Raw genomic sequence first — 112,319 nt, 5'->3', positions numbered from 1 at the left:
TGCCCTCTGCTGCCGTTGCCGAAATGCCGATCGCTGCCCCAGTGGCCGGCGCTGCGTGGCCGCAGCGGCTGGCCAGCCTGGATCGCGCCGCCCGCATGCGGCTGGCGCTGGGACTGGCGCTGTTTCTGGCGATGGTGGTTGCCGCTGCGTTCTTCGCCAGCCGACCCGATTACCGTGTGCTGTTTTCCAACCTGAGCGACAAGGATGGCGGCGCCATCGTCGCCCAGCTCACGCAGATGAACGTGCCCTACAAGTACACCGAAGGCGGCGGCGCGATCATGGTGCCCGCGGACCGGGTGCACGACGTGCGGCTGCGCCTGGCCTCGCAGGGCCTGCCGAAAGGCTCGATCACCGGGTTTGAAGTGACGGAAACCAGCCGCTTCGGCGTCACGCAATTCCAGGAGCGGCTCAATTTCCAGCGTGGCCTGGAGGGTGAGCTCACGCGCTCCATCCAGTCGCTCGCGCCAGTGCAAAGCGCCCGGGTGCACCTGGCGCTGCCCAACCAGAACGGGTTCTTTCGCGAACAGCAGAAACCCTCGGCCTCGGTGCTCGTGAGTTTGTATCCAGGGCGTTTCCTCGATCGCACGCAGCTGGCCGGCATCGTGCATCTGGTGGCCTCCAGCGTGCCGGATCTGGCGCCGGCCGCCGTCAGCGTGCTCGACGATACCGGCAAGCTGCTGTCGCAGATGCCCGATGGCGTGGGGGGCGGCGCGCCCACGGGCGAGCAGCTCGCCTACGTGCAGAAGATGGAACAGCAATATGCCCAGCGCATCGTGGATATCCTTGCGCCGGTGGTCGGGCGCGATAACGTCAAGGCCACGGTGAATGCGGATATCGATTTCAACCAGACCGAATCCACCACGGAGCAGCATCGCCCGAACCTGGCCGCCGACGCCAGCGCGGTGCGCAGCCAGCAGGTGGTGGAAAACGCCGCCAAGCCAGGCGACAAGCTGCCTGCGGGTGTGCCCGGGGCGGTGAGCAACCAGCCGCCGCAAAACGCCAACGCCCCTGTCAACGGGGCCAACCCCGCCCCCGATGCCGGTGCGCAAGGCGGTCCGGGCGCCGGCGGCGGCAGCGTCGGCCACCGTGAAATCACCACCAACTATGAGGTGGACAAGACCACCAGCGTGACGCGTGCCGCGCAAGGCATGGTCAAGCGTGTCAATGCCGCGGTCGTGGTCAACTACCAGTCGGTGGCCGAGGCGGCGGGCAAGCCGCCGGTCGCCAGGCCGCTTTCGCCCGAGCAGATCGAGCAGATGACGGCCCTGGTGCGCGAGGCGGTGGGCTACAACAAGGAGCGCGGCGATTCCGTGAACCTGATGAACGCGCCGTTCAAGGTCGATACGGTGGCCCCGGTGGAACTGCCGTTCTACAGGCAGCCCGAGGTGATCGAACTGGCCCGCAGCCTGGGCATGCCCATTGGCCTGTCGCTGGCCGCTGTGCTGCTGCTGATGGGCGTGGTGCGCCCGGCACTCAAGGCCGCGCGGCAAGGCAGCGCGGCGCCCACGGCAACGCGGCGCAAGGTGAATGCGATTGCTGCCGAGCAGATCGAACGTCCGGCGCTGCCGGCGCTCGAAAAATCGCAGGACCAGCCGCTGACGCAGGAACAGTTGCGGCTGCAGGAGGCGCGTTCGCTGGCGAAGGACAATCCGGTTGCCGTGGCCAATATCGTGAAGACCTGGATCAACGGCGAATGACGTTGATGCACACGGAGTGAACCCACCATGGACGATCAGGGCCTGAACGACGCCGCCATCCTGCTGATGTCCCTCGGCGAGGAAGAGGCGGGCGAAGTCTTCAAGCACCTCTCGCCCAAGGAGGTGCAAAAGCTGGGCGAGACCATTGCCCGCATGCGCACCGTCTCGCATGAGCGCGTGGATGAAGTGGTTTCCCGGTTCACCAACGAGGCGGGGGCGCAGAGCCTGCTGGTGTCCGACACCGGCAACTATGTGCGCTCGGTGCTCAAGCGTGCGCTGGGTGATGACAAGGCGGCCTTGCTGATCGACCGCATCCTGCAGGGCGGTGACGTGTCGGGCATAGAGCAACTCAAGTGGATGGACCCGCTGGCCGTCGCCGAGTTGCTGCGCAACGAGCATCCGCAGATCATTGCCGCCATCCTGGTGCACCTCGATCCGGAGCAGTGCGCCGACATCCTTGCTCAATTCACCGATCGCCAGCGCGGTGAAATCATGCTGCGCATTGCCACGCTGGAAGGCATACAGCCCACCGCGCTCAAGGACTTGAACGAAGTGCTGTTCAAGGCGCTGGCCGGTGGAGACAAGGTGCGCAAGAGCTCGCTCGGCGGTGTGAAGGCGGCCGCCGAGATCGTCAACCTGCTGCGCGGCGGCATGGACGGCATGGTGCTGGAGAGCATTCGCGAGCACGATGCCGATCTGGCGCAGAAGATCATGGACAAGATGTTCGTGTTCGATGATGTGATGAAGCTCGATGACCGTGCGATCCAGACCGTGCTGCGCGAGGTGGCCTCCGAAACACTGGTGGTGGCGCTCAAGGGCGCGCAGCCCGAACTGCGCGAGAAATTCCTCAAGAACATGTCCACCCGCGCCGCCGAGGCGATGCGCGAAGACCTCGAGTCGCGTGGACCGATCCGCCTGTCCGAGGTCGAGGCCCAGCAGAAGGAAATCCTCAAGACCGTGCGGCGCCTGTCCGACGAGGGCCAGGTTGCGCTCTCGGGCGGCGGCGACGACGCCTTCGTCTGACGAGGATCATCCATGGCGACTTCCAGCACCCGTCACTACACCCGCTTCATACCGGGCGAGGAGATCGCCGAGGCGGTGCAGTGGCGTTTCGGCGATGTCGGCCTGGACGCGCAGGCCTTGTTGCCGATGCAGCCTGCCGAGGCCGAGCAGGAACAGGCCGAGGAGGCAGCGCAGGCGGCCGCCGAGCGGGCGCAGCAGGTGCATGACGCCGCCTTCGCCGAAGGCGTACGGCAGGGGCAGGCGCAGGCGACGCATGAATGGCAGCAGCGGCTGGACGATTACGTCGCCGGCCAGGGGCGGCAGGTGGCTGCGCAGCTTGCTGGTGTGGTGAACACCTTCGAGGAGAGCCTGGGGGGCCTGCAGCAAAAGATGGCCGATGGTCTGATGCAGCTGGCGTGCGACATCGCGCGCCAGGTGGTGCGCCAGGAGCTGCAGTCCAACCCGCGCGCGCTGCTGCCGGTGGTGCGCGAGGCGCTGGCCACCTTTGTGCAGGACAGCCGCCCAGCCTCCGTGCGCCTGAACCCCGCGGATTGGCAGGCGCTGGAAGGGGCGCTGCGCGACGAATTCGGCAGTACGCGCGTGCAATGGCAGGCAGACGCATCCATTGCACCCGGCGGCTGCAGCGTGGAATGCGCGGGGGCCGTGGTCGATGGAACGCTGGAAACGCGCTGGCGCCGTGCGGTTGCGGCGCTGGGGCTGGTATCCGCCTGGCGGGAGATGGGTGATGCCGATTGAAGCCAGCGCCGCCTGGGACCATCTGCTGGAGCGGGCGCGCGCGCGCGCCACCGATGAAATGCCGCTGGCTTCGCGCGGCACGCTGACGCGTCTGACGGGGCTGGTGCTGGAAGCGGCTGGTCTGCGCATGCCGGTGGGTGCGCAGTGCCTGGTGCGCCAGGGCACGCGCAAGCCGGTGCTGGCCGAGGTGGTCGGGTTTTCCGGCGAGAAGGCCTTTCTGATGCCCGCGGGGGATATCCATGGGCTGTCGTCGGGGGCCTCGGTCACTCCGGCCAACGCCTATGTGCCGCCGCTACGCCTGGCCCGCGACGCCGGCGGTGATCCTCCCGCGGGCGCTGGCGTGCTGCGTCTGCCCTTGGGTGATGGCTTGCTCGGCCGCGTGGTGGATGCCCAGGGAGAACCGCTGGACCATGCGGGAGCGCTGCAGAACGTCACGGCCCGCTCGCTGCGCCGTGAGCCGATCAACGCCATGGAGCGCGCGCCGGTGCGCGAGCCGCTGGATACCGGTGTCCGCGCGATCAACGCGCTGCTCACCGTCGGTCGCGGCCAGCGGCTGGGGCTGTTTGCCGGATCGGGCGTGGGCAAAAGCGTGCTGCTGGGCATGATGGCGCGCTACACCGCCGCCGATGTGATCGTCGTCGGCCTCATCGGCGAGCGTGGCCGTGAAGTCAAGGAATTCGTCGAAGACATCCTGGGTCAGCAGGACCGCAGCCGCGCGGTGGTGGTGGCGGCACCCGCGGATGCGCCGCCACTGCTGCGCATGCAGGGTGCCAGCTATGCCACGGCAGTGGCGGAGTATTTCCGCGACCAGGGCAAGCATGTGCTGCTGCTCATGGATTCATTGACGCGCTATGCCATGGCGCAGCGCGAGATTGCGCTCGCCATCGGCGAGGCGCCCGCCACCAAGGGCTACCCCCCGAGCTGCTTCGCCAAGTTGCCGGCGCTGGTCGAACGCAGCGGCAACGGCTTGAACGGCATGGGCTCCATCACCGCGTTCTATACCGTGCTCTCGGAAGGCGACGACCAGCAGGATCCGATCGCCGATGCCTCGCGTGCCATTCTGGATGGCCATATCGTGCTCTCGCGCGCGCTGGCCGAGGGCGGGCATTTTCCGGCGATCGACATAGAGCAGTCGGCGTCGCGCGTCATGGTCAATGTCGTCCCTGCGCAGCATTTCGAACTTGCGCGCGACTTCAGGGCGACCTGGTCGCGCTACCAGAAGAGCAGTGATCTGGTGCAGGTCGGCGCCTATGTGGGCGGCTCGGATCCGCAGCTCGACGAAGCCATCCGGCTGCAGCCGGCGATGCAGGCCTTCCTGCAGCAAGGCATGCGCACCGCGGCATCGCTGAACGACAGCGTCGCTGGCATGGCGGCCGCTCTCGGGCGGGATTAGGGGGCGCCATGGCAGGACACCGGGCCTTCGAGGTGGCGATAGACATGGCTCAGCGCCAGCGCGATGCTGACCGCAGGCTGCTGGTGCAGCAGCGCGGCCAATGCGCCAATGCCGAAGCCCAGCTGACCCAGCTCACCGGCTACGCGCAGGAGACGCGCCAGCGCTGGGGTGCCAGCGAAGGTGCGCGCCTGCTGCCCGAGGTGCTGCGCCACCAGTTGCAGTTCCTGCAGCGGCTGGAGCAGACGGCGCGGATGCAGCAGGCCGTGGTGCAGGCGCAGCGGCAGCGCGTGCAGCAGGCCGTGCGGCAGCTGGCGGCGGCCGAGGCGCGCCTCGCCAGTCTGCGCCACGTGCTGCAGCAGCGCCAGCGGGCGGAGCAGAGGGTGCAGCAGCGGCATGAACAGAAGGAAACCGATGAATGGGCCATGCAGCGCCATGCGCGCGGCATCGGCCGCCAATTGACACAGGGAATATGAGCCATGGAACAGGTACGACCCGCCAGCGCACAGGCGCATGCGCAGCAGAAGGCGCAATCCGCAGGCGGAGCAGCCGATGGCAAGCCGTCTGCTGCCGAGGCGCCGGCGTCCCGCGACAAGGATGGGTTCTCTCTGCTGCTGGCGGCGCTTGGCGGCGGGGTTTCGCCTGCGGGCGATGCGCAGGACGATGGCTTGCCCGCGCCTGCCCCGGGACAGCCGGGCGCCGACCTGGTGGCGGCGGACACTTCGTTGCACGGCGGAGATGCCCAGGAGCTGCTGGAGCAGCTGCCGGACCCGGCACGGCGCTCGCAGCGGCAGGGCAAGGCCGCCGACCCTGGCCAGGCCACGCCGGCGCAGCCGGGCAACCTGCCCGCCCAGGTACCGCTGGCCGAACATTTGCAGATGCTGCTGAACCAGGCGCAGCACGCCCTGGCGGGGAAAGGCACGGGCCCTGACTCCATGGTGGCCGAGACGGCGCGCAGCGATGGTGCGGCGCAGCCATCGGCGGGCGCGGTGCGGTTGTCGCGCGGCGCAGCGGGGGGAGGACTGGCGCGCTTGCCGGGGCAGGCTCCTGGAGCCGCGCCTGCAGCGGCTGGGGTCGCGGACAGTGCAGCGGCCAAAGGTGGCGGCGCAATCGCCGATGGGGTGGCTCTGGCCGGTGGCGGCACGAGCGCACTATCAGCCGCCGCAAAGGAATCATTGCAAACGCCTGGCTCCGGCCACGTTGCTGGCGATCCGCGCGTGGTGCTGCGCGAAGGCGGCGCATTGGGGCAGTGGGCTGGCGATGCGATGACCCACAAGGAGGCGGCTGCCGTGCCCGTCTCGGCCGATGCCGCGATGGCGGCGCGCTCCACGCGCGCAATGTCCGAGGGCAGTGCGCAGGCTGGTGCGCAGGGAGGTGCAGGCGGAGAAGCGGGGCTGCAGCAGGCGCCGGTGCAGCAGGGCGGTGCGGCCGCTGGCGGCTCTGCACCGGCGGGGCAGGATGGCCAGTTGCCGGGCAGCTTTCTGGAGGAGCTGGGTGAGCAAGTGGCTTTCTGGGTGCACCAGAAGAGCCAGCGGGCCGAATTCACGCTGGATCAGGCTGGACAGCCGGTGCAGGTGCAGGTGACGCTGGCAGGCGATGTCGCCAGGGTGACTTTCCTGAGCGACCATGCCAACGTGCGGCAGGCGCTCGATGCAGGCATGGAAGACCTGCGCAGCCTGCTGCAGGAACAGGGCCTTGCGCTGGCGGATGTGAACGTCGGGGTCGCCGGGGGCCGGGGAGAGGGCGCGGCGGGCGGCAGCGAAACCCGACACCCGGATGGCCGCCGGGGCGAGGCGCATGTCAGCGTACGGAATGCCCCGGCAGGGGCTGTCCAGCGTTCTGCCGGTCAGAGGGCGCTGGATATCTTTGTCTGACCCCTTCCCTTTCGACAGGCCGCGGCGCGCGTGCCGCCGCACGCCTTCATGAGCGTTTGCACGGGGCGAATACGCCCGGTTTGCGGCGCTATTCTGGCTATCATTCCAACGCACCCGCCCAATAATCGTGCAACGGTTCGGGAGTGTCGCAGGTGGCGCTGTCGGGCGGTTGAACCCATGGCGCCCCCGTGGCGCGAGAAAGCTTGCACGTGGCCGAAGAAACTGCTGCACCCGCTCCCCCCAAGGGCAAGAAAAAGCTGATCGTCATCATTCTGGCGCTGGTGGTGGTGCTGGCGATCGCTGCCGCCGGCGTGCTGTGGTATCTCGTCCAACAGCGCAGCGCCCATCTGGACGAGGAGGGCGACGAGCCGGCAGCCGCGCAGGTGGCAGAGTCAAAGACGCCCCCGTCCTTTCTACCCATGGACAACATGGTCGTCAATCTGGCGGACCCCGGTGGAGATCGTTTTGCCCAGGTTGGCATCACGCTGGAGCTGGCCGATGGCAAGACCGCGGAGAAGGTCAAATCCCATATGCCGACGATACGCAGCGGTGTACTGTTGCTGCTGTCGCAGCGGACCTCCGAAGAACTGCTTTCGCGCGAAGGCAAGGAGAAGCTGGCAACCGACATACGCGGCGAGGTGCTTGATGCGCTGGGGTATGTACCGCCGCGGGCAAAAACGCGTAAAAAGCGTGCCGCCGCCGAGGAAGGTGGTGAGGAAGATCACGAGCCCCGCAAGGCGGTTGCGGACAGCAACGCACCGGTGCGCGCCGTGCTGTTCTCCAGCTTCATCGTCCAGTAGCGAGCTTGGTCCAGGCCGAGGAGAAAGCCATGAGTGACGCATTTCTGTCCCAGGAAGAAGTCGATGCCCTGCTGGAAGGCGTGACCGGCGAAAGCCAGAAAAACGTCGAGGAAGAGGTTGATTCGAGCGGCATACGCAATTACGACATTTCCAGCCAGGAGCGCATCGTCCGCGGGCGCATGCCGACGATGGAAATCGTCAACGAGCGCTTTGCGCGCAACCTGCGCGTCGGCCTGTTCAACTTCATCCGCCGCAGTCCCGAAATTTCCGTGGGCACCGTCTCGGTGCAGCGCTACAACGCCTTCCTGCGCGAGATCGTGGTGCCGACCAATTTCAACATCGTGGCCATCCGCCCGCTGCGCGGCAGCGGCCTGGTGGTGTGCGAGCCATCGCTGGTCTTTGGCCTGATCGATACGCTGTACGGCGGCGCCGGGAAATACCAGACGCGCATCGAGGGGCGTGATTTTTCGGCCACCGAGCAACGCGTGATCCAACGGCTGGTGGATGTGATCGCCACCGAATACAAGAAGGCCTGGCAGGGCATTTATCCGCTGGAGCTGTCGTACCAGCGCTCTGAAATGCAGCCGCAATTTGCCAATATCGCGACGCCGAGCGAGATCGTCGTCTCGACCGCGTTTCACCTGGAAATCGGCGATCTTGCCGGCTCCATCCACATCACCATGCCTTACGCCACGCTGGAGCCGATCCGCGATGTGCTGTATTCCACCGTGCAGGGGGATGCGATCGAGGTGGACAGGCGCTGGGTCAAGGTGCTGTCGCACGAAATGCAGTCGGCCGAAGTGACGCTGGTAGCCGAGCTGGCGCGCGCGGATGCCACGGTGGAGCAATTGCTGGCGATGCGGCCGGGCGATTTCATCGAGCTTGAGCGCCAGCCGCGCATCAAGGCTTCCGTAGGGGGCATCGATCTGTTTGCATGCCAGTACGGCACGCACAACGCCAAGTACGCGATTCGCATCGAAGAGCGCTTGCACACCGGCGATGCCGGCTGGACGGGGAAAGACCATGGCTACTGATTCCAATACCACCGAAGCGGTTGGAGCCGAAGGCGGCCAGGCGGCGGCCGACGATGCCTTCGCCGATTGGGCGGAGGCGCTCAATGAGCAGAAGTCAGCATCGTCAGCGACGCCGGAGCCAGAGCAGGGTGGCCCGCTCTCCGGTGGCGGCGCGCCAGCGTATGCCGGCAGCGGCGATCCCTCGGTGCATGACATCAACATGGTGCTCGACATCCCCGTGCAGCTCTCGGTGGAGCTTGGGCGTACCAAGGTGCCGATCAAGTACATCCTGCAATTGGGCCAGGGCTCGGTGGTGGAACTCGATGCGCTCGCGGGCGAGCCCATGGACGTGCTGGTCAATGGCTATCTGATCGCGCAGGGCGAGGTGGTGGTGGTGAACGACAAGTTCGGCATCCGCCTGACCGACGTGGTCACGCCATCGGAGCGGCTGCGCCGTGTCAGCCGGGGCTAGTTATTCGTCCCTGGCGTGGGTGGTGCTGTTCATTGGCGCCATCGCGCTGCTGCCATGGCTGGTGCGGCGCTGGCAGCGGGGGCGCGGCCAGATGCTGCCTGGCGCGGCGGCCGCGAACGCGCGCGTGCTGTCGTCCGTCGCCGTGGGACCGCAGCAGCGTGTGGTGACCATGGAGGCGGGAGCCCCCGGGCAGCGGGTGGTGCTGGTCCTGGGCGTGACGGCGCAGCAGATCAATTGCCTGCATGTGCTCCAGGCGGCTTCGTTTTCCGATGAGGTGGCCGCGGCGCGCGGCGCGGCGTCCCATGCCTAGGCTGCATCAGCGTTTGGGTTGGCTGGCGGCGGCCGTGGTGCTGGCGCTGCTGCCGGCCGGTGGCGTGCTGGCGCAGGATGCGGCGGGCACGCTGCCCATCATGATTGGCTCGGGCCCGGGCGGCAACAGCTATTCGGTGCCCATCCAGACGCTGCTGTTCTTCACGGCGCTTTCTTTCCTCCCGGCGGTGCTGCTCCTGATGACGAGCTTCACGCGCATCGTCATCGTGCTGTCGCTGCTGCGCCAGGCGCTGGGCACGCAGGCCGCGCCGCCCAACATGGTCATCATCGGGCTGTCGCTGTTTCTTACCTTCTTCGTGATGGGACCCACGCTGGACAAGGTCTATCAGGATGCCTACCTGCCCTATACCCAGAATCAGCTCAGCTTCGAACAGGCGCTGCCCAAGGCCGAGGCGCCCATGCGCGGCTTCATGCTCAAGCAGACGCGCCAGAGCGACTTCGCGCTGTTTGCCCGCCTGGCCAGGCTGCCGGCCGAAGTGACGGCGGAGACCGCGCCGCTGCGCGTGCTGGTGCCAGCCTTCGTCACGAGCGAGCTCAAGTCCGCCTTTCAGATCGCGTTCATGGTGTTCATCCCGTTTCTCATCATCGACATGGTGGTGGCCAGCGTGCTGATGTCGCTCGGGATGATGATGCTCTCCCCGGTGCTGGTGGCGCTGCCCTTCAAGCTGATGCTGTTTGTGCTGGCTGACGGCTGGAACCTGATCATGGGCTCGCTGGCCGCGAGCTTTGCCAGTTGAAAGCGAGGAGATCATGACGGCCCAGTTCGTTCTTACCTTCGGCCATGATGCGCTGATGCTGCTCCTGATGATCGCGCTGCCTGCGCTCGGCGCGGTGATGGTCGTCGGTCTCATCGTCAGCATTTTGCAGGCGGTCACCCAGGTGCATGAAGCCACGCTGTCCTTCGTCCCCAAGCTGGTGGCGGCGGTACTGGTGTTTGCGCTTGCGGGCCCCTGGATGGTGACGACGCTGGTGGACTATCTGCGCAGCACGATAGAGAGCATTCCGAGCATCGTTGGCTAGACGGACGCCGTGCTCACCTTCAACGAAGCACAGCTCATGGCCTGGCTTTCGCCGGTGCTTTGGCCGTTTCTGCGTGTACTGGCGATGTTCACCGCCGCGCCCATTTTTTCGATGCGCGCCATTCCCGTGCGCCTGAAGGTGGCGCTGGCGTTTCTCGTGGCCGTCTGTGCGCAGGCCGCACTGCCCGATCAGCCGGTGGTTGCGGTCAATTCAAGTGCCGCCTGGGGTGCGATCGTGCAGCAGGTGGGTGTCGGCCTGTGCATGGGCTTTGCCGTCCGGCTGGTGTTTGTCGCCATCGAGCTGGCGGGCGAAGTCATCGGCCTGCAGATGGGGCTCAATTACGCCTCTTTTTTCGATCCTGCCAGCAATTCGCAGCGCGGCGCGCTCACCAGCTTCTACAGCAACCTTGCACTGCTGCTGTTCATCGTGGTCAACGGCCACTTGATGGTGCTCATGGCCGTGGTCCAAAGTTTCAAGGCCTTCCCGGTCGATGGCGATCTGATGCAGGCGGTGGCGCAGCTGCGGCTGCAGGATCTGGGCGCGGGCATTTTTTCCAGCGCGCTGTGGATCGCTCTGCCGCTGGTGGCGCTGCTGCTGTTCGTCAATCTCACCATGGGCATCATCTCGCGCGTGGCGCCGCAGACCAATATCTACGCCGTCGGTTTTCCGGTCACGATCACCGTCGGGCTGCTGGGCATCACCGCGACGCTGCCCATGCTGGAACAGCCGCTGTTTACCTTGCTGCAGCAGGCGATAGACCTGTTTGGTGTGTACTGAAAATACAGCCAAATATGCCTCTGACGCTTTTGTGTGAAGCGCCAAATGCTATTGTTTTCATACCAATTTGTTGCGGATGGCGTAGACCGTGAGTTCGGCGTTGTTGCTCAGGTGCAGCTTGTCCAGCACCCGCGCGCGGTAAACACTCACGGTTTTGGGACTGAGCACCAGTTCCTGCGCGATGTCCGACAGGCGCTTGCCCGATGCAATCTTCACCAGCGTCTGCATTTCGCGCTCTGAGAGCTGCTCATGGGGCAGTTCGCGTTCGGGCTGCGACAGACTGTCGGCGAGCAGTTGCGCGACTTCGGGCGTGAGGTATTTGCGCCCCTGTACCACGGTGCGCACGGCCTGGATCAGCAGCAGCGGGTCGCTCGCCTTGTTGGCGTAGCCATGGGCCCCCGCCCTGATGGCGCGCAGTGCGTATTGGTCTTCGGGGTACATCGAAACGATCAGCACCTTGATCTGTGGATGGCTCTCGTGCAGGCTGGCGAGCACTTCCATGCCGCTGCGCCCCGGCAGATTGAGGTCCAGCAGCAGCACTTCGCAGGTCGCGTGGCGCAGCAGCTCCCTCAGCTCCGTATAGCTGCCCGCCTCGCCGGTCACCTCAATATCCGGCGCCTCGGCAAGGGTGTCGCGGATGCCGCGGCGCAGGATGGCGTGGTCGTCGCACAGAATCACATGGATCATGGGGCGGTGTCTCCGGTGGTGTTTTCACGCGCAGCGGCGGTGGGCAGCGAGAGGATGATGGTGGTGCCCCGCCCTTGCTGGCTGCTCACGTCCAGCCAGCCGCCGGCGCGCCGGGCCCGCTCGCGCAGCCCGCGCAGGCCGAACGAGGTGTGTTTGGCCAGAGCCGCGGGGGCGATGCCCACGCCGTCATCGCCCACTTCCAGCAGCAGGCTGCCATCGTGCTCGGAAAGCTCCACCCGCACGTGGCTGGCCTGGGCGTATTTCTGGATATTGGTGAGCGCTTCCTGCACCGTCCGGTAAGCCACCAGTTGCAGCGCTGGGGCCAAGGCAAAAAATTCCTGATCGGTGCTCATCCGAGCGGCAATGCGGGTGCGGCGCTCGAAGGTCTGCACCAGCCATTGCACGGCCGCCAGCAGCCCCTGGTCAAGCACTGGCGGGCGCAGGTTCATCATGATGCGCTGGCTCGCGCCCAAGGCGTGCTGCAGCATCTCGCTGGCGCTTTGTGCATGGCTCAGCAGCTGCGCATCGCTGCCGTGCCGGCTGATCCATGCCAGGTCAAAGCGCGCTGCGGTCAATGCGCCGCCGACATCGTCATGGATTTCGCGGGCGATCGCGGCGCGCTCTTCTTCCAGGCTGGTCTGCAAATGCTCCGCCAGGTCGGCCAGGCGCTGTTCGGATGCGGCCAGCTCTGCCATGGCCTGTTCTCGCGCGTGCCTGGATTCAGCCATTTCAATGGCCCGGGCAATCACCCGCGGCAGGCGCGCCACATCGTCCTTGAGCAGGTAATCGGAAAACCCCAGGTGCATGGCGTCCACCGCGGCCGCTTCGCCGATGGCGCCCGAGAGAAGCACGAAGGGCGGACACGCGGGCAATGGCCTGGCAAGGTTCCAGGCATCGATGGCGGTGAAGCCGCGCAGCCGATAGTCCGCCAGCACGATATCAAAGGGCACCTCTTGAAGCGCTGCCAGAAGCCCTTCCAGGGTGTCGACCTGCTGGATGCGATGCGGCAGCCGGGCGCGGCGCAGCACGAGGCTCGCGAGCTCGTGGTCGGCCGCCGAATCTTCCAGATGCAGGATGTGCACAGGCTTTTTCAGGGTGTCAATTTCGGCCGGGGTAGCTATCATGTTTGCCAAGTGGGAGGACAGCGGTGCAATGTTAGTCGCATGACTGCCGTGGCCTGGGCGTTTCGCTGGTGCGATGCGGGAGAAATGATGTCGTCAACGTCGGATGCTTCTTCGGGGCCGGTGGTCGGGGTGCCGGTCATGGTGCTGGCCGAGATACAGGATGCGTTGCTGACTTCGCTGCATGATCTGCATCGCCTGGAAGGCCTGCTCGATCATGCGGCGGGCAATCTGATGCAGCGCTTTGGCAGCGCGGATGCGGCGCTCTCGCAAGACGCACTCGCGGCGCATCCGGAGCTGGCGGGTCTGCGGGATACGCTGCGCAGCGCCGTCACCGAATTGCAATTCCACGACATGGCGATCCAGCTCATCACGCACACCAGCAAGGTGCTGCAGGCCTGCTCGGATCGCCTGGGCGCGGAAGCGATGGGGTCGGAGGCTGGCGAGGAAGCGGCAGCACCGGACACCATTGCGCCAGACCGCCCCAATCCGGTGACGCAGAGCGAAATGGACGCCGGGTCCATAGAGCTCTTTTGAGTAAATACACGCAGTTACCGGTTAACCTAACCCTCTTGGAATCTTGGGAGCCTTGGCATGCAGTCGATTCTGGCCGTCGATGATTCACCGTCCATGCGGAAAATGGTGACGTTCACGCTCACCAGCGCAGGATTCAACGTCGTTGAAGCGGTGGACGGCGAGGATGCCTACGAAAAAGCCATGGCACATGACGTCAATCTGGTGCTGGCAGACCAGAACATGCCGCGCCTCGATGGCATCGGCCTGACCCGGCGCCTGCGCTCGCACCCACGCTTCAAAAGCATGCCGATCCTGATTCTCACGACGGAGTCAAGCGACGTCATGAAGCAGGCCGGGCGCAGCGCCGGCGCCACTGGCTGGCTGGTCAAGCCTTTCGATCCCACCCGGCTGGTGGAAGTGATCCACAAGGTGATTAGCTGACCGGCCGCGCATTCACAGTTTGAACAGCAGACAAAAAGACGCAAAGGAACCCAAGCATGGCGGACCTTCATTCCCAGAGCGCAGGCGGCGACGCGGATTTCGACCTGACTCAGTTCTACGGCGTGTTCTTCGAGGAGGCCGGCGAAAACCTCGATCAGATGGAGCAGATGCTGCTGGCGTTGAATGTGAGTGCGCCCGATGACGAGGAGCTCAACGGCATCTTCCGCTGTGCCCACTCGATCAAAGGCGGCTCGGCCACCTTTGGTTTCAGCGACGTGGCGGAGCTGACGCACAAGATGGAGTCGCTGCTGGACAAGCTGCGCCGTCACGAACTGCAACTCACGCCGCCGATGATCGATGCGCTGCTGGAGTCCGCCGACGCCTCGCGCAGCCTGCTCGCGCGCCACCAGAGCGGCGAACAGGAAGAAGCCGTGTCCACGGTCGCTCTGGTGCAGCGCATACGGGCGCTGGCCGATGGCGAGGCGCCGGCCCCTGCCGACGTGGTGCAGGCCCCGCCACCGCCGCCGCCGGTTGCGCCCGTTGCGGCGCCGGCCCTCGTTCAGCCGGCGGGTGCCGATGGTGAGCGCGCACTGGAAATCAGTATTGGTCCGCTGGAGCAGCCCGAGCTGGCCGACGCGATCAAGGACCTCTTCCGTGATATTGCCGGCCTGGGCACCATCAGCGACCTGCCCGATGACCGTCCGGGCATGCGCAGCTTCGCCGTGCGTACCAGCTCGACGGATGGCGACCTGCTGGATCTGTTCGTGTTCCATGTCGCCAAGGAGCAGGTGAACATCCGCGCGCTGGGGGCATCGTCCGATGCGCAGCCGGCGGGGGCGACCGAGGCGGAGTCCGCGCAGGGGGTGGAGTACGGTTTTTTCAGTGGCGCGCCAGGCGCTCCGGTGGACGGAGGGCATGCGGCGCCCGCTCCGGCGGTGGCGCGGGCCGCGCCGCCAGCCGCATCGGCGGCTCCGGCCGTGGCCGCGGGGGGCGCAGCCCAGCAAAAGCCGGCGGCGCATGCGTCGATGGAGTCGAGCACCATCCGCGTTGCCGTGAACAAGGTGGACCAGTTGATCAACCTCGTCGGGGAACTGGTCATCACGCAGGCCATGCTGGCGCAGAATAGCCGCGATCTGGACGCAGGCCTGCACCAGCAGTTGCTCGCCGGGCTGGCCGATCTGGACCGCAACACCCGGGATCTTCAGGAATCGGTGATGTCGATCCGCATGATCCCGATGTCCACCGTCTTCAGCCGCTTTCCGCGCATGCTGCGCGATCTGGCCGCCAAATTGGGGAAGAAGGTGGATTTCGTCACCAACGGCGAGGCAACCGAACTGGACAAGAGCCTGGTCGAAAAGATTACCGACCCGCTCACCCACCTGGTGCGCAACAGCTGCGATCACGGCATAGAAATGCCCGCCGATCGGCTGGCGGCCGGCAAGCCGGAGCATGGCACGCTGACGCTCTCGGCATCGCACCAGGGAGGCTCCATCGTGATCGAGGTGCGCGATGACGGCCGCGGCCTGTCGCGCGAAAAACTGCTCACTAAGGCACGCGAGCGCGGCATGGAGGTTTCGGATGCGATGTCGGATTCGGACGTCTGGAATCTGATCATGGCGCCGGGGTTTTCCACGGCGGAGGTGGTCACTGACGTTTCCGGCCGCGGCGTCGGCATGGATGTCGTGAAGAAGAACATTTCCGCGCTCAACGGTACGGTGGAAATTGATTCCGTCGAAGGCGTGGGTACGCGCGTATCGGTACGTCTGCCGCTGACGCTGGCGATCATGGACGGCATGTCGGTCGGTGTCGGCGATGAGGTCTACATCCTGCCGCTGTCGTCCGTCGTCGAATCGTTCCAGGTCAATCAGGAAGGCATCAATACGGTGGCGCAAGGTTCGCAGCTGGTGAAGGTGCGCGAGGAGTACATGCCGGTCATTTCGCTGGAGCGGGTCTTTCAGGTGCCCCGGCAAAAGCCGGGCCAGGGCAACGACATCATGGTCGTGGTGGAAGCGGAGAGCTCGCGCGTGGCGGTTCTGGTGGATGAACTGCTGGGGCAGCAGCAGGTCGTGGTGAAAAATCTGGAGACCAACTACCGCAAGGTGGCCAACGTTTCGGGCGCTACCATCATGGGCGATGGCAGCGTGGCATTGATTCTCGATGTGGGCTCTCTGGTGCGCCGGGCGCGCCACTGAAGGCGCCACGCAGGAGGACTAGGACATGAACGCAGTGCTGAAGAACATGAACGAAGCGGCGCCGCCGGGGGCGGGCGAATACCTGACCTTCCGGCTGGGCGAGGAGGAATACGGTCTGGACATCCTCGCGGTTCAGGAGATCCGCGGCTATGAAGCGCCGACCCGCGTGGCCAATGCGCCCGCCTTTCTCAAGGGGGTTTCCAATCTGCGCGGCACCATCGTGCCCATCATCGACATGCGTCTGCGCTTCAACTGCGCCAGCGCCGAGTACAACCATTTGACGGTCGTGATCATTCTCAATCTGCGCGAGCGGGTTGTCGGCATCGTGGTGGACTCCGTGAGCGATGTCATCGAATTGACGGCTGCGCAGGTGCAGCCGGCGCCCGACGTGGAGAGCGCGATCGATGCCCGCTGCATACGGTGTCTGGGCTCCGTGGGAGACCGCATGCTGATCCTGCTGGATATCGAGAAGCTCATGGCGAGCCCGGACATGGGCCTTGCCAGCGCCTGATGGGCGGACGGACGCTCCACCATCATCCTGTTGCATCGATTCATGAGCGCACTTCCGCTGCCAGGCCGCGTGGCAGCCACTGCGGGCCCCGCGACGCCGGCTGTCAGTGAAGGGCGGGAGTTCGCGTGGACGAATGCCGATTTTTCCCGCGTACAGAAGCTGATTTACCAGCGCGCCGGTATCAGCCTGCACGATGGTAAGCATGCCATGGTGTACAGCCGCCTGTCGCGGCGCCTGCGCGATACCGGGCACACGAGCTTTGAAGAATACCTCGGTTGGCTCGAATCGCAGGATGGCCCCGAATGGCAGGAGTTCGTCAATGCGCTCACGACCAACCTGACGGCTTTTTTTCGGGAGCAGCACCATTTTGATAACCTCACGGGCATACTCAAGAGGCGCCCGGGTGGGCCGTGGAGAATCTGGTGCAGCGCCGCTTCCACGGGCGAGGAGCCCTATTCGATCGTCGTCACGGTGCTGCAGACGCTGGGCGCCGGTGTGCCGTTTGAACTTTTTGCCAGCGACATCGACACCCGTGTTCTGGAGACCGCGAGCCGGGGCGTATACCGCTCCCAGGGGCTCAAGGGGTTGACGCAGGAGCAGCTGCAACGCTTTTTCATGCGTGGCAAGGGCAGCAATGACGGACTGGTGCGCGTGCGTCCGGAATTGCGCAAGCCGATCACCTTCCTTAGCGTGAACCTCATCCGCGATGACTGGCCCTTCCGCGAGCCCTTTGACGTGGTGTTCTGCCGCAACGTGATGATTTATTTTGATGCACCCACCCAGCGCCGGGTGCTGGAGCGCATCCACCGTGTGATGAAGCCGGGGGGCACGCTTTTCGTCGGCCACGCAGAAAATTTCAGCGAATCGCGTGACCTGTTCGTGCTGCGCGGAAAGACGGTCTATGAGCGCGTTTGAGGCATCTGCTGCGGCCGGTGGCGCCGAGCGCCGCCGCGCACCGCGGATCAGGCCGATTCCGCCGGATGCCGGGAGCAGGTCGGCCCATACCCCCACGCTGGAAGAACTCAAGACCGTGCCGCGCCATGCCGGAGAAGCGACGTTCTTCTTTTTTGACCAGCATTTCCAGTTCAATGCCGCCAAAGTTCTTCCGGGTGAATATTTCGTGTCTGATGAAAACCTGGTGATCCAGACGGTGCTCGGTTCGTGCATTGCCGCCTGTCTCTGGGACAGCCGCAGCCGCGTCGGCGGCATGAACCATTTCATGTTGCCCGACAGCAGTAGCACCGAGCAGTCTGGCCGCTATGGCTCGTATGCCATGGAAGTGCTGATCAATGAATTGATGAAAATCGGCGGGCGGCGCGAGACCATGCAAGCCAAGGTTTTTGGTGGCGGGCAGGTCATGGCGAATTTTTCGTCCGTGAACGTGGGTGAGCGCAACACCGCCTTCGTGCGCGAATACCTGGCAACCGAGCGCATTCCCATCGTGTCTGAGGATGTACTGGACATCTATCCCCGCAAGGTGGTGTTTTTTCCAGTGACGGGCAAGGCCATGGTCAAGCGGCTGGCGCACGCGCATCCGGACCTTGCCGTGGCTGAGAAGACGCGTGGCGATGCGGCGGTGGTGGCGCAATCCAACCGGGGCGGGTCGATCGATCTGTTCTGAGGATCGCAAAGGAAGCGACAAGATCATGGCAAGCAAGACACGGGTGATCGTGGTGGATGATTCAGCACTGGTGCGCAGCCTGCTCGCTGAAATCATCAATCGCCAGCCCGACATGGAATGCATAGGCGCGGCCAACGACCCGCTGCAGGCGCGCGAGATGATCCGCAACCTCAACCCTGACGTCATCACACTGGATGTCGAGATGCCGCGCATGGATGGCATTGACTTTCTGGGACGGCTCATGCGGCTGCGCCCCATGCCGGTGGTGATGGTCTCCACGCTCACCGAGCGCGGCGCCGAAGTGACGATGCGTGCACTTGAATTGGGGGCGGTGGATTTCGTTGCCAAGCCGCGCATTGGCCTGACTGCGGGAATCCAGCAGCTGGCCGCCGAGATCACCGACAAGATTCGCGTTGCATCGAAGGCCAGGGTGCATCGTCTTGCCGCGGCCGCTGGTGCGCCGGGAGGCCAGACGCCGGCAGCCGCGGCGCGGCCGGGCCTGCTGGGCCGCCTGTCCACGGAAAAGATCATCGCCATCGGCGCATCGACCGGTGGTACCGAGGCCATACGCGAAGTTCTCACGCCCATGCCGGCCGATTCGCCCGCCATCGTCATCACGCAGCACATGCCGCCGGGTTTCACCACGAGCTTTGCCGCGCGGCTCAACAGCCTGTGCCAGATCACCGTGAAGGAAGCGGCCGACGGCGAGCGCATCCTGCCCGGCCATGCCTACATCGCGCCAGGAGGGCGGCAATTTCACATCGGCCGCAGTGGCGCCAATTACGTCGCGGTGGTGGATGACGGGCCGCCCGTGAACCGGCACAAGCCCTCGGTGGAAGTGCTGTTCAAGTCCGTCGCCGCCCTGGTCGGGCGCAACGCCCTGGGGGTGATGCTGACCGGCATGGGAGACGACGGGGCGACCGCGATGCGTGAGATGAAGGACGCCGGCAGCTACAACTTCGTCCAGGACGAGGCCAGCTGCGTGGTGTTTGGCATGCCCCGCGAGGCCATCGCCCGCGGGGCGGCGGATGAAGTGCTGCCGGTCACGCAGATAGCGGCGGCGCTGGTGAACCGTCTGCGCGGATCGACCGACCGCTTGCTCAACCGCATCTGACGCGGTGCGGCGTAACGTTCAGTCGTGCCGCTCGTCGCGGGCTGCGCCTTCGAGGTGCTGCACGTCGCCCCAGCCGACCAGGGCAAGGCCGGAATCGCTGCTCCAGAGTAGCCGGTTGATCGCGGCGTTGCCCAGCTGCCAGGTGCGCGGCGCCTGCAGGTGCTGGCGTGTTGCCAGTCGATAGAGCATGTCCAGCACGCCGCCATGGGCAACCAGAGCGATCAGCTGGCCGCCATGGTGTGCCGCAAGTCGGTCGACGGTCTGGGAGATGCGCTGTTGCAGCGCCAGCAGCGATTCGCCCCCGCGCGGCGCATATCCGGGATCGCGTACGCGCCACAGCCGCGCATGTTCCGGTGCCTCTCGCTCCACCTCGGCAAAGGTGCGCCCTTCGTATTCACCGAAGCAGCGTTCGCGCAAGCGGGGCTCGGGCACGATGGGTGCGCCGGTCGTTCGGGCAAGCGCCTCGGCGGTGGCCATGGCACGCTGCAGGTCGCTGCTGTAGATGCAATCCAGCGTTGTGTTGCCCAGCGCCCTTGCCAGCTGGCGGGCCTGCTCCATGCCGGTGGCGTTGAGCGTGGTGTCCTGGTGGCCTTGAATGCGCCCTTCGGCGTTCCATGCGGTCTCGCCATGGCGAATGGCAATGATGCGGGTGGGCTCTTGCATGGGGGCAGAATGTACAAGGCAGCACACCGGTGCGGTCGCCAATGGCCGCTGCGCTGCATCAGACGGCCCTGAGAAACCCCAACGCTGGCCATGCCGTGGGGCATGCGGGCGCGAGGCGCCGTCAGTGCCCGCACAATGTGCCCGCAACAGGATGGTGGTGATGGCTGGATTTTCAGAGGTGAAACACATGTCGCGGCGGCGCCTGATGAGAGGTGCTGCAGCCGCGGCGGCGTTGGGCATGGGAAAAGTGCCGCTTGCCCATGCGACGTCGGCCAGGCGACCCAAGCTGACCTTGGCTGGGCCGTTTGCACTGGTGTCCTATCCCCTCATGCGCATCGCCGACAGCGGCGCGCTGTCCGACGTGGCTGAAAAGGTGGAATTCAGCACCTGGAAGAGCCCGGACCAGCTGCGCGCGATGGCGATAGGCGGTGCGGTGGACCTCATGGCCATGCCCAGCAACGTGGCGGCCAACCTCTACAACCGCGGCGTGCCGCTGAAGCTGCTCGACATCACCACCTGGGGGCTGCTGTGGATGGTCTCGCGAGAGAAGGGCCTGCGCACGCTGGCGGACTTTCGTGGCAAGGAAGTGGTGATGCCGTTTCGCGGCGACATGCCGGACATCCTGTTTCGCCTGCTCGCCGAAAAACAGGGCCTCCAGGTGGGCAGCGACATCAAGCTGCGCTACGTGGCGTCGCCGATTGATGCGATGCAACTGCTCATCACGCGCCGCGCTGACCATGCGCTGCTGGCCGAGCCCGCGGTCTCCATGGGCCTGCGCAAGACGCATTCCTTTCCGGTGAAGGTGATTGCACCGGAGCTTTACCGCAGCGTGGATCTGCAGCAGGAATGGGGGCGGGTGTTCAAGCGCCCGCCGCGCATTGCGCAGGCGGGGGTGGCGGCGCTCAAGGGCGTGCAGGGCGACGCGCCATTGCTGGCGCGCTTTGAAGCGGAGCATGCCAAGGCGCTCCAGTGGTGCCAGGACAACCCCGAGCAGTGCGGAGCGATGGCTGCGCGCCATGTGGAGATGCTCACGCCCGAGGGCGTGACCGATGCGCTGGCAGCCACGCGCAGCACCATGATCTGGGTGGATGCGGCCCGGGCGCGCCCTGATCTGGAGTTTTTCTACCAGCAGTTGCTGCAGCGCCAGCCGGGCCTGGTGGGCGGCAAGCTGCCGGACGCCGCGTTCTACGGATGAGCCGCGCATGAGCCTGCTGCGCCGCTGGTTCGTCGGCATCCCGGGCTACCTCTGGAGCGGCTGGGGTGCGGTCTCCAGCCTGTTCCTGATGCTGGCCTTGTGGGAGGCGCTGGCCGCGGCCTACGGCCCGCTGGTGCTGCCCACGCCGATAGCGGCAGGCCACCAGCTGATGGCCTGGGCCGGGCGCGGCGGCGAGCTCTGGCCCGCGCTCGCGATCAGCGGGCGGCGCGCCTTTCTGGGTCTGCTGCTCGCGGTGCTGGCGGGCAGCCTGCTGGGGGTGGCGGCGGGGGTGTCGATGACGGCATCGATGGTGTCGCGCCCCTGGGTGACGGTGCTGCTGGGCACGCCGCCGATCGCCTGGCTGGTGCTGGCCATGCTGTGGTTCGGCACGGGTGACGGCACGCCGGTGTTCACGGTGTTCATCGCCTGCTTTCCCATCGTGTTCGTGGGCGGCATGCAGGGCGCGCGCACGCTGGAGCGGCGCTGGCGCGATCTGGCGCGGGTGTACCGCCTGCCCTGGCACATGCGGGTGCTCGATGTCTATCTGCCGCATGTGGTGTCCTACCTGTTCCCGGCCTGGATCGTGGCGCTGGGCACGAGCTGGAAGGTGGTGGTGATGGCCGAGCTGCTGGCCTCCGACAGCGGCGTGGGCGCGCAGCTGGCCACCAGCCGCGCGCAGCTGGACATGGCCGGCACGCTGGCCTGGATAGGCGCGGTGGTGCTGGTGCTGCTGGCGCTGGAGTATCTGTTGCTGGAACCGATCAAGCGCGAGATCGAGCGCTGGCGCGAGGGCGACGGCGTGACCGATGGAGCGGCGCCATGACGGGCGGAGTGCAGCCCGTGCTGCGCGTGCGCCACCTCTCGCACGCCTTCGGCCCGCGCGAGGTGTTGCAGCGGGTGAGCCTGGAGCTGCCTGCAGGCCACACGCTGGCGCTGGTGGGACCTTCCGGCAGTGGCAAGAGCACCTTGCTCAACCTCTGTGCAGGCTTGCTGACGGTGCGTGAGGGGAAGATCGAGAACGGCTTTGCGCGCACCGTGATGCTGTTTCAGCAACCCAGCCTGCTGCCTTGGAAGACGGTGCGGGACAACATCGCGCTGGGGTTGAAGGCCGCTGGCATTTCCAGATCCGAGCGCCTGCAGCGTTCGCGCGCCATGGGCCATGCGATGGGCCTCGATGATCTGGCGCTGGCACAGTTTCCTACGCAGCTCTCCGGCGGCATGCAAAGCCGCGCGGCACTGGCGCGCGCGCTGGTGCTGGAACCCGATCTGCTGCTGCTCGACGAGCCGTTCTCCGCGCTCGATATCGGCCTGCGCGATCAGATGCACCGCCTGCTGCTGGCCGAGCAGGCGCGCCGCCCATTGGCGGTGCTGATGATCACGCACGATCTGATGGAAGCCGTGGCGCTGGCGGACAGCGTGCTGCTGCTCGCGGGCAGGCCCGCGCGCCTCTGCTGGCGGCTGGACTTGCCGTTGCCGGCGGCAGAGCGCAGCGACGATTGGATCCATCGCCAGACCGCGCTGGTGCTGGCGCAGAGCACCGTCCGCGAGGCCTTTGAGTTGCCTGCCTTGGAGGACTGCATGCCGCCTGCCCGCGATGCCGGGCTGAGTGCGGGCGTGACCCTGCAGGCAGGAACGCCCGCGGCCAGCGAGCGCTGCGAGGTGCTGCTGTGAGTGTCTGGCGCCTGGAGCACCCGCTCTGGCTGTGTCCGTTTCGCCCCTTCTTCGCTCTGGCGGCGCTGTCGGCGGTGCTGGCGATGCTGCTCTGGGCAGCGTTCCTCCTGCTCGGTTGGCCCTTGCCTTCCGTGCCGGGCGGGCCCTTTGTCTGGCATGTGCATGAGCTGCTGGTGGGTGTGGGGCTGGCGGCGGTGGCTGGTTTCCTCCTGACTTCAGTCCCGGAGTTCACCAATACGCCTTCGTTTTCCCCCAGGCCGGTGCGCGCGCTGGTGCTGCTCTGGCTGCTGGGCCGCCTGGGTTTCTGGGCCAGTGGCTGGTGGCCGCAATCGGGACTGATCGTCACGGGACTCGCGCATCTGGCGTTGATGACCGGCCTCATAGTCTTGCTCGCACCACGTCTATGGCGTGATCCGGAAAGGCGCCATGTGTCTTTTCTATGGGCGCTGGGCGTGATCGTGCTGGTGCTCGCGGGCCTGTATGGCGACGCGCTGCGGGGTGCCTCGCCCATGCGCTGGCTGCATCTGCTGCTGGGCGTGCTGATGGCGCTCATCGTGGTGGCGATGAGCCGTATCTCCATGAGCATCGTCAATGCCAACGTCGATGCGCAGAACGCACTGGATGGCGAAGACCGGCCGCCCTATCTGGCACGCCCGCCCCGGCGCAACCTTGCGCTGCTGGCGATCGCGCTGTATTCGATCGCGGAATTCTGGCAACCGGGGGGCCGGGTCAGTGCCTGGCTGGCGCTGGCGGCGGCCTGCGCAGTGCTCGGGCTGCTCAATGACTGGCATATCGGCCGGCCGCTGCTGCGGCGCTGGCCGGTGATGCTGTATGCGGTGTACTGCTTCATGGCACTGGGCTACGGTGTGATTGGCGTGGTGTTGCTCACGGGCGGTTTCAGCCCGAACGCTGGCGTGCATCTGCTCACCACCGGTGTGTTCGGGCTCAACATCTACGTGGTGATCTGCATTGCGGGCTACACCCACGCGGGGCTGGACAAGGATGGCCGGTCCTGGGTGCCCTGGGGTGCCGCGGCACTGGGCGTGGCGGCCGTGCTGCGTGCGCTGGCTTATGCGGGTGTGGCCAGCATGGCGTTGATGGGACTGGCGGCGCTGCTCTGGTGCGCTGCCTTTGCCTTGCAATGCGCCCATATGCTGCCGGTCTTTCTGCGTCCGCGCGCGGATGGGCGCGAAGGCTGCGCCGGCGTGCTCGGCATGCCAGGGTAAGGCAAAGGTTTGCTGCGACCTTGATGGGTTTGTGGACTCAGCGGATTTTGAATAATCGAACTCCCGGCGCGATTCCCTGGGGGAATCGCCCTCACCGACAGGAGCATGCAGTGGCCAGCGAAGATTTCCCCGATTTTTTTGCCAGGGTGCCGACGATCACGGTGCGCGACAAACTGGCCGAGTTTCTGGGCGCGGCCGTGCATGGCACCATGACCTACCGCTATGAAGATGCGGTACGGCTGGCAGGGCATTCCTGCCCCACGGTGGCGGGCGCGTATCTGATGGTGCTCAATGGCCTGCGCGCACTGTATGGCGACGAGCTGCCGGTGCGCGGCGAAATCGAGGTATTCATGGCCGATGCGCGTGACAGCGGTGCCAATGGCGTCGTCGCGACCGTCGTGCAGCTGCTCACCGGCGCGGCCGCGGAAACGGGCTTCCACGGCATAGGTGGACAGTTTTCGCGCAGGGATCTGCTGAAATTCGATCAGCCCGTGGCAGGGACATTTGCGTTGCGGCGCATGGATACGGGCAAGGCCGTTCAGGTCTCGCTGAACGCGGCCATCGTGCCGTGGACCGACGAGATGCGAGGAGTCATGCCCAAGGCCGTCGGCGGCTACGCCAGCGATGAAGACCTGGCCCGCTTCGGCAAACTCTGGCAGGGCCGTGTATGCACGATGCTGACCGAGCATGCGACCGATCCACGCATGGTGCAGGTCAGCGAATGGCGCGCTTGAACGATGAATAAAAAACGGCGGTGTGAAAAACCGCCGTTTTGCATTGCGTGGATGCCCTGACGCTTACTGCACGATCTGCGCGAGCGAGCCGGCGGCATAGCGCTGCGCCATGTCGGCCAGCGTCTGACCCTTGATCTTGCTACCCTGGCCTTCGCAGCCGAACTCCAGGTAGCGCGCCTTGCACACGGCCTTGGCGGCTTCGCGCGCGGGTTTCATCCATTCGCGCATGTCGAATTTGTCGGGGTTCTCCACCTGGAACTTGCGCACCGCGCCGGTCATGGCCATGCGGATGTCGGTGTCGATGTTGATCTTGCGCACGCCGTGCTTGATGGCTTCCTGGATTTCCTTGACCGGCACGCCCCAGGTCTGTTTCATCTTGCCGCCGTACTGGTTGATGATGGCCAGCAGTTCCTGCGGCACGCTGCTGGAGCCGTGCATCACCAGGTGGGTGTTGGGCAGGCGCGCGTGGATTTCCTTGACGCGCTGGATCGACAGCACATCGCCGGTGGGCGGGCGGGTGAACTTGTAGGCGCCGTGGCTGGTGCCGATGGCGATGGCGAGCGCATCGAGCTGCGTGGCCTTCACGAACTGCGCGGCTTCCTCGGGGTCGGTCAGCAGCTGGTCGTGGCTGAGCTTGCCGACGGCGCCAATGCCGTCTTCCTCGCCGGCTTCGCCGGTTTCCAGGCTGCCCAGGCAGCCGAGTTCGCCTTCGACGGTGACGCCCACCTTGTGCGCGATCGCCACCACTTCCTGGGTCATGCGCACGTTGTACTCGAACGAGGAGGGCGTCTTGCCGTCTTCCTTGAGCGAGCCGTCCATCATCACCGAGCCGAAGCCCAGAGCGATCGCGCCTTCACAGATCCTGGGGCTGGTGCCGTGGTCCTGGTGCATCACCATCGGAATGTGCGGATAGGCCTCGCAGGCCGCAACGATCAACTGCTTGATGAAGGGCTCTCCGGCGTACTTGCGGGCCCCGGCGCTGGCCTGCAGGATGACGGGCGCACCGGTTTCGTCGGCCGCGGCCATCACGGCCTGCACCTGTTCCAGGTTGTTGACGTTGAAGGCGGGGATGCCGTAGCCGTTGTCGGCGGCATGGTCGAGCAGTTCACGCATGGAAACGAGTGGCATGGAGCAGTCCTCGGGTAGTTCAGAAACGCGGCAGGCGGTGGGCGCCCAGGATCGCTTGATTTTACCGGCCCCGGTTTGAGCGCGCCGCTTCGCGGGCTCCTGGGCGGCGGGGTTTATCGGGCAGCGCTCTGCAGCAGTTGCACGGCGATGCGCAAGGGTGCGTCGCTGGTGGCGACGGCGCCCACGAACGGCCGGTCGATCACGTAGACCGCATGCAGTTGCACGCCGATGAACAGGCCCATCATCAGGCAGATCCAGCGGCTGGAGCGCGGCTGGTTCGCATGAGTGAGCGCGGCAAACATCAGCACGATGACCGCGCAGATCAGCATCGCACTCCACACCACGCTGGGCAGATGCCCCGCGGCCACGGAAAGCCGGTTGTCGCGCGCTGCGGACAGGGCTTGCAGCGCCTGCCCGAGCGCGGCCCGCAGGTCGGGGGGTTCGGCGGCGAAGCGGCGCAGCACCTCCATGCGCAGATGGCCCAGCTGGCGGCCGGTGTCCATATCGGCGCCGCTCCAGCTCATGGCGTCCCATTCCCGCGTCAACACCTTGTGGCCGTAGTCCGCGAGTTGTCCGGACCAGCCCGACGCGGCGGTCGGCGTGGCGCTGCCGGCCAGCGAGTTCAGGGTGTACAGCGCCGTTGTCTCGGCACGCACGGCGCGCTCGGCGTCGTCGAAATCGCGCAGCTCGACGGATGCGGTCAGGCCCAGCCAGACCACGAAGCCCGCCATCATGGGCGAGCCGACCGTGGCGATCAGACCGGCCACGCCGGCCAGGCGCGCGGAGCGCCGCCGCATCCAGGCGCTCGCTGCCGCCGACAGCGCCAGCGCCGCACCGACGGCGATCAGGTAGGCAAACAGCGCGGACAGCCACAAGGGCCAGGACAGCAGGAAGGTCATGGTTGCAGTCTAGCGGCGTGCGGTTCAGTGTCAGCGCACGCGGCAGATTTTCAGCATGTTGGTGCCGCCGGGCTGGCCCATGGGCTCGCCGCAGGTGATGGCGTACAGGTCGCCGGTGCGCACGATGTTGCGCTCCTTGAGCTGCACCTCGGCTTGCGCGAGCGCGGTGTCGCGATCAGCGCTGGTGTCCATCAGCAGCGGACGCACGTTGCGGTAGATCGCCATCTTGCGCTGCGTGGCGATCTTGGGGGTGAGCGCGTAGATGGGGATGTGGATGCGCCTGCGGCTCATCCAGAGCGCGGTGGAGCCGCTGTCGGTCATCGCCACGATGGCCTTGGCGCCCAGGTGGTGGGCCGTGAAGAGTGCGCCCATGGCGATGGACTGGTCCACGCGTCCCAGGGTGGTGCCGCCGAAGTCCGAGTCGCGTTCATCGTCTTCCGCGGCCTCTGCCGCTGCGCAGATGCGCGCCATCTGCTCCACGGTTTCCAGCGGGTACTTGCCGGCGGCGGTCTCGGCGCTCAGCATCACGGCGTCGGTGCCATCCAGCACGGCGTTGGCCACGTCGCTCACCTCGGCGCGCGTGGGCACCGGGTTGGTGATCATGCTTTCCATCATCTGCGTGGCGGTGATCACCACTTTGTCCATCTCGCGCGCCATGCGGATCATCTTCTTCTGCAGCGCAGGCACCGCGGCGTTGCCGACCTCCACGGCCAGATCGCCGCGCGCGACCATGATGCCGTCGGAAGCACGCAGGATTTCCTCCAGACGCGGGACGGCTTCGGCGCGTTCGATCTTGGCGATCAGCCCGGGTTTGTGCCGCCAGGCGGCACCTGCCACGTTGCAGAGCTGGCGCGCCATTTCCATGTCGGTCGCGTTCTTCGGGAAGCTCACCGCGACGTAGTCGGCCTGAAAACCCATGGCCGTCTTGATGTCGTCCATGTCCTTGGCGGTGAGCGCCGGGGCCGTGAGGCCGCCGCCCTGGCGGTTGATGCCCTTGTGATCGGAAAGCTCGCCGCCAATGACCACTTCGGTGTGCACTACCGATCCTTCGATAGCCTGCACGCGCAGCACGATCAGGCCGTCGTTGAGCAGCAGCGTATCGCCGGTGTGCACGTCCTGCGGAAGCTCCTTGTAATCGAGACCCACGGCTTCGAGGTCGCCGGGCGTTTCCCGTGCGGCGTCGAGTGCGAAGGGCCGTCCTGCCTGCAGCATCACCCGGCCCTGGGAAAATGAGCCGACGCGGATCTTGGGCCCTTGCAGATCGGCCATGATGGCCACCTCGCGCCCGGCGCGGCGCGAGGCCTCGCGCACCATGGCGGCGCGTTCTTCATGGTCTTTTGCCTTGCCGTGGCTGAAGTTCAGGCGCACCACGTTGACGCCGGTAGCTATCATTTTTTCCAGCAACGCCGGATTGCTGGAGGCGGGGCCCAGGGTGGCGACGATCTTGGTGGCGCGGCGGATGTGCGAGGTCATGGGGGTGTCTTGATGGGTCAGGTCGATAGGCGGTCGGCCATTGTGCCCATGTCGGAGCCGTTTTCCGCCGCAGGGCAGGCGGTCTCAGGATGTCTCTGCGTTTTGGCTGTCCAGCAGACGATCGGGCGAGCCGCAGGGCATCGTGGCGCGGTCGAGGTTTTCGCACCCCGGTGCACGCCAGGCTTCCGTTCCTGTCGCCGTTGCCGGCCTCGGTAACGCGAAGCTTCAGGCGCGACTGGCATGGGCTGTCTGCGGCGCGGCTGCCTGGCGGCTGCCGCGGCGCATCAGCCATGCCATCAACAGCCAGTAGCCCACGAAGGCCAGCACCGTCATCAGCGAGGGCTGCGCGCGATAACCGGTAAGGCCCGCCACCAGGCCGCCGACGCGTCCCATGTCAGGCAACAGCCAGGAGCTGTTCCAGACGCCGTCGATGAGCGGAGGCAGCCATTCGAGCGCCTGCATTTTTTCCACGCCCGTGACCACCAGCGATGCGGCGAGCAGGAGCAGCAGGATTTCGGTGATGCGGAAGAACCGTGGCCAGGTCATCACCTTGCTGCCCAGCTGCAGCAGCCAGAAGGTGGCAAGGGCGGCGAGCAGTCCACCCAGGGCGGCCAGGCCCATTAGCGGAAGATCGCTGGCCGGGGCCGCTGCCAGCGTGCCGTAGAGGAAGACCACGGCCTCGCTGCCCTCGCGTGCGATGGCCAGCGCCGCCAGCACGGCCACGCCCCACCAGTTCTGATGCTCCAGGTTGCGCGACAGGCCCTGCTCCAGATCGCGCTTGAGCGTGCGGCCATGGGCGCGCATCCACAGCACCATCTGTGCGATGAGTGCCGCCGCCACCAGCACCATGGCGGTTTGAAACTGGTCCTGCCAATTCGTCAGCAGCTCCTGCGCGCTGTAGATGCCCGCGCCCAGCAGGCCGGCCAGCAGCAGACCCGCCACCACGCCGCCCCAGAGCCAGCGGCGCCCTGATTCGGCCCCGGGCGTGCGCGACAGCCAGCTGTGCAGGATGCCGACGACGAGCAACGCTTCGACGCTTTCGCGCCACATCACGAAGATGACTTGTTCCATGGGGGCTGGCTGTTGGTTGTCGGACGAGTGCAATGCGCCGTGGCGCGGACAGGGTTCACTTCTTCACTTCATCACGATGTGGCCTTGCGAGGTCTCCATGTGGAAGTCGTCGAAAAATGGATATTTGCCGGCGAGCTTGGGCGGGATGGTTTTGGTGCGTGTAGCGCCCGGCGGTATGACAACTTCCACGCCGAGCGAGCGCGATTCAAATTCGGCCGGCGTCTTGCCGTTGTTCACCATCTCCAGCCGAAAGCGCGTGCCTGCCGGCAGTTCCAGCAGGCGGGTGTTCACCGCGCCGTCGTTGAATTCAATGCGCGCCACGGGCATCTCGTCCGCGGCGTGCGCGACCGGCAGGGCGGAGCCAAGCAGGGCGCCGGCCATGCCGACAGACAGCAGGAAATGAACGAAACGGCGGCGCATGAATCCGGCTCCTTGCCGGTCATGGCCGGCGCATGGTCGAAAGACCATAAGTGTAATGCGAAAGATTCGCATTACAGCTCTAAAATTTCGAGATACTCCGGGCGTGCGGGTTTGGCGGATGTCAGGTCAGCCCCGCATCAGCGCCTCGATCGCGTCGGGCTCCACCGGCACGCCGCGCGTGACGAGCTCGCAGCCGTCCTGCGTGACGATGGCGTCGTCCTCGATGCGGATGCCGATGTGGTGAAACGCCTCGGGCACGCCCTCGGCCGGGCGCACGTAGATGCCGGGCTCGATCGTCAGCACCATGCCCGGCTGCAGGATGCGGCTGGGCCGGCGCGTCACCGCCTGGCCGGTGATGGGGTCCACATGCTGGCTGGTCTGGTCCGCCTCGGAGGGCTCCACATAGCTGCCGCAGTCGTGCACGTCCATGCCCATCCAGTGGCTGGTGCGGTGCATGTAGAAGGGGAAGTAGGCGCGCTTTTCGATCACGTCCTGCACGCTGCCCACCTTGTCCGCATCCAGCAGTTTCAGGTCGAGCATGCCCTGCGCCAGCACCGCCACGGCGGCGTCGTGCGGGTCGTCAAAACGCGCGCCCGCCCGGGTGGCGGCAATGGCTGCTTTCTGGCTTTGCAGCACCAGTTCGTACAGCGCGCGCTGTGGCCCGGTGAAGCGCCCATCGGCGGGGAAGGTGCGCGTGATGTCGCTGGCGTAGCCATCGAGCTCGCAGGCGGCGTCTATCAGCACCAGATCGCCCGCACGCACGGGGGTGCCGCCCGCGCGGTAGTGCAGCACGCAGGCGTTCGCCCCGGCCGCGACGATGCTGGTGTAGGCGGGAAATTGCGAGCCGCCTTCGCGAAAGGCGTGCAGCAGTTCGGCGTCCAGGTGGTACTCGCGCACGTCAACGCCTGTACGCAGCATGCGGGCGCTGCGCTGCATCGCGCGGATGTGTCCGCGCGCGCTGATCGCACCGGCGCGGCGGATGGTGTCCTGCTCCTGCGCGTCCTTCACCAGGCGCATTTCATCGAGCGGCAGACACAGGTCGCGCTGCTCCTGCGGGCACAGCGCGCCTGCACGGGCGCGTGCGCGCACCTGGCCCAGCCAGCCTTCGACCCGCGCCGCCAACCCTGCATGCGTGGCGAAGGGAAACCACACCACGCGGCGGTTTTCCAGCAGTTGCGGCAGCCGTTTATCGAGCTCGGCGATCGAGCAAGCCGCCTGCACGCCCAGGACCTCTGGCGCCGCCTCGGGCCCCAGGCGGTAGCCGTCCCAGATTTCGCGCTCCATGTCCTTGGGCTGGCACAGCAGGGTAGCCTGCCCCTCGGCCGTCAGCACGAGGAAGGCGCCGGGTTCGGAAAAGCCGGTCAGATAGTAAAAGTAGCTGTCGTGCCGGTATGGGAAGTCGCTGTCGCGGTTGCGCATGGCCGCGGGCGCGGTGGGGATCAGGGCGATGCCGCCTTCACCCAGCTGGGAGGCAAGGCGGGCCCGGCGTTGTGCATGAAGTGTGTCCATCGCACGATCGTACTGCGCGCGGCCCGCCTACACTTGCCCGCCATGGCCACCCCTTTTTCCGGATGTCCCCGCGCCATGCTGCTGGCCGCGGGGCGCGGCGAACGCATGCGTCCGTTGACCGACGTCTGCCCCAAGCCTCTGCTGCGGGTGCATGGACAGCCGCTGTTGACGTGGCATTTGCAGGCGCTTGCGCGCGCGGGTGTGGCGGATGTGCTCATCAACACCGCTTGGCTCGGGGGTGCCATTCGTGAACTCTATGGTCATCAATATGGCCATGCGTCCATGCTGGATAAGCGTAGGATGCTCACAATTTCATATTCCAACGAAGGCGAAGACTTCGGCGCTGCACTGGAGACTGCCGGTGGCATTGCACGCGCGCTGCCGCAGCTGGGGCCCATCTTCTGGCTGGCGGCGGGCGATGTGTTTGCCCCCGGTTTTGCGTTTGATGCCGGCGCTGCGCGGCACTTTGCAGCGGGTGATGCGCTGGCGCACCTGTGGCTGGTGCCCAATCCACCGCAGCATCCCAAGGGCGACTTCGGCCTGTCTGGCGAAGGCCGTGCGTTGAACCTTCCAAAGGACGATCCGCGACCGCGCTATACCTACAGCACCATGGCGCTGCTGCGCGCCGAGCTCTTTGCGCCGCCGTGGTGCGACATCCCGCCGGGCAATCCGCAAGGCGTGCGGGCGCCGCTCGGGCCTCTGCTCAGGCGTGCCATGGATGCAGGGCGTGTGAGCGCCGAGCTGTATTCCGGTCTGTGGGCGGATGTGGGCACGCCCGAGCGACTGGCTGCGCTCAACGCGCAGGCGCCAGCGCGTCGCAGCGCAGCCGCCTACACTGGGCGCACACGCAGCAAGGAGATACGGCGATGAATGCTCCATTACCCGAAGCGGTGCGCCAGGCACTGGAGACAGTCACCCTGGACGACAAATACACGCTGGCGCGCGGGCGCGCGTTCATGAGCGGCACCCAAGCCCTGGTGCGCCTGCCCATGCTGCAGCGTGAGCGCGATGCGGCGGCCGGACTCGACACGGCAGGCTTCATCAGCGGCTACCGCGGCTCGCCGCTGGGCGGCTATGACCAGGCGCTGTGGTCGGCGAAGAAACACCTGGCGCAGCACCACGTCGTCTTCCAGCCTGGTGTGAATGAAGAACTCGCGGCCACCGCCGTCTGGGGCACGCAGCAGCTCGATATTTACCCGCAGAGCAGGAAATACGACGGCGTCTTCGGCATCTGGTACGGCAAGGGACCGGGCGTGGACCGCAGTGGCGACGTGTTCAAGCACGCCAACATGGCGGGCACCGCGCGCCACGGCGGCGTGATTGCGCTGGCGGGGGACGACCATGTCAGCAAGAGCTCCACGGCCGCGCACCAGAGCGACCATGTCTTCAAGGCCTGCGGCACGCCGGTGTTCTTCCCGGCGAGCGTGCAGGAAATCCTCGATCTGGGCCTGCACGCCTTTGCCCTGAGTCGTTTTGCCGGGCTGTGGGCGGGCATGAAGACCATTCAGGAGGTGGTCGAATCCAGCGGCAGCGTGAGCATCGATCCCGCGCGCGTGCAGATCGTGCTGCCCGAGGACTTCGCCATGCCCGAAGGCGGTCTGCACATCCGCTGGCCCGATCCGCCCCTGGTGCAGGAGGCCCGGCTCATGGATCACAAGTGGTATGCCGCACTGGCCTACATCCGTGCCAACCGGCTCAACCACAACGTGATCGAAGGCCCGCAGGACCGCTTCGGCCTGATCGCCAGCGGCAAGGCCTACAACGACATGCGCCAGGCGCTGGTCGATCTGGGGATTGACGAAGCCCTCTGCCGCCAGCTCGGCATCCGCGTGCACAAGGTGGGCGTGGTCTGGCCGCTGGAGGCCACGATCACGCGCGGCTTCGCGCGTGGCCTGCAGGAGATTCTGGTGGTCGAGGAAAAGCGCCAGATGATCGAATACCAGCTCAAGGAAGAGCTCTACAACTGGCGCGACGACGTGCGCCCGCGCGTGCTGGGCAAGTTCGACGAGGAGGGCGGCGAATGGGGCTCGCCCAATCCCGGTGCGCACTGGCTGCTGCGGCCCAAGGCAGACCTGTCGCCCGCGCTCATCGCCCAGGCGATCGCGCAGCGCCTGAAGGCCTTGGGCGTGCCCGCCGAAGTGGCCGCGCGCATGGACCAGCGCCTGGCGCAGATCGCCGCGCGCGAGCAGACGCTCGCCAGCCAGAAAGTGGATACCGGCGAGCGCACGCCGTGGTTCTGCAGCGGCTGTCCGCACAACACCAGCACCCGCGTGCCCGAGGGCTCGCGCGCCGTGGCCGGCATAGGCTGCCACTACATGACGGTGTGGATGGACCGCTCCACCTCCACCTTCACGCAGATGGGAGGCGAGGGCGTTAGCTGGGTGGGGCAGGCGCCGTTCACCACGGACGCCCACATCTTCGCCAACCTGGGCGATGGCACCTACTTTCACAGCGGCCTCCTGGCCATCCGCCAGAGCGTGACCGCGGGCGTGAACATCACCTACAAGATTCTCTACAACGACGCGGTGGCGATGACCGGCGGCCAGCCGGTGGGCGAACGGCCCGAAGGCCACTCCGTGGCGCAGATCGCGCACAGCCTGCGCGCCGAGGGCGTGGTCAAGACCGTGGTGGTGACCGACGAGCCGGAGAAATACGCCGGCCGCACCCATGCCGCCAGCAGCGCGCGCGCCGGGCATCCCGAGCTGCTCAACGACTTGCCGCCCGGCGTGGAGGTGTTTCACCGCGACGAGCTCGACCGCATCCAGCGTGAACTGCGCGAGGTCAAGGGCTGCACCGCGCTGATCTACGACCAGACCTGCGCCACCGAAAAGCGCCGCCGCAGAAAGCGCGGCACGATGGCGACACCCGCCAAGACGGTGGTCATCAATGAACTGGTGTGCGAAGGCTGCGGCGATTGCTCGGTGCAATCCAACTGTCTCTCGGTCGAGCCGGTGGAGACGGAATTCGGCCGCAAGCGCCAGATCAACCAGAACACCTGCAACAAGGATTTTTCCTGCGTCAAGGGCTTTTGCCCGAGTTTCGTCACCATCGAGGGCGGTCAGCGCAAGAAGCCGCAGCGCGAAAAAAAGGGCGATCTGGCCGCCATGCCCGAACTGCCCGAGCCGCCGCAGCCCGCGTGCGACGCGGCCTGGGGCATCGTCGTCGCGGGCGTGGGCGGCACCGGCGTCATCACCATAGGCCAGCTGCTGGGCATGGCCGCGCATCTGGAGGGCAAGGGCGTGGTCACGCAGGATGCGGCGGGCCTGGCGCAAAAGGGCGGCGCCACCTGGAGCCATGTGCAGATCGCCGAGCGGCCAGAGGCGATCCACACCACGCGCGTCGATACCGCGCAGGCCGATCTGGTGATCGGCTGCGAGCCCATCGTGAGCGCCAACAAAACCACGCTGGCGGTGATGCAGCCGGGCCGCACCCATGTGGCGCTGAACGTGCATCGCCTGCCCGCGGCTGCGTTCGTGCACAACCCGGATTGGCAATTTCCGCTGGGGGGCTGCGAAGCGGCGATCGGCGCTGCCGTGGGTCGCGGGCAGCTCTTCATGCTGGACGCGGAACGCGCGGCGGCGCAGTTGCTGGGCGACAGCATCTACACCAACCCGCTGATGCTGGGCTACGCCTGGCAGAAGGGCTGGGTGCCGCTCACGCGGGTGGCGCTGCGCCGGGCGATGGAGCTCAATGGCGTGCAGGTGGAAAACAACCTGGCGGCCTTCGAGTGGGGCCGTCACTGCGCGCACGATCTGGCGGCGGTCGAAGCGCTGTTTGCCGCGCGCAAGGCGATTGCCGCCGCCAGCCAGCCCACGCTGGCCGAACTGGTGCAGCGCCGCGCGGACTTCCTCACCGGCTACCAGGACGCGGGCTATGCCGCCGAGTACCGTGCCTTCGTCGAAAAGGTGCGGCAGGTGGAAGAACCGCTGGGCCAGGGCACGCCGCTGGCGGAAGCAGTGGCGCGCTACCTGTTCAAGCTCATGGCCTACAAGGACGAGTACGAGGTGGCGCGCCTGCACACCGATGCGGCCTTCGTGGGCAAGATCGCCGAGGGCTTCGAGGGCGACTACCGCATCGTGCACCACCTCGCGCCGCCGCTCTGGTCAAAGAAAAACGCCAAGGGCGAGCTCACCAAGAGTGCCTATGGGCCCTGGGTGCGCAGTGCCTTTGGCTGGCTCGCGCGGCTGAAGGGGCTGCGCGGAACCTGGCTGGATCCGTTTGGCCGGACGGCGGAGCGGCGCATGGAGCGCGCGCTGATCGCGCGCTACCGCTCCAGCATCGAGGAGTTGCTGGCGGCCCTGACGTTGGAGCGGCGCGATCTGGCAGTGCAGATCGCACGCATTCCCGAGGACATCCGAGGCTACGGCCATGTCAAGGCGCGCCACCTGCAGGGCGCGGGCACGCGCTGGGATGCCTTGATGGCGCAATGGCGGATAGAACAAAAAAATCAAAAACAGGAGCGCATAGCGGTTACTGGGTAAGTGCAAACAGCCTATTTGGTCCATTTTTTTAAATAGGGCTGCACGCGCCTGACGCACGCCAAAGCCGGGTCCGAGTCGCCGCATACAATCACAGGCTCACCAGCGTCTGCACGGCTTGCCCGGGCAGGCGTGCACGCCGTTTCCCGATACTGGAGTTTCCCCTGTGCTGATTTCTTCCGCTTACGCCCAGACTGCCCCCGCTGCCGCCGCAGGCGGCGGCGGTGATCTGATGTCCTCCCTCGGTGGCATGCTGCCACTGGTGCTGATGTTCGTGGTGCTGTATTTCATCATGATCCGGCCACAGATGAAGCGCCAGAAAGAGCACCGCACGATGATCGACGCGCTCGCCAAGGGCGACGAAGTGGCCACCTCCGGCGGCGTGCTGGGCAAGGTCACCAAATTGTCGGAAGGTACGGTGTACCTTGAAATTGCCAATGGCGTGGAGGTGCAGGTCCAGCGCGGCGCCGTCTCGCAGGTGCTGCCCAAGGGCACCGTCAAGTAAGCAGGCGCGCCCCGGCGGGGCGCGTGGTGGCGTGCTTGAGCGCGCCGTGAGAGCATCAAATGAATCGTTACCCGGCCTGGAAATACGTGATCATCGTGATCGCGTTGTTCGTTGCGGCGCTGTATACGCTGCCCAATTTTTTCGGCGAGGCACCCGCCGTGCAGGTGTCTTCCGCCAAGGCGACGATCAAGGTCGATTCCGCGGTGCTGGAGAAAGTGCAGCAGACCATCAAGGGAGCTGGCCTCACGTCCGATTCGGTGGTGCTGGAAGGCACTTCGGTGCGCGCGCGCTTCGATACCCCGGATGATCAGCTCAAGGCCAAGGACGCGATCGAGAAGGCGTTGATCCCCGATCCCTCCGATCCGCCCTACATCGTCGCGCTCAATCTGGTCTCGCGCTCGCCCGACTGGCTGACCGCGATCAACGCCCGTCCGATGTACCTGGGCCTGGACCTGCGCGGCGGCGTGCACTTCATGCTGCAGGTGGACATGCAGGCGGCGCTGACCAAGAAGGCCGAATCCTACGCCGGCGATCTGCGCACCGCGCTGCGCGAGAAGAACATTCGCCACGGCGGCATCACGCGCGAAGGGCAGACCATCCGCGTTCGTCTGCGCGACGAGGCAGCGGTCACCGCCGCGCGCAACCTGATCGGTGACCAGTTCCAGGATCTGCAGGTCGCGAGCAGTCCGGATGGCGAAGGCCAGCTGCTGACGGCCACGATCAAGCCCGAATCGCTGCGCAAGGTGCAGGAGCAGGCGCTCAAGCAGAACATCGTCACGCTGCACAACCGCATCAACGAGCTGGGCGTCGCCGAGCCGGTGATCCAGCAGCAGGGGCTGGACCGCATCGTGGTGCAGCTGCCCGGCGTGCAGGACACCGCCAAGGCCAAGGACATCCTGGGGCGCACGGCAACCCTGGAAATCCGCATGGTCGACGAGAGCAGCGAAGGCCGCGCGGCGGAAACCGGCAGTGCCCCCGTGCCGTTTGGCGACGAGAAATACCTCGATCGCAACCAGCAGCCGGTCATCGTCAAGAAGCAGGTCATCTTGACTGGCGAAAATTTGACCGACGCGCAACCGGGCTTTGACAGCCAGACGCAGGAGCCGACGGTGAACCTGACCCTGGACGCCAAGGGCTCGCGCATCTTCAAGGATGTGACGCGCGACAACGTCGGCAAGCGCATGGCCATCGTGCTGTTCGAAAAAGGCAAGGGCGAGGTGGTCACTGCGCCCGTCATCCGTACCGAGATCGGCGGCGGACGGGTGCAGATTTCCGGCCGCATGACGACCACCGAGGCGACGGACACCGCGCTGCTGCTGCGCGCCGGGTCGCTCGCCGCGCCCATGGAGATCATCGAGGAATACACGATTGGCCCGAGCCTGGGCGCGGACAACATCCAGCGTGGCATCCATTCGGTGGTCTGGGGCATGGCGGTGATCGCCATCTTCATGTGTGTGTACTACCTGCTGTTCGGCGTGTTTTCCACCATCGCGCTGTCGGTGAATGTGCTGCTGCTCATCGCCATCCTGTCGATGCTGCAGGCCACGCTGACGCTGCCCGGTATCGCCGCCATGGCGCTCGCCTTGGGCGTGGCGATCGATTCCAACGTGCTGATCAACGAACGCATCCGCGAGGAGCTGCGCGCGGGCGTCTCGCCACAGACGGCGATCCACGCCGGCTATGAAAACGCCTGGGCGACGATTCTGGATTCCAACGTCACCACGCTGATCGCGGGTCTGGCGCTGCTGGCATTCGGCTCCGGCCCGGTGCGCGGCTTTGCCGTGGTGCACTGCATCGGCATTCTGACCAGCATGTTCTCGGCGGTGTTCTTCTCGCGCGGTTTGGTCAACCTCTGGTACGGCCGCAAGAAGAAGCTCAAGAGCATTGCGATCGGACAGATCTGGAAGCCTGAAGACGGCTCCGAACTGCGCTCGGTGGCCGGCCGCGGCTACAACAATTGAAGCAACGGGAGAGATAAACCATGGAATTCTTCCGGATACGCAAAGACATCCCGTTCATGAAATACGCGTTGGTTTTCAACGTGATTTCCTTCGTGACTTTTGCCCTGGCCGTGTTTTTCCTGCTCACGCGGGGTTTGCACCTGTCGGTTGAATTCACCGGCGGCACGGTGATGGAAGTGGCCTATGAGCAGACCGCCGACATCGGCAAGGTGCGCGACGCGGTCTCTTCGCTGGGCTACCAGGATGTGATCATCCAGAACTTCGGCACCTCGCGCGACGTGATGATCCGCCTGCCCGTGCAGAAAGGGGCCACCTCGGCACAGCAGAGCGAAAGCGTGATGCAGGTGCTGCGCGCGCACGACCCGGACGTGACGCTGCGGCGCACCGAATTCGTCGGCCCGCAGGTGGGTGACGAATTGGTGCACGGCGGCCTGATGGCGCTGGGGATGGTGGTGCTGGGCATCGTCATTTACCTCTCGATACGCTTCGAGTGGAAATTCGGCGTCGCCGGCATCATCGCCAACCTGCACGACGTGGTCATCATCCTGGGCTTTTTCGCGTTCTTTCAGTGGGAATTCTCGCTATCGGTGCTGGCCGGGGTGCTGGCGGTGCTCGGCTATTCGGTCAACGAATCGGTGGTGATCTTCGACCGGATCCGCGAGGCCTTCCGGAAATTCCGCAAGCTCACGCCGCATGAGGTGATCGATCACGGCATCACTTCGACCATGAGCCGCACGGTCATCACCCACGCGTCGACCGAAGCCATGGTGCTGTCGATGTTCTTCTTTGGTGGACAAAGCCTGCATTACTTTGCGCTGGCGTTGACCATCGGCATCCTGTTTGGCATTTATTCATCGGTCTTCGTCGCCGCGGCCATTGCGATGTGGCTGGGCGTCAAGCGGGAGGACCTGGCCAAGGTGCATACACACAAGGGCAATGATCCCAACGATCCAAACGCTGGCGCCGTGGTCTGACGGTCTTTTGCCATTGCGCAGTCGCCAGCAGACGTGCACACGCTAACATAGTGATCCGATGGCAGAAACCCCGACCCCTTATCGTTCCGCCCGGCTGGCCCGCCAGGCCCGCGAGCGTTTCGTCAGCAGTCTGTGTGACGGTCTGCCAGCGATGGGCAAGGCGCTGTCTATCGCGCTTGATGCACAGATTCGTGATGTCGCGACACACCAGGTGATGCAAAAACGCCGGGATACCTGGTTGCATTTCCGTACGTTGCACCAGCAGTGGCTCGGCTCCCTCGGCCAGGCATGGCGCGAATCGGGTGCAGCGCCGCTGGGTGAGGCAGAGCTCTTGAAAAATTCGGTCGGCGACGAGCTTGGAGAACTGGAGCTGGTCAGCGAAGAGGTGGTTGAAAACCGCCTCGTGGGCGCACGTCTTGCACGGGCCGTGGTGGCCAACGCGGAAAATTTGCTGGAGGCCATACGCCAGAGGACCAAGCATTTGCAGGGCAGCGAGCTTGCGGGCACCGATGTGCTGCGCCCGGAGATTGCGTGCCTGGCCGTGGTGGACCAGTGGCTGGCATCCGGCTTGTCGCGTGACGAATTGGAACTGATGTTCGATTCCTTGCAGGATGCGGTCGTGCAGGTGGTGGTCCCCGCATATGAGAGTGTTGCCCACCTGTATGACGAGCAGGGCGTGCCCGATGCGGCTGCTTTGCGTACCCATGCTGTCCGCATGGCGGGGGCGGCCACCCGTTCGCCAGCGGGCCTGGCTCCCGCAGCGGCTGGGCCGGCTTCCGGAGCTGGGAATTTGCCCGTCCCTGGCGGGCTTGCTTCCGCACCTTACGGCATGGCAGCCCCAGCGGGCATGGCAGCGGCCGGAGGCGTGCCGTATGGCGTGGGCCCGCTGGAAGAGGCGCGCCAGCGCGCGCAGGAGGTGATGTTCCAGTTGCAGCATCTGCTGGTACAGAGTTCCACCGGGTTCAGTCCGATGCAAGCACCCCCGGCGACGATGGCCTTGACGCAGGCGCTGTCGTCGCTGCAGGTGCAGGCCAATGCGTTTTACGGCAGCGGCATGCCGCCCATGGTTGTCGGCTACGCGCCGCAGGCCATCGCGCATGCTGTCACCGAGGTGCGCCAGCGCGCCGTGGAGCTCAAGGGAAAAGCGGAGTCGGCGAGCGAGAAGGCGATCATCGAGATCGTTGCGCTGATGTTCCAGAGCATCCTGGACGAGGACCGTATTCCCCCGTCGGTGCGGGTCTGGTTTGCGCGGCTGCAGGTGCCGGTGCTCAGGGTGGCGTTGGGAGAGCCGGAGTTTTTCAATAATGCAGACCATCCTGCACGCAGGCTGATCGACCGGATGGGTTCCTGCGTGCTGGGGTTCGATGCCAACGCCATCAGCGACAGCGCGCTGGAAAAGGAAATTCGCCGCGTCGTGCAGGTGGTGGAACAGTATCCCGAGACCGGCAGCAAGGTCTTTCAGATCGTTTTTGACGAATTCGAAAAATTCCTGGCCGGGTCGCTGGCAAAGACGCAGAAAACCGCGTCCGAAATCGTGGGCGTGGCCCAGCAGATGGAGCAGAAGGAGACGCTGACCGTTCAATTCACGATCGAACTGCGTACCATGCTGCGCGACATGCCGGTACGGGACGAAATCCGTGACTTCCTGTTCAAGACATGGGCGGAGGTGCTCGCGATGTCGGCCGTGAAGTTTGGCCAGCAGGACAAGGAAACGGTTGCCTACAAGCGCATAGCCGCTGACCTGGTATGGGCGTCGGGCGCCAAGCCCAACCGCACGGAGCGGACGCAGGTCATCAAGGCGCTGCCAGCCATTCTGGAGCGCTTGCGTCGCGGCCTCGTGTTGATCGGCGTAGATGGAGAGCGGCAGGACGCAGAGGTCAAGGTGATCACCGACACGCTGGCCGACGCCTTCGTTTCCAAGACTGCGATGATTTCCCAGGCCCGTGTTGATGAAATGGCCGAGCGTCTGGCGAACCTCGAAGAATTCATCAGCGACGAAAGCATGGGTGACATTCCGCTGAGTGCCGAAAACATCGAGATGCTGCTGGGCATCGATGCCTCGGCCATCGAGGTGATCGCAGATACGGGAGCGCCGGTGCAGACCGAAGCGCTCAAGCGTGCGCATGAATTGCCGCTGGGAACTTGGTATACCCTGGACCACAACCGAGGAGCGACTCGTGTGCAATACGTCTGGCACAGCGAGCGCAAGCAGCTGCATCTATTCGTGGCGCCCAATGGTCAGAATTACCTGTTCCAGGTGCGGCGCCTGGCGGCCTATTTGCAGGCGCGGCTTCTGGCGATGGAGGACGTCGAGGGCATCACGGTGCGCGCCACGCGCAATGTGCTGACCAAGCTCCATGCGAATCCGGAGCGGCTCCTGCACTGATCCACGGCGCGCAGCTACTATGATGCGCGCCTCTTCTGCCCGTAGCTCATCTGGATAGAGCAATTGCCTTCTAAGCAATAGGTAGGGGGTTCGAGTCCCTCCGGGCAGGCCAATGACAGTCAATGCCCGCGCCCTGACGGGCCGGGCATTGAGGATGGGTGTGTCTTGTCATGCTGTGGATGAAATCCTTTCATATCGTCTTTGTCACAAGCTGGTTTGCCGGCCTGTTTTACCTGCCGCGTATCTTCGTGAATCTGGCCATGGTGGCGCCAGACTCCGAGGCAGAGCGCGAACGGTTGTTGCTTATGGCGAGCAGGCTGATGCGCTTCACCACCTTGCTCGCGGTGCCCGCCGTGGTGCTCGGCCTGTGGCTGTGGCTGGGGTTTGGCATAGGTCATGGGCCGGGCAATGGCTGGCTGCACGCCAAACTGTTCGTGGTGTTCCTTGTTCTTGTATATCACGCGAGCTGCGCGGGCCTGCTGCGCAGTTTCAGGCAAGGCCGCAACCGCCACGGGCACCGCTGGTACCGTTGGTTCAATGAGTTGCCGGTATTCATGCTGCTTGCCGCCGTCCTGCTGGTGGTGGTCAAGCCCTTTTGAGTTGGCTTCTACAATCGTGTACCATGACCGATCCGTCCGTTTCCTATTACCAGCACCACATCTTTTTTTGCCTGAATGAGCGCGACAAAGGTGACTACTGTTGCGCGCAGCATGGCGCGAAAGAGGCCTATGACTATTGCAAACGCAAGGTGAAGGAGTCGGGGCTGGCCGGCGTGGGCAAGGTGCGTGTGAACAAGGCAGGCTGCATGAATCGCTGCGCCGGCGCACCCGTGGCGGTGGTGTATCCCGAGGGAATCTGGTACACCTTTGTCGATTTGACTGATATCGATGAAATCGTGCAGGAGCATCTAGGGCGCGGCCGTGTCGTTGAGCGTTTGCTGCTTTCTCCTGAAATTGGAAGATAGATTCCATGTCTGGCGCAAGCTGGACAAGCACAAGACCGTCCATTTTGATAGCTGAACCATGCGGCTTGAACGTCTTGGCCTGAAGGGGCCAGCGGGAATCATCGAGGCCGTCCGTGACCTGCCCGATGCAGGTAGTCCGTTGCGCGGGGTCGCTGTCGTCGCCCACCCCCACCCCTTGTACGGTGGAACGATGGACAACAAGGTGGTGCAGACCATGGCGCGCGCATTTGTGGCTTCCGGATTCGCCGCAGTACGCTTCAATTTTCGTGGCATAGGTGGATCAGCCGGCGCCTGGGATGAAGGGCGAGGCGAGGTGCAGGACATGCTGGCAGTCGTTGCCCAGGCCGCAGCCGACGGGCCGCTGGCGCTGGCGGGTTTTTCCTTTGGTGCATTTGTCACCAGCCACGTATTGAGCCAGGTGTGGGGGACGCGCGAGGTGACGCATGTGGTGCTGGCAGGCACGGCAGCGGGGCGCTTTGGTGTGGCAGAGGTGCCTGGGCCCGCGCGAACGCGCACGCTGGTTGTCCATGGCGAAAGCGATGACGTCGTGCCGCTGGCCGCCGTGATGGATTGGGCGCGGCCTCAGCTACTGCCTGTAACGGTTGTACCCGGTGGCGGGCATTTCTTTCATGGACAATTGCCGCTGCTCAAGGGCTTGGTGGCACGCCATCTGCAAGCGACGGCATAGTCGCTGGGGCTCAGTGGGCGACGGCCTTTCTTTTTCTCTATGCGCGCCCGACCTTCGTGGCGGGCGCTGGTTCTCATGAAATCGCTCTCCTCTTTTCTGCATCGCATCATTGGTTTGTTCGTGCTCGTGCCTTGGCTGGCTTTTGCCCAGGCTCCCCAGCCGCCGGAAATCGCAGCCCGCAATTACCTGCTGGTGGATTTGACGTCGGGCCAGGTGTTGGCTTCCAAGGACGTGGATGCCCCGATCGAGCCGGCCTCTCTGACCAAGCTCATGACCACCTACCTGGTCTTTGATGCTCTGCGCAGCAAGAAGCTGACGCTGGAGCAACGCCTGCCCGTGAGTGAATTGGCCTGGAAGACGCCTGGATCGCGCATGTTCATCGATCCCAAGATGCAGGTTCCGGTGGATGACCTGCTCAAGGGCATGATCGTGCAATCTGGCAACGATGCGTCAATGGCCCTGGCGGAAGGGGTGGGCGGTACCGCCGAGAATTTTGTGCGCCTGATGAATGAGCAGGCCAAGGCGCTGGGGCTCAATGGCACGGCCTACAAGAATCCCGAGGGCTTGACGGAGCCCGGGCACCACACGACGGCGCGTGATCTGGCGACGCTCTCGCAGCGCCTGATGCAGGATTTTCCCGAATACATGCACTATTTCGCCATCAAACAATACCGCTACGAAGGCACGCCAAAATCCAATGCCAACAATCGCAATGTCCTGTTGTTTCGCGATCCGACCGTCGATGGTTTGAAGACCGGGCATACGGCGGCGGCGGGCTACTGCCTCGTGGCGACTGCCAAGCGCGATGTTCCACAGGTGGGTGCGCGGCAGATGATCGCCGTGGTGCTGGGCGCGACCAGCGACAACCTCAGAGCCAACGAGACGCAGAAGCTGCTCAACTGGGGTTACACCGCATTCGAGGATGTGAAGCTCTTTGACGCAGGCCAACCGGTGGCTGCTCCGCGGCTGTGGAAGGGTACGCAGGACACGCTGAAAGTCGGCCGCACCCGACCTATCGTGGTGAGCGTGCCTGCAGGCAAGGCGGACAGGCTCACCACGCAGGTGGTCCGGCCGGACCCGCTGCTTGCGCCTTACGCCAAGGGTCAGGAAGTGGGGTTGCTCCAGGTGATGCTGGGCGAGGAAAAGGTCACCGAACTGCCGTTGATGGCGCTGGAGAGCGTGGGACAGGCTGGGTTCCTGGGGCGCGCCTGGGATGCCATTCGGCTGTGGATCAAGTAAGAATGCGTCCTATGGACCCGTATCGGCTTGCTTCGTCTCCATTGTTTGGTGATACTGGAACGAGACGGCGTGCAGCGCAAGTGTTGCACGGGCATTCACCACGCGCGGGAGGAGCAGCGCAATGCAACTGCCGATACGGCTGGATGATGCCGGCACCACCCGGCTTCAGGGAGCGATCGCAGGGCAGATTCGTGATCTGATCCTTGACGGCCGGCTGGCGCCGGGCGCCCGAATGCCTGCCAGCCGCGAACTGGCGGCAGACTTGAAAGTTTCGCGCAATACGGTGGTGGCCGCGTATGCGCGCCTGGTGGCGGAAGGCCTGATTGAGACGCGCGAACCCCTGGGTACCTTCGTGACCGAAGGCGTCGTGCGGGAAGGGCCTGCAGTCTTGCCACTTGCGCATGGGCACCATTGTTCCCTGGGTGCGCAGCGCCGCAGCTTGCGGCAGCGAGAAGATTCGCACCGGGTAACGCGACTGCATACATCCGCTGTCAGCTTTGATTTCTGGGTGGGGCGGCCTGACGCACGGCTGTTTCCCATGCGGTCATGGCAGTCGTTGCTGCAGCGCATGTTGCGTGAGGATGCGCGCGGCCTGTGCGAATATGGCGACCCACAGGGCTTGCTGGCGCTGCGTGAAGCGATTGCGCTGCATGTGGGAGCAACGCGAGGGATTGCCACCACTGCCGATCGAATTGTGATTACCAATGGCATTCAGGAGGGTTTGAATCTGCTTGCTTGCGTGCTTCTCGAACCTGGTGCTCGCGTGGCTGTGGAAAATCCGTGCTACCGAGGCGCAGCCAATGTCTTCATCAATCACGGCGCGCGCTTGCTGCCGGTGCCGGTTGACCAGCATGGCCTGGATCCGGCGAAATTGCCAAGGGAGGTGGCACTGGTATACACGACACCGTCACACCAATACCCGTTGGGCAGCACGCTGTCGTTGCCAAGGCGCCAGGCGCTGCTGGCGTGGGCCGGTGACACCGGAGCAACAGTGGTTGAAGACGATTACGACAGCGATTTTTTCTACGATGGCACGCCACTGCCGGCGCTCAAAAGCCTTGATCGCAACGATCAGGTCATTTATCTGGGCACGTTCTCCAAGAGTCTGGGCGCTGGGTTGCGCATTGGCTACATGGTGCTGCCTGTGGATATGGTTGCGCCGGTCTGCCACGCGAAGGCGCTGCTCAACAACTGCCAGCCCTGGCTGGAACAGGCAGCGCTTGCCACCTTCATTGCGGAAGGTGGTTACGCTGAACATCTTCGCCGCATGCGGCACGCGTATGCCGCGCGACGCAACCACCTGTGCACCGCATTGGCACATTTCTTGCCGCAGTGGCAGGTCGATGGCCGCAGTGGTGGCATGCATGTTGTCGCGCACCTGCCGCCGGGCGGATTGCATGCACGCGCGATGGAGGCGCGAGCCCACGCTTGTGGCGTGGGTATCTACGGCATTGATACCGGCAACGCCTTGACGTTGGAGCCAGCGGACCGCGATGACGCCTTGCAGCGCGTCGTTCTGCTGGGTTATGCAGCCTTGACGGAAACCGAAATCAGCGAAGCTCTGCTTCGGCTGTGGCAGTTATCCGCCGAATCAGGCTGTGCGTCCGCAGCGATAGCGTGAAAGGCAGGTGGAACCATCATTCCACCGAGATTCGCAGAGCCCAGGCTGTTGCCCAGGGACTGAGAAACAGGGCCAGCACAAGGATGGCGCCCAGTAATGAAAAATGCGCCGAAACGCCCAGGCCCGAGGCGCTCGCATGCACGGATGCGGCACCGAACACCAGTACGGGGATGTACAGCGGAAGCACCAGCAAGGACAGCAGGACGCCGCTGCCGCGCGCGCCCAGCGTCAGCGCGGACATGATGGCGCCGATCAGACTCAATGTTGGGGTGCCCAACAGCAAGGAAGCCAGAAGGACGCTCGTGGCGTCGGATGGAAGGTCGAATTGCAGTGCCAGCAGAGGGGACAGCAGTGCCAGCAACAGGCCTGAACTGAGCCAGTGGGCCGCCATTTTTGCCCCGACGAGCAGCGGCAGCGGAGTTGCCGCCAGCAGGAGTTGTTCGAGCGTGCCATCCTGCAAGTCATCGTTGAACATCCGTGGCAAGGACAGCATCGCGGCCAGCAAGGCGGCGACCCATATCACGCCTGGCGCCATGGCGCGCAGCAGTTGCGGCTCGGCGCCCACTCCCAGCGGGAAGAGGCTGACGACGATGAAGAAAAACACGATGGCCGCGGCGGAGTCCGATTGGCGGCGCAAGGCAATACGTACATCGCGCAGAAATAGATGGCGCATGCCGCCCAGCGGGCCTGGCCGCGCGGGCTGTGCTTTGGTCTTGCTGCTGGCGCGCGTCATAGCGTAAGCGTGATCTGGCAGATGCCGCCTTCCAGCGCCACCGGTTGGTGGCTGGTGAGGACAATGATGCCTCCGCGGTTTGCGTGCGCGCCAATCAGAGCCAGCAGCCACTGCGTGGCGGCTTGGTCCAGAGCGTTGAATGGTTCGTCCAGCACCCACAGGGGCGTGGGTGACAGCATCAGCCGGGCCAGGGCCGCGCGGCGGCGCTGGCCTTGCGACAGTGCCCGTACAGGCATGCGCTCATGGCCACCCAGGCCGGCCGCAGCCAATGCCTTCAAGGCGGTTGTCGGGTCACATGCGGTATCGCTCAGCGCTGCCGTGATGAGAAGGTTTTCCAGCGGCGAGAGCTCGGCTTTGAGGCCGGCCAAATGTCCAAAAAAGGTCAGGTCACGTCCGAACTCTTCGCGCAGCTTGGCAATGTTGCGGCCTTTCCACAGCACTTCGCCCGTGTGGGGGGAAAGCAGGCCGCAGATCATGCGCAACAGACTGGTCTTGCCAGCCCCATTGGGTCCCTGCACCCGCAGGACATGGCCAGCAGGCACAGCAAGCGTCAGTCCGGAAAACAGGACGCGCCGTGCCCGGATGCACTGCAGGTCGACAAGCTGCAACGGTGACGCAGCCAATGGGGCTGCGGGCGAAACGCGATCCATGCGCTTGTCAGCGTCCGACCACCCGGTCCAGTACGATGTGCACGTTCTTGCTGCCCAAGGCCACGTTATCGATGCTGCCTTCGATATCGCCCGGCTGTGCCGCAGGGCTGCCGGTACGGGAAATCCGGGCAACCAGGTTCACGTGTGGAAATCTGGACAACGCTCTTTCAGCCACCATTGCGCTGCTGTCATCCAGGGTGAACGAGACCGGCCAGCCAGTAGCCCGGGCGCGCACGGCTGCCAAGGGCATGGGCGGGCCCTCCGGAGCGCGGGCGTAGATGAACAGGGTGTCGGCCGGGGCAACCTGGCTCGCCAGCGCACTGTTCAGCGCCACAGTGCCATGAATGGCCGCCGTTTCTGCAGGTGCGCCAGCTGCTGGTTGTGTCGATGGCGTCTGTGCACTACCTTGGCTTGCCGCAACAACGTCACCGCGCGCTCTGGCTATGAGTTCGTCAATTCTCTTGTTGTCCTCCGACCCGGGGGGCAGAAGTGCCTTGAGCCGCTCCCAATATTGCAGTGCCGTTGCACGATCGTCGCGCTGGAATGCCGCCAAGCCGGCAAATGCCAGTGCATTGAAGTTGTTGGGATCAATCTTGAGTGCACGCTCGACCATCTGCGTCGGTTCGCCCGACAGATCGCGGTTGTGCGCGATTGCCAGCGTATTGGCGTATTCGACCCACAGGTCCGGATTGTCGGCCATCAACGTTGTCGCTTTGCGATAGGCATTGAGCGCATCGTCAACGCGACGCATCTGGAAGTAGGAACGTGCCAGCAGTACCCAGCCTTCCACATCCGTGTCATCTTGCGCCAGGCGCGCCTGCAGTGCCGCGACAGCCGCGTCATCGGGAGCATGGGCGTCGTCGCCGTTTGCTTGCGCCACCTGAGCCGCCCCCGGCTTGAGCGTCCCGGGCTGCCCGATAGAAAGATACAGGCCGCCTGCCAGCAGAGGCAAGGCGATCGCAGTCGCCAGCGCTACCCCCCAGTTGGCACGCAGGCTGCCTTCGGCGCTGATGTCCGCGGCCTGCTGGGACTGCAATGCCTGGCGCTCCAGGTCCAGTCGGGCACGCTCGTATTCAGGAGCACTCATGTCTCCGGCCGCGCGCTCCGCATCCAGTTCGCGCAAGCCGTCCGCAAGCACCATCAGGTCTTGTCCCTGTCGTGCGGTGCGGCGGCTACTGCGCAGCAGCGGAATGATGACTACTGCCAGAGCCGCCAGGACCATGCATACGGCAATCGCCATGAACAGAGTCATTGACCTTTCTCCCGGGGAATGCCCAGCAGTTCGCGCGCTCGTTGGACATCCTGTTCTGATAGGGAGGTGTCAGCCTCTGCGGTGCGCTGACGCAGCGTGCGCCACAACACGAAAAAGCCTAGCACCAGCAAGACGAAGGGCCCGATCCACAGCAGGAAAGTCTTGGTGCTCAGGCGAGGCTTGTACAACACGAACTCGCCGTAGCGATCCACCATGAACTTGCGGATTTGGGCGGGCGTTTCACCCTCCTGAAGTTTGGTGCGGATCTGCTGACGGAGATCAACCGCCAGATCGGCGTGCGATGCTGCAATGGTCTCGTTCTGGCAGACGAGGCAGCGCAATTCCTGAGCGATTTCCATGACATGCTGTTCAAGAGCGGGGTTGTTGGCCAGCGTCGGCGCCTCGGTTGCCAGGGCGCGTTGCGCAGTCAGGCATGCGCAGCACAGCGCAATCAGGGCAAAGTATTTACGCACCCAGTTTCCTCATGAGCGGCAGGATGGTGTCTTGCAATACCTCTGGGGTGATCGGACCGATCTGTTTGTGCCGAATCACACCTTGCTTGTCGATGATGAAGGTTTCCGGCACACCGTATACACCCAGATCGATGCCTACAAGCCCCTGGGTATCGGAGATGGATTCGGCATAGGGGTTGCCAAAGCGGGTGAGCCATTGCAGCGCATCTTCGCGCCTGTCTTTGTAGTTGAGGCCATAGATCAGCACCGATTTATCGGTCTTGGACAGTTCCACGAGCACTGGATGCTCCACCCGGCAGGCGACGCACCAGGATGCCCATACGTTAAGCATCCACACCTTGCCCTTCATGTCCGCAGGGGCAAATGCCTTTTGTGGCTCGCTCAGCTGCGGCAGGGAAAACTGCGGCAAAGGCTTGTCAACAAGGGGCGATGGCAGTTCCCTAGGGTTCAGAGTCAGACCAATGCCCAGAAAGGCCACCAACACCAGGAAGACCGCAAGGGGAACAACTCCCTTCCTCATGGCGAAACCATCCGTGCCGTGGCGGTTGCCGGCACGCCTTGTGGTGCTTGCGAGGCGCGCGTCCGTTGCGTTCGACGGGCAATCCTGTAGCGTCTGTCCATGACGGCAAACAAACCACCCAGGGCCATGATCAGGCATCCAAACCAAATCCAGTCGACAAAGGGCTTGAAATACACACGTACGATCCAGCGCTTGTCCGTCAACTGATCACCCAGAGCGGCGTACAGATCGCGGGTCAGCCCGGGGTTGATGGCGGCTTCAGTCATCGGCATCGGGTTGCGGCTGGCGGTATAGATGCGACGCTCCGGCTTGAGTGTCGTGACTGGCTTGCCGTTGGATGTGACCGTGAGAATACCGACATCTGCCGTGTAATTCGGACCTTGTTTCCGGCTGGTGCCTTCAAACTGGAAGGTATAGCCGGCAATGCTCGTGGTCTCGCCAGGCTCCATGGTGACGTCCTTCTCGACCTCGTAACCGTTCACGATGGTGACGCCGACGATGAAGATGGCCACGCCCAAATGCGCCAGCAGCATGCCGTAGTAGCTGCCAGGCTGCATGCTGATGCGTCGGCGCCAGCTGGGCGCAGGGTGGCTCTTGAGCCGCTCGTAGAGGTTGTAGACGGTCGTCGTCGCGATCCAGAAGGCCAGGAATAGCCCGAAGCCCACCAGAGGCTTCCAATTGCCCAGAAGCCAGGGGGAAATCAGTGCAGCCACCAGACTCACCCCCAAAGCCCAGCGCAGCTTCAGCGCCAGCGCCATGGCCTTGTCTTCACGCCAGCGTGCGATAGGGCCAATACCCATGAGGAACAACGCCGGCGCCATCAGTGGGACGAAGACGGCATTGAAATACGGAGGTCCGACCGATAGCTTGCCCATGCCCAAGGCGTCGATGAGCAGCGGGTACAGCGTTCCCAGCAGCACTGCCGTGAATGCCACAAGCAGAACGACATTGTTTACCAGCAGCATGGCTTCGCGCGAAACCATGCCGAAACGGGCCCCGAGACCCACTTTGGGAGCGCGCCAGGCAAACAAAACGAGGGAACCGCCCACGACTAGCGTCAGGAACCCGAGAATATAGATGCCGCGCGATGGATCGGTGGCAAACGCATGCACCGAGGTGAGTACACCCGAACGCACCAGGAAAGTACCCAGTAGCGACAGTGAGAACGCGATGATGGCCAGCAGCGCCGTCCAGAGCTTGAAGGTGTTGCGTTTTTCCGTGACGGCCAGCGAATGCAGCAGCGCCGTGCTGACGAGCCAGGGCATCAGCGAGGCGTTTTCAACCGGGTCCCAGAACCACCAGCCACCCCAGCCCAACTCGTAATAAGCCCAGGCACTTCCTACGGCGATGCCCAGTGTGAGAAACCCCCAGGAGACGGTGGCCCAGGGGCGAGACCAGCGTGCCCACGCTGCGTCCAGGCGGCCTGCGAGGAGCGCAGCAATGGCAAACGCAAAGGCGACCACCGTCCCTACATAGCCCATATAGAGCAACGGTGGGTGAATGATGAGACCGGGGTCCTGCAACTGCGGGTTCAAGTCTTGCCCATCGGCCGCTGCGGGAATCAGGCGCTCAAAGGGGTTGGACGTGAACAGGATGAACAGCAGGAAGCCGATGGAGATGAGGCCTATCACGCCAATGATGCGGGCGGTAGTCTGGTCATCGAGGTTGTTTGAAAACAGCGAGACTGCCAAGGTCCAGCTGGCCAGAATCAGGGCCCACAGCAGGATGGAGCCTTCGTGTCCACCCCACACTGCGCAGATGCGGTAGATCAGCGGCAATGCGGAATTGGAGTGCTGGGCGACGTACAGCACCGAAAAATCATTGTTCACGAAAGACATCGTGAGACATGCAAACGCCGTGGCAACGAACAGGAATTGCCCGATGGCGGCGGGACGGGCCAGGGCCATCCAGTCCGGATTGCCGCGGGCAGCCCCCGCCAGAGGCACTACGCACTGCACGATGGCCATCGCCAAGGCGAGGATGAGGGCGAGTTGCCCCAGTTCCGCGATCATTGGCGCGCCTCAGCGGCGGAAGGCTCTTTGTAAGCCGTTGTTTTCAAGGTGTCGGCAACTTCTTTCGGGGTGTAGTTCTCATCGTGCTTGGCCAGCACCTGATCGGCGTGGAAGGTGCCGCTGGAGTCCAGGCGGCCTTGGGTGACCACGCCTTTCCCTTCTCGAAACATGTCCGGGAGCAGGCCGTTGTAGGTCACGGGAATCGCCTTGGCGCCATCTGTCACGACAAACTGCACGGCCAAGCTGTCGCTGGAGCGCTTGACGCTCCCTTCCTCTACCAACCCGCCAAGCCGGAAGCTGCGATCGGCTGGCGCTTCTTTGGTAGCGACCTGCGATGGGCTGAAGAAAAACACCAGGTTGTCCTGGAAGGCGTTGAGCACCAATGTGCTGACCACCGCAAGGGTGGCCAAGCCGGCGACGATGATCAATCCGCGTTTTGTTCTGGATTTCATGAATTACCCCATCCGCTTGCGTCGAGCGCGAACCTGCCAGACCTCAAGCACCATGGCTATCGCCATGACGCCCATGGAACCCCATACGTAGATGCCATACCCGCCCATATGGAAAAACTCGGACCAACTGCTCCAGTACATCACGGCGAAATCTCTATGCGTTGGGAAGTTGGACCGGTTGATGGATTCGCTGCAGTGCTCCCCAGTTCCCGCGCAGCCCAGCCGGCGTGCTGCTCCCGCTCAAGGATGATGACGCGGACTCTCGCCAAAACGATTGCGATGCAATAGCACCACACCGCCGCCGACATGACGAGCATGCCTATCAGCATGGGGGTAGCGATGCTTGGGGCACTGGAAAGGCTGACCGACGCCCCTTGGTGCAGGGTGTTCCACCATTTGACCGAAAAATAGATGATTGGCACATTCACCACGCCCACCAGTGCCAGCACCGCCGTGGCGCGATCTGCACGGCGTTCATCGTCAATCGAGGCCTGCAGTGACAAAAAGCCAAAATACAGAAACAGCAGAATCAGCTCGGACGTGAGTCGTGCATCCCAGACCCACCAAGTGCCCCAAGTGGGTTTTCCCCACAGCGCACCTGTCCATAGTGCTATGAAAGTCATCAATGCGCCCGTGGGAGCCAGTGCGCTGGCCAGCATGGATGCAAGCCGTGTGTTGAACACCAGGCCGACCCCTGCCCAGAAGGCCATGGCGACATAGATCACCATGGAAAGCCAGGCAGCGGGGACATGCAGAAAGATGATGCGATAGGCATCGCCCTGCTGGGCATCTGTCGGGGCGACGAGAAAGCCGATGTACAGACCAACAAGCCCCAACACTATTGCCAAGGTGGAGAACCATCGGACTGCCTTGCCTGCCAGCGGATAAAAGCGTGCAGGTGCAGCGTATTTGAACCAATTGATCGTTGTGCGCTGATCGGGCGTTACTGGCATGGAGGTTAACTTTGCGTCGTGCTGATGGCAAGCTTGGTATTGTCGGCTGGTGCAATTTCAAATACTGAAAACCCTCCCGCCTGGTAAACCAATGTGGCGCCTGCCACATCGTGCTGTTCGTTGCCCATGAAGGGAAGCAGGCGCGCTGCCAGTGTCCTGGCAGACGCAGCATCAGTCAGGGCGACGGCGCGTACCGGCTGCCCGCTGGCCGGCAACACGCCGTATGCCGTGTATTTGTGCTCTTCCAGCCAGGCATGGACCCACCGCACCATGCCATGCACATCATTGGAGGCACCAAAATCCTGGAACGCCACGCCCAGCCGATCGGGGAACATCTGGCCCAACAGGATGATGTCGCGCAGATGCAGTATCAGCACGATCGGCTTCCCCTCACCCGCGAGCGAACGGAGCATTGCTATGCCCTCGGCTTCTGGCGCTGTCAGGGCGCGGGCAAATTGACGAAACCGTTCCCGTTCGTCGGTCGCGTCGCGAACATTTCCGGCCCAGAAGCTGTTTTCGATTTTTTCGATATTTGCCCGCTGGCCGCTCCAGTGCGCCGGCAAAAAGAGAGGCAGCCCCAAGTGGCGGTCGAACATGAAATCGAGCGCGCCGAGCGCATTGATCTGGCGGGATGTGTCCCACCATGCGAATACCTTCGACTGCGCGGGAACGTGGCGCTTGAGCACCCCTGAGAGCGTGACAACGTCTTGTGGTGGCACCGCCAGAGTCATGAAGGGGTCATCCACACGCGCCTGCCAGTTCAGCAGCACCGGGCCTGCAGCCGTTTCGGCGATGTCCAGCGTGGCAAGCGACGATGCCCGCTCCGCCGATTGCAGGCTCGCCCGGCGCACCGTGAGGCCTGCCTCCACGTAAGCAGCGAGAGGGCCGGCGTCGGACGCGGGAACCGTCTCGCCGATGATGTACGCATAGACCGGAGGTGCGGTGAAGTGCTGCCATATGAGTGCGGAGGCCGCCAGCATCAGCGCCAGACCCGCGGCAGAGGCCACCGTGGCAAGTGGGCGTTGGTGTTTCATGATGCTCTCCTGCCTATGGTGTTGCGGCGCCCGCGCAATGCGATCGGTGTGCATTGCCGGGCGCCATGGTTTTAGGTCCTGATGTCAGGCCTCTTCTGGCTTGGCCTCTTTGTCGTTCGTGCGATTGCGCCGACGTCCCGCGAGACCACCCAGCAGCAGACCGCCACCCAGGAAGGCCAGGGTTCCCCCTGTGTACAAAGGGTCTGCCTGCATGCTCGCGAGCAGGCTCTTGGGGGAGCGGTTGTCAAGTGACGACATCTTGCCGCCGCTGCCCGCCTTGCTTTCGAGCTTTTGCAGTCGCTGTTCCATCTGGGCTTTCTCGCGCAGGAGTGTGTCCTGTTCGTTGATGATGGCCTGGTCCTTGATCAAATCGCTCCAGCCGTGGGAATAGGTCCAGCCGCCCGGGTTGACGTGCTCCAGCCCTTTCATGAAGCGCGCGACGTGCTGTTCCCACATCTCGGCAAATGTGCGATCCACCGTTGTTGTCTGATTGGCCTTCGCGAAGAACAGCGTGAAGAATCCGCCGGGTTCGTCTTGTTCCGGCGCCGGCAGGGCGGGGCGGTTGGTCTTCTGTCCTACGAGCAACTTGTCGTCGTAGAGCTTTTTGACTACGGACCGCGTTTCCTCGACCAGTTTGGTGCCGTCCTTGATGCCGTTGTCCATCATCGTCAAATAGGTTTCGGCAAACCGGGGCGAGTGGCATTGCGAGCAGGTGCCTACCCATGCGGTTTTGCGATCCTTGAACCACGGATCTTCCAGGTTGTCAACGATGTTCTGAAAGGGCAGGAAGCCCCAGCGCACCTTGCGGACGGTGTTGTGGGTGAACTGGCCCTTGAATTCGAAGTGGCATCCCTGGCAGGTAGGGCCGGTGAAGCCGCCCTTGGTGTTCTGGTCCGCCAGCCGGGCATCCCAGTTCCACTGGTGGCCTTTGGTTTGGTACTGGGTACCATGCTTGGAGAACATGAACTGCTCGAACTCGTTGTGATCCACGCCGTTGTGGCAGGTGGCGCAGGCTTCTGGCTTGCGCGCCTCCACTGTAGAAAATTCATGGCGCGTATGGCAGTTGTCGCATTTGGTCTGGTTGGTGTGGCACATGGTGCAACTTGCCGCCACTTCGCGCTGCTGGAGCGCGGCCCATGTAGCGGTCTCCACGTTCGCCATGTAATCCACTGAGTGGGAGGGGTGGCCCTTGTCCCACTGGTTCTGCGGCCAGGTGAGTGTGTCCCGCTCGGATTCCGCCTCCGCGAACTGGCGCAGGTGACAGCTGCCACAGACCGTGCGGTCCGGCATGCGCAAATCTTTATGGTTGCCGGCCTTGGCGCCTATGCTCATGTGGCAGTCGGCACAGCTGACGTCCTTGAGCTGGTTGCCTTGCGCCAGCAACCCTTGGGACTGCAAGTTGACCTCCACCTCCGCGATGATGTCCTTTTTATACGCCTTGATGTCGTCGGCTGGCAGCTTGCGTATCTGATCCAGATTCGCGTGCACGCTCTTTTCCCAGGAGGCTACCCAGCCATGCGTGACATCCTTGTGGCAGGTGGCGCATTGTTCGCGCGTCACTTCCATATTCAAATCTGGCGCCTTGTAGAACAAGGTCGGAGCGAGATACATGTCCATCGGTATCGGCTCCCAGAACTTGGCGTGCTTGCCCTTGGTCAGTTCCGCACGATAGCGCTTGGAGAGGCTGTCGAACAGTTCCTTGGGGGATGCGTCTCTGTCCAGGTTCAGTGCCTTGAGCTGCTCATCGGGGACGGATTCCCAGATGGCAGCTTGCGCGGGCAGATGCACTGCCGTCAGACAGAGCAACAGGGCGAAAAGGCTGAGGAGTCGCGACCACATGATTCCCTCCGGATGAGCTTGGCGTTGGGCAATCATGGCCATCTGCCGCGATTGCGGTAGTACCAATCGCGGGCGCTGGCATGGTGCCACGGTTGCTCGTCCTGTGGCCTTGTGGGCGGACGTTGATTTCCGGAACGAGCTGCAGTAAACTACGAGGCTTTTCCAAATTGTTGGATGGGATGGCTCATGCGTCGTTGACGCATGAGCCATGGATTCACGTTTCAGGGACGTTTTATTAATGCCAACCATTAACCAACTCGTGCGCCAGGGCCGCACGGTCGAAGTTGTCAAATCCAAGAGTCCTGCCATGGAGAACTGCCCGCAGCGGCGCGGCGTGTGCACCCGCGTGTACACCACAACGCCCAGGAAGCCCAACTCCGCTCTGCGCAAGGTCGCCAAGGTGCGCCTGACCAACGGCTTCGAGGTCATTTCCTACATCGGCGGCGAAGGCCACAACCTGCAGGAGCACAGCGTGGTGCTGGTGCGCGGCGGCCGTGTCAAGGACTTGCCCGGTGTGCGTTACCACATCGTGCGTGGTTCGCTGGACTTGCAAGGCGTCAAGGATCGCAAGCAGTCGCGCTCCAAGTACGGTGCCAAGCGTCCGAAGGCCAAGTAATCTGGCTTGTCGTTTTTTCGGTGTTGTCATCCCGCGTGGCGCGAGATTGCAGCGTAGTGACCCCAAACGCACGTGGTGTGCGCGGGTCGAGTAAGTGAGAGTTCTGTGTGGGCTCTTGCGGTGCCTGAAAGGGTGCCAACTGAAGCAAAGATAGAGGTAAGAAATGCCACGTCGTCGCGAAGTCCCCAAACGTGAAATCCTGCCGGATCCCAAGTTCGGCAATGTCGAGCTGTCCAAATTCATGAACGTGATCATGGAAGGCGGCAAGAAGGCAGTTGCAGAGCGCATCATCTATGGTGCGCTGGAGCTGATCGAGAAGAAGCAGCCCGAGAAGAACTCCCTGGAGGTGTTCACCACGGCCATCAACAACGTCAAGCCCATGGTGGAAGTGAAATCCCGCCGCGTGGGTGGCGCCAACTACCAGGTGCCCGTGGAAGTGCGCCCGGTGCGCCGCCTGGCGCTGTCGATGCGCTGGATCAAAGAGGCTGCGCGCAAGCGTGGCGAGAAATCCATGGCGCAGCGTCTGGCCAATGAATTGATGGAAGCTACCGAAGGCCGCGGCGGTGCGATGAAGCGCCGTGATGAGGTGCATCGCATGGCCGAGGCTAACAAGGCCTTCAGCCACTTCCGTTTCTGAGTTTCATCCCCATTTTCCTCGAAGGCCGGGAGCCCGACGCGCCGATTTCCGGCGGCCGGGCTTTTGCCCGTTAACGAAAGACCATCATGGCTCGCACTACTCCCCTCGAGCGCTATCGCAATATCGGTATTTCCGCGCACATTGACGCGGGCAAGACGACGACGTCCGAGCGCATCCTGTTTTACACCGGTCTGACCCACAAGATCGGCGAAGTGCACGACGGCGCTGCGACAACCGATTGGATGGAGCAAGAGCAAGAGCGTGGCATTACCATCACCTCATCTGCCGTGACCTGCTTCTGGAAGGGTATGGATCTGTCGCGGCCATCCCATCGCATCAACATCATTGATACCCCGGGGCACGTGGATTTCACCATCGAGGTGGAACGCTCCATGCGTGTGCTCGATGGCGCGGTGATGGTGTATTGCGCCGTGGGCGGTGTGCAGCCTCAGTCCGAAACCGTCTGGCGCCAGGCCAACAAGCACAAGGTGCCGCGCATTGCGTTCGTCAACAAGATGGATCGCACCGGCGCCAACTTCTTCAAGGTGCATGACCAGATGAAGGTGCGGTTGAATGCGCATCCGGTGCCAGTGGTGATCCCAATCGGCGCCGAAGACGGCTTTCAGGGCGTGGTGGACCTTATCAAGATGAAAGCCATCATCTGGGATGAAGAGTCGCAGGGCATGAAGTTCGAGTACAGGGAAATCCCGGCGGATTTGGTCGATCAAGCCAATGAGTGGCGCGAGAAGATGATCGAATCGGCTGCGGAAGCCAGTGAAGAACTGATGAACAAATACCTCGAAGAGGGTGGCCTCAGCGAGGCCGACATCATTGCCGGCATCCGTCAGCGCACGATTGCCACCGAAATTCAGCCCATGCTGTGTGGCTCGGCCTTCAAAAACAAGGGCGTGCAGCGCATGCTGGACGCCGTGCTCGACTTCCTGCCGGCGCCGACGGACATTCCGGACGTGGCGGGAACCGATCCCGATGACCACGAGAAGCATCTGTCGCGCAAGCCCAGTGACGATGAGAAGTTCTCGGCACTGGCGTTCAAGCTCATGACCGACCCCTTCGTCGGTCAGCTGACCTTTGTGCGCGTGTATTCGGGCGTGCTCTCCAAGGGAGACACCGTCTACAACGCCGTCAAGGGCAAGAAGGAGCGCATCGGCCGCATCGTGCAGATGCACGCCAACGAGCGCCAGGAAATCGAAGAGATCCGCGCCGGCGACATCGCTGCCTGCGTGGGGCTGAAGGAGGTCACCACCGGCGACACGCTGTGCGACCTGAATGCGCACATCATGTTGGAGCGCATGGTGTTCCCTGAGCCGGTGATCGCCCAGGCCGTTGAGCCCAAGTCCAAGGCAGACCAGGAGAAGATGGGCATTGCCCTGTCGCGCCTGGCATCCGAAGATCCGTCGTTCCGCGTGCGTACCGATGAAGAATCGGGTCAGACCATCATCGCCGGCATGGGCGAACTGCACCTGGACATCATCGTTGACCGCATGAAGCGCGAATTTGGTGTGGAGGCCAACGTCGGCAAGCCGCAGGTGGCCTACCGCGAAACTGTGCGCAAGACGGTTACCGATGTGGATGGCAAATTCGTGCGCCAGTCGGGGGGCAAGGGCCAGTATGGTCACGTGGTGTTCCGCCTGGAACCCAATGAACCGGGCAAGGGCTTCGAGTTCCTCGACGAAATCAAGGGTGGCGTGGTGCCGCGCGAGTACATCCCTGCAGTGCAGAAGGGTGTGGAGGAAGCGCTGCAAAGCGGTGTGCTGGCCGGCTACCCGGTGGTGGACGTGAAGGTCGCACTGACTTTTGGTTCATACCACGACGTGGACTCATCGGAGCAGGCATTCAAGATGGCCGCTATCTTCGGTTTCAAGGAAGCGGCGCGCAAGGCCAGCCCGGTGATTCTCGAGCCGATGATGGCGGTTGAAGTCGAAACGCCGGAAGACTATGCGGGTACCGTGATGGGCGACCTTTCCAGCCGTCGCGGCATGGTGCAAGGCATGGACGACATGGCTGGCGGCGGCAAGGCGATCAAGGCCGAGGTGCCGCTGTCCGAAATGTTTGGTTATGCCACGCAGTTGCGTTCCATGACGCAGGGTCGAGCTACCTACACGATGGAGTTCAAGCACTACGCAGAAGCGCCGAAGAACGTCGCTGAAGCGATCATGGCTGCGCGCGCAAAATAATTGGATAAAACGGCTGCTGACGCTTGTCTGAAAAGCGGCAAAAGCTATTGTTTTAATAGTTTTCTGGTCTGCGATCTGGTGCCGCTTTGTTGTCCTGTGCGAAGTGAACCAGCAACCGGGTGCAGACCTTAAACCCTTACACAGGCATTGCTCTTTTGGAGTTTGAAATGGCAAAAGGAAAATTCGAGCGTACCAAGCCCCACGTGAACGTGGGCACGATAGGCCACGTGGACCATGGCAAGACCACGCTGACGGCGGCTATCGCCACGGTGCTGGGCAAGAAATTCGGTGGCGAAGCCAAGAGCTACGACCAGATCGACAACGCCCCTGAAGAAAAGGCCCGCGGCATCACCATCAACACCTCGCACGTCGAGTACGAGACCGCCAACCGCCACTACGCCCACGTGGACTGCCCCGGCCACGCCGACTACGTCAAGAACATGATCACCGGCGCCGCCCAGATGGACGGCGCCATCCTGGTTGTATCGGCTGCCGATGGCCCCATGCCCCAGACCCGTGAGCACATCCTGCTGGCCCGCCAGGTCGGCGTGCCCTACATCATCGTGTTCCTGAACAAGTGCGACATGGTTGACGACGCCGAACTGCTCGAACTCGTTGAAATGGAAGTGCGCGAACTCCTGTCCAAGTACGACTTCCCCGGCGACGACACCCCCATCATCAAGGGCTCGGCCAAGCTGGCGCTCGAAGGCGATGCGGGCGAACTCGGTGAGCAAGCCATCATGAAGCTGGCCGAGGCGCTGGACACCTACATCCCCACGCCAGAGCGCGCCATTGACGGTGCCTTCCTGATGCCCGTGGAAGACGTGTTCTCCATCTCCGGCCGCGGTACCGTGATCACGGGCCGCGTGGAGCGCGGTATCGTCAAGGTCGGCGAAGAAGTTGAAATCGTCGGTATCCGCGACACCCAGAAGACCACCGTCACCGGCGTGGAGATGTTCAGGAAGCTCCTGGACCAGGGCCAGGCAGGCGACAACGTCGGCATCCTGCTGCGCGGTACCAAGCGTGAAGACGTCGAGCGCGGCCAGGTGGTTTCCAAGCCCGGCTCGATCACCCCGCACACGCATTTCTCGTGCGAAGTCTACGTGCTCTCCAAGGACGAAGGCGGCCGTCACACGCCGTTCTTCAACAACTACCGCCCGCAGTTCTACTTCCGCACCACCGACGTCACCGGCGCCATCGAGTTGCCCAAGGACAAGGAAATGGTGATGCCTGGCGACAACGTTTCCATGACCGTCAAGCTGATCCACCCCATCGCCATGGAAGAGGGGTTGCGCTTTGCCATCCGCGAGGGAGGCCGCACCGTCGGCGCGGGCGTCGTGGCCAAGGTCATTGAGTAAGAAGAGATAGGCAGATAGGGGTATAGCTCAATTGGCAGAGCGTCGGTCTCCAAAACCGAAGGTTGTAGGTTCGATTCCTACTGCCCCTGCCACACCGGATGGCAGCTAAAGCAAGCCCGTCAGTCCTGACGGGCTTCGGTGTCTGTGCGATGGTTCGGTACAGGAACAAGAATGGCAACTTCCCAGGTTGAGACGGTATCTACAGCGGCGGACAAGGCCAAGCTGGCATTGGCGGCGGCCCTGGCCGTTGCGGCATTGGCCGGTTTTTACATGCTCGGCAAGCAAGGTGCGCTCGTGCAGTGGGCGGCATTGATTGGTGGCCTGCTGGCTGCGTCCGTGGTTTTTCTGGTATCGGAGCCCGGGCGTCAGCTCATTGGTTTTGCGCGCGATTCGTGGCGCGAAGTGGCGAAGGTGGTCTGGCCCACGCGCAAGGAAACCATGCAGATGACGCTCTACGTATTCGGTTTTGTTGTCCTGATGGCGTTCTTCCTCTGGGCAGCCGACAGGACGCTGGAATGGGTCTTTTATGACCTGATTCTGGGATGGAGGAAATGATGGCTGACGTGTCGGAAGCGGGATCCATGGCCGAACAGACGCCATCGTCGTTGGCGGATTTGCGTTGGTATATCGTGCATGCCTATTCCGGAATGGAAAAGGCGGTTGAGCGCAATATCCTCGAACGCATCAAGCGGTCTGGCATGCAGGAAAAATTCGGCCGTGTGCTGGTGCCTACCGAAGAGGTTGTCGAGGTTCGCAATGGTCAGCGCAAGACGACGGAGCGGCGTCTTTTCCCGGGATATGTCTTTGTGCAGATGGTGATGGATGACGACACCTGGCACCTGATCAAGCACACGAACAAGGTTACTGGATTTGTGGGCGGTGCCAAGAACCGGCCAGCACCCATCTCCGAAGAAGAGGTGCGCAAGATTGAGAATCAGGTGCAGGAGGGCGCCGACAAGCCACGCCACAAGATCGAATTCATCACCGGCGAGCTGGTGCGCGTCAAGGACGGTCCTTTCAACGATTTCAATGGTGTCGTTGAAGAGGTGAATTACGAGAAAAGTCGCCTGCGTGTCGCGGTGACGATTTTTGGGCGTTCCACCCCGGTGGAGCTTGAATTTGCGCAAGTGGAGAAGGCATAGCTTTCTGCACGGTGTTTGATGTGCTCGGTATTTTCCGACTCGGTACCGCGCACGAATTCTGGAGAGTCGCTCACCCCCGGGGAGCCTGGTTCGAAGCATTCAGGCGCTGGACCCGCAAGGAGTAAACATGGCGAAGAAAATCGTCGGCTTCATCAAGCTGCAAGTGCCGGCTGGAAAGGCCAATCCGTCACCCCCCATTGGCCCGGCGTTGGGTCAGCGCGGTTTGAACATCATGGAGTTCTGCAAGGCGTTCAACGCCCAGACCCAGGGTGTCGAGCCCGGTCTGCCACTGCCGGTGGTCATCACGGCATTCGCGGACAAGAGCTTCACCTTCATCATCAAGACGCCGCCAGCGACCGTGTTGATCAAGAAGGCCATCAAGCTGGACAAGGGTTCGGCAAACGCCAAGGCCACCAAGGTCGGCAAGATCACGCGCGCGCAGCTCGAAGAAATCGCCAAGACCAAGATGAAGGACATGAACGCCGCCGACGTGGATGCCGCCGTGCGCACGCTCGCCGGTTCTGCCCGCTCCATGGGCGTTGCGGTGGAGGGTGTGTAAATGGCAAAGCTCACGAAAAAGCAGAAGGCCCTGCAGGGCAAGGTCGATAACGGCAAGCTGTACGCACTCACCGACGCTCTGGGTCTGGTGAAGGAAGCGGCTACCGCCAAGTTCGATGAATCCATCGACGTGGCCGTGCAACTGGGCATCGATGCCAAGAAGTCGGATCAGGTGGTGCGTGGCGCCGTGGTGCTGCCCAACGGTACCGGCAAGACCAAGCGCGTCGCCGTGTTTGCGCAAGGCGCAAAGGCCGAAGAGGCTGCCGCCGCCGGTGCAGATGTGGTGGGCATGGACGACCTGGCAGCGCGCGTGAAGGCGGGCGACATGCCGTTCGATATCGTGATCGCTGCGCCCGATGCCATGCGTGTGGTCGGCCAGCTGGGTCAGATCCTGGGCCCGCGCGGCCTGATGCCCAACCCGAAGGTCGGCACGGTGACGCCCGATGTGGCCACGGCGGTGAAAAACGCCAAAGCCGGTCAGGTGCAGTTCCGCGTGGACAAGGCCGGTATCGTGCATTCCACGATCGGTCGCCGCTCGTTTGATACCGACAAGCTGCAGGGCAACCTGGTGGCACTTGTCGAGGCGCTCAACAAGGCGAAACCCGCCACCAGCAAGGGTGTGTACCTGCGCAAGGTCGCGGTATCGAGCACCATGGGCCTGGGCGTGCGCGTGGACATTCAGACGCTGTCGGCTTGAACCGATAGCGTTGGCGAATTGGGGTGCCCTAACCGGCGCTCCGGTGGTGGGCGGCGTGCTTGCACGCTGGCCATCCAAGACCGTTGGCGTGCACAGGGGTGCACTTAAATTCACGGAGCCAACGCAGATGGCGACCCCGCTGCCGATGGAATGCAGATTCCTCAACAGTTGGTCGCTGCTAACGAAGAGCGCGCATCAAGGGGCCTGCCCCGAGGTGCGCATATGAAGGAGTAGACCTTGAGTCTGAATCGCAGTGAGAAAGAAGCGGTCATCAACGATGTGACCGGGCTCGCCGCCAAAGCTCAAACGCTCGTGATCGCGGAGTACCGTGGCATCACGGTGGCCGATATGACGAAACTGCGTGCCAATGCCCGCGGCCAAGGCGTGTCCCTGAGTGTTCTCAAGAACACGCTGGCGCGCAGGGCTGTGGCCGGTGGCAGTTTTGAAGTGCTGGCCGACCAGATGACCGGTCCCCTGATCTACGGCTTCTCCGAAGACGCTGTGGCCGCCGCCAAGGTGGTGGCCGATTTCGCGAAGACCAACGACAAGCTGGTGATTCGCGGCGGCGCCTTCGCGGGCAAGGCCCTGGACGTGAACGGCGTGAAAGAACTGGCCAACATTCCTTCCAAGGAAGTGCTGCTGGCCCAGCTGTGTGGCTTGCTCATGTCGCCGATTTCCCGCACGGCAGTGGTGCTGGGTGCGCTGGCGGCGAAAAAAGGCGAAGGTGCTGCGGCGGCCGCCTGAGGCGCTGGTCTGCACACCGATACGTAACAACCAACATTTGTAGGAAATCAAAATGGCATTCGATAAAGACGCATTCCTGACCGCCCTTGACGGCATGACGGTGCTCGAACTCAACGACCTGGTCAAGGCCATCGAAGAAAAATTTGGCGTGAGCGCCGCCGCCATGGCCGCCCCGGCCGCTGGTGGTGCCGGGGGTGGCGCTGCCGCCGCCGTTGAAGAGAAGACCGAATTCGACGTGGTGCTGGCTGAAGTCGGCGCCAACAAGGTGTCGGTCATCAAGGCGGTGCGCGAAATCACCGGCCTGGGTCTGAAGGAAGCCAAGGACCTGGTCGATGGCGCGCCCAAGACCGTCAAGGAAGCGATGCCCAAGGCCGACGCCGAGGCCGCTGCCAAGAAGCTCACCGAAGCCGGCGCCAAGGCCGAACTCAAGTAAGACGCTTCGCGGCGCCGGGCTGGAGGTCTTGCAAAAGACCTCCAGCCCTTGGCGCTTTGTGGGTAGCTGCGCTGCAGAGCGCACCAGAAAGCGGCCGTACCGATCGCTTTCTAGTGTCTTCTGCTCTTGTCCGACAACAGAAGATGCCTTGGTTCGGGCGATGTGCAATGCATCGCCGTCCGCCATGGTTGGTAGTGGCCAACCGCCAAGCCCGTGGGTGCCCAGAGCCCGCGGGGCAGTCGTCGAAGACCGTTTTTCATGTCTTTGCCCGGAGTATTCATGGCCCCAACATCCACGTACAGCTATACCGAACGCAAACGCATCCGCAAGAGTTTTGGCACACGCGACAGCGTGCTCAAAGTGCCTTATCTGCTGCAGATGCAGAAAGATGCCTACACCGCGTTCCTGCAGGCCGATCTGGCTCCGAAGAAGCGCACCAGCGAAGGGCTGCAGGCGGCCTTCCTGGCGGCCTTCCCCATCGTCTCGCACAACGGCTTCGTCGAGATGAAGTTCGTCGAGTACAACCTGGCCAAGCCCGCGTTCGATGTGCGCGAATGCCAGACGCGCGGCCTGACGTTTGCGTCGGCCGTGCGTGCCAAGGTGCAGCTCATCATCTACGACCGCGAAGCCTCCACTTCGCAGAACAAGGTGGTCAAGGAGGTGAAGGAGCAGGAGGTCTACATGGGCGAAGTGCCGCGCATGACCGACAAGGGCTCGTTCATCATCAACGGCACCGAGCGCGTGATCGTTTCGCAGCTGCACCGTTCGCCCGGCGTGTTCTTCGAGCATGACAAGGGCAAGACCCACAGCTCGGGCAAGCTGCTCTTCAGCGCCCGCATCATCCCCTACCGCGGCTCGTGGCTGGACTTCGAGTTCGACCCCAAGGACATCCTGTATTTCCGCGTGGACCGCCGCCGCAAGATGCCGGTGACGATTCTGCTGCGCGCCATCGGGCTGAACACCGAGCAGATCCTTGCGCACTTCTTCGTCAACGACAACTTCCGCCTGATGGATTCGGGCGCGCAGATGGAATTCGTCGCTGACCGCATCAAGGGCGAGATCGCACGGTTCGATGTCACGGATAAATCCGGCAACGTCATCGTCGCCAAGGACAAGCGCATCACCGCGCGCCACACGCGCGAGCTGGAGCAGTCCAAGACGACGCACATCAGCGTGCCGGAAGATTTCCTCATCGGCCGCGTGCTGGCCCATGATGTAGTGGATGGCGATACCGGTGAAATCGTTGCCAAGGCCAACGAGGAACTGACCGAGGCGCTGCTCAAGAAGCTGCGCACCGCCGGTGTGCAGGAATTCCCGTGCATCCATACCAACGAGCTGGACCAGGGTCCGTACATCTCGCAGACCTTGCGCGCCGATGAGACGACGGATGAATTTGCCGCGCGCGTGGCCATCTACCGCATGATGCGCCCCGGCGAGCCGCCGACCGAGGACGCAGTGCAGGCCCTGTTCCAGCGCCTGTTCTACAACCACGATACCTACGACCTTTCGCGCGTGGGCCGCATGAAGTTCAACGCCAAGGTGGGCCGCGATGAGTCCACTGGCCCCATGGTGCTGTCCAACGACGACATCCTGTCCGTGGTCAAGATCCTCGTCGATCTGCGCAACGGCAAGGGCGAGGTGGACGACATCGACCACCTGGGCAACCGCCGCGTGCGCTGCGTCGGTGAGCTGGCCGAAAACCAGTACCGCACGGGTCTGGCGCGTATCGAAAAGGCGGTGAAGGAGCGCCTGGGCCAGGCCGAGCAAGAGCCGCTGATGCCGCACGACCTGATCAACTCCAAGCCGATTTCGGCAGCGCTCAAGGAGTTCTTCGGTGCCTCGCAGCTGAGCCAGTTCATGGACCAGACCAACCCGCTGGCCGAAATCACGCACAAGCGCCGCGTCTCGGCCCTGGGCCCGGGCGGTCTGACGCGCGAGCGCGCCGGCTTCGAGGTGCGCGACGTGCACGTCACGCACTACGGCCGCGTGTGCCCGATCGAGACGCCGGAAGGCCCGAACATCGGTCTGATCAACTCGCTGGCGCTGTATGCGCGCCTGAACGAATACGGATTCATAGAGACGCCGTACCGCCGCGTGCACGAAGGCCAGGTGACCGATCAGATCGATTACCTCTCGGCCATCGAAGAAGGCAAATACATCATTGCGCAGGCCAACGCCACGCTGGACGAGCAAGGACGCCTGACGGGCGATCTGGTGAGCGCGCGCGAGCAGGGTGAATCGACCCTGGTGTCGGCCGACCGCGTGCAGTACATGGACGTGTCGCCGGCGCAGATCGTCTCGGTGGCGGCTTCGCTGGTGCCCTTCCTGGAGCACAACGACGCCAACCGCGCGCTGATGGGCGCCAACATGTCGCGCCAGGCGGTGCCGGTGCTGCGCCCGCAAAAGCCTCTGGTGGGCACGGGCATAGAGCGCGTGGCGGCCATTGACTCGGGCACGGTGGTGACGGCCGATCGTGGCGGCATCGTTGATTACGTCGATGCCACGCGCATCGTGATCCGCGTGCACGACGACGAGGCCGTGGCCGGTGAAGTGGGTGTGGATATCTACAACCTCATCAAGTACCAGCGTTCCAACCAGAACACCAACATCCACCAGCGCCCCATCGTGAAGAAGGGCGATGTGCTGGCCAAGGGCGACGTGATCGCCGACGGTGCTTCGACCGACCTGGGCGAGATCGCGATCGGCCAGAACATGCTGATCGCCTTCATGCCCTGGAACGGCTACAACTTCGAGGATTCGATCCTGATCAGCGAGAAGGTCGTGGCCGACGACCGCTACACCAGCGTGCACATCGAGGAACTGGTGGTGATGGCGCGCGACACCAAGCTGGGCGCCGAGGAAATCACGCGCGACATCCCCAACCTGTCGGAGCAGCAGCTCAACCGCCTGGATGACTCCGGCATCATCTACGTTGGTGCCGAGGTGCTGCCGGGCGATACGCTGGTGGGCAAGGTCACGCCCAAGGGCGAGACCACGCTGACGCCGGAAGAAAAGCTGCTGCGCGCGATTTTCGGCGAGAAGGCTTCGGACGTGAAGGACACCTCGCTGCGCGTGGAGCAGGGCAGCCAGGGCACCGTCATCGACGTGCAGGTGTTCACGCGCGAAGGCATTCAGCGCGACAAGCGGGCGCAGCAGATCATCGACGATGAGCTCAAGCGCTATCGTCTCGATTTGAACGACCGCCTGCGCATCGTCGAGGCCGATGCCTTCGACCGCATCGAAAAACTCATCACGGGCAAGACGGCCAACGGCGGTCCGAACAAGCTGGCCAAGGGCAGCACGATCGACAAGGCCTATCTCGCCAGCGTCGATCGCCACCATTGGTTCGACATCCGCCTGGCCGACGACACCGTGGCCGCGCAGCTCGAATCCATGAAGAACGCGATGGAGCACACGCGCCACGAGTTCGACCTGGCGTTCGAGGAAAAGCGCAAGAAGCTCACGCAGGGCGACGAACTGCCCGCGGGCGTGCTCAAGATGGTCAAGGTCTACCTGGCCGTCAAGCGCCGCCTGCAGCCCGGCGACAAGATGGCCGGGCGCCACGGCAACAAGGGCGTGGTCTCCAAGATCGTTCCGGTCGAGGACATGCCCTACATGGAAGACGGCACGCCGGCCGACATCGTGCTCAACCCGCTGGGCGTGCCCTCGCGGATGAACATCGGGCAGGTGCTGGAGGTGCACCTGGGCTGGGCCGCCAAGGGCCTGGGCCAGCGCATTGCCGACATGCTGGAGCGCGAGGCCAAGGCGGCGGAAGTGCGCAAGTTCGTCGAGGAAATCTACAACGCGCGCGGCCACAAGGAAGACCTGGCGCAGTTCGACGACGCGGGCCTGCTGGCGATGGCGCGCGAACTGACGGAAGGCGTGCCCTTTGCGTCGCCGGTGTTCGATGGCGCCTCCGAGGCCGAGATCAAGGACATGCTGCAACTGGCCTACCCGGAGGCGGTTGCGCAGGCCAAGGGCCTGACCGCGCCGCGCACCCAGGCTTTCCTGTACGACGGCCGCAGCGGCGAGCGCTTCGAGCGCCCGACCACGATCGGCTACATGCACTACCTGAAGCTGCACCACCTGGTGGACGACAAGATGCACGCCCGCTCCACCGGCCCGTACTCGCTGGTGACGCAGCAGCCGCTGGGCGGCAAGGCGCAGTTCGGCGGCCAGCGTTTCGGCGAGATGGAAGTGTGGGCGCTGGAAGCCTACGGCGCCGCCTACGTGCTGCAGGAAATGCTCACCGTCAAGTCCGACGACGTGCAGGGCCGCACCAAGGTCTACGAGAACATCGTCAAGGGCGAACACTCGATCGAGGCCGGCATGCCCGAGTCCTTCAACGTGCTGATCAAGGAAATCCGCTCGTTGGGCCTGGATATCGAAATGGACCGCTCCTGAGACTGGGTGGATTTGAAAAAGTGAGCTGCTTGCGCGCGCCAGCAAACGATATGCAAGGTATTTGTGCCTGAAATCGTTTGTTGACAAGCGCCAGCAACTATTATTTTTGATGCAAGGGAAAGAGTCACATGAAATCGCTACTCGACCTGTTCAAGCAATTCACGCCCGATGAACACTTCGACGCCATCAAGATCGGCCTGGCGTCGCCCGAAAAAATCCGCTCCTGGTCTTTCGGTGAAGTCAAGAAGCCGGAGACCATCAACTACCGCACCTTCAAGCCCGAGCGCGACGGCCTGTTCTGCGCCAAAATTTTTGGCCCGATCAAGGACTACGAGTGCCTGTGCGGCAAGTACAAGCGCCTGAAGCACCGCGGCGTGATCTGCGAGAAGTGCGGCGTGGAAGTGACGCAGGCCAAGGTGCGCCGCGAGCGCATGGGCCACATCGACCTAGCCGCGCCGTGCGCGCACATCTGGTTCCTCAAGAGCCTGCCTTCGCGCCTGGGCCTGGTGCTGGACATGACGCTGCGCGACATCGAGCGCGTGCTGTACTTCGAAGCCTACGTGGTGACCGACCCGGGCATGACGCCGCTCAAGAAGGGCAGCATCATGAGCGAGGACGACTACGACGCCAAGGTGGCCGAGTACGGCGACGAATTCATCGCCAAGATGGGCGCCGAGGGCATCAAGGACCTGCTGCAGGGTATCGACCTGGAGCCGGAAATCGAGCGTCTGCGCGGCGATCTGACGGGTTCGGAAGCCAAGGTCAAGAAGAACACCAAGCGCCTGAAGGTGCTCGAAGCCTTCAAGAAATCCGGCATCAAGCCCGAGTGGATGATCCTGGAAGTGCTGCCGGTGCTGCCGCCGGACCTGCGTCCGCTGGTGCCGCTGGACGGCGGGCGTTTTGCCACATCCGACTTGAATGACCTGTACCGCCGCGTCATCAACCGCAACAGCCGCCTGCGCCGCCTGCTGGAACTGAAGGCGCCGGAAATCATCGCGCGCAACGAAAAGCGCATGCTGCAGGAGGCCGTGGACAGCCTGCTGGACAACGGCCGCCGCGGCAAGGCGATGACGGGGGCGAACAAGCGCGCGCTCAAGTCCCTGGCCGACATGATCAAGGGCAAGGGCGGGCGCTTCCGCCAGAACCTGCTGGGCAAGCGGGTGGACTATTCGGGCCGCTCGGTGATCACCGTGGGCCCGCAGCTCAAGCTGCACCAGTGCGGTCTGCCCAAGCTGATGGCGCTCGAACTCTTCAAGCCTTTCATCTTCTCGCGCCTGGAAGCCATGGGCATCGCCACCACCATCAAGGCGGCGAAGAAGGAGGTGGAAAGCGGCACGCCGGTGGTGTGGGACATCCTCGAAGAGGTGATCCGCGAGCACCCCATCATGCTCAACCGCGCACCTACGCTGCACCGCCTGGGCATCCAGGCGTTTGAGCCGATGTTGATCGAAGGCAAGGCGATTCAGCTGCACCCGCTGGTCTGCGCCGCCTTCAACGCCGACTTCGACGGCGACCAGATGGCTGTGCACGTGCCGCTGTCGGTCGAGGCGCAGCTCGAAGCCCGCACGCTGATGCTGGCATCGAACAACGTGCTGTTCCCGGCCTCGGGCGAGCCCTCGATCGTGCCGTCGCAGGACGTGGTGCTGGGCCTGTACCACGCCACGCGCGAGCGCATCAATGGCAAGGGCGAGGGCATGGCGTTCATGGATCTGGCCGAAGTGCAGCGCGCGCTGGACGCGGGCGAGGTCGAGCTCACCAGCAAGATCCGCGTGCGCCTGACCGAGTGGAACAAGGACAAGGACAGCGGCGCGTTCGAGCCGGTGGTGAACCTGGTCGATACCACCGTGGGCCGCGCCCTGCTCTCCGAGATCCTGCCCAAGGGTCTGGCCTTCAGCAACCTGAACAAGGCGCTCAAGAAGAAGGAAATCTCGCGCCTCATCAATGCGTCCTTCCGCAAGTGCGGCCTCAAGGACACCGTGGTGTTCGCCGACAAGCTGCTGCAGAACGGCTTCCGCCTGGCGACGCATGCCGGCATCTCGATCTGCGTGGACGACATGCTGGTGCCGCCGCAGAAGGCCGAAATCATCGGTCGCGCCGAGAAGGAAGTGAAGGAGATCGAGCAGCAGTATGTCTCGGGTCTGGTCACCGCCGGTGAGCGCTACAACAAGGTGGTGGACATCTGGGGCAAGGCGGGCGACGACGTCTCGCGCGTGATGATGGACCAGCTCAAGGTCGAGAAGACCCTGGATCGCCACGGCAAGCAGGTCGATCAGGAATCGTTCAACTCGATCTACATGATGGCCGACTCGGGCGCCCGCGGCTCGGCGGCGCAGATTCGTCAGCTCGCCGGCATGCGCGGCCTGATGGCCAAGCCCGACGGCTCGATCATCGAGACGCCGATCACGGCCAACTTCCGTGAAGGCCTGAACGTGCTGCAGTACTTCATCTCCACGCACGGCGCGCGCAAGGGCCTGGCGGATACGGCGCTCAAGACCGCCAACTCCGGCTACCTCACGCGCCGCCTGGTGGATGTGACGCAGGACCTGGTGGTGACCGAGAACGATTGCGGCACGCACAACGGCGCGCTGATGCGCGCGGTGGTCGAGGGCGGCGAGGTCATCGAATCGCTGCGCGATCGCATCCTGGGCCGTGTCGCCGCCGATGACGTGCTGCACCCCGAGACCCACGCGGTGCTGGTCGGCGCCGGCACGCTGCTGTCCGAGGACGTGATCGACGGTCTGGAAAGTGCCGGCGTGGACGAGGTCAAGGTGCGCACGCCGCTGACCTGCGACACGCGCTACGGCCTGTGCTCGATGTGCTATGGCCGCGACCTGGGTCGCGGCGGCCTGATCAACCTCGGCGAGGCCGTGGGCGTGATCGCCGCGCAGTCCATCGGCGAGCCGGGCACGCAGCTGACCATGCGCACCTTCCACATTGGTGGTGCCGCGTCGCGCGCGGCGGTGGCCTCGGGCGTGGAAGCCAAGAGCAACGGCAACGTGGGCTTCAACACCACGATGCGCTACGTCACCAACTCCAAGGGCGAGCTGGTGGTGATCGCGCGTTCGGGCGAAATCGTGATCCACGACGAGCACGGCCGCGAGCGTGAACGCCATCGCGTGCCCTACGGCGCCACGCTGACGGTGAAGGCCGACCAGCAGATCAAGGCCGGTACGCCGCTGGCGCACTGGGACCCGCTCACGCGCCCCATCATCACCGAGTACGCGGGCCGCGTGAAGTTCGAGAACATCGAAGAGGGCCTGACCGTGGCCAAGCAGGTGGACGAGGTCACCGGCCTGTCCACGCTGGTGGTGATCGATCCCAAGCGCCGCGGTTCGGCCAAGGTGGTGCGTCCGCTGGTCAAGCTCATCGATGCCGCCGGCAACGAGGTGAAGATCCCGGGCACCGACCATGCGGTGGCCATCGGCTTCCAGGTGGGCGCGCTGATCCAGGTGCGCGACGGCCAGGACGTGGGCCCCGGCGAGGTGCTGGCGCGCATTCCGGTCGAAGGCCAGAAGACGCGCGACATCACCGGCGGTCTGCCGCGTGTGGCCGAGCTCTTCGAAGCCCGCAGCCCCAAGGACAAGGGCATGCTGGCCGAGATGACCGGCACCATCTCCTTCGGCAAGGAAACCAAGGGCAAGGTGCGGCTGCAGATCACCGATCCGGACGGCCATGTCTGGGACGAACTCGTGCCCAAGGAAAAGAACATGCTGGTGCACGAAGGCCAGGTGGTGAACAAGGGCGAGCACATCGTCGATGGCCCGGCCGATCCGCAGGACATCCTGCGCCTCTTGGGCATCGAAGAGCTGGCGCGCTACATCGTCGATGAGGTGCAGGACGTCTACCGTCTGCAGGGCGTGAAGATCAACGACAAGCACATCGAGGTGATCGTGCGCCAGATGCTGCGCCGCGTCGTGATCGACAACCCGGGCGAATCGACCTATATCCTGGGCGAGCAGGTCGAGCGCTCGGAGGTGCTCAACACCAACGAGGCGCTGCAGAAGGACGGCAAGATCCCGGCGACCTTCACCAACCTGCTGCTGGGCATCACCAAGGCGTCGCTGTCCACCGACAGCTTCATCTCCGCCGCGTCGTTCCAGGAAACTACCCGCGTGCTGACCGAGGCGGCCATCATGGGCAAGCGCGACGAGCTGCGCGGGCTCAAGGAGAACGTCATCGTCGGCCGCCTGATCCCGGCCGGGACGGGCCTGGCCTACCACCAGGCGCGCAAAGTCAAGGACGCGATGGACGAGGCCGAGCGCCGCGCCATCGACGAGGCGGAGGCGCAGGAGCTCGCCGCCGGCGCGGATGGCGAAGTGGCCGCCGTTGCGCACGAAGGGGACAGCGAAGCGGCGCAGTAAAACGGACTGCCGCTGAGGCCCAGGCCCGCCGAGCTCTACAGTCGGCGGGCCATTTTGGTTTTTGTGAATGGTTTTTTTGCGATGACCTGGACTCCCTGGCTGGCCGTGGTGCTGGCACTTTTTTTGTTCTGGGCGGTCGGTGCGTATAACCGCCTGATCCGCTTGCGCTCTGCCGTCTTGCAGGCCTTCGGCGCGCTCGATACCTTTTATGTGCGCTGGATTGCGCTGGCGGGCGACTGCCAGTCGGCGCCGCACGAGACCGGTGAAGAGCCCGACGCAGCGCGTGCGGCCGTCCAGGCGGCGACCAGCCAGTTCGGCGCTTCCCTGGCGGTCGCGCGAGCCCAGCCGCTCGATGGCAATGCGATCGCCGCGCTGGGTGCTGGCGCCCAGGCGCTGGAGAGTGCCTGGTTGTCGCTGATGGGCAAAGACGCGCCGCAGGGCGCGGCGCCAGACCAGCAGCCGTGGGCGCGCCAGCGCGAAGGACTGCGCCAGCAGACCTTGCCTACGCTGCAAGCCTTCAACGCCGCCGTCGAACGCTACAACGCGGCGATCGCGCAATTCCCTGCCAGCGTGCTGGCGTGGCTGTTCGGCTTTCGAAAGACGCAGAGCCTGTGAACGCCCCCATGTCCGCTCCGCCCCTGTGGCGACTGCTGCTGGCCACCGCTGGCGCGTTGCGCGCCGTGCGCGAGGGAGCTTCGGCCACGCCGGCACTCGCCAGCGTGCCGGCGCCGTTGCGGCCCGGGGTGCAGGCGCTGCTGTTCCAGGCCTTGCGGCAGTGGGGGCGCGCGCAGGCCTTGCGGCGCAAGCTGGTGGCGCGCCCGCCAGCGGCCGATGCGGATGCGCTGCTGTGCACGGCGCTGGCGCTGGTCTGCCATGCGCCAGATGCGCCTTATGAACCCTTCGTTCTCGTCAGCCAGGCCGTCGAGGCCGCCAAGCACCATCCGCGCCTGCGCGCGCAATCGGGCTTCATCAACGCCTGCCTGCGGCGGTTTTTGCGTGAGCGTGAAGCGCTGCTTGCCGCCACCGATGCGGACGAGGTCGCGCGCTTCAACCATCCGGCGTGGTGGCTGCGGCGCCTGCGCCAAGACCACCCCCGGCAGTGGCAGGCCATCGTTGCGGCCGCGGACGTTCGGCCGTCGCTGATCGTGCGCATATCTGAATCAAAGACCACTCTGGCGCAGTACCAGCAAGCGCTATCAGCTATCAATATTGATAGTCATGCGGCGGGTGCTTCCGCCCTGGCGCTGCCGCAAGCGGTGCCGGTGGCGCAGCTGCCGGGCTATGCCGAGGGATTGTTCTCGGTGCAGGATGCCGCGGCCCAGCTGGCTGCGCCCCTGCTGCTGCAGGGGCTGGATGTCACCCAGCCGCTGCGCCTGCTCGATGCCTGTGCCGCGCCCGGCGGCAAGACGGTGCACCTGCTCGATTGGGCCGCGGCGCGCGGCGCGCATTGGAGCGTCACGGCGCTGGAAGTGGATGCAGCCCGCGCGGCGCGCATCCACGAAAACCTGCGGCGCCTGGGCCTGCGGGCGCAGGTGCTGGTGGCGGATGCGGCTGAGCCTGATAGCTGGTGGCAGCAGGCTGGGGGCGCGCCCTTTGACGCCATCCTGCTGGATGCGCCGTGCACGGCATCCGGCATCGTGCGCCGCCATCCCGATGTGCGATGGCTGCGCCGGGAAGGCGATATTGCTCAGCTCGCGGCCCAGCAGGCGCGCTTGCTGGAGGCGCTGTGGCCGCGGCTGCGCGCGGGTGGCCGGCTGCTCTATTGCACCTGTTCGGTTTTTCGCGCCGAGGGGGATGAGCAGGTGGCGGCGTTTCTTGCGCGCCACAGTGATGCCCGCCGGATGCCCTCTCCCGGCCATTTGTTGCCCGTGCCGCCGCCTGCGCGGGGCGCCGTCCCGGACAATGCGGGGGGTGAGCGCGATGGTTTCTTTTATGCGTTGCTGCGCAAGCCGGCATGACACCAGGCGGGGCGCCAGCCCGGCCCGGCGGATGCTGCATGCGCTGATGGCGATGGCGATGGCGATGGCGATGGCGATGGTGCTGTGCCTGCTGCAGGGCGCGGCATGGGCGCAAGAGGCGCCGCGCTCGCTGCAGCTGCAGGTGCAGCGCACCAGCGAAGGGGTGTTTGTCTCCGCCACGCTGAACCTGCGGCTGCCCGGGGCGGTGGAAGACGCGCTGCGCAAAGGCATCGCCATGCACTTCGTGGCCGATGCCCAGGTGCTGCGCCACCGCTGGTACTGGAGCGACAAGACCCAGGCGCGCGCCATGCGCTACTGGCGTCTGAGCTATCAGCCGCTGACGCGCCGCTGGCGCCTGGCGCAATCGTCCGAGCCGATCGCGGCGAGCGGACTGGGCGTGGTGCTGGGGCAAAACTACGATGATCTTGAGGACGCACTGGCGGCGATGCAGCGCATCTCCCGCTGGCAGATCGCGGAGGCCGGTGAGCTCGATGCGGACACGTCCTATACCGCCCGGCTGCAGTACCGGCTCGATACCTCCCAGTTGCCGCGCCCCTTGCAATGGGGAGCGGTGGGCGGCGCGAACTGGACGCTGCAGCTGGAAGCGAGCAGCCCGGTGCCGGCTGCCAGCGCCGCGGAGCCGGACGGCGGCTTGAAGGAAGGCTCATGAACAGCAATGCGCCGGTGCGCCCGGCAGGCTCCGCACGCCGCGAGGAAAACCGTGCACGCGGCCTGCGCTGGGCGCTGGGGCTGGGTGCAGGCCTCATGTCGGCGATCGCCATCGTGCTGCTGTTTTTGCTGACACTGGCGACGAACAACCGGGCCCTGTACGAGCGCAATTTCAGCTGGCTGGTCGCGGTCAATGTGCTGGTTGCCGCGGTGCTGCTGGCGGTGCTCGTCTGGGGTGGCGTGCGGCTGCTGCTGCGCTTGCGCAAGGGACGCTTCGGCAGCCGCCTGCTGCTCAAGCTGGCTGCCATCTTCGCCTTGGTTGGCGTGGTGCCGGGGGTGCTCATCTACGTCGTGTCCTACCAGTTCGTTTCGCGGTCCATAGAAACCTGGTTCGATGTGGAGGTGGAAGGCGCGCTCAACGCCGGTGTGAATCTGGCACGCACCACGCTGGACACCATCGCCGGGGACATGGCCGCCAACACGCGCAGCGCCAGCAGCCAGCTGGTGAACGTGCCCGATGCCGGCGCGGGCCTGGTGCTGGAACGCATGCGCGACCAGCTGGGCGCCAGCGACCTCATTCTCTGGAGCGCTGCGGGCCAGGCGCTGGCCAGCGCCGGCAAATCGCTGCTCACGCTCAATCCCGAGCGCCCCGGCCCGCAGATGCAGCGCCAGGCGCAGCAACAGCGGGTGGCGTGGCAAATCGAAGGGCTGGATGATGTGACCGAGCCTGGGCCGGACCTGCATGCGCGCGTGCGGGTGCTGGTGCTGGTGGGCAATCCGCGCGTCGGCCTGCTGGCCGAGCCGCGCTATCTGGAAGCCACGCTTGAGCTGCCGCCCGCCCTGGTCACCAATGCACTGGCGGTGCAGCAGGCCAACCGCGAATACCAGGAGCGCTCGCTGGCGCGCGTGGGCTTGCGCCGCATGTACATCGGCACGCTCACGCTCAGCCTGTTTCTGGCCGTTTTCGGTGCCGTGCTGCTGGCGGTGGTGCTTGGCAACCAGCTGGCGCGCCCGCTGCTGGTGCTGGCGGACGGCGTGCGCGAAGTGGCCGCCGGCAACCTCGCACCCAAGGCGGCGCTGGAGAGCCATGACGAGCTCGGCGAGCTCACGCGCGCGTTCGCGCTGATGACGCAGCAGCTCGCCGATGCGCGCGGCGCCGCGGACCGCAGCATGCAGCAGCTCGATGGCGCGCGTGCGCGGCTGCAGACCATTCTGGACAACCTGACCGCCGGCGTCATCGTCATGGATGCGCGCGGCCACATCCGCACCACCAACCCGGGCGCCACCCGCATCCTGAAAGTGCCGCTGGCGGCCTGGCAGGGCAAGCCCCTGGCGGACGTGCCCGAGCTCGGCGCCTTCGCGCAGGCCGTGCAGCAGCAGTTCGAGGCCTTTCTGGGCAGCATGGATCACCATGGGCTCGATCATTGGCAGCACGCCTTCGATCTGCATGGCGCCAGCAGCGCCACTGCAGGCCTGGCCAGCGAGGGCATCAGCCTGGTGGCGCGCGGCGCGGAGCTGCCCGGCAATGCGCGGCTGCTGGTGTTTGACGATATCTCGGAGATCGTCTCGGCCCAGCGTACCCAGGCCTGGGGCGAGGTGGCGCGGCGCCTGGCGCATGAAATCAAGAACCCGCTGACCCCCATCCAGCTGTCGGCCGAGCGCCTGGCACTGAAACTCGAAGGCAAGCTTGCGTCGGCCGAACAGGCCATCCTCGCCAAGTCGGTCAACACCATCGTCGAGCAGGTCGATGCGATGAAGCGCCTGGTCAATGAGTTTCGCGACTACGCCCGCCTGCCTTCCGCGCAATTGCACCCCTTGGACCTCAACGCGCTGGTCAGCGACGTGCTGCACCTGTACGGCGAAGAGAACGCGACGGTGCCCGTCCGCGCCGAGCTTGATCCTGCATGCCCCTGGGTGGCAGGCGACGCGCAGCAACTGCGCCAGGTCGTGCACAACCTGCTGCAAAACGCCCAGGATGCGAGTGCGCAGGCGAGCGCCCAATCCCGGCAGCCGTCATCGCCGGTCTGCCTGCGCACCGCCTGGAACGCCGCGACGCATCGCGTACGCCTGACCGTGAGCGACAGCGGCCCCGGATTTCCGGAGCACATCCTGCGCCGTGCATTCGAGCCCTACGTCACCACCAAGCCCCATGGCACGGGGCTGGGCCTGGCGGTGGTCAAGAAAATTGCCCTGGAGCACCGCGCCCGCGTCGATATCTCCAATCGTGTCGAGGATGGCGTGATTCACGGTGCGCAAGTCTCGCTATCATTCGAGGCGGCGCAGCAGGGGGCCACCTGACAAAAGACCTCCGCAGCGAACCGAGAGGGCGCACTGAAAGACATGGCAAATATTCTGGTGGTCGATGACGAGTTGGGGATACGCGACCTGCTGTCCGAAATCCTCAATGACGAAGGCCATAGCGTTGATCTCGCCGAAAACGCAGGCCAGGCACGGGCCGCGCGCGAGGCGGGCCGCTATGACCTGGTGCTGCTCGACATCTGGATGCCCGATACCGACGGCGTCTCTTTGCTGAAGGAGTGGTCGACCTGCGGGCAGCTCACCATGCCCGTCATCATGATGAGCGGTCACGCCACGATAGAGACGGCTGTCGAAGCCACGCGCATCGGTGCGTTCTCGTTTCTCGAAAAACCCATCACCCTGCAAAAACTCCTCAAGGCCGTCGAACAGGGCCTGAGCCGCACCCCCTCAGGGACGGCCAAGACGAACAATGGTGCGCGCGGCAGTTTGCCTGCTGGCACGGGGGTGCCCATGGGCGCTGCTGCTGCCCTTGCCGGAGCAGCGCTGCCAGAGCTCGAACCGGAACCCGGTCCCCTGCCGCACCAGGGCTTCGACCTTGATCGGCCGCTGCGCGAGGCGCGCGATGGGTTTGAGAAAGCCTATTTCGAATTCCACCTCGCGCGCGAAGGCGGCTCCATGACCCGCGTCGCCGAAAAGACCGGACTCGAGCGCACCCACCTCTATCGCAAGCTGCGCCAGCTGGGCGTTGACCTGGGGCGCAACAAGCGCGGCAACTGAAGCACTGGGATTCGACGGAAACCATTGCTTTTCCCCCTATAATCACGCCCTCTGGCCCGGTAGCTCAGTCGGTAGAGCAGAGGATTGAAAATCCTTGTGTCGGTGGTTCGATTCCGCCCCAGGCCACCACCCCCTCTTCTCAGACGATCCCAAGACAGCTAAAAAGTCCTTGAAAATCATGGACTTAGCCTAAAAAGGCGGCTCAAGTGGTATCGTTCAATCTCACAAAATCCTGTTCTTGCGTGTACCCATCGGTGTACCCCAGACTGCTTTTCAACCGCAGTCGATTTTGGGTACACCATGGGACAACTCAGCGAGCTTCAGATCAAGGCAGCAGCGCAGCGTGACAAGGAATACCTGCTGGCGGACGGCGAGGGTCTTTACCTTCGCATCCGGCCGACCGGCAAGGTTTGGGTCTACCGCTACAAGCAGTTCGGCAAAGAGGCCAAACTGAGCCTCGGCCACTATCCGGTGGTGTCGCTCGCGGCGGCGCGCAAGAAAGCGCGCGCCGAAGCCGAGAAGCGCGCTGACGGCATCGACCCCCGGGAGGCGCGCCGGGTGGCAGAGGAGCGCGAGCGCGTTTCCCGCATGAACACCTTCGAACTGACGGCCCGCGCCTGGCACGCCCAGGCGAAGAAGGACCAGGAGTGGTCGGACGGCTATGCCCAGAAGGTGATACGCCACCTGGAACTGCACATCTTCCCGTGGATTGGCGCGCTGGCGGTGGATGCCATCGCCCCCACGGAAGTGGTTCGCTGCCTGCATCGCATCAAGGAGCGCGGCCACCTGGAGACGGCACAGCGCGTGCGCGAAGCGGTGCAGCACGTGTTCCAGTACGCGGTGGACGTGGGGACACTGAGGCCCGGGCAAAACTTCGTGAACAAGGGTACCGGCGGCCTGCCGGCGCCGCGTGGCCGCCACTACGCGGCCATCACCGATCCCCAGGAACTGGGGCAGTTGCTGCGGGACATTCAAGGCTACAGCGGCAACGTCATCACCCGTGCGGCCTTGCAGCTTTCGCCTTTGCTCTTCCAACGTCCCGGCCAGTTGCGCCTAGTGCATTGGGAGAACGTGGACCTCGATCAGGCGGTGTGGCGCTGCCCGCCGGAGAAGATGAAGCTGCGGGAGTGGAAGAAGCGCGATAGCCGCACGCCGGCCCACCTCGTACCGCTGCCGACCCAGGCTGTCGCCATCCTGCGCGATCTTCTTCCGCTGACCGGCCCCACCGGGCCGATCTTCAAGAGCATGGCCAAGCGTTCGGAGAAGACGCGCTACATGAGCGACAACACCGTCAACAGCGCCTTGCGCACGCTGGGCTACGACACGAAGGAGCAGATCACAGGGCACGGGTTCCGCGCCACGGCGCGCACCCTGATCCGCGAACTGCTGGGCTGGGACCGCGAGGTGATCGAGCGGCACTTGGCGCACGTGTCGGACGAGGAACTGGGTAGCAGCTACGACCGGACGACGCACTTCGAGCAGCGCCGCCGGATGATCCAGGTCTGGGCGGACCTGCTGGACCATCTTGCCGCAGGCAAGCCGGTCGGGCCGGTGCGCGACTTGCGCCAGCTTGATGGCGCGCCACACGCACTGATCGATGTTTCAGCCTCGTTTGCCGGCCTGGCGCGCAGCGAGGGCGAGGGTTTCAGGATGGCAGCGTAGCCGCCTTCCCGTAGCCGTTCGGATCGTCGATCCACGCCTGAAGGTCGGCACTGGCCCAGGCCGAGGCACGGCCTCCCAGGTGGACCGGAGCGGGGAAGCGGCCTTCCGCAATGCGCCGATAGACCGTCGAGCGGCTGAGCGCGCAGATGCGCATCACGTCGCGCAGGCGGTAGAAGGCCGGCGGGGCTTTGGAAGGATTGGGCTTGGGGAGGGTCTGATGAAAGAGCATGGCAGTTCCTTGTCGGGGATGCCGGCAGGATGCGTCTCCCTCGGGTTCAGACAAACCCAAGGGAGCGCAGGAGAGCGCACCCTGTACAAGCCGGCCACAGAGCCGGCCTGCTTCCTGCGCTGGCCAGGAAGGGCGGCGCCTGCCAAGGCGGGTGTGTGGCGTGGTGGGCTGCCTTGCCAAGCAGGTGCACCCGCGGCCTTACCCTCGCGTCCACCTGATTTGATATATAGCACTGAGTGCTATAAAATGACTTTATTGGAACGGCCGAATGTCGATCTACAACACCCGCTGGTTTGACCGCTGGGCACGCAAGCAGGGTCTGCCAGCGGCCATCCTCTGCGCAGCGGTGCGCGAGATGGCCGCTGGCCTGGTCGATGCCGACCTCGGCGGCGGCCTGGTCAAGAAGCGGGTGGCTCGGCCTGGCCAGGGAAAGAGCGGCGGCTTTCGCACGCTGGTCGCCACGAACCGGGGAGACCGCTGGGTCTTCGTGTTCGGCTTTCCGAAGAACGAGCGCAGCAACATCGACAAGGACGAAGAAGAGGCCTTGAAGAAGTTGGCGGCCCATCTGCTGTCGATGACGGCCGAGGCGCTCGACCAAGCACAGCGTGCAGGCGAAATTGTTGAGGTGAACTGCGATGCGTAAGACCAAATCGGCGATTCTCGAAGCCGTCCATGAGACGGCCCAAGGGCTGCACAAGGCCGGCGTGATGGATCAGGTCACGCTGCGCGAGTTCGACCGCCTGTGCCTGCCTCCCGTCGAGCCCTTGAAGCCCGAGGAAATCAAGCAGATCCGCGAAAGCTCCCGGGTCAGCCAGGCTGTCTTTGCCCGGCTGCTCAACACCAGCACCTCCACCGTCCAGAAGTGGGAGATCGGCCAGAAGCGCCCCACGGGCACCGCGCTAAAGCTGCTTCACCTGGTGCAGGAGCGTGGTCTGGAAATCATGGCGTGATGCGGAGGGCCTGCGTTTGATTGGTCTGAACATTGCGGCAAGAACTACTTGTCTGCGCCGCATCAGCGCGACATAGCGTGCTACGTGCCTCCACAGGCAAAGCATTGTTGAACTAACGGTTCCTCCAAGAAGATTGGCTTTGAGGCCTGCGCGTGCCGGCAGTGCCTGTCGTCAGGCTCTGCGGGCTGCGCCCCGAGCCGGCTTTCCGCCGTCTTGGCCTCCCTGGCTCCGATCCTTCACGCCTCCGGCCTTTGGCCTGCGCGCTGCGCTTGCCATTTGGGTTGCGTGGCGGTGTGGGCTGGCTTGCTGGTTCCCTCCATCCTGTCACACCGTTCTCGCGCTCAAGGTCTGCGCGTGCGCTGCACGCTGGCGTCCTTTGGCCGTCTGCGAACCTGTGACCGTTGCGCTGCGGCGTGCCATCTCCGGTCTCGGGCAATCCCGCCTGATCACTGGAGTCTGTCATGACGCACGATCTGTTTTTTTCCCTCGATTCTTTCGTTGCCGTTCCTCCGTCGTCGCTGATGGTCTGCGACCGTGCTGGTGAGTACCGGCCGGCGGCGGCGCACGAGGTGCTGCTGGCCGCGCAGCGGGTGCTGGCAGGCCGGGTGCGCGGCAGCCAGGTGCTGGCTTCGCCGACGGCAGTCCGGGACTTCCTGCGGGTGCGGCTGGGTGGTTTATCGCATGAGGTCTTCGCGGTCGTTCACCTGGACACGCAGTTCCAAGTGCTGGACTACGTGGAGATGTTCCGAGGCACGGTGAGCCAGACGTCGGTGTATCCGCGCGAGATCGTGAAGGAGGCTTTGGTGCGCAACACGGCGGCGCTGCTGCTGGTGCACAACCACCCTTCGGGCGCGGCCGAGTCTTTGGCGCATCAAGGACATGTAGCGCCTCCCAATGCAGCCTGTTCTTGTTTGGTCAATCCGTACAGTTCAAAGGCATGTGCATTGCAGGCTTCGAGGTCGCGGGCAATGGCGGCATTGATCAGCTTGCCGCGAAGTGTCGTGGGAACATCTGTCCAGCGGGGAATCCGAATCCGCCGCAGATACTGCGCCTGGAACCGCAGGAAGCCCCCCCTCATGCGCGTCGAGTAGGTCGCGACGAACAAGCGGGCAATACGTGAGAGCAGCACCGCCTGCAGGGCTCGGAGATCCCATTGTTCTGCGGTAATGAAGTACAGGTTGTGATGCGGGTACAGACGACCTTCTTCGTAGACGATGTGCGCTTCTCCCTTGATGTCGGGTATCAAGAGCTTGGGCGTGCGTGTCAGCGACGGCGTGATGCGATCGATGGTCTTGTACCAGTGGCCTGGTGTCTTCTGCGCGCAGTGGCGCTGGCTGAGGATGTCCTTGCGGGTATCGAGATAGCGTTTCAGACGTGGGTAGCGATCCAGATCCACCAAACCACCTTCATCTGCAGCGGGATTGATGACGCCGAGCCCACGCCACTCCACCGTGCCATTCTGGATGTCTCGGGTCATGACCAGTGGTTGTTTGCGATCATCCTCTACATCGAGTTCGTCGTAGGGACCGATGAATGCCTGATCCGCACCCGTAGCGACACCGATGCCGACCTTGCAGCCAACCTCTTCGATCGGGGGGAAATCCTGCTCCAGTCGGCGCACCAGGGAGAGCTGGTCCGCTGATTCCAGCAACCAAGGGTTGTCGCCGACCGCGACGCCATGGAGTTCACGCACCTCACCGCCATTTTGCGGGGCTTCAAGTGTCGTTAGCTGGCGAGCCAAGCTACTCAGGACGAGACCGTCGATCCTGGGTCGGTGTGCCAAGCGCGTTGTCCCAGGCTTCTCCCGAGTGATGATCGTGATGGCTGGGTAGGCAATCACGTCGGCATGGAAGGCCGGTGTGTCGGTCATATCGACATGGGCCTTTAGGTGGAACTCTTTCGCGATCAGTGCGCGCAACGGTCCGCCGTAGCGGTTCTTCATCCAACGATCTGCGCAGATGAAGCCGAGTACACCTGCACGCGAAAGCAGGCGTAGGGAGCGTTCGATGAACGGAATGTACAAGTCGGCCCGGTCGTAGATGGTGGCATATCGGTTGCGGTATTCCGCTAGCAGGACACCCGGGATCATTTCCTGCCGCACGTAAGGCGGGTTGCCGACCACAACATCGAAGCTGTCTGGCAGCTCGGCCAGCAGGAAATCCCCATGCACCATCCAGCGGTTAGCGATGGCTTCGGCAGAGCTGGCCGCGATGCCGTGGCCAGCGAGGCGTGCGACTACCGCCGCATGGGTGCGCTCGAAAGTACTGCGGTGGAGCTCGACGGCGCGGATGCAGTCGCCAAGCGTTTCCTGAGGAGGAGGCATTGCTGCTGCCTTCCACGCTGCCAGCAGGCGGTCTATGGCCGGAAGCAGAAAGTCGCCGTCTCCAAACGACGGCTCCAGCAGCCGAAGTTCGTGCAAGGGGCGGTCAGTGCGGTATCCGACCAGGTCCAGGATGAAGTCCACGACCTCACGGCGAGTGAAGATCGCTCCTCGCTCTTCGATACCGCCTGCGTTGGACAGCGCTTCAACAGCCGCCGTGATGGGGCAGAGGTCGGGGAACGCACGCTGGCGTACGGCTATTTGGGGCGGCATGCAAGCAATCCGGTCTGCTGATGAAGCTCAATGCTTTTTGTCTTTGGGCGGATGCAGGTCGTTGCCATAGCTGTCGCTATCGCGGATCGTTCCATCTCGCTTGTGGATCACAACTTCCACGCGCTCTCGCATTGCCTGCTGGCGGGCCCGGCCAATGGCTTCCTTCTGTGTATCGACGACGACACCTGCTCGTCCCGCCCCTTCTCTCTTGGTGGCCCAGCCGTTTTCGTGCGGCACTACATGAATGTCCTTTTTGGTCATCTGCGTATCTCCTTTGAAGTGCTCACGACATGAAGTTGAGGCGGTTTCCTGGCCTTACCGTCTCCGTTGTTTCTGCTGCCATTGAGCCCTGTGAGCGCGAGCCCGAACACCAGTTGATCTAGCTCTTCTGCCGCGACGTGCAGCTCGCTGGCAATGTCTCTGCGAGAGATGCTCTCGTCCCGCAATGCTGCGAAAACCTTCTGAAGCACCTGGGAGGTTTCCCGTGCTCCCTCGTCAGGCTCTTTCTTTCGATAGCCTCTGGAGGAAAGCTCAATGTACAGAGACTGGTAGTGCCAATCGCTCAGGACGCCAACTGCATGGAGCCTGTATGTCAGTGCAGCGACCGAGACTCCCCAAAGCTTCTTGAGCTGAATCAGATGTTCGAGAGTCGCCATGCGGGGGGCGTAGGCCAAAACGCTGGCTTTGGGCATCAACAGGGCAGAGGCAAAGGCATTCGCTTCACGCTCGGCCTCTCTGCCTTGTGGTGATCCATGGCGATGCAAGACCAGATGTCCCAACTCGTGCGCCGCATCGAAGCGGCTGTGCTCGGCAGATTTCTTGGTGTTCAGGAACACAAAGGGCGTGCTTTGCCGCCACATCGAGAAGGCATCGACTTCGGCTGCGTCCACCGAGAGCGAAAAGACTCTGACCCCTTTCGCCTCCAGCAGGTGGATCATGTTCTTGACGGGCAACTCGCCTAGCCCCCATTGCTGGCGGAGGGCAAGTGCTGCGGCTTCAGGGCTGCCTTCGCGACTCAGGTCTGGAAGGTCAGATGAGGGGAGTTCAAATCGTGCTTCGATCCAGGCGTTGAGCATCAGTGCAATCGCACCTGATCCGAGGGCCGTGTCGCGCTGGCCGGCTGTCATCTTTGACAGTGCCCGAAAGCTGGCGATGTCAGGCGTGGGTTCATCCAGGTCGTCGCCAAAGAAGAACGACTCGGGAAAATTGAGCGCGGACGACAGCTTTGTCAGGCGCTCGTTGTCCGGGCCGAATTCACCCTTCTCGTAAGCTGAGACCGAGCGCGGCTCCACGCCAACCGCGGCAGCCAGCTTGGTCATTGTTAGTCCGCGGCGCTTGCGTGCGAGGGTCAGCCTGGAGGGGTTGAAATGGCGGTTCACACTCATGCCCGACGCTTGACGTCGACGGAGATGTCGGGCAGCGGCTGGGGTGGTGTGATCTCGATGACCTCGGGGTCGGTGGGGATGGCCTTCAAGATGATCCGTTCACGCCACCCATCGACGCGCCCGTCTGTTCCCATCGACGTAGGCAAGGAGAGCTCGCAGCGGACCTCGTTGTGAGCGCGATGGACGAGGAGAATCCAAGTCATGCGCTTCTCTTCAGGGCTTCCGTCGTCGGCTACCACCGGCGCGGAGTCGAAAATGTAGGGGAGCTCCAATTGCATCTGGTTGGAGTTCACTGCGTCAGCGGTGCTGGGTCCCTTCGACGATTTCGTTGTGGGGCTGGCGTCGATGCGGCCTGTAGCATCGTCTCCTGTTGCTACAGCGATGGCCATGGTGCCACTCGGATTAACGACCAGCGAATAGTTGTTCTCATCGCACCGCGACCAAGCGGGAAGCAGATACTCACGCAGACCACGGACCATAGTGGCCCAGGCACTAAACCCAGGGTAGAGCGGAGGATCGTTCGGTGTGCAGGAAGCGAAGGCAAGGTGCCCACGGCGTACGACCTCGGTGAGCCGATCTTCTTCGAGGCCCAATTGCGCCAAGCGATCCTCAATGGCACCATCTTCTGCGTATACCTGCGTCATGTTCAGCTTTCTGTCCGCACGGCGGAAACTTCCGGTTTTTATACCTCAAATCAGGAGAAAAAACAAGAAGCTGTACTGGGTACAGATGCCCGCCAAGGCGTTTCCATTCCGCTGTCCCTCTTTGTTACCTTCGTGTCGCCCCTGCTTGGATGAACTTGCTCAGGGGAGTGCACGGATGGTCTGAAACGTGGGACAATCGCGCCCAGAACTCGTGGTTCGATTCCACAGTTCCTCTTGGTTGGTCTGGTGTACCTGAAGGTGTACCCAGAGAACAGGAGAGATGAGAAAATCGAGTGTTGGCGCGGGTTGTGGAGGTTTTTGCGAACCAGCCCCAGGCCACCATCCATCTGTCCACGCGTGTCCATGCGCGTCTAAACGATAGCAAAAGCCCTAAGCAAAACAACCGCTTAAGGCTTTTTTCTTGTCCATAGGCGTCCACGGGAATCCATGCCAAGCCGATCAAGTCTGGGGGCAACTTTGGGGGCAACTGCTAAATTTTGGGCAGCTGCCCCCAAAAGTTGCCCCCAATGCCTCTGACAGATACCGCTATCCGGCGCGCCTTGCCCGGCCCCCAACCCGCCGGTTTACAGACGAAAAGGGGCTGTACCTTGAGGTTTCGCCCGCTGGGGCAAGTGGTGGCGTCTCAAGTACCGCATTGCCGGTGTCGAGAAGCGCATTTCCCTCGGCACATACCCGGAAACCGGCCCCTGTGCCGTGGTGTCCGCATGTCGGGGATTCGTTTTCCCAGGCAGCGAAATGGATAGCGAGTGGATTTTTCACCTCAAGCGCGAGTACCAGTTCTTACCCTGGCTGCCAGTGCCACCAATACCAGCACCGGCAGGCCCAGCAGCGCGGTGGCGATGAAGAAGTTGCTGTACCCGTAGGTATCCACAAACTGCCCCGAAAACCCCGCCAGCCATTTGGGCAGCAGCAGCATCATCGAGCTGAACAGCGCGTATTGCGTGGCTGAGTACTGCACGTTGGTGAGGCTCGATAAGTATGCGATGAACGCTGCGGATGCGATGCCACCGGCCAGGTTGTCGGCCGAAATCACGCCGATCAGCCCCGTCAGATCGTGCCCCTGCGTCGCCAGCCAGGCGAACAGCAGGTTGCTGGCGGCCGAGAGCACCGCGCCCAGCATCAGCACGCGCATCACCCCCAGGCGCATGGAGAGCACGCCGCCGACGAAGGCGCCCGCCAGCGTCATGATGACGCCGAACACCTTGGTGACGGCGGCGACCTCGTCCTTGGTGTAGCCCATGTCCACGTAGAACGGGTTGGCCATGATGCCCATCACGACGTCGCTGATGCGGTAGATGGCGATGAGCGCAAGGATCAGCGCCGCCTGCCAGCGGTAGCGGGTGATGAAGTCGGCAAACGGATCGACCACGGCGCCGCGCAGCCAGTCGGCCAGGCCCTTGGCCGGCGGCAGCGGGCGCGGCGCGGGCTCGGGCGAGAGCAGCACGGTCAGCGTGCCGACCAGCATGCTGGCCGCCATCACCAGATAGGCCGTGGCCCAGGCGCCGGCCTGGTAGCCGCTGGCGCTGGTGTCTTCGCTGCGCGCGGCCAGCCACAGCACGCCGGCGCCGGCCCAGATCATGGCCAGGCGGTAGCCGGTCTGGTAGGTGGCGGCCAGCGCCGCCTGGCGATCCGCGTCGGCCGATTCGATGCGGAAGGCATCGAGCGCAATGTCCTGCGTCGCCGAGCCAAAGGCCACCAGCAGCGCGCACCAGACCATGGCATTGAGCCCCTGGCGCGGGTCGGCCAGCGCCATGCCGGCCAGGCCGGCCATCACCAGGCCCTGGGCCAGCAGCAGCCAGCTGCGCCGCCGCCCCAGGATGCGCGTGGCCAGCGGCAGCGGCAGGCGATCGACCAGCGGCGACCAGACCCATTTGAAGGCGTAGGCCAGGCCGACCCAGGAGAGGTAGCCGATGGTGGTGCGGTCGATGCCGGCCTCGCGCAGGCGGAATGACAGCGTGCCCAGCACCAGCAGGAGCGGCAGCCCGGCCGAGAAGCCGAGCGCGAGCATGCGCAGGCTGGCGGGTTCCAGGTAGACGCGCCAGGCGCTGAGCCAGGAGCGGCGGGGAGTTTCAGGGGAAGAGCTTGCCATGGGATGCGCGGGGTTTGGGAAGACGCTGCGCGCAAGGCGCGTGCGCCATTATCCGGAGCCCCGGCCATGCGGTGGGAGGTCAGGGGTGGATGGAGCGCTTGTAGCGGCGGATCAGGCGCTCGGCTTGCTCGGGATCACGATAGGCCGAGGGGGTAGCGAGTGCTCCGGACTTCTGCAGCGTCTGCTTGTCCTGCTCCAGCGGCAGTGCGGGGCAGTTGATCTGCCGCTGTTCCAGGGTTTCGCCCAGCAGGTAGCGCGTGGCGGCCAGGTCCACGCAGTTGTCCATGTAGGGATAGAGCGCGTGGTGGTATTCGCCCGGCACGTAGATCAGTTGCGCCCTGGGCAGCAGATCGAACATGCGCAGCGCGCCGGGAGCGGGGGTGGCGGAGTCGTATTCGTCCTGGATCAGAAGGATGGGCAGTTCCCGCAGGCGCTCGATGGCGGGTTTGTGTATCTTGGGTGGGTTCCAGAACAGGCAGTGGTTGTCCAGCAGCACGCTGGAGAACAGGGGGGCGTTCAGGATGGCTTGTTCGTAGCGGCCCCTCCAGGCGGTGAGACTGGTGTCGGAGATGTCGTCATTGCACGTCACCACCCGGAAACCTTCCTGGGCCCTGTAACTCGTGCCCCTTGCAGGGGTGAGCCAGAGGTGGCCTGTCTCGTTCCAGAGAAAGGCGACTTGCTCTTGCACCAGCGCATTCGCAGTGGTGGGGCCGGGCACAAAACCCTTGCTTTCGGCGGCATGCTCCATGGCTTGTTCCATCGCCTGCGCGATGGCTGCGTTGCGCTGCCCTGGGGGCAACCCCTGCGGCGCGGCTTGCTCGGCCGACTTCAGGGCGGCGTCCAGCCAGGTGCCGGCCTTGATGGTGGCCACGTACTTGTCGCTGTCGCTCCTGGAGTAGATGGCGCCACCCAGCGGGTCAAGCGCGCGTTGCACGCGCCAGTCGAGCCGATCGATCTGCGCCTGGATCCCGGCAGCGCTGGTGCCCAGGCCGAAGTAGCTGTCGTGGCGTGCGGCGTAAGGCAGCAGGATGTCCGTGTGCGCGGCCTGGCGGGCGCGCGGCAGATCGAACAGGCGTGCTTCCATCGGCTCCGACAGCGGCCACACGCTATCGAGCACCATGCGCCCCACCCGCTCGGGGTACATGCCGGCGTACCACGCGCCCAGCCAGGTGCCGTAGGAATAACCGATGTAGTTCAGCTTTTCATCGCCCAGTAGCTCGCGCATCAGATCCATGTCGCGCGCGGTGGCCTCGGTGTGGATGTGCGGCGTGAGCGGGTTCTTCGCGCAGGCATCGGCAACGTACTTGGCGTTGAACAGGGCGTTGTCCAGATTGACGGGGTCCAGCAGGTCTTGCGTGTGGTCGGTGGGGCGCTTGAAGGCATTGCCCGAACAAACGATGGGGGTGCTGTCGCCCATGCCGCGTGGAGAAAACCCGATGAAATCGTAGCTGTCCAGCAACTGCAGCTGCATCTTGCCCAGGGCGGTGTCCGGATTGCTGCCTGCGTAGGCGCGGTACAGGCTCAACGCATCGCCCAGACCGTCTCCCCCAGGCCCGCCGGGGTTGGCCAGCAGCGAGCCCCTGCGCAGTTGCGGCTGGGCGGAGACCACGCGCATCAGGCTCAGCGTGACATCGCCCTTTTCTGGCGCGCCCCAGTCCATGGGCGCGCGCAGGTAGCTGCACTGCAGCCTGTCGCCCAGTTCCTTCCAGATGCCCCTGGTGATGTCGGTGTCCGCGCCAAGGATGGTCGGCTCGCACGCGAACCAGTTCACAGCCTGGGTGCGGTAGGGGGCGAGGGGGTCTGGGTCTTCGCTGCCGCCGCAGCCCGTAAGTGCGCCAACGGACAGTGCGCCACCGGCAAGGGAGAAAAGAATGCGGCGCAAGGCAGATCGGTGGGACGGGTGCATATTGTTTGCAAGGTTTGAGGTGTCGGCGACAGCACAAGCCGCTGTCGTGCTGCGATTTTTGGGTAGTCTAGTGGGACTGGATGGCGTTTTCGCTGCCGGCAGCGTGCAGTGAAGCGAGGTCTTACCATTGCCGCCATGCGCCACGCCAACCCGCTCGTCGAGCCGCAGTATTCGGTGCGCCGCTACGACGGCGAGCACCACGCCCATGCGCATGGTTTTGCGCAAATCCTCTATGCGCTCGAAGGCGCCATGGAGCTGAGCATTGCCGGGCGCGGCGCCTTCATCGACACGGCCAGCGGCATCGTCATTCCCGCCGGGGCGGATCACGGCTACTACGCCGAGCGCGGTGCGCGCATTCTGGTGATCGATGCACCAGAGCAGCAGGGCCTGGCGCGCATGCGCCGCTTTGCGGTGCCTGAGCCTTGGCGCGCGCAGCCTCCCCAGGCGCCCGTGCTGGCCCAGTGCGTGGCCGAGGTGCTGCAGGCGCCCAGCCTGCTGGTGCGCCGCCGCATCGACCTGGCGCAACTCACCCGGCAGGTGGGTACCGCCCTGCACGAGGACTGGCCCACGCCGCGCCTGGCCGCGCTGTGCCACCTGAGCCCGCAGCGCTTTCACGCGCGCCTGCTGGAGTTGACGGGCAGCACGCCACAGGCCTGGCTGCGCGATTTGCGGCTGGATCGGGCCGAGCAGTGGCTTGCGCGCGGACAGTCGCTGGAAGCCACGGCGCTCGCCTGCGGCTACGCCAGCGCCAGCGCGCTCGCCTACGCGCTCAAGCGCGAGCGCGGCATGGGCGCACGCACACTGCGGCGCTGAAATACTTCTGAAAAGATAGCTATTGGCGCTTGCAGGACGGACGTAAGACCCTGATTTGTCTCGGATAAACCGCTTTACCCCTCACGCTCACGCCCGACCTCCCACTACGCGCGTTGCTCGATAGTTGCGCCCCTTGGCTGCGCCACCATTGCCGCCATGACCGATGCACGACATTCCGCGCGCGGCATCGCGCTGGTGCTGATGGCCGCGATGCTCTGGGGCACCACAGGCACCGCGCAAAGCCTGGCGCCCGCCACCCTCTCGCCCTACTGGGTGGGTGCGCTGCGGCTGGTGATTGCCAGCGGCTTCTTCGCGCTGCTGGCCCTGGGCGCCCCGGCGCGTTCGGGTGCCTGGCCCTGGCCGCCGGTGCTGCTGGCCGGCGTCAGCATCGCCGTCTACAACCTGAGCTTTTTTGCCGGCGTGCGCGCCAGTGGCGTGGCGCTGGGAACGGCGATCGCCATCGGCAGCGGGCCGATCTGGGCCGGCCTGCTGCAGACCGTGGTGGCACGCCGCCTGCCCGCGCCGCTGTGGTGGCTGGGCACGCTGGTGAGCGTGGCGGGCGGCGCGGCCATGGCGCTGGGCCAGGGCGGCGGCCCGCGGCTGCAGGCGGGCGGCGTGGCGCTGTGTCTGCTGGCGGGCCTGTGCTATGCGGTGTATACGCTGGCCAACAAGCACTTGGTGCTGGCGCTGGGGCCGGTGCGCACCAATCTAGTGGTGTTCGCGGGTGCTTCCCTTCTGTCGGTGCCCATGGCCTGGGTGCTCGGCGGGCCGCTGCAGGCCGGGGCGCAGAGCTGGGCGGTGGTGGCCTTCCTCGGACTCGTCAGCACCGGCATCTCCTACCTGCTGTTTTCCAGCGGGCTGCGCCACATCTCGGGCGCCACCGGCGTCACGCTGGCGCTGGGCGAGCCGGTGACCGCCTTCATGCTGGCGGTCTGGGTGGTGGGAGAGCGCCAGCAACTGCTCGCCTGGCTGGGTCTGGCGGGGGTGATTGCGGGGCTGCTGGTGGTGATCCTGGCGGAAATGCGCGCGCCCACCTCAGAGCGTGTTCAAAGTCTCCGCGTAGTGCCCGTTGCCCCGCCAAGGTAGTGGCTGCCAGGCGCAAGCCACAGCCGGGCTTGGAGCGCCGAAAGCGCGTCGGTGCGCAAGCATCGCCCGCCCTTGGCGTGGTGGTTTCTGGTTTCCCGGCAAGCGATCCGCTTGCACTTGCTCGCGCTTGATTACAAACACCCGTCAACCCCTGTTCCGTCGTGCCCGTTGCCTTTTCGAGCCCGTTGCGCACCGGTGGTGTTGGGCATGCAAAGGAAAACCATGAACTATCGACAACTGGCGCTCGCGCTCTGGATGGGGGCGGCCGCCGCTGCTGCGCAGGCCGAGGTCAGCGTGAGCGTGGGCATAGGCGTACCGGGTTGGGTCTACGCCCCGCCCGCGCCGATATACCTGCCGCCACCACAGCCGACCTATCTCGTGCCGCGTCCCGTGTATGTGCCGCGTCCCGTCGTCGTGCTGCCGCCCCCCGCCTACGCACCGCGCTGGCGCGGCGATGACGAAGACGAGTGGAAGCACGAAAACAAGCGCTACTGGAAGGAACAGAAAAAGGCGTACAAGCACTGGCGCCGCGAACGGGACGACCACGACGACTGATACGACTTCGCCTTCAAACGTATCACTGCGCTGGTTCGCCTTGCCGTGCTACAGCACTGATCTGCGGCTTCCCGCCTTGTTCTACGCTTGAATGCAAAGTCGCATGAATGCCGCCGTGACGCCCGCGCCAAGCTGCCCTGCGCAGTATTTTCGCGGTGCCGACATGGGTTTTTGATGGCGCCGTGGTGTGCGCGGCGCGGTCTCATGGCCCGCGTGGGCTGGGGTATCCTTCATCGCCAGTCGGCCGGAATGCCGCTCCTTGCGCCGGTCGGCCGGCGTCCGGGTCGGCAATGCCGAGTCGGCAGGCTTGCCGCTCGCGCAGTGGTGCGCTGTCGCGCCGGGCCCCAGGCTGCTGAACCCAGGACATGTCGATGTTTCATTTTGCCGGCCGCGGAGGCCGTCGGCCCATCGCCAAAGAGAATCGGCCTCGCTGCGCGCCGCTGGCTGCCGTGCAGAAGGCGCCGTGGGCTATCTTAATTGCCGCCGCTTGCGCAGTGGCAGGGCCGGCCCTGGCGCAGGTGGACGTGGGTAATGCCTCGGGCATGCGCAAGCTGGTGCCCGCCGGGCAGTTGGAGCAGGCGGCCACGCAGCAATATGGCGAGATGCTGGCGCAGGCCAGGGCGCAACGCGCGCTGGCGCCGCCCGAGCACCCGCAACTGGTGAAGCTGCGCGCGATTGCCCAGCGGCTGATCCCGTTCGCCATGGCCTGGAACGAGCGCGCACGCCAGTGGCGCTGGGAGGTGAACCTGATAGGCAGCAAGGAAGTCAACGCCTTTTGCATGCCCGGCGGCAAGATCGTCTTCTACACCGGCATCCTTGACCGGTTGAAGCTGACCGACGACGAGGCCGCCATGGTCATGGGCCACGAGATGGCGCATGCGCTGCGCGAACATGCGCGCGAGCGCCTGGCCAAGACCCAGGCGACCAACATTGGCCTCAGCCTGGGCGCTCAACTGCTGGGGCTGGGCGATCTGGGACGCATGGCGGCCAATCTGGGTGGGCAACTGCTCACGCTGCAGTTCAGCCGTTCCGACGAAAGCGAGGCCGACCTGGTCGGCCTGGAACTAGCGGCGCGCGCGGGCTACAACCCGCGGGCCGCCGTCAGTCTGTGGCGCAAGATGGGCGAGGTGACGGGCGGAGGCGGCATCGGCTTTCTCTCCACCCATCCAACGGGGCCGGACCGCATCCGCGAGCTGGAGCGCAGCCTGCCCCGGGTGCAGGGCTTGTACGAGGCGGCGCGGCGCTGAGCCGCGAGCGCGGGTATTTTCGGAGACGGGGCATGGCAGTACCGCTCATCGTCGGCATAGGCGGCACCACGCGGCCCGGGTCCACTTCGGAGCGTGCGATGCAGGTGGCGCTGGCCCATGTCCGCGCCCTGGGGTGCGAGGCTCTGGCATTCGGCGCCGGCCAGTTGCCCCAGGCGCTGTATGTGCCAGGGCACGGCGATGGCGGTGCCCTGGCGCTGGATTTGCTCGCCGCGCTGCGCCGCGCCAGTGGCGTGGTTCTGGCCACCCCCGCCTACCATGGCGGAATATCGGGCCTGATCAAGAACGTGCTCGACTACGTGGAAGAGCTGCGGGACGATGCGCGCCCCTATCTGAGCGAGCGCGCCGTCGGCTGCATCGTCTGCGCCGACGGGCCGCAGGCCATGGGTACGGCGCTGACCTCGCTGCGCTCCACCGTGCATGCGCTGCGCGGCTGGCCGACACCCTATGGCGCGGCGGTGCACGCGGCGTCCGATCCGTTTGGCGTGCGCAGTGGCGTGCCTGACCCGGCGGCGCAGCGCGCCTGTCAGGTGGTGGCGGAAGAAGTCTGTTTTTTCGCGCGGCGGATGGCCGTCTGCGCGGCGGACTGAGCGGGCGCGGCGCCCGGCAGCGTCACCTTGCCGTCGCGCAGCGCCTGGATCAGCAGGTCGGGCGTGGTGCGGATATGGGCCTCCAGCGCTAGCGAGGCGCGCGCATCCTGCCCGGCCATGGCGTATTCGAAGATTTCGGTGTGTTCGGCATGCACGTCGCGCGTGGCGCCAGGCAGCTGCATCGCAAAGGAGCGATAGCGCTCGCCATGGCGCGAGAGCAGGCGCAGCACGCGCAGTGTCCAGGGCGATTCGGCACCCGAGAGCAAGGCCTCGTGAAAGCGCTCGTTGAGCAATTCCCACTGCCGCCGGCGTCCGGGAGCGATCGGCTCTTCGGCGGAAATGGCGTCGTAGGCGCTTTGCGTCGCATTGCGCCAGCGGAGGCCGCCTGCGCGAATCGACTGGCGCAGCGCCGCGGTCTCGATCTGCACACGCAGTTGCGTGAGGTCCGCAAGGTCTTCCAGCGTGATGGGTGCGACGCGAAAGCCGCGCTGGCCTTCGGCGCTGGCGAGGGCGTCGCTCACCAGCAGCGTGAGCGCCTCGCGCAGCGTGCCTGCGCCCACCGCGTACTGCGTGCGCAGGTGCTCGATGCGCAGCTTGCTGCCCGGCAGCAGCCGGCCTTCGATGATGTCGTCGCGCAGCTGTGCGTAGGTTTGCTCGATCAGTGTGCGCGTGGCGGTATCGGGGTCGCCGTGGCCTTGGGCGGCGCTGGCGTGCACGAGGGAGACGAGGGGTTGAAAAGTGCGTTTGACCATGGTGGATTCATTCCTCCTGTTGCAGGCGCGAGAGGCGGTAGCTGAGTTGCGCGCGCGTGAGTCCCAGCGCGCGCGCCGCAGCGGCAAGGTTGCCGCCCGCGCGCGCCACCGCCTCGCGCAGCAGCGTGTTTTCCAGCCCCTCCAGCGTCATGCCGCTTTGCTGCAGCTGTGCGTACAAATCACCGGCCTGGGCTTGGTCCGCTGGCGATTGCGCCGGCTCCAGTGCACCACCGGAGTTCACGGTGGTGCCACCCGCCGCTGGCAGGTGCGGGAACAGGGTTTCGGCGTCGACCGTTGCACCGGTCGATGCAAGAATGATGCCGCGCTCGATCAGATTCTCCAGTTCGCGCACGTTGCCCGGCCAGGGGTAGGCGCGCATGGCGGCCAGTGCGCGGTCGGTGAAGCCGAGCACGCGCTTGCCATGTTGCGCCACGTATTTGTCGAGCAGGTGCAGGGCCAGTGGCTCGATGTCCTCCAGCCGCTCGCGCAGAGGCGGGATGCGGATGGGGTAGACGTTGAGCCGGTAGAGCAGATCCTGGCGGAAGCGCCCTTCGCGCACCGCCTGCGCCAGATCGACGTTGGTCGCCGCGACGACGCGCACGTCCACCTTGCGCGGCGCTGCACTGCCCAGGCGGTCGATCTCGCCGCTCTGCAGCACGCGCAGCAGCTTGGCCTGCGCGGGCAGGGGCAGCTCGCCGAGCTCGTCGAGCATCAGCGTGCCACCGTGCGCGCGTTCGAAGCGTCCCACGCGCGTGGTGGCGGCGCCGGTGTAGGCGCCCTTCTCTGCGCCGAAAAGCTCGCTTTCGATCAACTCGGCCGGCAGTGCCGCGCAGTTGACCGCGACGAAGGGCTTGTCGGTGCGCGCGCTCATCGCATGCAGCGCCCGCGCGAAGCGCTCTTTGCCCACGCCGGTCTCGCCTGTGAGCAGCACCGTCACTTGCGTTTGCGCTGCCTTGCGCAGCAGCTCGATGGTCTGTACGAAGGCGGGTGACTGGCCGACCAGCGGGCCCTGGTCGTCGGCCGGTTGTGGCTGCGTGCGCAGGCTATGCACCTGCGATTGCAGCTCTTCGAGCTTGACCAGCATGGAGTCGGCGTCGTAGTCGCGTGCCATGGCTTCGCCGTCGGGCCACTCTTCGGCGAAGCGCCCTTCAATGCGGCAATGCGGCGCGCCGCAGGCCGCGCATTGCACCTCCTTGTACAGCGCCGGGCGGCCGAAAAACGCGCTGGTGTAGCCCGAGGCATAGCCCAGCAACATCCAGCAGACCGGCTCGGCCTGCGGGCCGAATTCACGCAGGTGCACCTCGACCTCCCAGCTATGGTCCCAGCGGTAGTGCCCGAGGTAGTGCCCCTTGTCCTCATCCACCTCGAAGATTTCGGGGGTGACTTGCACCACACCTTCGAGCATGTGCAGCTGCGGGCCTACGGAGAATGCTTCAAACAGCGAGGCGCCGCGCCGCACCTGGCGCGCCAGCAGGGCGTCGCGCTCGCCGGAGGCGTAGCCTGCGCGCATCAGCACGCGCCGAGTCTGCACCGGCCCCAGCGTCGCCATCAGCTCGCGGCGCAGCGCGCTGAGCGCCGCCGCGTGCACCAGCACCATGCGCTGGTCGGCCAGCCAGATACGGCCATCGCCGGTGGAAAAGTGCACCAGGCGGCGCAGATCCCGGTCGGACGGCAAGGGAGGGAGCGTGGTATTCATGGCAAAATATCGATAAAACAGAGACCGTGGGCTATCCAGTGTTTCGTTGATCTTCAACCCGACTTCACCATTTGAACACTTTCCTGGCGGATCAATATGCGGATATGAACATGCTGCAGCGCAACATGAATCAAGATATTGCCGTGGGTTGCGGAGAAATCGATTCTCAGGCGTCCAGACCCGGATGGGAATTCAGGGTTTACCCTCGTTTTATCGATAGTTTTGCAGTTTTGTCGATTCTTGGCATGGCATCTGCATTACAACGGGAGACAAAGCCAATTTTCCGGAGCCCGCGATGAACCCAGAGTTGTTACCGCACTGCGATGTCACCCGCAAATACATCAACGTGCTGGGAAGACGGGACAACGGCCTTGTCGAGTTCGAGTTTTCGATGGGATGGCCCGAACTGACCGTGGAGCTGATGTTGCCCGAGCAGGCGTTCGCAGAATTCTGCCGCACGCACCAGGTGAAGCAGCATCCTGGTCAGATCGATACCCACCCATTGCCCGCTGTTTCAGGAGACACCACGAATGAATATTGACCTGCAGGCGCGCGAGATCAAACCACTGCGCCAGACCTTCCAACGGGTGGCTGCGTACATCGGCGACAAGCCGGCGTCGCGCTACGAAGAGGCCACGCTGGGGGTGCAGCCCTCGGCCAACTTCCACTACCGGCCCACCTGGGAGCCCGAGCACGAGCTGTTCGACGCCGGCCGCACGGCCATCACGATGGCCGATTGGTACGCGTTGCGCGATCCGCGCCAGTACTACTACGCCAACTGGACCATGGCGCGCGCCAAGCAGCAGGATGCGATGGAGGCCAGCTACGACTTCGTCCAATCCCGCGGCCTCGTGGCCAGGATGCCTGACGATGTGCGCACCAGGGCCAGCGAAGTCCTGATGCCGCTGCGCCATGTGGCCTGGGCAGGCAATATGAACAACTGCAGCGTCTGCGCACGCGGCTGGGGCACGGCCTTCACCGCCCCGGCAATGTTCCATGCGATGGACCACCTGGGGGTCGCTCAGTACCTCACGCGCCTGGGCCTGGCTCTGGGTGAACCCGAGGCGCTGCAGGCCGGCAAGAACGACTGGCTGGGGGATTCGCGCTGGCAGGTGCTGCGCCGCTACGTCGAGGACACGCTGGTACTCAAGGACCCGTTCGAGCTCTTCGTGGCGCAGAACCTCGCGCTCAATGGCCTGCTCTACCCGCTGATCTTCACCCACTTCGTGGATGACCGCGTGGCGCTGCAGGGCGGCACGGCCGTGGCGATGCTGTGCTCGTTCGTGCCTGAGTGGCACGAGGAAAGCGCGCGCTGGATCGATGCCGTGGTCAAGGTCGCGGCGGCGGACAACGCCGACAACCTGGCGCTGATCACCGGCTGGTACCAGCGCTACACCGGCCTGGCCCAGGCCGCTCTGGCGCCCGTGGCCAACGCCGCGCTGGGTGCGGAGGGCGATGCGCTGCTCGCCGACGTGCGTGCCACCCTCGATGCCCGTGCCCGCAAGGCCGGTCTCGCCCTCTGATAAGGAGCGCAGCATGAATGCCCCCGTCGTATCCAGCGTCTTTATTGCCTTCCAGGATAACGAGGAAGCCCGCCCGGTGGTCGATGCCATCCTGCTCGACAACCCCAACGCCAGCGCTCAGCGCTCGCCCGGCCTCGTGAAGATCGACGCGCCGCGGCACCTCGTGATCCGCCGCGAGACCATCGAGGAGCAAACCGGCCGCCGTTTCGATCTGCAGCAGATCCACATCAATCTGGTGACGCTGTCGGGCCATATTGAAGAAGACGACGACGAGTTTTCGCTGAGCTGGCGCGACTGAGCGCAGCGCACACCACAAACCAACCATTGAAGGAGACGCCACCATGGACGCACCCGTAGTCAAGAAGAAACTCAGCCTCAAGGACCGCTATCGCGCGATGACGCGCGATCTGCACTGGGATACCACCTACCAGCCGATGGACAAGGTCTTCCCGTACGACAAGTACGAAGGCATCAAGATCCACGATTGGGACAAGTGGGAAGACCCCTTCCGCCTGACGATGGACGCCTACTGGAAGTATCAGGGCGAAAAGGAAAAGAAGCTCTATGCCGTGATCGAGGCCTTTGCGCAGAACAATGGCCAGCTGGGTATTTCGGATGCGCGCTATGTGAATGCGATCAAGATCTTCTTCCAGGCCGTGACCCCGATAGAGTACCTCGCGCACAGCGGCTTTGCCCATGTGGGCCGCCACTTCACCGGTGCCGGTGCCCGCGTTGCCGCGCAGATGCAGTCCATTGACGAGCTGCGCCACTGCCAGACCGAAACCCACGCCCTGTCGCACTACAACAAGTATTTCAATGGCCTGCACCAGGCACCCCACATGTTTGACCGTGTGTGGTACCTGTCCGTGCCCAAGTCGTTTTTTGAAGACGCCTCCACCGCAGGGCCGTTCGAGTTCCTCACCGCCGTGAGCTTCTCGTTCGAGTACGTGCTGACCAACCTGCTGTTCGTGCCCTTCATGTCCGGCGCCGCCCACAACGGAGACATGAGCACCGTGACGTTTGGCTTCTCGGCCCAGTCCGACGAATCGCGTCACATGACCCTGGGCATCGAGTGCATCAAGTTCATGCTCGAGCAGGACCCGGCCAACGTGCCGATCGTGCAGAAGTGGATCGACAAGTGGCTCTGGCGCGGCTACCGCCTGCTGACCATCGTGGCCATGATGCAGGACTACATGCTGCCCAAGCGCGTGATGAGCTGGAAGGAAGCGTGGGAGATGTACGGCGAGGAAAACGGCGGCGCGCTGTTCCGCGACTTGGCCCGCTATGGCATCCGCGAGCCCAAGGGCTGGAAGATGGCCTGCGAAGGCAAGGACCACATCAGCCACCAGGCCTGGAATACCTTCTACAACTATGCGGCTGCTGCGCCCTTCCACACCTGGATTCCCAAGGAAGACGAGATGCAGTGGCTGAGCGAAAAGTACCCCGACACCTTCGACAAGTACTACCGGCCGCGCTTCGAGCATTTCCACGCGCAGCAGCAACAGGGCAAGCGCTTCTACAACAAGACGCTGCCCATGCTGTGCACCACCTGCCAGGTCCCCATGTTCTTTACCGAGCCGGGTGACCCGACCAAGATCTGTTACCGCGAGTCCGACTACCACGGCGACAAGTACCACTTCTGCAGTGACGGTTGCAAAGAAATTTTTGACAACGAGCCCGAGAAATATTCGCAAGCCTGGCTGCCCGTGCACCAGATTTACCAGGGCAACTGCTTCCCCGAGGGCACCGACCCGACGGTGGAGGGCTTTGACCCGATGGCTGCCGTGATGGACTACTACGACCTGAAGGTGGGCCGGGACAACTTCGACTTTGAAGGCTCGGAAGACCAGAAGAACTTTGCCGCCTGGCGTGGTGATGCTGTTCAAGGAGACAAGGCATGAGCGTCGTTGCTGTCAAACCCTACGACTTTCCCGCCCGCGACCGGCGCGAGAACTTCCCCGCACCGCTGCTCTACATCGGCTGGGAGGATCACCTGATGTTTGCATCACCGGTCTGCCTGCCGTTGCCGCCGGATACCCCGTTCGGCGCGCTGGCCCAGGGCGTGCTGCCCGGCGTGTACGGCGAGCACCCCGACTTTGCCAAGATCGACTGGTCCCAGGTCGAGTGGTTCAAGTCCGGCCAGCCGTGGACGCCCGATCCGGCCAAGTCGCTGCAGGCCAATGGCCTTCAGCACAAGGACGCGATCCGTTTTCGCACCCCGGGCCTGACCGGCATCCAGGGTACGTGCAGCTAAGTCCCATTCGGTGAGGGAAGCCCGGGGGCTACCCCCGGGCCCCGCGTCCATGCCATGACCTACCAACTGACCATCGAGCCCTTGGGCGCAACGATCGACGTCGAAGAGGGCCAGACCCTGCTTGACGCAGCGCTGCGCCAGGGCATCTACATTCCCCACGCCTGCGGCCACGGCCTGTGCGGCACCTGCAAGGTGCAGGTTGCCGACGGCGATGTGGACCACGGTGCCGCCAACCCGTTCGCGCTGATGGACTTCGAGCGCGACGAGGGCAAGACGCTGGCCTGCTGCGCCACGCTGCAGTGCGATACGACCATCGAGGCCGACATTGACGAGGAGCCCGACGCCGAGGTCATCCCGGTACGCGACTTTGCCGCGACGGTGCTGCGCATCGAGCGGCTCACGCCCACGATCAAGGCGCTGCACCTGCAACTGGACAAACCCATCCACTTCCAGGCGGGCCAGTACGTGCAGCTTGAAATCCCGGGCCTGGGCGAGAGCCGGGCGTTCTCGATCGCCAATGCGCCCGACGCGAACGGCGACAGCACGCAGATCGAACTCAATGTGCGCCAGGTGCGCGGCGGCAAGGGCACGGCCTGGCTGCACGAGCAGCTTGAGGAAGGCGCTCGGCTGCGCCTGGCCGGGCCCTACGGGCGCTTCTTCGTGCGCCGCTCGGCGCGGCAGCCCATGCTGTTTCTCGCCGGCGGCTCAGGTCTGTCGAGCCCGCGCTCGATGATCCACCAGATGCTGGCCAGCGGCTGCACCGAACCGATCACGCTGATCTACGGGCAGCGCACCCGCGAGGAGCTGTACTACGACGCGGAATTCCGCGCGCTGGCCGCACGGCACCCGCATTTCACTTATGTGCCCGCGCTGTCCGACGAGCCCGAGGGCAGTGACTGGGACGGTGCGCGCGGTTTCGTGCATGATGTCGCCAAGGCACACTGCGAAGGTGGTTTTGTCGGGCACAAGGCCTACCTCTGCGGTCCGCCGGTGATGATCGAGGCCTGCATCGGTACGCTGATGCAGGGTCGGTTGTTCGAGCGTGACATCTATACCGAGAAGTTCCTCTCTGCAGCCGACGCCGGGCAGGCCCGCAGCCCGCTGTTCAAACGTGTTTGAGACTACGAACGCCAAGGCAGAAACCGCATGTGGATGCCCCCGCGCTCCACCCACGAAGTCCATGTCACGCAGACGGGCGAGCGCTATGCCTGCGCCACGGACGAGAGCCTGCTGTGCGGCATGCTGCGCCTGGGACGCAGGGGTATTCCCGTGGGCTGCGTCAGCGGCGGCTGTGGCGTGTGCAAGGTGCGCGTGATCGAGGGCGGCGTCAAACCGCTTGGACCGATCAGCCGGGCGCATGTCAGCGTGGACGAGGAGGCGCAGGGCTACACCCTGGCCTGCCGTGTCGCGCCCACCGCGCCGGTGAGCCTGGATATCTGCGGCAAGCTCGCCAAGCCGTTTTCCCGACCTTCCCCCAGTGCGGCGCCCGCGCGCGCCGCCGATTCCGTTTCCCCAACCAACCCAACTCAGGAGATATGACATGGGTGTATTACGCATTGGCCACGCAAGCCTCAAGGTGATGGACATGGCAGCCGCCTTGAATCACTACGAGAAGGTGCTCGGCCTGAAGAACATGATGACCGACAAGGCCGGCAACGTCTACCTCAAGTGCTGGGACGAGTGGGACAAGTTTTCGCTCATCCTCACGCCCAGCGATCAGGCCGGGCTGAACCACGTGGCCTACAAGGTCGAGAAGGATGCCGACCTGGACGCGCTGCAGAAAACCATAGAGGCCTGGGGCGTCAAGACCACCATGCTCGACGAGGGCGCGCTGCCCTCGGTCGGTCGCATGCTGCAGTTCAACCTGCCCAGCGGTCACGAGTTCCGGCTGTACGCGCACAAGGAGTTCGTCGGCACCGACGTCGGCTCGCTGAACCCCGATCCCTGGCCCGATGGCGTGCGCGGCGCCGGTGCGCACTGGCTTGACCACTGTCTGCTGATGTGCGAGATGAACCCCGAGGCGGGCATCAACACCGTCGCGGAGAACACGCGCTTCATGACGGAGTGCCTGAATTTCTTCCTGACCGAGCAGGTGCTGGTGGGCCCCGAGGCCAACATCCAGGCAGCGACCTGGATGGCGACCACCACCACGCCGCACGACATCGCCTTCGTCGGCGGTCCGCGCAGCGGTCTGCACCACATCGCCTATTTCCTTGATTCTTGGCACGACGTGCTCAAGTCCGCCGACGTCATGGCCAAGAACAAGGTGCGCATCGACGTCGCGCCCACGCGCCACGGCATCACGCGCGGCGAGACCATCTACTTCTTCGACCCCAGCGGCAACCGCAACGAAACCTTTGCCGGACTGGGCTACCTGGCGCAGCCCGACCGCCCCGTGACCACCTGGAGCGAGGACAAGATGGGCAGAGGGATCTTCTATCACACGGGTGACCTGGTGCCGTCCTTCACGGACGTCTATACCTGATCTGCTGCTGGAGGCACCCGCGCTCCCCCGGCGGGCCCGAGCCTGCCGGGGGGATTGTTTTTGTTTTCTTTCAGGAATTTTCGAGGCATGCAACAGCCTTCTCTTTCCGATGCCGGCGCGCCTCTGAGCGCAGCGCAGCCGGTGATCGACGCCCCCGCGGCGCTGCGCGCGGTGCAGGCCGCGGTGGCGCACGCCGCTGGTTTGGGCGTGCCTGTGAACGTGGCCGTCGTCGATGCCGCCGGTCTGCCGGTGGGCTTTGCCCGCATGGCGGGCGCGCCGCTGCACTCGGTCGACATCGCCAGCGACAAGGCCTACACCGCCGCCAGCTTCGGCCTGCCGACGAGCCGCTGGACCGAGGCGCTGGCAGGCCACTCCGAAGCCGTGCGCCAGGGCTTGGTGCTGCGCCCGCGCTTCGTCGCGTTTGGCGGCGGCTTGCCCATCATGGAGGGCAGCGCGCGCATCGGCGGCATCGGCGTTTCGGGCGGCAGCGAGACGCAGGACGAAGACATTGCCCGGGCAGGCCTGATTGCCCTGGGCCTGCAGGCATGAACCACAGAGAGCAAGCATGAAAGACATCCTCAACTTCATCAACGGCAAATACGTCAGCAACACCAGCGGCAAGACCTTTCCCGACATCAATCCGGTCAACGGCGAGGTCATCGGCAGGGTCCATGAGGCCGGCAAACCCGAGGTGGATGCCGCCGTCGCCGCCGCCAAGGCCGCGCTCAAGGGCGACTGGGGCCGCATGTCGGTGGTCGAACGCTGCAAGCTGCTGGATGCGCTGGCCCTGGGCATCAACCAGCGCTTCGACGATTTCCTGCAGGCTGAAATTCTTGACACCGGCAAGCCCAGCCACCTCGCGTCGCATGTGGATATCCCGCGCGGCGCGGCCAATTTCCAGGTCTTCATCGACACCATCAAGAGCGTCTCGACCGAGTCGTTCACCATGCGCACGCACGACGGCAAGACGGCGCTCAGCTACGGCGTGCGCACGCCGCGCGGCGTGATCGCCGTGGTCTGCCCGTGGAACCTGCCGCTGCTGCTGATGACCTGGAAGGTGGGTCCGGCGCTGGCCTGCGGCAACACCGTGGTCGTCAAGCCGTCGGAAGAAACCCCGGCCACCGCAGCGCTGCTGGGCGAGGTGATGAACGCGGTCGGCATGCCCGCGGGCGTGTACAACGTGGTGCACGGCTTCGGTCCGGATTCGGCGGGTGAATTTCTCACGCGCCACCCGGACGTGAACGGCATCACCTTCACCGGCGAGACGCGCACCGGCACCGCCATCATGCAGGCAGCGGCCGAGGGCATCCGCCCGGTGTCGCTGGAACTGGGTGGCAAGAATGCCGCCGTGGTGTTTGCCGATTGCGACTTCGAAACCGCGGTGGATACCGTCACGCGCTCGTGCTTCGAAAACGCCGGCCAGGTCTGCCTGGGCACCGAACGCGTGTACGTTGAGCGCCCGATCTTCGACAAGTTCGTTGCCGCGCTCAAGCACAAGGCCGAGACCATGACGCCCGGCCGCCCGTTTGACGCGGCGACCAAGATCGGTCCGCTGATCAGCAAGGAGCATCAGGCCAAGGTGCTGGGCTACTACAAGAAGGCGGCCGAAGAGGGCGCCACCGTGGTCACCGGCGGTGGCGTGCCCGACATGCCCGCAGACCTCAAGGACGGCTGCTGGGTGCAGCCCACGATCTGGACCGGCCTGCCCGAGACCGCCAGCGTGATCACCGAGGAAATTTTCGGCCCCTGCTGCCACATCGCGCCGTTTGACAGCGATGACGAGGTGCTTTCCAAGGTGAATGCCAACCGCTACGGTCTCGCCACCTCCATCTTCACGCAGGACATTGGTCGCGCCAACCGCATGGCGCAGCACATCGAAGTGGGCCTGGCGTGGATCAACAGCTGGTTCCTGCGCGACCTGCGCACACCGTTTGGCGGTTCCAAGCAATCGGGCATTGGTCGCGAGGGTGGCGTGCACTCGCTCGAGTTTTACACCGAGTTGCGCAACGTCATGGTAAAAATGTAATGAAAATATGCCCCCAGCGCTTATGTACCAAGCGCTGAAAGCTATTGTTTTTGAGGAGTCCATGTGACGGTATCGGCTGAGCAGAATCCGGAAGTGGGGCGCAGTATCGAGGCTGCGGGCATCCGCACCAATTACCACGACAGCGGCAGCGGCGCGCCCATGCTGCTGATCCACGGCTCGGGCCCCGGGGTGTCGGCCTGGGCGAACTGGCGCGGCGTGATGCCGGAGCTGGCGCGCCGCGCCCGCGTGATCGCGCCGGACATGGTGGGCTTTGGCTACAGCGAGCGCCCGGCGGGTTTCGTCTACACCATGGATGCGTGGGTGCGCCAGGCCGTGGGGCTGCTGGATGCGCTGGGCATTGCGCGCGCCGATCTCGTGGGTAATTCTTTTGGCGGCGGGCTGGCGCTGGCGCTTGCCATCCGCCATCCCGAGCGCGTGCGCCGCCTGGTGCTCATGGGCAGTGCAGGGGTGTCGTTCGAGCTCACGCCGGGGCTGGATGCGGTGTGGGGCTACGAGCCTTCTGTCGCGGCCATGCGCGGCCTGCTCGATATCTTCGCCTATGACCGCTCGCTGGTGACGAACGAGCTGGCGCAGCTGCGCTACGAGGCCAGCATACGGCCCGGTTTTCAGGAATCGTTCGCCGCGATGTTTCCCGCGCCGCGCCAGCGCTGGGTGCAGGCGCTGGCGAGCGACGAGCAGGACATCCGCGGCCTTGCGCACGAAACGCTGGTCATCCACGGCCGCGAGGACCAGGTGCTGCCCTTGAGCAACGCCTACCGGCTGGCCGAATGGATACCGCGTGCGCAGCTGCATGTCTATGGCCGCTGCGGGCACTGGACGCAGATCGAGCATGCCGCCCGTTTCGCGCGGCTGGTAGGCGATTTCTGCGCAGAGGCGAGCGACCATGAGCCCCTGCCTTTGAGGGCCTGAACCGATTGTGTGAATCAAATGAACAAGGAAAAACCCATGAATTCGGCACTGCGCAAGCGACTCGGAGTGGAGCTGCATGAGGCGCTCGCGTCCTGCTCCGTCCTGCCGCCCCTGAGCACGCGGCATCCGGAAATCACCATCGACGATGCCTATGCCATCCAGCAGCACCTGATGGCGCGGCGCCTGGCGGCCGGCGAGAAGGTCATAGGCAAGAAGATCGGCGTCACCAGCAAGGCGGTGATGGACATGCTGGGCGTGTACCAGCCCGATTTCGGCTGGCTTACCGATGCCATGGTCTACAACGAAGGCGAGTCCATCCCCATGGACCGCCTGATCCAGCCCAAGGCCGAGGGCGAGATCGCCTTCGTGCTCAAGAAAACCCTCAAGGGCCCGGGTGTGACGGTGGCTGATGTGCTGGCCGCGACCGAGGGGGTGATGGCGTGCTTCGAGATCGTTGATTCGCGCATCGAGAATTGGAAGATCAAGATCCAGGACACGGTGGCCGACAACGCCAGTTGCGGCGTCTTCGTGCTCGGCGACCGTCTGGTCGATCCGCGCGACGTGGATCTCACCACCTGCGGCATGGTGCTGGAGAAGAACGGCGAGATCGTCGTCACTGGCGCGGGCGCCGCGGCGCTGGGCCACCCGGCCAATGCGGTGGCGTGGCTGGCCAACACGCTGGGCGCACATGGCACCGCGCTGGAGGCGGGCGAGGTGGTGCTCTCGGGTTCGCTGGGCGCCATGGTGCCGGTCAAGACCGGCGACAACCTGCGCGTGACCATAGGCGGCATTGGTGGCTGCTCGGTGCGTTTCGTCTGAGCTGGCAAGGAACAAAGGAGTGAAGTGATGAGCAAGAAAGTGAAATGCGCCCTGATCGGGCCCGGCAACATCGGTACCGATCTGCTGGCGAAGTTGAAGCGCAGCCCGGTGCTGGAGCCGGTGTGGATGGTGGGCATCGATCCCGCGTCCGACGGTCTCAAGCGTGCGCGCGAGATGGGCATCAAGACCACCGACCAGGGCGTCGATGGCCTGATCCCGCATATGCGCCAGGATGGCGTGCAGATCGTGTTTGACGCCACCAGCGCCTACGTGCACGCCGAGAACTCGCGCAAGGTCACCGAGCAGGGCGCCATGATGGTCGACCTCACGCCCGCCGCCATCGGCCCCTACTGCGTGCCGCCGGTCAACCTCAGGGAACATGTCGGCAAGCGCGAAATGAACGTCAACATGGTCACCTGCGGCGGCCAGGCGACGATTCCCATGGTCGCGGCGGTCAGCCGCGTGCAAAGCGTGCCCTACGCTGAAATCGTCGCCACGGTGTCGAGCAAATCCGCCGGCCCAGGCACGCGCAAGAACATCGACGAATTCACCCGCACCACCGCCGGCGCGATCGAGAAGGTGGGCGGCGCCAGGAAGGGCAAGGCCATCATCATCATCAACCCGGCCGAGCCGCCGCTCATCATGCGCGACACCGTGCATGTGCTGACGGAAACCGACCCCGATCAGGCCGCCATCAAGAAGAGCGTCGCCGCCATGATGGCCGAGGTGCAGAAATACGTGCCTGGCTACCGCATGGTCAACGGCCCGGTGTTCGACGGCAAGCGCGTCTCCATGTACCTGGAGGTCGAAGGCCTGGGCGATTACCTGCCCAAGTATTCGGGCAACCTGGACATCATGACGGCGGCTGCCGCGCGCACCGCGGAGATGTTTGCCGAAGAGATTCTGGCCGGGCGGCTCAAACTGGAGCCCGTCGCGGCCTGACCCGTATTTCTCCCTCCCCCTCTGGGGGAGGGCCGGGGTGGGGGCTTGCAGCCATGAAGTAGACGCCAGCGTAGGCAGCGGGCACGCCCCATCCCAACCTTCCCCCAAAGGGGGAAGGAGTTGAAGACAAGGAAGGAATTGGATATGAGCATCAAAGGCAAGAAAATCACGCTGCATGAAATGGCGCTGCGCGACGGCATGCACCCCAAGCAGCACCAGATCAGCATCGAGCAGATGACGAGCATCGCCACCGCGCTGGACGCGGCCGGCATGCCGCTGATCGAGGTCACCCATGGCGACGGTCTGGGCGGCGACTCGGTCAACTACGGCTTTGCCGCGCACACCGACGAGCAATACCTCAAGGCGGTGATCCCGCTGATGAAGCGCGCCAAGGTCTCTGCGCTGCTGCTGCCGGGCATAGGCACCGTCGAGCACCTGAAGATGGCGCACGACGTGGGTGTGCACACCATCCGCGTCGCCACGCACTGCACCGAGGCCGATGTCTCCGAGCAGCACATCACGCAGGCGCGCAAGCTCGGCATGGATACCGTGGGCTTCCTGATGATGAGCCACATGAACAGCCCGGAGGGTTTGGTCAAGCAAGCCAAACTCATGGAAAGCTATGGCGCCAACTGCGTCTATGTCACCGACTCCGCCGGCCACATGCTGCCCGAGGATGTGCGCGCCAAACTCGGTGCGGTACGCGAAGCCCTCAAGCCCGAGACCGAGCTGGGCTTTCATGCGCACCACAACCTCGCCATGGGCGTGGCCAATTCGATCACTGCGATCGAGATGGGCGCCAACCGTGTGGACGCGGCCAGCGCAGGCCTGGGCGCGGGCGCAGGCAACACGCCGATGGAGGTGCTCGTCTCCGTGCTTGACCTGATGGGGGTGGAGACCGGTGTGGACGTGTTCAAGATCCAGGACGTGGCCGAAGATCTGATCGTGCCGATGATGGATTTCCCCATCCGCATCGACCGCGACGCGCTCACGCTGGGCTATGCGGGGGTGTACGGCTCCTTCCTCCTGTTTGCCAAGCGCGCAGAGAAAAAATACGGCGTGCCGGCGCGCGAAATCCTCGTGGAAATGGGCCGGCGCGGCTGCGTGGGCGGGCAGGAAGACATGATTGAGGACACGGCGCTCACGCTGGCGCGCGCACGCGGCCTCAAGGTCGCCTGAACTGAAAGGACGCTCATGGCACTCAGCAGCAAGATTCTGGACAAGCTCGCGAAGCACCTGCACGCCTGCCAGCGCGAGGCGCGCGATACGCCCAAGATCACCGACGACCATCCCGAGATGGATTTTGACGATGCCTACGCCATCCAGGACCGCATCCTCGCCGCCAAGCTCAAGGGCGGCGCGCATATGGCGGGCTACAAGGCAGGTCTGACCTCGCATGCCAAGATGAAGCAGATGGGCGTGACCGACCCGGTATTTGGTTTTCTCGTCGATGAGTTCACCGTGGCCGACGGCGGCGAGGTGAAGGTCAGCGATCTGATCCATCCCAAGGTCGAACCCGAGATCTGCTTCGTCACGCGCGATGAGTTGAAGGGCCCGGGCTGCAGCATCGCCAACGTGCTCGCCGCCAGCGACGTGGTGCTGCCCGGTATCGAGGTGATTGACAGCCGCTACCGCGATTTCAAGTTTGACCTGAAGAGCGTGGTGGCGGACAACACCTCGGCCTCGCGCTTCGTCGTCGGTGGCCATGCGGTCGATGCGCGCAGCGTCGACCTGCGCACCACCGGCATCGTGCTCGAGAAAAACGGCGTGCCGGTGGCGCTCGGCGCCGGTGCCGCGGTACTCGGTCATCCGGCGGCGGCGGTGGCCATGCTGGTGAACCACCTGGGGCGGCGCGGCAAGACGTTGCCGGCAGGCTCGCTCGTGCTCTCGGGCGGCGCCACCGAGGCGGTGGCGGTGCAGGCAGGCGACCATGTCTGCCTGCGCATGCAGGGCATGGGCAGCGTCTCGCTGCGCTTTGTCTGAATGGGCGCGGCGACGGTTTTTGGTGTAACAATCATTGACATGAATTCACACGACAGGAGACAAGCATGGTTGACGGTTCGCGCAGAAAAATCCTCGGTTCCATGGGCGGCGTCGCCGCCGCGTCGCTGCTGCCTGCCCCATGGGTGCATGCCGCCCAGAATTTCAAGATCGGCTACGTGGCGCCGGCCACCGGGCCGCTGTCGGTCTTCGCCGAGCCCGACCCGTTCACGCTCGAGGTGATGAAGAAGCTCACCGCAGGCGGCATCAAGGTCGACGGCAAGACCTATGGCGTGGAGGTGATCTACAAGGATTCGCAGTCCAGCGCGTCGCGCGCCGCCGAGGTTGCCAACGAGCTGATCCTCAAGAACAAGGTGGACATGGTGATCTCGGGCTGCACGCCTGAAACCACCAACCCGGTGGCCGACCAATGCGAACTCAACGGCATGCCTTGCGTGACCAACGATACGCCATGGCAGCCGCATTTCTTCGGCCGTGGCGGTGATCCGAAAAAGGGCTTCGAGTGGACCAACCACTTCTTCTGGGGCCTGGAAGACGTCATGGGCGTGTTCGGCAGCATCTGGGACAAGACGCCGACCAACCGCGTGGTCGGTGCGCTGTTGCCCAATGATCCCGATGGCAACGCCTGGGGCGACCCGAAGGTGGGTTTGCCCATGATGTGCAAGAACAATAATTTCAAGCTGGTCGACCCGGGCCGCTACCAGAGCCCGAACGACAATTTCACCAACTACATCACCGAGTTCAAGAAAGCCGGCGTGGAGATCGTCGGCGGGGTGCTGCCACCACCGGATTTCGGCAACTTCTGGGCGCAGTGCGCGCAGCAGGGCTTCAAGCCCAAGATCGTCACCGGCGCCAAGGCGACGGAATTCCCGGCGGCGATCGCGGCCTTCGGCCCGCGCAGCGAGGGCCTGACGGTGGAGGTCTGGTGGTCGCCGCACCACCCGTTCAAGAGTTCGCTCACGGGCGAGAGCTCGGCCGAGCTGGCAGCCGCCTACACCAAGGCCACGGGCAAGCCCTGGACCATGCCGGTGGGTTTCAAGCATTCGCTGTTCGAGGTGGCATTGGCCGCGTTCAAGAAGGCCGGCGGCAAGGGGCCGAAGGCGCTGCGCGATGCGCTGCGCGCCACCGATCTGGACACCATCGTCGGTCATGTCAACTTCACCAAGGGGCCGGTGCCCAGCGTCAGCAAGACGCCGTTGGTGGGCGGCCAGTGGCAGAAGCAGGGCAATGGCTTCGAGCTCTTGATCGTGGAGAACAGCCAGGCCCCGATGATTCCGGTGGGCGCCAAGCTCAATCCCATCGTCTGAGCAGGTTGCATGGTGGACGCTGCCGGCGCGACCACAGCCGCACCGCTGCTTGAGCTGCGCGACGTGAGCCGCCGCTTCGGCGCGCTGCGTGTGGTCGACCGCCTGAGCCTGCAGGTGGCGCGCGGCGAGGCGCTGGGCGTGATCGGCCCCAATGGCGCGGGCAAGACCACGCTGATGAACCTGATCGCGGGCGATATCCCGGTCAACAGCGGCCAGGTGGTGTTCGATGGGCGCGACGTGACGGCCTTGGCGCCGCAAGAGCGCTGCCGCGTTGGGATCGCCCGCAGCTACCAGGTACCCCATCCCTTCGTGGGCCTCACGGTCTATGAGAACGTGCTGGTGGGCGCGGTGTTCGGGGCGGATCTGAGCGAGCAGGCGGCACGCCCCCATGTGGCGCAGGTGCTGGAACGCACCGGCCTTGCGCCCAAGGCGGACCGCGTCGCGGGTGCGCTGCCGCTGCTCGATCGCAAGCGCCTGGAACTGGCGCGCGCGCTGGCCACTCAGCCGCGGCTGCTGTTGCTCGATGAAATCGCGGGCGGTCTTACGGACCAGGAGGTGCAGGAGCTTCTCACCACCATCCGGGAGATCCGTGCCTCGGGCGTGACCATCATCTGGATCGAGCACATCGTGCATGCGCTGTTGGCGGTGGTCGATCGCCTCGTGGCGCTGGATTTTGGCCGCAAGGTCACTGAAGGCGATCCGCAGGCGGTGATGAACGATCCCGCGGTACGCGAAATTTACATGGGCATAGACGCCGCCGAGGAGCTCGTGCCGTGATACGACTTCGCCTTCAAACGTCTAAGGCAACGCTGAACAAGTCCCTCGCGCGCGGCGCATCCCTGGCTTGGGCGGTCTGCGTCGTTGCAAATGCTCGCCATGGCTGCGGCCATGTCTGTGCTTTGCGCCTCGCAGCCCATCCCAAGCCAGGGCG

Annotated in this window: 109 protein-coding genes, 3 tRNA genes and 1 pseudogene (1 of these 113 running past the window's edge); 84 read left to right on the top strand and 29 right to left on the bottom strand. The window is 64.4% G+C overall.

The window, feature by feature from the left end:
• The 13 genes from fliF to fliR all read left to right on the top strand — a co-directional run.
• A protein-coding gene (fliF, locus tag K320_RS0109740) for a flagellar basal-body MS-ring/collar protein FliF (protein WP_024538650.1) crosses the window boundary here: on the top strand, nt 1-1,697 show its 3' portion. 1 nt of this gene lie to the left of the window's left edge; 1,697 of the gene's 1,698 nt are visible here — the last part of the coding sequence; its start codon straddles the left edge of the window (only 2 of its three bases are visible, at nt 1-2); the stop codon is at nt 1,695-1,697.
• 27 nt (nt 1,698-1,724) lie between these two features.
• Complete coding sequence (gene fliG, locus K320_RS0109735) at nt 1,725-2,720, top strand: flagellar motor switch protein FliG (protein ID WP_024538649.1); 996 nt, start codon at nt 1,725-1,727, stop codon at nt 2,718-2,720.
• Nucleotides 2,721-2,732: 12 nt separating this feature from the next.
• On the top strand, nt 2,733-3,455 hold the full coding sequence (locus K320_RS0109730; protein WP_024538648.1) for a FliH/SctL family protein: 723 nt from the start codon (nt 2,733-2,735) through the stop codon (nt 3,453-3,455).
• Nucleotides 3,445-4,848 carry a flagellar protein export ATPase FliI gene (gene fliI, locus K320_RS0109725; protein ID WP_024538647.1) on the top strand — a complete coding sequence of 468 codons (1,404 nt, stop codon included), beginning with the start codon at nt 3,445-3,447 and terminating at the stop codon, nt 4,846-4,848. The genes K320_RS0109730 and fliI overlap by 11 nt, the downstream gene beginning before the upstream one ends.
• A gap of 8 nt (nt 4,849-4,856) precedes the next feature.
• The gene (locus K320_RS18685) at nt 4,857-5,321 is read left to right on the top strand and encodes a flagellar export protein FliJ (protein ID WP_084301230.1); all 465 of its coding nucleotides are present in this window, start codon (nt 4,857-4,859) and stop codon (nt 5,319-5,321) included.
• Nucleotides 5,322-5,324: 3 nt separating this feature from the next.
• A complete protein-coding gene (locus K320_RS18080; protein ID WP_024538645.1) occupies nt 5,325-6,719 on the top strand; it encodes a flagellar hook-length control protein FliK in 1,395 nt (464 codons plus the stop codon).
• 209 nt (nt 6,720-6,928) lie between these two features.
• Complete coding sequence (locus K320_RS0109710) at nt 6,929-7,519, top strand: flagellar basal body-associated FliL family protein (protein ID WP_024538644.1); 591 nt, start codon at nt 6,929-6,931, stop codon at nt 7,517-7,519.
• Nucleotides 7,520-7,548: 29 nt separating this feature from the next.
• Complete coding sequence (gene fliM / locus K320_RS0109705) at nt 7,549-8,553, top strand: flagellar motor switch protein FliM (RefSeq protein ID WP_024538643.1); 1,005 nt, start codon at nt 7,549-7,551, stop codon at nt 8,551-8,553.
• The gene (fliN, locus tag K320_RS0109700; protein WP_024538642.1) at nt 8,543-9,004 is read left to right on the top strand and encodes a flagellar motor switch protein FliN; all 462 of its coding nucleotides are present in this window, start codon (nt 8,543-8,545) and stop codon (nt 9,002-9,004) included. Before fliM ends, fliN begins: the two co-directional genes overlap by 11 nt.
• A complete protein-coding gene (locus K320_RS0109695) occupies nt 8,988-9,314 on the top strand; it encodes a FliO/MopB family protein (RefSeq protein WP_024538641.1) in 327 nt (108 codons plus the stop codon). The genes fliN and K320_RS0109695 overlap by 17 nt, the downstream gene beginning before the upstream one ends.
• Entirely contained in the window at nt 9,307-10,071 is a 765-nt protein-coding gene (gene fliP, locus K320_RS0109690; protein WP_024538640.1) for a flagellar type III secretion system pore protein FliP, read from the top strand. Before K320_RS0109695 ends, fliP begins: the two co-directional genes overlap by 8 nt.
• 13 nt (nt 10,072-10,084) lie before the next feature.
• Nucleotides 10,085-10,354: a flagellar biosynthesis protein FliQ gene (gene fliQ, locus K320_RS0109685; protein ID WP_024538639.1), complete on the top strand. Its 270-nt coding sequence runs from the start codon at nt 10,085-10,087 to the stop codon at nt 10,352-10,354.
• Nucleotides 10,355-10,363: 9 nt separating this feature from the next.
• Nucleotides 10,364-11,131 (top strand): flagellar biosynthetic protein FliR, encoded by a 768-nt coding sequence (gene fliR, locus K320_RS0109680; protein ID WP_024538638.1) that lies wholly within the window; start codon nt 10,364-10,366, stop codon nt 11,129-11,131.
• Between the two features lie 57 nt (nt 11,132-11,188).
• Here fliR and K320_RS0109675 read toward each other — a convergent pair whose 3' ends face one another.
• On the bottom strand, nt 11,189-11,818 hold the full coding sequence (locus K320_RS0109675) for a response regulator (RefSeq protein ID WP_024538637.1): 630 nt from the start codon (nt 11,816-11,818) through the stop codon (nt 11,189-11,191).
• Complete coding sequence (locus K320_RS0109670) at nt 11,815-12,942, bottom strand: hybrid sensor histidine kinase/response regulator (protein WP_024538636.1); 1,128 nt, start codon at nt 12,940-12,942, stop codon at nt 11,815-11,817. The genes K320_RS0109675 and K320_RS0109670 overlap by 4 nt, the downstream gene beginning before the upstream one ends.
• Nucleotides 12,943-13,029: 87 nt before the next feature.
• Between K320_RS0109670 and K320_RS0109665 the strand changes: the two genes are divergently transcribed.
• The 7 genes from K320_RS0109665 to K320_RS0109635 are packed head-to-tail and all read left to right on the top strand — an operon-like array spanning nt 13,030 to nt 19,334.
• The gene (locus K320_RS0109665; protein WP_024538635.1) at nt 13,030-13,476 is read left to right on the top strand and encodes a hypothetical protein; all 447 of its coding nucleotides are present in this window, start codon (nt 13,030-13,032) and stop codon (nt 13,474-13,476) included.
• A gap of 57 nt (nt 13,477-13,533) precedes the next feature.
• The gene (locus K320_RS0109660; protein ID WP_024538634.1) at nt 13,534-13,896 is read left to right on the top strand and encodes a response regulator; all 363 of its coding nucleotides are present in this window, start codon (nt 13,534-13,536) and stop codon (nt 13,894-13,896) included.
• Nucleotides 13,897-13,952: 56 nt separating this feature from the next.
• Nucleotides 13,953-16,088: a chemotaxis protein CheW gene (locus K320_RS0109655; protein ID WP_024538633.1), complete on the top strand. Its 2,136-nt coding sequence runs from the start codon at nt 13,953-13,955 to the stop codon at nt 16,086-16,088.
• Nucleotides 16,089-16,113: 25 nt separating this feature from the next.
• Entirely contained in the window at nt 16,114-16,599 is a 486-nt protein-coding gene (locus K320_RS0109650; RefSeq protein ID WP_024538632.1) for a chemotaxis protein CheW, read from the top strand.
• Between the two features lie 42 nt (nt 16,600-16,641).
• Nucleotides 16,642-17,514 (top strand): CheR family methyltransferase, encoded by an 873-nt coding sequence (locus K320_RS0109645; protein ID WP_024538631.1) that lies wholly within the window; start codon nt 16,642-16,644, stop codon nt 17,512-17,514.
• Complete coding sequence (gene cheD / locus K320_RS0109640; RefSeq protein ID WP_024538630.1) at nt 17,501-18,220, top strand: chemoreceptor glutamine deamidase CheD; 720 nt, start codon at nt 17,501-17,503, stop codon at nt 18,218-18,220. Before K320_RS0109645 ends, cheD begins: the two co-directional genes overlap by 14 nt.
• 25 nt (nt 18,221-18,245) lie before the next feature.
• Nucleotides 18,246-19,334: a protein-glutamate methylesterase/protein-glutamine glutaminase gene (locus K320_RS0109635; RefSeq protein WP_024538629.1), complete on the top strand. Its 1,089-nt coding sequence runs from the start codon at nt 18,246-18,248 to the stop codon at nt 19,332-19,334.
• An 18-nt stretch (nt 19,335-19,352) separates the two neighbouring features.
• Here the strand turns inward: K320_RS0109635 and K320_RS0109630 are convergent, their stop codons facing one another.
• Entirely contained in the window at nt 19,353-19,997 is a 645-nt protein-coding gene (locus K320_RS0109630) for a histidine phosphatase family protein (protein ID WP_024538628.1), read from the bottom strand.
• A gap of 313 nt (nt 19,998-20,310) precedes the next feature.
• Between K320_RS0109630 and K320_RS0109625 the strand changes: the two genes are divergently transcribed.
• The 5 genes from K320_RS0109625 (at nt 20,311) to K320_RS0109605 (ending at nt 24,823) form a co-directional block, all read left to right on the top strand.
• A complete protein-coding gene (locus K320_RS0109625) occupies nt 20,311-21,192 on the top strand; it encodes an ABC transporter substrate-binding protein (protein ID WP_245593860.1) in 882 nt (293 codons plus the stop codon).
• A gap of 7 nt (nt 21,193-21,199) precedes the next feature.
• A complete protein-coding gene (locus K320_RS0109620; RefSeq protein ID WP_024538627.1) occupies nt 21,200-22,015 on the top strand; it encodes an ABC transporter permease in 816 nt (271 codons plus the stop codon).
• On the top strand, nt 22,012-22,863 hold the full coding sequence (locus K320_RS0109615) for an ABC transporter ATP-binding protein (RefSeq protein ID WP_084301229.1): 852 nt from the start codon (nt 22,012-22,014) through the stop codon (nt 22,861-22,863). The genes K320_RS0109620 and K320_RS0109615 overlap by 4 nt, the downstream gene beginning before the upstream one ends.
• The gene (locus tag K320_RS0109610; RefSeq protein ID WP_024538625.1) at nt 22,860-24,089 is read left to right on the top strand and encodes an NnrS family protein; all 1,230 of its coding nucleotides are present in this window, start codon (nt 22,860-22,862) and stop codon (nt 24,087-24,089) included. The genes K320_RS0109615 and K320_RS0109610 overlap by 4 nt, the downstream gene beginning before the upstream one ends.
• A gap of 110 nt (nt 24,090-24,199) precedes the next feature.
• Entirely contained in the window at nt 24,200-24,823 is a 624-nt protein-coding gene (locus K320_RS0109605) for a hypothetical protein (protein ID WP_024538624.1), read from the top strand.
• 63 nt (nt 24,824-24,886) lie between these two features.
• On the opposite strand, the gene fba is transcribed toward K320_RS0109605, so the two are convergent.
• The 6 genes from fba to K320_RS0109575 all read right to left on the bottom strand — a co-directional run bounded on the left by fba (nt 24,887) and on the right by K320_RS0109575 (nt 31,323).
• Nucleotides 24,887-25,951, bottom strand: coding sequence for a class II fructose-bisphosphate aldolase (gene fba / locus K320_RS0109600; RefSeq protein ID WP_024538623.1), 1,065 nt, complete (start codon nt 25,949-25,951; stop codon nt 24,887-24,889).
• Nucleotides 25,952-26,064: 113 nt separating this feature from the next.
• Nucleotides 26,065-26,850 (bottom strand): bestrophin-like domain, encoded by a 786-nt coding sequence (locus tag K320_RS0109595; RefSeq protein WP_024538622.1) that lies wholly within the window; start codon nt 26,848-26,850, stop codon nt 26,065-26,067.
• A gap of 30 nt (nt 26,851-26,880) precedes the next feature.
• Nucleotides 26,881-28,323 (bottom strand): pyruvate kinase, encoded by a 1,443-nt coding sequence (gene pyk / locus K320_RS0109590; protein WP_024538621.1) that lies wholly within the window; start codon nt 28,321-28,323, stop codon nt 26,881-26,883.
• A gap of 225 nt (nt 28,324-28,548) precedes the next feature.
• Nucleotides 28,549-29,394: an FTR1 family iron permease gene (locus tag K320_RS0109585; protein ID WP_024538620.1), complete on the bottom strand. Its 846-nt coding sequence runs from the start codon at nt 29,392-29,394 to the stop codon at nt 28,549-28,551.
• A 63-nt stretch (nt 29,395-29,457) separates the two neighbouring features.
• Entirely contained in the window at nt 29,458-29,814 is a 357-nt protein-coding gene (locus K320_RS0109580) for a cupredoxin domain-containing protein (RefSeq protein WP_024538619.1), read from the bottom strand.
• A gap of 126 nt (nt 29,815-29,940) precedes the next feature.
• Entirely contained in the window at nt 29,941-31,323 is a 1,383-nt protein-coding gene (locus K320_RS0109575) for an aminopeptidase P N-terminal domain-containing protein (RefSeq protein WP_024538618.1), read from the bottom strand.
• Nucleotides 31,324-31,365: 42 nt separating this feature from the next.
• On the opposite strand from K320_RS0109575, the gene K320_RS0109570 reads away from it, so the two are divergent.
• The 12 genes from K320_RS0109570 to pdxR all read left to right on the top strand — a co-directional run bounded on the left by K320_RS0109570 (nt 31,366) and on the right by pdxR (nt 46,139).
• Nucleotides 31,366-32,193 (top strand): nucleotidyltransferase family protein, encoded by an 828-nt coding sequence (locus K320_RS0109570; RefSeq protein WP_051384888.1) that lies wholly within the window; start codon nt 31,366-31,368, stop codon nt 32,191-32,193.
• Nucleotides 32,190-35,804 carry an indolepyruvate ferredoxin oxidoreductase family protein gene (locus K320_RS0109565; protein WP_024538616.1) on the top strand — a complete coding sequence of 1,205 codons (3,615 nt, stop codon included), beginning with the start codon at nt 32,190-32,192 and terminating at the stop codon, nt 35,802-35,804. The genes K320_RS0109570 and K320_RS0109565 overlap by 4 nt, the downstream gene beginning before the upstream one ends.
• Nucleotides 35,805-35,967: 163 nt before the next feature.
• Nucleotides 35,968-36,306, top strand: coding sequence for a preprotein translocase subunit YajC (gene yajC / locus K320_RS0109560; protein WP_024538615.1), 339 nt, complete (start codon nt 35,968-35,970; stop codon nt 36,304-36,306).
• A gap of 59 nt (nt 36,307-36,365) precedes the next feature.
• Nucleotides 36,366-38,267 (top strand): protein translocase subunit SecD, encoded by a 1,902-nt coding sequence (secD, locus tag K320_RS0109555; protein ID WP_024538614.1) that lies wholly within the window; start codon nt 36,366-36,368, stop codon nt 38,265-38,267.
• Between the two features lie 20 nt (nt 38,268-38,287).
• A complete protein-coding gene (secF, locus tag K320_RS0109550) occupies nt 38,288-39,241 on the top strand; it encodes a protein translocase subunit SecF (protein WP_024538613.1) in 954 nt (317 codons plus the stop codon).
• Nucleotides 39,242-39,299: 58 nt separating this feature from the next.
• Nucleotides 39,300-41,627, top strand: a complete 2,328-nt coding sequence (locus K320_RS0109545) for a DUF1631 family protein (RefSeq protein WP_024538612.1) — start codon at nt 39,300-39,302, stop codon at nt 41,625-41,627.
• 35 nt (nt 41,628-41,662) lie between these two features.
• Nucleotides 41,663-41,739: transfer RNA gene (locus K320_RS0109540), tRNA-Arg, on the top strand.
• A gap of 58 nt (nt 41,740-41,797) precedes the next feature.
• Entirely contained in the window at nt 41,798-42,226 is a 429-nt protein-coding gene (locus K320_RS0109535) for a CopD family protein (RefSeq protein ID WP_024538611.1), read from the top strand.
• Between the two features lie 23 nt (nt 42,227-42,249).
• A complete protein-coding gene (locus K320_RS0109530; RefSeq protein WP_024538610.1) occupies nt 42,250-42,591 on the top strand; it encodes a (2Fe-2S) ferredoxin domain-containing protein in 342 nt (113 codons plus the stop codon).
• A gap of 58 nt (nt 42,592-42,649) precedes the next feature.
• A complete protein-coding gene (locus K320_RS0109525) occupies nt 42,650-43,279 on the top strand; it encodes an alpha/beta hydrolase (protein WP_024538609.1) in 630 nt (209 codons plus the stop codon).
• 75 nt (nt 43,280-43,354) lie between these two features.
• Nucleotides 43,355-44,518, top strand: a complete 1,164-nt coding sequence (locus tag K320_RS0109520) for a D-alanyl-D-alanine carboxypeptidase family protein (RefSeq protein ID WP_024538608.1) — start codon at nt 43,355-43,357, stop codon at nt 44,516-44,518.
• A 121-nt stretch (nt 44,519-44,639) separates the two neighbouring features.
• Entirely contained in the window at nt 44,640-46,139 is a 1,500-nt protein-coding gene (gene pdxR / locus K320_RS0109515; RefSeq protein ID WP_024538607.1) for a MocR-like pyridoxine biosynthesis transcription factor PdxR, read from the top strand.
• A 16-nt stretch (nt 46,140-46,155) separates the two neighbouring features.
• Here pdxR and ccmB read toward each other — a convergent pair whose 3' ends face one another.
• From ccmB to K320_RS0109460, 11 genes are all read right to left on the bottom strand, one after another.
• Nucleotides 46,156-46,872: a heme exporter protein CcmB gene (gene ccmB, locus K320_RS0109510; protein WP_024538606.1), complete on the bottom strand. Its 717-nt coding sequence runs from the start codon at nt 46,870-46,872 to the stop codon at nt 46,156-46,158.
• Nucleotides 46,869-47,522, bottom strand: a complete 654-nt coding sequence (ccmA, locus tag K320_RS0109505) for a cytochrome c biogenesis heme-transporting ATPase CcmA (RefSeq protein ID WP_051384887.1) — start codon at nt 47,520-47,522, stop codon at nt 46,869-46,871. Before ccmA ends, ccmB begins: the two co-directional genes overlap by 4 nt.
• Before the next feature lie 7 nt (nt 47,523-47,529).
• On the bottom strand, nt 47,530-48,774 hold the full coding sequence (ccmI, locus tag K320_RS0109500) for a c-type cytochrome biogenesis protein CcmI (protein WP_024538604.1): 1,245 nt from the start codon (nt 48,772-48,774) through the stop codon (nt 47,530-47,532).
• The gene (locus K320_RS0109495) at nt 48,771-49,247 is read right to left on the bottom strand and encodes a cytochrome c-type biogenesis protein (RefSeq protein WP_024538603.1); all 477 of its coding nucleotides are present in this window, start codon (nt 49,245-49,247) and stop codon (nt 48,771-48,773) included. Before K320_RS0109495 ends, ccmI begins: the two co-directional genes overlap by 4 nt.
• Nucleotides 49,240-49,767: a DsbE family thiol:disulfide interchange protein gene (locus tag K320_RS0109490; protein ID WP_024538602.1), complete on the bottom strand. Its 528-nt coding sequence runs from the start codon at nt 49,765-49,767 to the stop codon at nt 49,240-49,242. The genes K320_RS0109495 and K320_RS0109490 overlap by 8 nt, the downstream gene beginning before the upstream one ends.
• Nucleotides 49,764-51,779: a heme lyase CcmF/NrfE family subunit gene (locus tag K320_RS0109485; protein ID WP_024538601.1), complete on the bottom strand. Its 2,016-nt coding sequence runs from the start codon at nt 51,777-51,779 to the stop codon at nt 49,764-49,766. The genes K320_RS0109490 and K320_RS0109485 overlap by 4 nt, the downstream gene beginning before the upstream one ends.
• On the bottom strand, nt 51,776-52,231 hold the full coding sequence (gene ccmE / locus K320_RS0109480; protein WP_024538600.1) for a cytochrome c maturation protein CcmE: 456 nt from the start codon (nt 52,229-52,231) through the stop codon (nt 51,776-51,778). Before ccmE ends, K320_RS0109485 begins: the two co-directional genes overlap by 4 nt.
• Nucleotides 52,232-52,234: 3 nt before the next feature.
• Nucleotides 52,235-52,339 (bottom strand): heme exporter protein CcmD, encoded by a 105-nt coding sequence (ccmD, locus tag K320_RS19635; protein WP_281172636.1) that lies wholly within the window; start codon nt 52,337-52,339, stop codon nt 52,235-52,237.
• 32 nt (nt 52,340-52,371) lie between these two features.
• A complete protein-coding gene (locus K320_RS0109470) occupies nt 52,372-53,184 on the bottom strand; it encodes a heme ABC transporter permease (RefSeq protein WP_051384886.1) in 813 nt (270 codons plus the stop codon).
• 5 nt (nt 53,185-53,189) lie between these two features.
• Complete coding sequence (gene haoB, locus K320_RS0109465; protein WP_169730048.1) at nt 53,190-54,218, bottom strand: hydroxylamine oxidation protein HaoB; 1,029 nt, start codon at nt 54,216-54,218, stop codon at nt 53,190-53,192.
• 84 nt (nt 54,219-54,302) lie between these two features.
• A complete protein-coding gene (locus tag K320_RS0109460) occupies nt 54,303-56,099 on the bottom strand; it encodes a multiheme c-type cytochrome (protein WP_169730047.1) in 1,797 nt (598 codons plus the stop codon).
• Nucleotides 56,100-56,295: 196 nt separating this feature from the next.
• Between K320_RS0109460 and rpsL the strand changes: the two genes are divergently transcribed.
• From rpsL to K320_RS0109360, 20 genes are all read left to right on the top strand, one after another.
• Nucleotides 56,296-56,673: a 30S ribosomal protein S12 gene (rpsL, locus tag K320_RS0109455; protein ID WP_024538596.1), complete on the top strand. Its 378-nt coding sequence runs from the start codon at nt 56,296-56,298 to the stop codon at nt 56,671-56,673.
• A 163-nt stretch (nt 56,674-56,836) separates the two neighbouring features.
• Nucleotides 56,837-57,310 carry a 30S ribosomal protein S7 gene (gene rpsG / locus K320_RS0109450; protein WP_024538595.1) on the top strand — a complete coding sequence of 158 codons (474 nt, stop codon included), beginning with the start codon at nt 56,837-56,839 and terminating at the stop codon, nt 57,308-57,310.
• 86 nt (nt 57,311-57,396) lie between these two features.
• On the top strand, nt 57,397-59,505 hold the full coding sequence (gene fusA / locus K320_RS0109445) for an elongation factor G (protein WP_024538594.1): 2,109 nt from the start codon (nt 57,397-57,399) through the stop codon (nt 59,503-59,505).
• 167 nt (nt 59,506-59,672) lie between these two features.
• Nucleotides 59,673-60,863, top strand: a complete 1,191-nt coding sequence (gene tuf, locus K320_RS0109440; protein ID WP_024538593.1) for an elongation factor Tu — start codon at nt 59,673-59,675, stop codon at nt 60,861-60,863.
• 16 nt (nt 60,864-60,879) lie between these two features.
• Nucleotides 60,880-60,955 (top strand) — tRNA-Trp (locus tag K320_RS0109435).
• A 79-nt stretch (nt 60,956-61,034) separates the two neighbouring features.
• Nucleotides 61,035-61,418: a preprotein translocase subunit SecE gene (secE, locus tag K320_RS0109430; protein ID WP_024538592.1), complete on the top strand. Its 384-nt coding sequence runs from the start codon at nt 61,035-61,037 to the stop codon at nt 61,416-61,418.
• On the top strand, nt 61,418-62,005 hold the full coding sequence (nusG, locus tag K320_RS0109425; protein ID WP_245593859.1) for a transcription termination/antitermination protein NusG: 588 nt from the start codon (nt 61,418-61,420) through the stop codon (nt 62,003-62,005). The genes secE and nusG overlap by 1 nt, the downstream gene beginning before the upstream one ends.
• 127 nt (nt 62,006-62,132) lie before the next feature.
• Nucleotides 62,133-62,564: a 50S ribosomal protein L11 gene (rplK, locus tag K320_RS0109420; RefSeq protein ID WP_024538590.1), complete on the top strand. Its 432-nt coding sequence runs from the start codon at nt 62,133-62,135 to the stop codon at nt 62,562-62,564.
• On the top strand, nt 62,565-63,260 hold the full coding sequence (gene rplA, locus K320_RS0109415) for a 50S ribosomal protein L1 (RefSeq protein WP_024538589.1): 696 nt from the start codon (nt 62,565-62,567) through the stop codon (nt 63,258-63,260).
• 237 nt (nt 63,261-63,497) lie between these two features.
• Complete coding sequence (rplJ, locus tag K320_RS0109410) at nt 63,498-64,004, top strand: 50S ribosomal protein L10 (protein WP_024538588.1); 507 nt, start codon at nt 63,498-63,500, stop codon at nt 64,002-64,004.
• A 52-nt stretch (nt 64,005-64,056) separates the two neighbouring features.
• Complete coding sequence (gene rplL, locus K320_RS0109405) at nt 64,057-64,437, top strand: 50S ribosomal protein L7/L12 (protein ID WP_024538587.1); 381 nt, start codon at nt 64,057-64,059, stop codon at nt 64,435-64,437.
• Between the two features lie 279 nt (nt 64,438-64,716).
• Nucleotides 64,717-68,841 carry a DNA-directed RNA polymerase subunit beta gene (gene rpoB, locus K320_RS0109400; RefSeq protein ID WP_024538586.1) on the top strand — a complete coding sequence of 1,375 codons (4,125 nt, stop codon included), beginning with the start codon at nt 64,717-64,719 and terminating at the stop codon, nt 68,839-68,841.
• Between the two features lie 128 nt (nt 68,842-68,969).
• Complete coding sequence (rpoC, locus tag K320_RS0109395) at nt 68,970-73,202, top strand: DNA-directed RNA polymerase subunit beta' (protein WP_024538585.1); 4,233 nt, start codon at nt 68,970-68,972, stop codon at nt 73,200-73,202.
• Nucleotides 73,203-73,283: 81 nt separating this feature from the next.
• Nucleotides 73,284-73,817, top strand: coding sequence for a LemA family protein (locus tag K320_RS0109390; protein WP_024538584.1), 534 nt, complete (start codon nt 73,284-73,286; stop codon nt 73,815-73,817).
• An 8-nt stretch (nt 73,818-73,825) separates the two neighbouring features.
• Nucleotides 73,826-75,160: a 16S rRNA (cytosine(967)-C(5))-methyltransferase RsmB gene (gene rsmB, locus K320_RS0109385; RefSeq protein WP_024538583.1), complete on the top strand. Its 1,335-nt coding sequence runs from the start codon at nt 73,826-73,828 to the stop codon at nt 75,158-75,160.
• Between the two features lie 31 nt (nt 75,161-75,191).
• Nucleotides 75,192-75,830 carry a DUF4390 domain-containing protein gene (locus K320_RS0109380; RefSeq protein ID WP_245593858.1) on the top strand — a complete coding sequence of 213 codons (639 nt, stop codon included), beginning with the start codon at nt 75,192-75,194 and terminating at the stop codon, nt 75,828-75,830.
• Complete coding sequence (locus K320_RS0109375) at nt 75,827-78,127, top strand: sensor histidine kinase (RefSeq protein WP_024538581.1); 2,301 nt, start codon at nt 75,827-75,829, stop codon at nt 78,125-78,127. Before K320_RS0109380 ends, K320_RS0109375 begins: the two co-directional genes overlap by 4 nt.
• 42 nt (nt 78,128-78,169) lie before the next feature.
• Nucleotides 78,170-78,865, top strand: a complete 696-nt coding sequence (locus tag K320_RS0109370; RefSeq protein WP_024538580.1) for a response regulator — start codon at nt 78,170-78,172, stop codon at nt 78,863-78,865.
• Nucleotides 78,866-78,918: 53 nt separating this feature from the next.
• Nucleotides 78,919-78,994 (top strand) — tRNA-Phe (locus K320_RS0109365).
• Nucleotides 78,995-79,165: 171 nt separating this feature from the next.
• On the top strand, nt 79,166-80,527 hold the full coding sequence (locus tag K320_RS0109360) for a tyrosine-type recombinase/integrase (RefSeq protein WP_024538579.1): 1,362 nt from the start codon (nt 79,166-79,168) through the stop codon (nt 80,525-80,527).
• Here the strand turns inward: K320_RS0109360 and K320_RS0109355 are convergent.
• Nucleotides 80,511-80,756: a helix-turn-helix transcriptional regulator gene (locus K320_RS0109355; protein ID WP_024538578.1), complete on the bottom strand. Its 246-nt coding sequence runs from the start codon at nt 80,754-80,756 to the stop codon at nt 80,511-80,513. The genes K320_RS0109360 and K320_RS0109355 overlap by 17 nt on opposite strands.
• Before the next feature lie 268 nt (nt 80,757-81,024).
• Here K320_RS0109355 and K320_RS0109350 point away from each other — a divergent pair, with 268 nt between their 5' ends.
• From K320_RS0109350 to K320_RS18675, 3 genes and pseudogenes are all read left to right on the top strand, one after another.
• Nucleotides 81,025-81,399: a type II toxin-antitoxin system RelE/ParE family toxin gene (locus K320_RS0109350; protein WP_024538577.1), complete on the top strand. Its 375-nt coding sequence runs from the start codon at nt 81,025-81,027 to the stop codon at nt 81,397-81,399.
• Nucleotides 81,392-81,706 (top strand): helix-turn-helix domain-containing protein, encoded by a 315-nt coding sequence (locus tag K320_RS0109345; protein ID WP_024538576.1) that lies wholly within the window; start codon nt 81,392-81,394, stop codon nt 81,704-81,706. The genes K320_RS0109350 and K320_RS0109345 overlap by 8 nt, the downstream gene beginning before the upstream one ends.
• Before the next feature lie 461 nt (nt 81,707-82,167).
• Nucleotides 82,168-82,554: pseudogene (locus tag K320_RS18675) on the top strand (JAB domain-containing protein); the annotation flags it as partial.
• Between the two features lie 23 nt (nt 82,555-82,577).
• On the opposite strand, the gene K320_RS0109335 reads toward K320_RS18675, so the two are convergent.
• Genes K320_RS0109335 through K320_RS19075 form a run of 4 tightly spaced genes read right to left on the bottom strand, consistent with a single transcriptional unit; the run spans nt 82,578 to nt 86,073 of the window.
• On the bottom strand, nt 82,578-84,299 hold the full coding sequence (locus K320_RS0109335) for an Eco57I restriction-modification methylase domain-containing protein (protein ID WP_211236109.1): 1,722 nt from the start codon (nt 84,297-84,299) through the stop codon (nt 82,578-82,580).
• 27 nt (nt 84,300-84,326) lie between these two features.
• Nucleotides 84,327-84,560 carry a DUF2188 domain-containing protein gene (locus K320_RS0109330; RefSeq protein ID WP_024538574.1) on the bottom strand — a complete coding sequence of 78 codons (234 nt, stop codon included), beginning with the start codon at nt 84,558-84,560 and terminating at the stop codon, nt 84,327-84,329.
• Nucleotides 84,557-85,684 (bottom strand): XRE family transcriptional regulator, encoded by a 1,128-nt coding sequence (locus K320_RS0109325; protein WP_034343146.1) that lies wholly within the window; start codon nt 85,682-85,684, stop codon nt 84,557-84,559. The genes K320_RS0109330 and K320_RS0109325 overlap by 4 nt, the downstream gene beginning before the upstream one ends.
• On the bottom strand, nt 85,681-86,073 hold the full coding sequence (locus K320_RS19075) for a hypothetical protein (RefSeq protein WP_156913932.1): 393 nt from the start codon (nt 86,071-86,073) through the stop codon (nt 85,681-85,683). Before K320_RS19075 ends, K320_RS0109325 begins: the two co-directional genes overlap by 4 nt.
• 156 nt (nt 86,074-86,229) lie before the next feature.
• Between K320_RS19075 and K320_RS19070 the strand changes: the two genes are divergently transcribed.
• Nucleotides 86,230-86,481 (top strand): hypothetical protein, encoded by a 252-nt coding sequence (locus K320_RS19070; protein WP_156913930.1) that lies wholly within the window; start codon nt 86,230-86,232, stop codon nt 86,479-86,481.
• Nucleotides 86,482-87,109: 628 nt separating this feature from the next.
• On the opposite strand, the gene K320_RS0109315 is transcribed toward K320_RS19070, so the two are convergent.
• Nucleotides 87,110-88,438, bottom strand: a complete 1,329-nt coding sequence (locus tag K320_RS0109315; protein WP_024538571.1) for an AmpG family muropeptide MFS transporter — start codon at nt 88,436-88,438, stop codon at nt 87,110-87,112.
• Between the two features lie 79 nt (nt 88,439-88,517).
• Nucleotides 88,518-90,320: an alpha/beta fold hydrolase gene (locus K320_RS0109310; protein ID WP_024538570.1), complete on the bottom strand. Its 1,803-nt coding sequence runs from the start codon at nt 90,318-90,320 to the stop codon at nt 88,518-88,520.
• Between the two features lie 159 nt (nt 90,321-90,479).
• Here K320_RS0109310 and K320_RS0109305 point away from each other — a divergent pair, with 159 nt between their 5' ends.
• The 5 genes from K320_RS0109305 (at nt 90,480) to K320_RS0109285 (ending at nt 94,653) form a co-directional block, all read left to right on the top strand.
• On the top strand, nt 90,480-91,157 hold the full coding sequence (locus K320_RS0109305) for an AraC family transcriptional regulator (RefSeq protein WP_024538569.1): 678 nt from the start codon (nt 90,480-90,482) through the stop codon (nt 91,155-91,157).
• Nucleotides 91,158-91,313: 156 nt separating this feature from the next.
• The gene (locus tag K320_RS0109300) at nt 91,314-92,243 is read left to right on the top strand and encodes a DMT family transporter (RefSeq protein WP_024538568.1); all 930 of its coding nucleotides are present in this window, start codon (nt 91,314-91,316) and stop codon (nt 92,241-92,243) included.
• A 222-nt stretch (nt 92,244-92,465) separates the two neighbouring features.
• A complete protein-coding gene (locus tag K320_RS0109295) occupies nt 92,466-92,798 on the top strand; it encodes a hypothetical protein (RefSeq protein ID WP_024538567.1) in 333 nt (110 codons plus the stop codon).
• A 371-nt stretch (nt 92,799-93,169) separates the two neighbouring features.
• Complete coding sequence (locus tag K320_RS0109290) at nt 93,170-94,045, top strand: M48 family metallopeptidase (RefSeq protein ID WP_024538566.1); 876 nt, start codon at nt 93,170-93,172, stop codon at nt 94,043-94,045.
• Nucleotides 94,046-94,077: 32 nt separating this feature from the next.
• The gene (locus tag K320_RS0109285) at nt 94,078-94,653 is read left to right on the top strand and encodes an NADPH-dependent FMN reductase (protein ID WP_024538565.1); all 576 of its coding nucleotides are present in this window, start codon (nt 94,078-94,080) and stop codon (nt 94,651-94,653) included.
• Here the strand turns inward: K320_RS0109285 and K320_RS0109280 are convergent.
• Nucleotides 94,590-95,405, bottom strand: a complete 816-nt coding sequence (locus K320_RS0109280) for a GntR family transcriptional regulator (RefSeq protein ID WP_024538564.1) — start codon at nt 95,403-95,405, stop codon at nt 94,590-94,592. The two genes, K320_RS0109285 and K320_RS0109280, sit on opposite strands and share 64 nt — an antisense overlap.
• A gap of 7 nt (nt 95,406-95,412) precedes the next feature.
• Entirely contained in the window at nt 95,413-97,101 is a 1,689-nt protein-coding gene (locus tag K320_RS0109275) for a sigma-54-dependent Fis family transcriptional regulator (protein WP_024538563.1), read from the bottom strand.
• 71 nt (nt 97,102-97,172) lie between these two features.
• Between K320_RS0109275 and K320_RS19340 the strand changes: the two genes are divergently transcribed.
• The 18 genes from K320_RS19340 (at nt 97,173) to K320_RS0109190 (ending at nt 112,165) form a co-directional block, all read left to right on the top strand.
• Entirely contained in the window at nt 97,173-97,400 is a 228-nt protein-coding gene (locus K320_RS19340; RefSeq protein ID WP_156913928.1) for a hypothetical protein, read from the top strand.
• The gene (locus K320_RS0109270; protein ID WP_024538562.1) at nt 97,397-97,642 is read left to right on the top strand and encodes a phenol hydroxylase subunit; all 246 of its coding nucleotides are present in this window, start codon (nt 97,397-97,399) and stop codon (nt 97,640-97,642) included. The genes K320_RS19340 and K320_RS0109270 overlap by 4 nt, the downstream gene beginning before the upstream one ends.
• Nucleotides 97,632-98,624 carry a ferritin family protein gene (locus tag K320_RS0109265; protein WP_024538561.1) on the top strand — a complete coding sequence of 331 codons (993 nt, stop codon included), beginning with the start codon at nt 97,632-97,634 and terminating at the stop codon, nt 98,622-98,624. The genes K320_RS0109270 and K320_RS0109265 overlap by 11 nt, the downstream gene beginning before the upstream one ends.
• A gap of 13 nt (nt 98,625-98,637) precedes the next feature.
• On the top strand, nt 98,638-98,922 hold the full coding sequence (locus K320_RS0109260) for an MmoB/DmpM family protein (RefSeq protein ID WP_024538560.1): 285 nt from the start codon (nt 98,638-98,640) through the stop codon (nt 98,920-98,922).
• A 43-nt stretch (nt 98,923-98,965) separates the two neighbouring features.
• Nucleotides 98,966-100,525, top strand: coding sequence for an aromatic/alkene/methane monooxygenase hydroxylase/oxygenase subunit alpha (locus K320_RS0109255; protein ID WP_024538559.1), 1,560 nt, complete (start codon nt 98,966-98,968; stop codon nt 100,523-100,525).
• The gene (locus K320_RS0109250; protein ID WP_024538558.1) at nt 100,522-100,878 is read left to right on the top strand and encodes a phenol hydroxylase subunit P4; all 357 of its coding nucleotides are present in this window, start codon (nt 100,522-100,524) and stop codon (nt 100,876-100,878) included. The genes K320_RS0109255 and K320_RS0109250 overlap by 4 nt, the downstream gene beginning before the upstream one ends.
• A gap of 54 nt (nt 100,879-100,932) precedes the next feature.
• Nucleotides 100,933-101,997, top strand: coding sequence for an NADH:ubiquinone reductase (Na(+)-transporting) subunit F (locus tag K320_RS0109245; RefSeq protein ID WP_024538557.1), 1,065 nt, complete (start codon nt 100,933-100,935; stop codon nt 101,995-101,997).
• Between the two features lie 27 nt (nt 101,998-102,024).
• A complete protein-coding gene (locus K320_RS0109240; protein ID WP_024538556.1) occupies nt 102,025-102,417 on the top strand; it encodes a 2Fe-2S iron-sulfur cluster binding domain-containing protein in 393 nt (130 codons plus the stop codon).
• Between the two features lies 1 nt (nt 102,418).
• Complete coding sequence (locus tag K320_RS0109235) at nt 102,419-103,363, top strand: catechol 2,3-dioxygenase (protein WP_024538555.1); 945 nt, start codon at nt 102,419-102,421, stop codon at nt 103,361-103,363.
• An 87-nt stretch (nt 103,364-103,450) separates the two neighbouring features.
• Nucleotides 103,451-103,912, top strand: a complete 462-nt coding sequence (locus tag K320_RS0109230; RefSeq protein ID WP_051384884.1) for a GlcG/HbpS family heme-binding protein — start codon at nt 103,451-103,453, stop codon at nt 103,910-103,912.
• A gap of 16 nt (nt 103,913-103,928) precedes the next feature.
• A complete protein-coding gene (locus K320_RS0109225) occupies nt 103,929-105,389 on the top strand; it encodes a 2-hydroxymuconic semialdehyde dehydrogenase (protein ID WP_024538553.1) in 1,461 nt (486 codons plus the stop codon).
• Nucleotides 105,390-105,452: 63 nt separating this feature from the next.
• Nucleotides 105,453-106,319: an alpha/beta fold hydrolase gene (locus K320_RS0109220; RefSeq protein WP_024538552.1), complete on the top strand. Its 867-nt coding sequence runs from the start codon at nt 105,453-105,455 to the stop codon at nt 106,317-106,319.
• A gap of 36 nt (nt 106,320-106,355) precedes the next feature.
• Complete coding sequence (gene dmpE, locus K320_RS0109215; RefSeq protein ID WP_024538551.1) at nt 106,356-107,138, top strand: 2-oxopent-4-enoate hydratase; 783 nt, start codon at nt 106,356-106,358, stop codon at nt 107,136-107,138.
• Between the two features lie 27 nt (nt 107,139-107,165).
• Nucleotides 107,166-108,080, top strand: coding sequence for an acetaldehyde dehydrogenase (acetylating) (locus K320_RS0109210; RefSeq protein ID WP_024538550.1), 915 nt, complete (start codon nt 107,166-107,168; stop codon nt 108,078-108,080).
• 144 nt (nt 108,081-108,224) lie between these two features.
• Nucleotides 108,225-109,259 (top strand): 4-hydroxy-2-oxovalerate aldolase, encoded by a 1,035-nt coding sequence (gene dmpG, locus K320_RS0109205; protein WP_024538549.1) that lies wholly within the window; start codon nt 108,225-108,227, stop codon nt 109,257-109,259.
• Between the two features lie 15 nt (nt 109,260-109,274).
• On the top strand, nt 109,275-110,063 hold the full coding sequence (gene dmpH, locus K320_RS0109200; RefSeq protein ID WP_024538548.1) for a 2-oxo-3-hexenedioate decarboxylase: 789 nt from the start codon (nt 109,275-109,277) through the stop codon (nt 110,061-110,063).
• Between the two features lie 65 nt (nt 110,064-110,128).
• Nucleotides 110,129-111,388: an ABC transporter substrate-binding protein gene (locus tag K320_RS0109195; protein WP_024538547.1), complete on the top strand. Its 1,260-nt coding sequence runs from the start codon at nt 110,129-110,131 to the stop codon at nt 111,386-111,388.
• 9 nt (nt 111,389-111,397) lie between these two features.
• On the top strand, nt 111,398-112,165 hold the full coding sequence (locus tag K320_RS0109190; RefSeq protein ID WP_024538546.1) for an ABC transporter ATP-binding protein: 768 nt from the start codon (nt 111,398-111,400) through the stop codon (nt 112,163-112,165).
• The last annotated feature ends 154 nt before the right edge of the window (nt 112,166-112,319 follow it).

This window comes from Comamonas badia DSM 17552, from assembly GCF_000484635.1.
GTDB classification, from domain to species: Bacteria; Pseudomonadota; Gammaproteobacteria; order Burkholderiales; family Burkholderiaceae_C; genus Comamonas_C; species Comamonas_C badia.
This window is presented reverse-complemented; position numbering and strand designations above follow the sequence as displayed.

Excerpts from the sequence above, each read along its gene's own strand:
- fliG (WP_024538649.1), top strand. The coding sequence starts at position 1,725 with ATGGACGATCAGGGCCTGAACGACGCCGCCATCCTGCTGATGTCCCTC.
- K320_RS0109730 (WP_024538648.1), top strand. The coding sequence starts at position 2,733 with ATGGCGACTTCCAGCACCCGTCACTACACCCGCTTCATACCGGGCGAG.
- fliI (WP_024538647.1), top strand. The coding sequence starts at position 3,445 with ATGCCGATTGAAGCCAGCGCCGCCTGGGACCATCTGCTGGAGCGGGCG.
- K320_RS18685 (WP_084301230.1), top strand. The coding sequence starts at position 4,857 with ATGGCAGGACACCGGGCCTTCGAGGTGGCGATAGACATGGCTCAGCGC.
- K320_RS18080 (WP_024538645.1), top strand. The coding sequence starts at position 5,325 with ATGGAACAGGTACGACCCGCCAGCGCACAGGCGCATGCGCAGCAGAAG.
- fliM (WP_024538643.1), top strand. The coding sequence starts at position 7,549 with ATGAGTGACGCATTTCTGTCCCAGGAAGAAGTCGATGCCCTGCTGGAA.
- fliN (WP_024538642.1), top strand. The coding sequence starts at position 8,543 with ATGGCTACTGATTCCAATACCACCGAAGCGGTTGGAGCCGAAGGCGGC.
- fliP (WP_024538640.1), top strand. The coding sequence starts at position 9,307 with ATGCCTAGGCTGCATCAGCGTTTGGGTTGGCTGGCGGCGGCCGTGGTG.
- fliQ (WP_024538639.1), top strand. The coding sequence starts at position 10,085 with ATGACGGCCCAGTTCGTTCTTACCTTCGGCCATGATGCGCTGATGCTG.
- K320_RS0109675 (WP_024538637.1), bottom strand. The coding sequence starts at position 11,818 with ATGATCCATGTGATTCTGTGCGACGACCACGCCATCCTGCGCCGCGGC.
- K320_RS0109670 (WP_024538636.1), bottom strand. The coding sequence starts at position 12,942 with ATGATAGCTACCCCGGCCGAAATTGACACCCTGAAAAAGCCTGTGCAC.
- K320_RS0109665 (WP_024538635.1), top strand. The coding sequence starts at position 13,030 with ATGTCGTCAACGTCGGATGCTTCTTCGGGGCCGGTGGTCGGGGTGCCG.
- K320_RS0109660 (WP_024538634.1), top strand. The coding sequence starts at position 13,534 with ATGCAGTCGATTCTGGCCGTCGATGATTCACCGTCCATGCGGAAAATG.
- K320_RS0109655 (WP_024538633.1), top strand. The coding sequence starts at position 13,953 with ATGGCGGACCTTCATTCCCAGAGCGCAGGCGGCGACGCGGATTTCGAC.
- K320_RS0109650 (WP_024538632.1), top strand. The coding sequence starts at position 16,114 with ATGAACGCAGTGCTGAAGAACATGAACGAAGCGGCGCCGCCGGGGGCG.
- K320_RS0109645 (WP_024538631.1), top strand. The coding sequence starts at position 16,642 with ATGAGCGCACTTCCGCTGCCAGGCCGCGTGGCAGCCACTGCGGGCCCC.
- cheD (WP_024538630.1), top strand. The coding sequence starts at position 17,501 with ATGAGCGCGTTTGAGGCATCTGCTGCGGCCGGTGGCGCCGAGCGCCGC.
- K320_RS0109635 (WP_024538629.1), top strand. The coding sequence starts at position 18,246 with ATGGCAAGCAAGACACGGGTGATCGTGGTGGATGATTCAGCACTGGTG.
- K320_RS0109630 (WP_024538628.1), bottom strand. The coding sequence starts at position 19,997 with ATGCAAGAGCCCACCCGCATCATTGCCATTCGCCATGGCGAGACCGCA.
- K320_RS0109620 (WP_024538627.1), top strand. The coding sequence starts at position 21,200 with ATGAGCCTGCTGCGCCGCTGGTTCGTCGGCATCCCGGGCTACCTCTGG.
- K320_RS0109615 (WP_084301229.1), top strand. The coding sequence starts at position 22,012 with ATGACGGGCGGAGTGCAGCCCGTGCTGCGCGTGCGCCACCTCTCGCAC.
- fba (WP_024538623.1), bottom strand. The coding sequence starts at position 25,951 with ATGCCACTCGTTTCCATGCGTGAACTGCTCGACCATGCCGCCGACAAC.
- K320_RS0109595 (WP_024538622.1), bottom strand. The coding sequence starts at position 26,850 with ATGACCTTCCTGCTGTCCTGGCCCTTGTGGCTGTCCGCGCTGTTTGCC.
- pyk (WP_024538621.1), bottom strand. The coding sequence starts at position 28,323 with ATGACCTCGCACATCCGCCGCGCCACCAAGATCGTCGCCACCCTGGGC.
- K320_RS0109585 (WP_024538620.1), bottom strand. The coding sequence starts at position 29,394 with ATGGAACAAGTCATCTTCGTGATGTGGCGCGAAAGCGTCGAAGCGTTG.
- K320_RS0109580 (WP_024538619.1), bottom strand. The coding sequence starts at position 29,814 with ATGCGCCGCCGTTTCGTTCATTTCCTGCTGTCTGTCGGCATGGCCGGC.
- K320_RS0109575 (WP_024538618.1), bottom strand. The coding sequence starts at position 31,323 with ATGGACACACTTCATGCACAACGCCGGGCCCGCCTTGCCTCCCAGCTG.
- K320_RS0109570 (WP_051384888.1), top strand. The coding sequence starts at position 31,366 with ATGGCCACCCCTTTTTCCGGATGTCCCCGCGCCATGCTGCTGGCCGCG.
- K320_RS0109565 (WP_024538616.1), top strand. The coding sequence starts at position 32,190 with ATGAATGCTCCATTACCCGAAGCGGTGCGCCAGGCACTGGAGACAGTC.
- secD (WP_024538614.1), top strand. The coding sequence starts at position 36,366 with ATGAATCGTTACCCGGCCTGGAAATACGTGATCATCGTGATCGCGTTG.
- secF (WP_024538613.1), top strand. The coding sequence starts at position 38,288 with ATGGAATTCTTCCGGATACGCAAAGACATCCCGTTCATGAAATACGCG.
- K320_RS0109545 (WP_024538612.1), top strand. The coding sequence starts at position 39,300 with ATGGCAGAAACCCCGACCCCTTATCGTTCCGCCCGGCTGGCCCGCCAG.
- K320_RS0109535 (WP_024538611.1), top strand. The coding sequence starts at position 41,798 with ATGCTGTGGATGAAATCCTTTCATATCGTCTTTGTCACAAGCTGGTTT.
- K320_RS0109530 (WP_024538610.1), top strand. The coding sequence starts at position 42,250 with ATGACCGATCCGTCCGTTTCCTATTACCAGCACCACATCTTTTTTTGC.
- K320_RS0109525 (WP_024538609.1), top strand. The coding sequence starts at position 42,650 with ATGCGGCTTGAACGTCTTGGCCTGAAGGGGCCAGCGGGAATCATCGAG.
- K320_RS0109520 (WP_024538608.1), top strand. The coding sequence starts at position 43,355 with ATGAAATCGCTCTCCTCTTTTCTGCATCGCATCATTGGTTTGTTCGTG.
- pdxR (WP_024538607.1), top strand. The coding sequence starts at position 44,640 with ATGCAACTGCCGATACGGCTGGATGATGCCGGCACCACCCGGCTTCAG.
- ccmB (WP_024538606.1), bottom strand. The coding sequence starts at position 46,872 with ATGACGCGCGCCAGCAGCAAGACCAAAGCACAGCCCGCGCGGCCAGGC.
- ccmA (WP_051384887.1), bottom strand. The coding sequence starts at position 47,522 with ATGGATCGCGTTTCGCCCGCAGCCCCATTGGCTGCGTCACCGTTGCAG.
- ccmI (WP_024538604.1), bottom strand. The coding sequence starts at position 48,774 with ATGACTCTGTTCATGGCGATTGCCGTATGCATGGTCCTGGCGGCTCTG.
- K320_RS0109490 (WP_024538602.1), bottom strand. The coding sequence starts at position 49,767 with ATGAGGAAGGGAGTTGTTCCCCTTGCGGTCTTCCTGGTGTTGGTGGCC.
- K320_RS0109485 (WP_024538601.1), bottom strand. The coding sequence starts at position 51,779 with ATGATCGCGGAACTGGGGCAACTCGCCCTCATCCTCGCCTTGGCGATG.
- ccmE (WP_024538600.1), bottom strand. The coding sequence starts at position 52,231 with ATGAAATCCAGAACAAAACGCGGATTGATCATCGTCGCCGGCTTGGCC.
- ccmD (WP_281172636.1), bottom strand. The coding sequence starts at position 52,339 with ATGGGCGGGTATGGCATCTACGTATGGGGTTCCATGGGCGTCATGGCG.
- K320_RS0109470 (WP_051384886.1), bottom strand. The coding sequence starts at position 53,184 with ATGCCAGTAACGCCCGATCAGCGCACAACGATCAATTGGTTCAAATAC.
- haoB (WP_169730048.1), bottom strand. The coding sequence starts at position 54,218 with ATGAAACACCAACGCCCACTTGCCACGGTGGCCTCTGCCGCGGGTCTG.
- K320_RS0109460 (WP_169730047.1), bottom strand. The coding sequence starts at position 56,099 with ATGGCCATGATTGCCCAACGCCAAGCTCATCCGGAGGGAATCATGTGG.
- rpsL (WP_024538596.1), top strand. The coding sequence starts at position 56,296 with ATGCCAACCATTAACCAACTCGTGCGCCAGGGCCGCACGGTCGAAGTT.
- rpsG (WP_024538595.1), top strand. The coding sequence starts at position 56,837 with ATGCCACGTCGTCGCGAAGTCCCCAAACGTGAAATCCTGCCGGATCCC.
- fusA (WP_024538594.1), top strand. The coding sequence starts at position 57,397 with ATGGCTCGCACTACTCCCCTCGAGCGCTATCGCAATATCGGTATTTCC.
- tuf (WP_024538593.1), top strand. The coding sequence starts at position 59,673 with ATGGCAAAAGGAAAATTCGAGCGTACCAAGCCCCACGTGAACGTGGGC.
- secE (WP_024538592.1), top strand. The coding sequence starts at position 61,035 with ATGGCAACTTCCCAGGTTGAGACGGTATCTACAGCGGCGGACAAGGCC.
- nusG (WP_245593859.1), top strand. The coding sequence starts at position 61,418 with ATGGCTGACGTGTCGGAAGCGGGATCCATGGCCGAACAGACGCCATCG.
- rplK (WP_024538590.1), top strand. The coding sequence starts at position 62,133 with ATGGCGAAGAAAATCGTCGGCTTCATCAAGCTGCAAGTGCCGGCTGGA.
- rplA (WP_024538589.1), top strand. The coding sequence starts at position 62,565 with ATGGCAAAGCTCACGAAAAAGCAGAAGGCCCTGCAGGGCAAGGTCGAT.
- rplL (WP_024538587.1), top strand. The coding sequence starts at position 64,057 with ATGGCATTCGATAAAGACGCATTCCTGACCGCCCTTGACGGCATGACG.
- rpoB (WP_024538586.1), top strand. The coding sequence starts at position 64,717 with ATGGCCCCAACATCCACGTACAGCTATACCGAACGCAAACGCATCCGC.
- rpoC (WP_024538585.1), top strand. The coding sequence starts at position 68,970 with ATGAAATCGCTACTCGACCTGTTCAAGCAATTCACGCCCGATGAACAC.
- K320_RS0109390 (WP_024538584.1), top strand. The coding sequence starts at position 73,284 with ATGACCTGGACTCCCTGGCTGGCCGTGGTGCTGGCACTTTTTTTGTTC.
- rsmB (WP_024538583.1), top strand. The coding sequence starts at position 73,826 with ATGTCCGCTCCGCCCCTGTGGCGACTGCTGCTGGCCACCGCTGGCGCG.
- K320_RS0109380 (WP_245593858.1), top strand. The coding sequence starts at position 75,192 with ATGCTGCATGCGCTGATGGCGATGGCGATGGCGATGGCGATGGCGATG.
- K320_RS0109375 (WP_024538581.1), top strand. The coding sequence starts at position 75,827 with ATGAACAGCAATGCGCCGGTGCGCCCGGCAGGCTCCGCACGCCGCGAG.
- K320_RS0109370 (WP_024538580.1), top strand. The coding sequence starts at position 78,170 with ATGGCAAATATTCTGGTGGTCGATGACGAGTTGGGGATACGCGACCTG.
- K320_RS0109360 (WP_024538579.1), top strand. The coding sequence starts at position 79,166 with ATGGGACAACTCAGCGAGCTTCAGATCAAGGCAGCAGCGCAGCGTGAC.
- K320_RS0109355 (WP_024538578.1), bottom strand. The coding sequence starts at position 80,756 with ATGCTCTTTCATCAGACCCTCCCCAAGCCCAATCCTTCCAAAGCCCCG.
- K320_RS0109350 (WP_024538577.1), top strand. The coding sequence starts at position 81,025 with ATGTCGATCTACAACACCCGCTGGTTTGACCGCTGGGCACGCAAGCAG.
- K320_RS0109345 (WP_024538576.1), top strand. The coding sequence starts at position 81,392 with ATGCGTAAGACCAAATCGGCGATTCTCGAAGCCGTCCATGAGACGGCC.
- K320_RS0109335 (WP_211236109.1), bottom strand. The coding sequence starts at position 84,299 with ATGCCGCCCCAAATAGCCGTACGCCAGCGTGCGTTCCCCGACCTCTGC.
- K320_RS0109330 (WP_024538574.1), bottom strand. The coding sequence starts at position 84,560 with ATGACCAAAAAGGACATTCATGTAGTGCCGCACGAAAACGGCTGGGCC.
- K320_RS0109325 (WP_034343146.1), bottom strand. The coding sequence starts at position 85,684 with ATGAGTGTGAACCGCCATTTCAACCCCTCCAGGCTGACCCTCGCACGC.
- K320_RS19075 (WP_156913932.1), bottom strand. The coding sequence starts at position 86,073 with ATGGCCATCGCTGTAGCAACAGGAGACGATGCTACAGGCCGCATCGAC.
- K320_RS0109315 (WP_024538571.1), bottom strand. The coding sequence starts at position 88,438 with ATGGCAAGCTCTTCCCCTGAAACTCCCCGCCGCTCCTGGCTCAGCGCC.
- K320_RS0109305 (WP_024538569.1), top strand. The coding sequence starts at position 90,480 with ATGCGCCACGCCAACCCGCTCGTCGAGCCGCAGTATTCGGTGCGCCGC.
- K320_RS0109300 (WP_024538568.1), top strand. The coding sequence starts at position 91,314 with ATGACCGATGCACGACATTCCGCGCGCGGCATCGCGCTGGTGCTGATG.
- K320_RS0109295 (WP_024538567.1), top strand. The coding sequence starts at position 92,466 with ATGAACTATCGACAACTGGCGCTCGCGCTCTGGATGGGGGCGGCCGCC.
- K320_RS0109290 (WP_024538566.1), top strand. The coding sequence starts at position 93,170 with ATGTTTCATTTTGCCGGCCGCGGAGGCCGTCGGCCCATCGCCAAAGAG.
- K320_RS0109285 (WP_024538565.1), top strand. The coding sequence starts at position 94,078 with ATGGCAGTACCGCTCATCGTCGGCATAGGCGGCACCACGCGGCCCGGG.
- K320_RS0109280 (WP_024538564.1), bottom strand. The coding sequence starts at position 95,405 with ATGGTCAAACGCACTTTTCAACCCCTCGTCTCCCTCGTGCACGCCAGC.
- K320_RS0109275 (WP_024538563.1), bottom strand. The coding sequence starts at position 97,101 with ATGAATACCACGCTCCCTCCCTTGCCGTCCGACCGGGATCTGCGCCGC.
- K320_RS0109270 (WP_024538562.1), top strand. The coding sequence starts at position 97,397 with ATGAACCCAGAGTTGTTACCGCACTGCGATGTCACCCGCAAATACATC.
- K320_RS0109265 (WP_024538561.1), top strand. The coding sequence starts at position 97,632 with ATGAATATTGACCTGCAGGCGCGCGAGATCAAACCACTGCGCCAGACC.
- K320_RS0109260 (WP_024538560.1), top strand. The coding sequence starts at position 98,638 with ATGAATGCCCCCGTCGTATCCAGCGTCTTTATTGCCTTCCAGGATAAC.
- K320_RS0109255 (WP_024538559.1), top strand. The coding sequence starts at position 98,966 with ATGGACGCACCCGTAGTCAAGAAGAAACTCAGCCTCAAGGACCGCTAT.
- K320_RS0109250 (WP_024538558.1), top strand. The coding sequence starts at position 100,522 with ATGAGCGTCGTTGCTGTCAAACCCTACGACTTTCCCGCCCGCGACCGG.
- K320_RS0109245 (WP_024538557.1), top strand. The coding sequence starts at position 100,933 with ATGACCTACCAACTGACCATCGAGCCCTTGGGCGCAACGATCGACGTC.
- K320_RS0109240 (WP_024538556.1), top strand. The coding sequence starts at position 102,025 with ATGTGGATGCCCCCGCGCTCCACCCACGAAGTCCATGTCACGCAGACG.
- K320_RS0109235 (WP_024538555.1), top strand. The coding sequence starts at position 102,419 with ATGGGTGTATTACGCATTGGCCACGCAAGCCTCAAGGTGATGGACATG.
- K320_RS0109230 (WP_051384884.1), top strand. The coding sequence starts at position 103,451 with ATGCAACAGCCTTCTCTTTCCGATGCCGGCGCGCCTCTGAGCGCAGCG.
- K320_RS0109225 (WP_024538553.1), top strand. The coding sequence starts at position 103,929 with ATGAAAGACATCCTCAACTTCATCAACGGCAAATACGTCAGCAACACC.
- dmpE (WP_024538551.1), top strand. The coding sequence starts at position 106,356 with ATGAATTCGGCACTGCGCAAGCGACTCGGAGTGGAGCTGCATGAGGCG.
- K320_RS0109210 (WP_024538550.1), top strand. The coding sequence starts at position 107,166 with ATGAGCAAGAAAGTGAAATGCGCCCTGATCGGGCCCGGCAACATCGGT.
- dmpG (WP_024538549.1), top strand. The coding sequence starts at position 108,225 with ATGAGCATCAAAGGCAAGAAAATCACGCTGCATGAAATGGCGCTGCGC.
- dmpH (WP_024538548.1), top strand. The coding sequence starts at position 109,275 with ATGGCACTCAGCAGCAAGATTCTGGACAAGCTCGCGAAGCACCTGCAC.
- K320_RS0109195 (WP_024538547.1), top strand. The coding sequence starts at position 110,129 with ATGGTTGACGGTTCGCGCAGAAAAATCCTCGGTTCCATGGGCGGCGTC.
- K320_RS0109190 (WP_024538546.1), top strand. The coding sequence starts at position 111,398 with ATGGTGGACGCTGCCGGCGCGACCACAGCCGCACCGCTGCTTGAGCTG.